The sequence below is a fragment of the Streptosporangium vulgare genome, assembly GCF_042428775.1.
GTDB lineage: Bacteria > Actinomycetota > Actinomycetes > Streptosporangiales > Streptosporangiaceae > Streptosporangium > Streptosporangium vulgare.
Genome location: NZ_JBHMBS010000015.1, coordinates 55,390 through 170,732, shown reverse-complemented (window position 1 = coordinate 170,732; position 115,343 = coordinate 55,390). Strand labels below are relative to the sequence as shown.

Annotated in this window: 94 protein-coding genes and 1 other RNA gene (1 of these 95 running past the window's edge); 49 read left to right on the top strand and 46 right to left on the bottom strand. The window is 71.0% G+C overall.

The genetic code is table 11. From position 1 onward, the window contains the following. The 7 genes from ACFFRH_RS28300 to ACFFRH_RS28270 form a co-directional block, all read left to right on the top strand. Positions 1–198 carry the 3' portion of a glycoside hydrolase family 10 protein gene (locus tag ACFFRH_RS28300; RefSeq protein ID WP_344749758.1) on the top strand. Its footprint begins 888 nt before the window's first position, so the window shows 198 of its 1,086 coding nt (coding positions 889–1,086); its start codon lies off the left edge, out of view; the stop codon is at positions 196–198. Between the two features lie 441 nt (positions 199–639). Beyond that, positions 640–1,497, top strand: a complete 858-nt coding sequence (locus tag ACFFRH_RS28295; RefSeq protein WP_344749759.1) for an SAM-dependent methyltransferase — start codon at positions 640–642, stop codon at positions 1,495–1,497. A 537-nt stretch (positions 1,498–2,034) separates the two neighbouring features. Further along, a complete protein-coding gene (locus ACFFRH_RS28290; RefSeq protein WP_344749760.1) occupies positions 2,035–2,883 on the top strand; it encodes a S1C family serine protease in 849 nt (282 codons plus the stop codon). A 27-nt stretch (positions 2,884–2,910) separates the two neighbouring features. After that, the gene (locus ACFFRH_RS28285; RefSeq protein ID WP_344749761.1) at positions 2,911–3,900 is read left to right on the top strand and encodes an AAA family ATPase; all 990 of its coding nucleotides are present in this window, start codon (positions 2,911–2,913) and stop codon (positions 3,898–3,900) included. Positions 3,901–3,906: 6 nt separating this feature from the next. Further along, entirely contained in the window at positions 3,907–4,791 is an 885-nt protein-coding gene (locus ACFFRH_RS28280; RefSeq protein WP_344749762.1) for a DUF58 domain-containing protein, read from the top strand. 187 nt (positions 4,792–4,978) lie between these two features. Next, the gene (locus ACFFRH_RS28275; RefSeq protein WP_344749765.1) at positions 4,979–5,929 is read left to right on the top strand and encodes a VWA domain-containing protein; all 951 of its coding nucleotides are present in this window, start codon (positions 4,979–4,981) and stop codon (positions 5,927–5,929) included. After that, positions 5,930–6,997: a VWA domain-containing protein gene (locus ACFFRH_RS28270; protein WP_344749766.1), complete on the top strand. Its 1,068-nt coding sequence runs from the start codon at positions 5,930–5,932 to the stop codon at positions 6,995–6,997. 299 nt (positions 6,998–7,296) lie between these two features. Here the strand turns inward: ACFFRH_RS28270 and ACFFRH_RS28265 are convergent, their stop codons facing one another. The 3 genes from ACFFRH_RS28265 to ACFFRH_RS28255 form a co-directional block, all read right to left on the bottom strand. After that, entirely contained in the window at positions 7,297–8,517 is a 1,221-nt protein-coding gene (locus tag ACFFRH_RS28265; protein WP_344749767.1) for a cellulose binding domain-containing protein, read from the bottom strand. Between the two features lie 555 nt (positions 8,518–9,072). Next, on the bottom strand, positions 9,073–10,020 hold the full coding sequence (locus ACFFRH_RS28260; protein ID WP_344749768.1) for a PaaX family transcriptional regulator: 948 nt from the start codon (positions 10,018–10,020) through the stop codon (positions 9,073–9,075). A gap of 260 nt (positions 10,021–10,280) precedes the next feature. Then, positions 10,281–11,105, bottom strand: coding sequence for an SAM-dependent methyltransferase (locus ACFFRH_RS28255; RefSeq protein WP_344749769.1), 825 nt, complete (start codon positions 11,103–11,105; stop codon positions 10,281–10,283). Positions 11,106–11,599: 494 nt separating this feature from the next. On the opposite strand from ACFFRH_RS28255, the gene ACFFRH_RS28250 reads away from it, so the two are divergent. Beyond that, positions 11,600–13,711 (top strand): TerD family protein, encoded by a 2,112-nt coding sequence (locus ACFFRH_RS28250; RefSeq protein WP_344749771.1) that lies wholly within the window; start codon positions 11,600–11,602, stop codon positions 13,709–13,711. A 56-nt stretch (positions 13,712–13,767) separates the two neighbouring features. Here ACFFRH_RS28250 and ACFFRH_RS28245 read toward each other — a convergent pair whose 3' ends face one another. From ACFFRH_RS28245 to ACFFRH_RS28235, 3 genes are all read right to left on the bottom strand, one after another. Next, on the bottom strand, positions 13,768–14,241 hold the full coding sequence (locus ACFFRH_RS28245) for an SNIPE associated domain-containing protein (protein WP_386160803.1): 474 nt from the start codon (positions 14,239–14,241) through the stop codon (positions 13,768–13,770). A gap of 5 nt (positions 14,242–14,246) precedes the next feature. Next, positions 14,247–14,423: a hypothetical protein gene (locus tag ACFFRH_RS28240; protein ID WP_344749773.1), complete on the bottom strand. Its 177-nt coding sequence runs from the start codon at positions 14,421–14,423 to the stop codon at positions 14,247–14,249. Positions 14,424–14,699: 276 nt separating this feature from the next. After that, positions 14,700–15,500 (bottom strand): hypothetical protein, encoded by an 801-nt coding sequence (locus ACFFRH_RS28235; protein WP_386160800.1) that lies wholly within the window; start codon positions 15,498–15,500, stop codon positions 14,700–14,702. A gap of 193 nt (positions 15,501–15,693) precedes the next feature. Between ACFFRH_RS28235 and ACFFRH_RS28230 the strand changes: the two genes are divergently transcribed. Beyond that, positions 15,694–16,809 carry a sensor histidine kinase gene (locus tag ACFFRH_RS28230; protein WP_344749775.1) on the top strand — a complete coding sequence of 372 codons (1,116 nt, stop codon included), beginning with the start codon at positions 15,694–15,696 and terminating at the stop codon, positions 16,807–16,809. Between the two features lie 2 nt (positions 16,810–16,811). Then, positions 16,812–17,510, top strand: a complete 699-nt coding sequence (locus ACFFRH_RS28225) for a response regulator (RefSeq protein ID WP_386160839.1) — start codon at positions 16,812–16,814, stop codon at positions 17,508–17,510. Here the strand turns inward: ACFFRH_RS28225 and ACFFRH_RS28220 are convergent. The 5 genes from ACFFRH_RS28220 to ACFFRH_RS28200 all read right to left on the bottom strand — a co-directional run bounded on the left by ACFFRH_RS28220 (position 17,475) and on the right by ACFFRH_RS28200 (position 22,900). Continuing rightward, complete coding sequence (locus tag ACFFRH_RS28220) at positions 17,475–18,590, bottom strand: alpha/beta hydrolase family protein (protein ID WP_386160798.1); 1,116 nt, start codon at positions 18,588–18,590, stop codon at positions 17,475–17,477. The two genes, ACFFRH_RS28225 and ACFFRH_RS28220, sit on opposite strands and share 36 nt — an antisense overlap. A 609-nt stretch (positions 18,591–19,199) precedes the next feature. After that, positions 19,200–19,594: RNase P RNA component class A (gene rnpB, locus ACFFRH_RS28215), an RNA gene on the bottom strand. Between the two features lie 296 nt (positions 19,595–19,890). After that, positions 19,891–21,321 carry a bifunctional RNase H/acid phosphatase gene (locus tag ACFFRH_RS28210; RefSeq protein ID WP_386160837.1) on the bottom strand — a complete coding sequence of 477 codons (1,431 nt, stop codon included), beginning with the start codon at positions 21,319–21,321 and terminating at the stop codon, positions 19,891–19,893. A 5-nt stretch (positions 21,322–21,326) separates the two neighbouring features. After that, positions 21,327–22,067 (bottom strand): zinc ribbon domain-containing protein, encoded by a 741-nt coding sequence (locus ACFFRH_RS28205; RefSeq protein WP_344743941.1) that lies wholly within the window; start codon positions 22,065–22,067, stop codon positions 21,327–21,329. Next, positions 22,064–22,900 carry a Nif3-like dinuclear metal center hexameric protein gene (locus ACFFRH_RS28200; protein WP_344743943.1) on the bottom strand — a complete coding sequence of 279 codons (837 nt, stop codon included), beginning with the start codon at positions 22,898–22,900 and terminating at the stop codon, positions 22,064–22,066. Before ACFFRH_RS28200 ends, ACFFRH_RS28205 begins: the two co-directional genes overlap by 4 nt. 359 nt (positions 22,901–23,259) lie before the next feature. On the opposite strand from ACFFRH_RS28200, the gene ACFFRH_RS28195 reads away from it, so the two are divergent. The 8 genes from ACFFRH_RS28195 to ACFFRH_RS28160 all read left to right on the top strand — a co-directional run bounded on the left by ACFFRH_RS28195 (position 23,260) and on the right by ACFFRH_RS28160 (position 31,759). Next, complete coding sequence (locus ACFFRH_RS28195) at positions 23,260–23,673, top strand: hypothetical protein (RefSeq protein WP_344743945.1); 414 nt, start codon at positions 23,260–23,262, stop codon at positions 23,671–23,673. Then, positions 23,670–23,795 carry a hypothetical protein gene (locus ACFFRH_RS28190; RefSeq protein WP_344743947.1) on the top strand — a complete coding sequence of 42 codons (126 nt, stop codon included), beginning with the start codon at positions 23,670–23,672 and terminating at the stop codon, positions 23,793–23,795. The genes ACFFRH_RS28195 and ACFFRH_RS28190 overlap by 4 nt, the downstream gene beginning before the upstream one ends. A 122-nt stretch (positions 23,796–23,917) precedes the next feature. Next, on the top strand, positions 23,918–25,393 hold the full coding sequence (locus ACFFRH_RS28185) for a flavin-containing monooxygenase (RefSeq protein ID WP_344743949.1): 1,476 nt from the start codon (positions 23,918–23,920) through the stop codon (positions 25,391–25,393). A gap of 138 nt (positions 25,394–25,531) precedes the next feature. Then, positions 25,532–26,563, top strand: coding sequence for a dipeptidase (locus ACFFRH_RS28180; protein WP_344743950.1), 1,032 nt, complete (start codon positions 25,532–25,534; stop codon positions 26,561–26,563). Positions 26,564–26,770: 207 nt separating this feature from the next. Further along, positions 26,771–28,063, top strand: coding sequence for a hypothetical protein (locus ACFFRH_RS28175; RefSeq protein WP_344743952.1), 1,293 nt, complete (start codon positions 26,771–26,773; stop codon positions 28,061–28,063). After that, positions 28,060–29,160, top strand: a complete 1,101-nt coding sequence (gene menC / locus ACFFRH_RS28170; protein ID WP_344743954.1) for an o-succinylbenzoate synthase — start codon at positions 28,060–28,062, stop codon at positions 29,158–29,160. Before ACFFRH_RS28175 ends, menC begins: the two co-directional genes overlap by 4 nt. Positions 29,161–29,397: 237 nt before the next feature. Further along, positions 29,398–30,780, top strand: a complete 1,383-nt coding sequence (locus ACFFRH_RS28165) for a sensor histidine kinase (RefSeq protein WP_344743956.1) — start codon at positions 29,398–29,400, stop codon at positions 30,778–30,780. Positions 30,781–31,156: 376 nt separating this feature from the next. After that, on the top strand, positions 31,157–31,759 hold the full coding sequence (locus tag ACFFRH_RS28160; RefSeq protein WP_344743957.1) for a TetR/AcrR family transcriptional regulator: 603 nt from the start codon (positions 31,157–31,159) through the stop codon (positions 31,757–31,759). Here the strand turns inward: ACFFRH_RS28160 and ACFFRH_RS28155 are convergent. The 3 genes from ACFFRH_RS28155 to ACFFRH_RS28145 form a co-directional block, all read right to left on the bottom strand. After that, positions 31,704–32,633, bottom strand: a complete 930-nt coding sequence (locus tag ACFFRH_RS28155) for a DMT family transporter (RefSeq protein ID WP_344743958.1) — start codon at positions 32,631–32,633, stop codon at positions 31,704–31,706. The two genes, ACFFRH_RS28160 and ACFFRH_RS28155, sit on opposite strands and share 56 nt — an antisense overlap. Positions 32,634–32,943: 310 nt before the next feature. Further along, positions 32,944–34,203, bottom strand: coding sequence for an MFS transporter (locus ACFFRH_RS28150; RefSeq protein WP_344743959.1), 1,260 nt, complete (start codon positions 34,201–34,203; stop codon positions 32,944–32,946). Beyond that, positions 34,190–35,707: a condensation domain-containing protein gene (locus ACFFRH_RS28145; RefSeq protein WP_344743961.1), complete on the bottom strand. Its 1,518-nt coding sequence runs from the start codon at positions 35,705–35,707 to the stop codon at positions 34,190–34,192. Before ACFFRH_RS28145 ends, ACFFRH_RS28150 begins: the two co-directional genes overlap by 14 nt. A gap of 944 nt (positions 35,708–36,651) precedes the next feature. Between ACFFRH_RS28145 and ACFFRH_RS28140 the strand changes: the two genes are divergently transcribed. Beyond that, a complete protein-coding gene (locus ACFFRH_RS28140; protein ID WP_344743962.1) occupies positions 36,652–37,230 on the top strand; it encodes a copper resistance CopC family protein in 579 nt (192 codons plus the stop codon). Continuing rightward, positions 37,227–38,258, top strand: coding sequence for a CopD family protein (locus ACFFRH_RS28135; RefSeq protein ID WP_344743963.1), 1,032 nt, complete (start codon positions 37,227–37,229; stop codon positions 38,256–38,258). The genes ACFFRH_RS28140 and ACFFRH_RS28135 overlap by 4 nt, the downstream gene beginning before the upstream one ends. Here ACFFRH_RS28135 and ACFFRH_RS28130 read toward each other — a convergent pair. Continuing rightward, positions 38,216–39,376 carry a hypothetical protein gene (locus tag ACFFRH_RS28130; RefSeq protein WP_344743965.1) on the bottom strand — a complete coding sequence of 387 codons (1,161 nt, stop codon included), beginning with the start codon at positions 39,374–39,376 and terminating at the stop codon, positions 38,216–38,218. The genes ACFFRH_RS28135 and ACFFRH_RS28130 overlap by 43 nt on opposite strands. Positions 39,377–39,604: 228 nt before the next feature. Between ACFFRH_RS28130 and ACFFRH_RS28125 the strand changes: the two genes are divergently transcribed. Further along, positions 39,605–42,316 (top strand): alpha/beta fold hydrolase, encoded by a 2,712-nt coding sequence (locus tag ACFFRH_RS28125; RefSeq protein WP_386160790.1) that lies wholly within the window; start codon positions 39,605–39,607, stop codon positions 42,314–42,316. Then, a complete protein-coding gene (locus tag ACFFRH_RS28120; RefSeq protein ID WP_386160788.1) occupies positions 42,313–43,311 on the top strand; it encodes an ABC transporter permease in 999 nt (332 codons plus the stop codon). The genes ACFFRH_RS28125 and ACFFRH_RS28120 overlap by 4 nt, the downstream gene beginning before the upstream one ends. Before the next feature lie 142 nt (positions 43,312–43,453). Here the strand turns inward: ACFFRH_RS28120 and ACFFRH_RS28115 are convergent, their stop codons facing one another. Continuing rightward, entirely contained in the window at positions 43,454–43,618 is a 165-nt protein-coding gene (locus ACFFRH_RS28115; RefSeq protein WP_386160786.1) for a hypothetical protein, read from the bottom strand. A 366-nt stretch (positions 43,619–43,984) separates the two neighbouring features. Here ACFFRH_RS28115 and ACFFRH_RS28110 point away from each other — a divergent pair, with 366 nt between their 5' ends. Continuing rightward, the gene (locus tag ACFFRH_RS28110) at positions 43,985–46,099 is read left to right on the top strand and encodes an ATP-binding protein (protein WP_386160784.1); all 2,115 of its coding nucleotides are present in this window, start codon (positions 43,985–43,987) and stop codon (positions 46,097–46,099) included. Between the two features lies 1 nt (position 46,100). On the opposite strand, the gene ACFFRH_RS28105 is transcribed toward ACFFRH_RS28110, so the two are convergent. Together ACFFRH_RS28105 and ACFFRH_RS28100 are read right to left on the bottom strand one after the other, a co-directional pair. After that, on the bottom strand, positions 46,101–47,096 hold the full coding sequence (locus ACFFRH_RS28105; protein WP_386160782.1) for a 4-epi-cubebol synthase: 996 nt from the start codon (positions 47,094–47,096) through the stop codon (positions 46,101–46,103). Positions 47,097–47,167: 71 nt separating this feature from the next. Then, complete coding sequence (locus ACFFRH_RS28100; RefSeq protein WP_386160780.1) at positions 47,168–47,560, bottom strand: ankyrin repeat domain-containing protein; 393 nt, start codon at positions 47,558–47,560, stop codon at positions 47,168–47,170. 102 nt (positions 47,561–47,662) lie between these two features. Here ACFFRH_RS28100 and ACFFRH_RS28095 point away from each other — a divergent pair, with 102 nt between their 5' ends. Both ACFFRH_RS28095 and ACFFRH_RS28090 read left to right on the top strand, forming a co-directional pair. Further along, positions 47,663–48,571, top strand: coding sequence for a proteasome assembly chaperone family protein (locus ACFFRH_RS28095; protein WP_386160778.1), 909 nt, complete (start codon positions 47,663–47,665; stop codon positions 48,569–48,571). A gap of 51 nt (positions 48,572–48,622) precedes the next feature. Further along, positions 48,623–49,687 carry a Gfo/Idh/MocA family oxidoreductase gene (locus ACFFRH_RS28090; RefSeq protein ID WP_386160776.1) on the top strand — a complete coding sequence of 355 codons (1,065 nt, stop codon included), beginning with the start codon at positions 48,623–48,625 and terminating at the stop codon, positions 49,685–49,687. A gap of 140 nt (positions 49,688–49,827) precedes the next feature. Here ACFFRH_RS28090 and ACFFRH_RS28085 read toward each other — a convergent pair whose 3' ends face one another. Next, a complete protein-coding gene (locus tag ACFFRH_RS28085) occupies positions 49,828–50,625 on the bottom strand; it encodes a tyrosine-protein phosphatase (protein WP_386160774.1) in 798 nt (265 codons plus the stop codon). A 161-nt stretch (positions 50,626–50,786) separates the two neighbouring features. Here ACFFRH_RS28085 and ACFFRH_RS28080 point away from each other — a divergent pair, with 161 nt between their 5' ends. Beyond that, on the top strand, positions 50,787–51,659 hold the full coding sequence (locus ACFFRH_RS28080) for a hypothetical protein (RefSeq protein ID WP_386160772.1): 873 nt from the start codon (positions 50,787–50,789) through the stop codon (positions 51,657–51,659). A gap of 99 nt (positions 51,660–51,758) precedes the next feature. On the opposite strand, the gene ACFFRH_RS28075 is transcribed toward ACFFRH_RS28080, so the two are convergent. Then, on the bottom strand, positions 51,759–54,239 hold the full coding sequence (locus ACFFRH_RS28075; RefSeq protein WP_386160770.1) for a tetratricopeptide repeat protein: 2,481 nt from the start codon (positions 54,237–54,239) through the stop codon (positions 51,759–51,761). A 412-nt stretch (positions 54,240–54,651) separates the two neighbouring features. Then, entirely contained in the window at positions 54,652–56,751 is a 2,100-nt protein-coding gene (locus ACFFRH_RS28070; protein ID WP_386160768.1) for a M6 family metalloprotease domain-containing protein, read from the bottom strand. A gap of 142 nt (positions 56,752–56,893) precedes the next feature. Between ACFFRH_RS28070 and ACFFRH_RS28065 the strand changes: the two genes are divergently transcribed. Next, positions 56,894–58,003 carry an amidohydrolase family protein gene (locus ACFFRH_RS28065; protein ID WP_344743982.1) on the top strand — a complete coding sequence of 370 codons (1,110 nt, stop codon included), beginning with the start codon at positions 56,894–56,896 and terminating at the stop codon, positions 58,001–58,003. 40 nt (positions 58,004–58,043) lie between these two features. On the opposite strand, the gene ACFFRH_RS28060 is transcribed toward ACFFRH_RS28065, so the two are convergent. Next, positions 58,044–58,460 carry a MarR family winged helix-turn-helix transcriptional regulator gene (locus tag ACFFRH_RS28060; RefSeq protein WP_344743983.1) on the bottom strand — a complete coding sequence of 139 codons (417 nt, stop codon included), beginning with the start codon at positions 58,458–58,460 and terminating at the stop codon, positions 58,044–58,046. A 78-nt stretch (positions 58,461–58,538) separates the two neighbouring features. On the opposite strand from ACFFRH_RS28060, the gene ACFFRH_RS28055 reads away from it, so the two are divergent. Further along, complete coding sequence (locus ACFFRH_RS28055; protein ID WP_386160765.1) at positions 58,539–60,317, top strand: ABC transporter ATP-binding protein; 1,779 nt, start codon at positions 58,539–58,541, stop codon at positions 60,315–60,317. A 335-nt stretch (positions 60,318–60,652) separates the two neighbouring features. Here the strand turns inward: ACFFRH_RS28055 and ACFFRH_RS28050 are convergent, their stop codons facing one another. The 6 genes from ACFFRH_RS28050 to ACFFRH_RS28025 form a co-directional block, all read right to left on the bottom strand. After that, entirely contained in the window at positions 60,653–61,426 is a 774-nt protein-coding gene (locus tag ACFFRH_RS28050; RefSeq protein WP_386160763.1) for an arylamine N-acetyltransferase family protein, read from the bottom strand. Between the two features lie 204 nt (positions 61,427–61,630). Then, a complete protein-coding gene (locus ACFFRH_RS28045) occupies positions 61,631–63,055 on the bottom strand; it encodes an MFS transporter (protein ID WP_386160761.1) in 1,425 nt (474 codons plus the stop codon). Between the two features lie 569 nt (positions 63,056–63,624). Further along, on the bottom strand, positions 63,625–63,978 hold the full coding sequence (locus ACFFRH_RS28040; RefSeq protein WP_386160759.1) for an ArsR/SmtB family transcription factor: 354 nt from the start codon (positions 63,976–63,978) through the stop codon (positions 63,625–63,627). Beyond that, positions 63,975–64,421, bottom strand: a complete 447-nt coding sequence (locus ACFFRH_RS28035; RefSeq protein WP_386160757.1) for an SRPBCC domain-containing protein — start codon at positions 64,419–64,421, stop codon at positions 63,975–63,977. Before ACFFRH_RS28035 ends, ACFFRH_RS28040 begins: the two co-directional genes overlap by 4 nt. Before the next feature lie 177 nt (positions 64,422–64,598). Continuing rightward, positions 64,599–65,186, bottom strand: coding sequence for a TetR/AcrR family transcriptional regulator C-terminal domain-containing protein (locus ACFFRH_RS28030; protein ID WP_386160755.1), 588 nt, complete (start codon positions 65,184–65,186; stop codon positions 64,599–64,601). Positions 65,187–65,310: 124 nt separating this feature from the next. Further along, positions 65,311–66,399, bottom strand: a complete 1,089-nt coding sequence (locus tag ACFFRH_RS28025) for an AF_0692 family protein (protein WP_386160752.1) — start codon at positions 66,397–66,399, stop codon at positions 65,311–65,313. Positions 66,400–66,657: 258 nt separating this feature from the next. Here ACFFRH_RS28025 and ACFFRH_RS28020 point away from each other — a divergent pair, with 258 nt between their 5' ends. Then, positions 66,658–67,590 carry an SDR family oxidoreductase gene (locus ACFFRH_RS28020; RefSeq protein ID WP_386160750.1) on the top strand — a complete coding sequence of 311 codons (933 nt, stop codon included), beginning with the start codon at positions 66,658–66,660 and terminating at the stop codon, positions 67,588–67,590. Positions 67,591–67,631: 41 nt separating this feature from the next. After that, positions 67,632–68,465, top strand: coding sequence for a helix-turn-helix transcriptional regulator (locus tag ACFFRH_RS28015; protein ID WP_386160748.1), 834 nt, complete (start codon positions 67,632–67,634; stop codon positions 68,463–68,465). 59 nt (positions 68,466–68,524) lie between these two features. Here ACFFRH_RS28015 and ACFFRH_RS28010 read toward each other — a convergent pair whose 3' ends face one another. Together ACFFRH_RS28010 and ACFFRH_RS28005 are read right to left on the bottom strand one after the other, a co-directional pair. Beyond that, positions 68,525–69,187 (bottom strand): response regulator, encoded by a 663-nt coding sequence (locus ACFFRH_RS28010; protein ID WP_386160745.1) that lies wholly within the window; start codon positions 69,185–69,187, stop codon positions 68,525–68,527. Positions 69,188–69,227: 40 nt separating this feature from the next. Then, positions 69,228–70,427 (bottom strand): sensor histidine kinase, encoded by a 1,200-nt coding sequence (locus tag ACFFRH_RS28005; protein ID WP_386160743.1) that lies wholly within the window; start codon positions 70,425–70,427, stop codon positions 69,228–69,230. A 402-nt stretch (positions 70,428–70,829) separates the two neighbouring features. Here ACFFRH_RS28005 and ACFFRH_RS28000 point away from each other — a divergent pair, with 402 nt between their 5' ends. Continuing rightward, positions 70,830–72,272, top strand: coding sequence for a glycosyl hydrolase (locus ACFFRH_RS28000; protein ID WP_386160741.1), 1,443 nt, complete (start codon positions 70,830–70,832; stop codon positions 72,270–72,272). A 303-nt stretch (positions 72,273–72,575) separates the two neighbouring features. Further along, positions 72,576–73,121, top strand: a complete 546-nt coding sequence (locus tag ACFFRH_RS27995; protein WP_386160738.1) for a GNAT family N-acetyltransferase — start codon at positions 72,576–72,578, stop codon at positions 73,119–73,121. A 46-nt stretch (positions 73,122–73,167) separates the two neighbouring features. On the opposite strand, the gene ACFFRH_RS27990 is transcribed toward ACFFRH_RS27995, so the two are convergent. Beyond that, complete coding sequence (locus ACFFRH_RS27990) at positions 73,168–74,127, bottom strand: DUF2332 domain-containing protein (protein ID WP_386160736.1); 960 nt, start codon at positions 74,125–74,127, stop codon at positions 73,168–73,170. Positions 74,128–74,253: 126 nt separating this feature from the next. Between ACFFRH_RS27990 and ACFFRH_RS27985 the strand changes: the two genes are divergently transcribed. From ACFFRH_RS27985 to ACFFRH_RS27965, 5 genes are all read left to right on the top strand, one after another. Then, positions 74,254–74,748, top strand: coding sequence for an NUDIX domain-containing protein (locus tag ACFFRH_RS27985; protein ID WP_386160734.1), 495 nt, complete (start codon positions 74,254–74,256; stop codon positions 74,746–74,748). 94 nt (positions 74,749–74,842) lie between these two features. Beyond that, a complete protein-coding gene (locus ACFFRH_RS27980) occupies positions 74,843–75,148 on the top strand; it encodes a DUF5709 domain-containing protein (RefSeq protein WP_386160732.1) in 306 nt (101 codons plus the stop codon). An 869-nt stretch (positions 75,149–76,017) separates the two neighbouring features. Further along, positions 76,018–77,067 carry a pectate lyase family protein gene (locus tag ACFFRH_RS27975; protein WP_386160730.1) on the top strand — a complete coding sequence of 350 codons (1,050 nt, stop codon included), beginning with the start codon at positions 76,018–76,020 and terminating at the stop codon, positions 77,065–77,067. Between the two features lie 11 nt (positions 77,068–77,078). Beyond that, positions 77,079–78,134, top strand: coding sequence for a pectate lyase family protein (locus tag ACFFRH_RS27970; RefSeq protein ID WP_386160728.1), 1,056 nt, complete (start codon positions 77,079–77,081; stop codon positions 78,132–78,134). 275 nt (positions 78,135–78,409) lie between these two features. Beyond that, entirely contained in the window at positions 78,410–79,444 is a 1,035-nt protein-coding gene (locus tag ACFFRH_RS27965; protein WP_386160726.1) for a pectate lyase family protein, read from the top strand. Positions 79,445–79,483: 39 nt separating this feature from the next. Here the strand turns inward: ACFFRH_RS27965 and ACFFRH_RS27960 are convergent, their stop codons facing one another. Further along, positions 79,484–80,119 (bottom strand): HAD family hydrolase, encoded by a 636-nt coding sequence (locus tag ACFFRH_RS27960; protein WP_386160835.1) that lies wholly within the window; start codon positions 80,117–80,119, stop codon positions 79,484–79,486. Between ACFFRH_RS27960 and ACFFRH_RS27955 the strand changes: the two genes are divergently transcribed. Next, a complete protein-coding gene (locus ACFFRH_RS27955) occupies positions 80,010–81,038 on the top strand; it encodes a Uma2 family endonuclease (RefSeq protein WP_386160724.1) in 1,029 nt (342 codons plus the stop codon). The two genes, ACFFRH_RS27960 and ACFFRH_RS27955, sit on opposite strands and share 110 nt — an antisense overlap. A 19-nt stretch (positions 81,039–81,057) precedes the next feature. Here ACFFRH_RS27955 and hrpA read toward each other — a convergent pair whose 3' ends face one another. The 3 genes from hrpA to ppgK all read right to left on the bottom strand — a co-directional run bounded on the left by hrpA (position 81,058) and on the right by ppgK (position 88,942). After that, positions 81,058–84,978 (bottom strand): ATP-dependent RNA helicase HrpA, encoded by a 3,921-nt coding sequence (gene hrpA / locus ACFFRH_RS27950; RefSeq protein ID WP_386160722.1) that lies wholly within the window; start codon positions 84,976–84,978, stop codon positions 81,058–81,060. Positions 84,979–85,412: 434 nt separating this feature from the next. Next, positions 85,413–87,713, bottom strand: coding sequence for a glycoside hydrolase family 6 protein (locus tag ACFFRH_RS27945; protein WP_386160720.1), 2,301 nt, complete (start codon positions 87,711–87,713; stop codon positions 85,413–85,415). Positions 87,714–88,210: 497 nt separating this feature from the next. After that, entirely contained in the window at positions 88,211–88,942 is a 732-nt protein-coding gene (gene ppgK / locus ACFFRH_RS27940; protein ID WP_386160718.1) for a polyphosphate--glucose phosphotransferase, read from the bottom strand. A 130-nt stretch (positions 88,943–89,072) separates the two neighbouring features. On the opposite strand from ppgK, the gene ACFFRH_RS27935 reads away from it, so the two are divergent. Next, positions 89,073–89,588, top strand: a complete 516-nt coding sequence (locus ACFFRH_RS27935; RefSeq protein WP_386160716.1) for a hypothetical protein — start codon at positions 89,073–89,075, stop codon at positions 89,586–89,588. Positions 89,589–89,651: 63 nt separating this feature from the next. Here the strand turns inward: ACFFRH_RS27935 and ACFFRH_RS27930 are convergent, their stop codons facing one another. From ACFFRH_RS27930 to ACFFRH_RS27915, 4 genes are all read right to left on the bottom strand, one after another. Continuing rightward, a complete protein-coding gene (locus tag ACFFRH_RS27930) occupies positions 89,652–89,945 on the bottom strand; it encodes a hypothetical protein (RefSeq protein WP_386160714.1) in 294 nt (97 codons plus the stop codon). Beyond that, a complete protein-coding gene (locus ACFFRH_RS27925) occupies positions 89,942–90,538 on the bottom strand; it encodes a COG1361 family protein (RefSeq protein ID WP_386160712.1) in 597 nt (198 codons plus the stop codon). The genes ACFFRH_RS27930 and ACFFRH_RS27925 overlap by 4 nt, the downstream gene beginning before the upstream one ends. 491 nt (positions 90,539–91,029) lie before the next feature. Then, positions 91,030–92,010, bottom strand: coding sequence for a LacI family DNA-binding transcriptional regulator (locus ACFFRH_RS27920; RefSeq protein WP_329084127.1), 981 nt, complete (start codon positions 92,008–92,010; stop codon positions 91,030–91,032). A gap of 85 nt (positions 92,011–92,095) precedes the next feature. After that, on the bottom strand, positions 92,096–93,733 hold the full coding sequence (locus ACFFRH_RS27915) for an ABC-F family ATP-binding cassette domain-containing protein (RefSeq protein WP_386160709.1): 1,638 nt from the start codon (positions 93,731–93,733) through the stop codon (positions 92,096–92,098). Between the two features lie 351 nt (positions 93,734–94,084). Between ACFFRH_RS27915 and ACFFRH_RS27910 the strand changes: the two genes are divergently transcribed. Continuing rightward, positions 94,085–94,819 (top strand): hypothetical protein, encoded by a 735-nt coding sequence (locus tag ACFFRH_RS27910; RefSeq protein ID WP_386160707.1) that lies wholly within the window; start codon positions 94,085–94,087, stop codon positions 94,817–94,819. A gap of 156 nt (positions 94,820–94,975) precedes the next feature. Next, a complete protein-coding gene (locus ACFFRH_RS27905; protein WP_386160705.1) occupies positions 94,976–96,127 on the top strand; it encodes an acyl-CoA dehydrogenase family protein in 1,152 nt (383 codons plus the stop codon). A 63-nt stretch (positions 96,128–96,190) separates the two neighbouring features. On the opposite strand, the gene ACFFRH_RS27900 is transcribed toward ACFFRH_RS27905, so the two are convergent. The 4 genes from ACFFRH_RS27900 to ACFFRH_RS27885 all read right to left on the bottom strand — a co-directional run bounded on the left by ACFFRH_RS27900 (position 96,191) and on the right by ACFFRH_RS27885 (position 101,196). Next, the gene (locus ACFFRH_RS27900; RefSeq protein ID WP_386160703.1) at positions 96,191–97,231 is read right to left on the bottom strand and encodes a family 2 encapsulin nanocompartment cargo protein polyprenyl transferase; all 1,041 of its coding nucleotides are present in this window, start codon (positions 97,229–97,231) and stop codon (positions 96,191–96,193) included. Between the two features lie 52 nt (positions 97,232–97,283). Beyond that, entirely contained in the window at positions 97,284–98,669 is a 1,386-nt protein-coding gene (locus ACFFRH_RS27895) for a family 2B encapsulin nanocompartment shell protein (RefSeq protein ID WP_386160701.1), read from the bottom strand. 503 nt (positions 98,670–99,172) lie between these two features. Continuing rightward, positions 99,173–100,399: a glycosyltransferase family 4 protein gene (locus ACFFRH_RS27890; protein WP_386160699.1), complete on the bottom strand. Its 1,227-nt coding sequence runs from the start codon at positions 100,397–100,399 to the stop codon at positions 99,173–99,175. Beyond that, positions 100,396–101,196: a sulfotransferase family protein gene (locus ACFFRH_RS27885; protein ID WP_386160697.1), complete on the bottom strand. Its 801-nt coding sequence runs from the start codon at positions 101,194–101,196 to the stop codon at positions 100,396–100,398. The genes ACFFRH_RS27890 and ACFFRH_RS27885 overlap by 4 nt, the downstream gene beginning before the upstream one ends. 338 nt (positions 101,197–101,534) lie before the next feature. On the opposite strand from ACFFRH_RS27885, the gene ACFFRH_RS27880 reads away from it, so the two are divergent. From ACFFRH_RS27880 to ACFFRH_RS27870, 3 genes are all read left to right on the top strand, one after another. After that, positions 101,535–101,957, top strand: a complete 423-nt coding sequence (locus tag ACFFRH_RS27880) for a hypothetical protein (protein ID WP_386160695.1) — start codon at positions 101,535–101,537, stop codon at positions 101,955–101,957. Positions 101,958–102,086: 129 nt separating this feature from the next. After that, complete coding sequence (locus tag ACFFRH_RS27875; protein ID WP_386160693.1) at positions 102,087–102,950, top strand: NAD(+)/NADH kinase; 864 nt, start codon at positions 102,087–102,089, stop codon at positions 102,948–102,950. A 260-nt stretch (positions 102,951–103,210) separates the two neighbouring features. Beyond that, entirely contained in the window at positions 103,211–104,653 is a 1,443-nt protein-coding gene (locus tag ACFFRH_RS27870) for a pectate lyase family protein (protein ID WP_386160691.1), read from the top strand. Positions 104,654–104,869: 216 nt separating this feature from the next. Here ACFFRH_RS27870 and ACFFRH_RS27865 read toward each other — a convergent pair whose 3' ends face one another. Both ACFFRH_RS27865 and ACFFRH_RS27860 read right to left on the bottom strand, forming a co-directional pair. After that, positions 104,870–106,396, bottom strand: coding sequence for a glycoside hydrolase family 53 protein (locus tag ACFFRH_RS27865; RefSeq protein ID WP_386160689.1), 1,527 nt, complete (start codon positions 106,394–106,396; stop codon positions 104,870–104,872). A 92-nt stretch (positions 106,397–106,488) separates the two neighbouring features. Then, entirely contained in the window at positions 106,489–108,663 is a 2,175-nt protein-coding gene (locus ACFFRH_RS27860) for a beta-galactosidase (RefSeq protein WP_386160687.1), read from the bottom strand. A 374-nt stretch (positions 108,664–109,037) separates the two neighbouring features. Between ACFFRH_RS27860 and ACFFRH_RS27855 the strand changes: the two genes are divergently transcribed. From ACFFRH_RS27855 to ACFFRH_RS27840, 4 genes are read left to right on the top strand one after another with little or no spacing between them, the layout of a single operon-like run. Then, positions 109,038–110,348 (top strand): ABC transporter substrate-binding protein, encoded by a 1,311-nt coding sequence (locus ACFFRH_RS27855; RefSeq protein WP_386160685.1) that lies wholly within the window; start codon positions 109,038–109,040, stop codon positions 110,346–110,348. Further along, positions 110,345–111,247, top strand: coding sequence for a carbohydrate ABC transporter permease (locus tag ACFFRH_RS27850; RefSeq protein WP_386160683.1), 903 nt, complete (start codon positions 110,345–110,347; stop codon positions 111,245–111,247). Before ACFFRH_RS27855 ends, ACFFRH_RS27850 begins: the two co-directional genes overlap by 4 nt. A 32-nt stretch (positions 111,248–111,279) precedes the next feature. Next, a complete protein-coding gene (locus ACFFRH_RS27845) occupies positions 111,280–112,125 on the top strand; it encodes a carbohydrate ABC transporter permease (RefSeq protein ID WP_386160681.1) in 846 nt (281 codons plus the stop codon). Between the two features lie 41 nt (positions 112,126–112,166). Next, positions 112,167–113,168 (top strand): LacI family DNA-binding transcriptional regulator, encoded by a 1,002-nt coding sequence (locus ACFFRH_RS27840; RefSeq protein ID WP_386160679.1) that lies wholly within the window; start codon positions 112,167–112,169, stop codon positions 113,166–113,168. Between the two features lie 85 nt (positions 113,169–113,253). Here ACFFRH_RS27840 and ACFFRH_RS27835 read toward each other — a convergent pair whose 3' ends face one another. Continuing rightward, a complete protein-coding gene (locus ACFFRH_RS27835) occupies positions 113,254–114,519 on the bottom strand; it encodes a hypothetical protein (RefSeq protein ID WP_386160677.1) in 1,266 nt (421 codons plus the stop codon). Between the two features lie 446 nt (positions 114,520–114,965). Between ACFFRH_RS27835 and ACFFRH_RS27830 the strand changes: the two genes are divergently transcribed. Beyond that, positions 114,966–115,223 carry a hypothetical protein gene (locus ACFFRH_RS27830; RefSeq protein WP_386160675.1) on the top strand — a complete coding sequence of 86 codons (258 nt, stop codon included), beginning with the start codon at positions 114,966–114,968 and terminating at the stop codon, positions 115,221–115,223. Positions 115,224–115,343: the final 120 nt, after the last annotated feature.

Below are 115,343 nucleotides of genomic sequence, written 5' to 3'. Positions count from 1 at the left end.
GACTGCCTGGCGGTCCCCCGCTGCACCGGCATCACCGTGTGGGGCGTCCGCGACAGCGACTCCTGGCGGTCGAGCGACGCCCCGCTGCTGTTCGGCGGCGACGGCAGCAAGAAGCCGGCCTACACCGCCGTCCTGAACGCCCTCAACGCCGCCGGCTCGTCACCACCGCGGGCGCACGGAGTCCGTGGGGCGCCATGACACCCGCGACTCCAGCCGCGCGGGCCGTTCGCCGATGAACCCGCCCGGCGGGATCCCTCGGCACCGCCGCACGTGCCGCGTCAACGAGACCGCACCGTGAGGGCGGGAGGACGGTTTGGGGCGACCTAAGTGCCAGTCAGCCGTATCCGGCCGCCTTTCCTCAGGAATGAGAACGTTTCAATGGTCGCGGGCCGTACCAGACGGACAATAAAAGGACACGATCATGCGGGATGGTGTTCTTTGGGCATTTTATGTAGGGCTGGGCGGTGCATGGCGGAGATGAGTTCACCGGACTCTCCTCCACCATGAGTCATGGTCGTCGACGCCTGCCAGCAAAGATCTCTACCAGCGGCGGAACGATTTACAACAGGCTAGGGTGGCCCAAAGTCATGTTCTGTATCGACGGCCATGTCAATACATGCACACCCCCAAGGAGTACCAATGGCCGATTCCATTGACCGATTAGGTGGGCGGTCAGCCGACGTCAACGCGCCCGGCACAAGAATCGACCCGACGATCCCCCATCCGGCGCGCATTTACGACTACCTCCTGGGCGGCAAAAACCATTTCGCCGCCGACCGCGAGGCGGCGGAACAGCTCGTCAAACTTTCGCCCGGCACGCGGGAAGGGGTGCGTGCCCATCGCGCGTTCCTTGGCCGAGCCGTACGTCATCTCGCCGGCAACGCCGGAATCACCCAGTTCCTGGACATCGGCACCGGCATCCCCACGCAGGGGAACACCCACGAGATCGCCCAGCAGATCAATCCGGCGGCCCGCGTGGCGTACGTGGACAACGATCCCATCGTCCTGGTTCATGGACGCGCCCTGCTGGCGAGCAGCGAAGAGGGCATGACCACGGTGATCGAGGCCGATCTGCGGGACCCGGATCGGATCCTGTCGCATCCGGAGATCAACAAGGTCATCGACCTCACCCGGCCGGTGGCGCTCATCCTCGCCGGTGTCCTGCACTTCGTCACCGACGACCACGGCCCCCTTGAATTGGTCGAGCGATACAAAGCGGCCGTCCCCTCGGGCAGCCAGATGCTGCTGTCGCACATCACGCTCGACTTCGCGCCGAAAGTGCGTACGGAAGAATTCACCAAGCCCTATGACAAGGGTTCGGCGCCGATGGTTCCGCGAAGCCACGCGCAGGTGATGGAATTCTTCCGGGACTGGACGATGGCGCCTCCCGGGCTCGTCGAAGTGATCACCTGGCGGCCGGACGAGGACCAATACCAGGAAACGATTCCCGGCGGCGGCCACGCGTGGGCCTACGGTGGCCTGGCCGTAAAACCGTAGATTTCGCGGGCGGCCATGACGAATGGCCGCCCGCACGAAGCCCCGCGCACCGCCCGCCATCGCCACATCACCTCGCGCGCCATCCGCCATCCGCCATCCGTTATCCGCCGTCGCCCCGCGCGCCATCCGCCGTGCGCCGTCGCCACGACGCCACGACGCCACGACGCCACGACGCCACGACGCCACGACGCCACGACGCCACGACAATCATGACCCTCTCTGCGTGACACGCCGCGTACGGCCGTGGCACCCGCGCCGTCCGCCCGATCTCTTCGACGGCGGTCTTCCCACCACCGGCCCCCGCGCCCGAGCGCTGATGGATCTGATGACCGCCACCGGCGTGGCGTTGCCACCGATACTGGCTGATACCACCGATACCGCCCCGAGGTCACCGCGGGCTCCACCGGCTCGGACAGGGCGTCCGGCGCCGCCGTCCTCGTCTCCGTACTGCGCGCGTGGGACCGCGGGAACCGGTTCTCAGGGAGTTCTCAGGCGGAGTTTGTAGCACTTTCAACTGAAATTTATGAGTATTGGGCGATGGAGCACGCGCCGCAGGAGGCCGATGCGGTCGGGGCTCAGGGAGCCGCGGCCGGGAAGGCCCGGCGGTTCGCCGCCGGAGGTGGCGCACTCGTCGTCGTGGCGCTGCTCGCGTACTGGCTGGGAGGCGTCGGCGGGAACGGCGAGGAGGCCGCGCCCGGGCCGAGTGCGACGCCGACGCCCAGTGCGACGCTCACGGTGCCCGACGTCTTCGAAAGGGTCGGGCCGTCGGTGGTGGTCATCCAGGCCGGGAAGTCGCTCGGAACCGGGGTGATCGCGGCCGAGGACGGGACGATCCTGACGGCGCACCACGTCGTCGAAGGCACCTCGGACAAGGGCAACTCGAACAAGGGCACCCCGGACAAGGAAGCCGGGGACAAGGAAGCCGAGGACGTCACCGTGACGTTCGCCGACGGCACCAAGGCGAAGGCCGTCGTCACGTCGTCGAATCCCAAGCTCGACGTCGCGACCCTCAAGCCCGCGAAGCTGCCGGAGATCGTCGTCCCGGCGACGCTCGGCGGCGGCGCGACCGTGGGCGCGCCCGTCGTGGCGATCGGCAATCCGCTGGGCCTGACCTACAGCGTCTCCAGCGGCGTCGTGTCGGGCCTGAACCGGACCGCCAAGGAGGGCGACCTGAACGGGCTCATCCAGTTCGACGCCTCCGCGAACCCGGGCAGCTCCGGCGGCCCCCTCCTGGACGCTCGCGGCCTGGTCATCGGGATCGTCGTCTCGATCGCCGACCCGGGAGGCGACGAGGCGTTCGCCGGCATCGCGTTCGCGGTGCCGATCGGTGCGGCCCTGGGCGGCGGCGAAGGCGACGGGCCGCCGGGCGACGGACCCCAGATCTGACCGAAGCGTCACGAGAAGGAACACCATATGACCTCGACCAAGTCCTCCGAGTCGGCCCATCCGCTCGAACATGTGCTGTTCGAGGTCAAACGCACGATCGTCGGGCAGGACCTCCTGCTGGAGCGCATGGCCGTCGCGCTGATCGCCGACGGTCACCTGCTCGTCGAGGGCGTGCCCGGCCTGGCCAAGACGCTCGCGGTGAGGTCGCTCGCCGCCGCGATCGCCGGGAGTTTCCAGCGCGTCCAGTTCACCCCCGACCTGGTGCCGGCCGACCTCGTGGGCACGCGGGTCTACCACCAGCACTCCGGGGAGTTCAAGACCGAGCTCGGCCCGGTGTTCGCGAACCTGCTGCTGGCCGACGAGATCAACCGCGCCCCCGCCAAGGTGCAGAGCGCCCTGCTGGAGGTGATGCAGGAGCATCAGGTGACGATCGGCCGCGAGACGTTCCGAGTGCCCGAGCCGTTCCTGGTCATGGCGACGGAGAACCCGATCGAGTCGGAGGGCACCTACCCGCTGCCCGAGGCGCAGGTCGACCGTTTCATGATGAAGGTGGTCGTCGACTATCCGACGCAGGCCGAGGAGCAGGCGATCGTCGCGCGAGCGCTGCGCCCGCCCGAGCCGCCGCGGCCGATGGTGACGGCCGAGGACCTCGTCGCGATGCGGGCCCGCGCCCAGCAGGTGTACGTCGATCCGGCGATCGTCGACTACGCGGTGCGGCTGGTCTCCGTGACGCGTTCCCCGGCGACGGCCGGGCTCGGCGAGCTGGAGCGGTACGTCACCTACGGGGCGAGCCCGCGGGCGTCCATCGCGCTCGTCACGGGCGCCCGGGCGCTGGCGTTCCTGCGCGGCCGCACCTACGTCCTGCCGCGCGACCTGTCCGAGCTCGCGCTCGACGTGCTGCGCCACCGCCTCGTGCTGTCCTACGAGGCCCTCGCGGACGACGTCGACGCCGACACGATCATCAGCAGGGTGCTCGGGGCCGTCCGGGCGCCCGACGTCGTCCTGCAGAACCGCTGAGCCGTCATGGCCACCGCCCCCGAGAGGCTCCTGCTCCGCCTGGAGTGGAAGGTCGTCCGCAGGCTCGACGGCCGGCTCCAGGGCGCCCACCGCACCGCGCACCGCGGCTCCGGGATCGACTTCACCGGGTTGCGCCCCTACGGCGACGGCGACGACGCCCGGCACATCGACTGGAACGTGACCGCACGGCTGGACGAACCGCACCTGCGCGTGTTCACCGAGGACCGCGAGCTGACGGTGTGGCTCGTCCTCGACCGGTCGGCGTCGATGGCGGCCGGACGGCCGGGGCGCGGCAAGCACGACGTACTCGCCGAACTCGCGCTCGTCCTCGCCCGGCTGTTCGGCCGGGGCGGCAACCGCGTCGGCGCCCTGCTGTTCGACACCGGGACGCTGCGCGTCGTGCCGCCCGGCACCTCCCGGCGGCACGCGCTGCGGATCGGCGCCGAGCTGGAACGCACCTCCGAGGCGCGCGGCGGCGCCACCACCGACCTGGCGGAGATGCTCGACGCGGCCGGACGGCTCGCGCGCCGCCGCGCGCTCGTCGTCGTGCTGTCCGACTTCATCGGCGAAGGCGACTGGGAGCGCTCGCTCCAGCGCCTGGCCCGGCGGCACGAGGTGGTCGCCCTGCGGATCGTGGACACGGCCGACGACGTGCTGCCCGAAGCCGGGCTGATCGTGGTCGAGGACGCCGAGACCGGCGAGCAGCTCGTCGTCGACTCCGCCGACCCGCTGTTGCGGGTCCGCTTCCGCGCCGCCGTCGACGCCCGCGACGCCCGGCTCGAGGCGGGCATGCGCCGGGCCGGGGTGCCCGTCCACCGCATCGGCACCGACCGCGACCTGGCCGAGGCGCTCGTCGAGGTCGTCGCCCGGACCGGGGACCGGTCGCCGTGACCGGACTCGCCGAGGTCATCACCCTGACCGGAGACCGACCCGTGACCGGGCTCGCCGGAGTCGTCGCCCTGACCGGAAACCGACCCCTGAGCAGACTCGCCAAGGTCATCACCCTGGCCGGGGACCGACCCGTGACCGGACTCACCAAGGTCGTCGTCGGACGCACGAGGCCGGCGAAGGAGGCCTCATGACCCTGTCCTCACCGCTGCTGCTGGTCGTCGGCCTGCTCGTCACGGCGGCGCTCGCCTGGGCGGCCGTCGTCTCGGCGCGCCGCCGGACGGCCGCCCTCACCGCGGCCGGGGTCGCCGTGCCGGGCGGCCGCCGGACGTATCTCGGCGTCGGCCTGACGATCGCCGGAGTCGGGATACTCGCCGTCGCCGTCGCCGGACCGACGGCCATGGTGCCGGTCCCGCGGACCGCGGGCACCGTCATCCTCGCCATCGACGTCTCCAACAGCATGGGGGCCGACGACGTCGCGCCCACCCGGCTGGCGGCCGCGCAACGGGCGGCCCGCGCGTTCGTGGCGGCGCAGCCCGACAGCGTCGACATCGGGGTCGTCGCGTTCGAGCGGGGGGCGCTCACCACCGCACGGCCCGACGCCGACCACTCCGTCGCGCTCAAGGCCATCGACCGGTTGAAGATCACCGGCGGCACCTCGCTGGGGACGGCCATCACGGCCTCCCTGTCGGCGATCACCGGCAAGCAGGTGGCCGTCGGCCGCGAGGGCACCGCGCCCGACATCGGCTACTGGCCGTCGGCGACGGTCGTGATGTTCTCCGACGGCCAGAACCAGGGCGCGGACGTCGAGCGGGCCGCCAGCGTGGCCCAGCGGGCGGGTGTCCACATCCACACCGTCGGGGTCGGCACCACGGCCGGGGCGACGGTGAAGGTCGACGGCTACCATCTGCAGACCTCGCTCGAGGAGGACGCCCTCACCGTGATCGCGCAGACCACCGGCGGCGCCTACCACCCCGCCTCCGACACCGCGCGGCTCGACGGGATCGCCGACACGATCGACCTGCGGCTCACCGTCTCCGACGAGCCGCTGCCCCTCGCCGGCGGGCTGATCGGGCTCGCCCTCGCGCTGCTCACCGCGGGCGCGGCGCTCACCGTGCTCCGGTCTGGACGGGTGATCTGAATGTCGTTCTCATGGCCGTGGGCGCTGCTGTCCCTCCTGGTCATCCCGCTGATCTTCGCCATCCGCGAGTGGGCGCGGCGCCGCCGCCGGCGGGCCGCCGTGCGCGTCACCTCGATCGCGCTCGTACGCGGCGCCCTGCCCGGCCGTACGCGCTGGACGCGGAAGATCCCCCCGGCGCTGTTCGTGACCGGGCTCGCGCTGCTCGCGGTCGGGGCCGCGCGACCGCAGGCGTCGGTCCCGGTGCCGCAGACGTCGGTGACGATCCTGCTCGCGCTCGACACCTCCGGCTCCATGTGCTCCACGGACGTCGACCCCAACCGCCTCACCATCGCGAGGAAGGCCGCCACCGAGTTCATCGAGTCACAGCGGGGCGGGCCGCGTATCGGCCTGGTCACCTTCGCGGGCACCGCGGGTCTGCTCGTCCCGCCCACCGACGACACCGACTCGCTGATCGAGGCGCTGGACGGCCTCACCGTGTCCCGCGGCACCGCGATCGGGCAGGCGGTACTCACCTCGATCGACGCGATCGCGGAGGTCGACCCGTCGGTCGCCTCCACCGGGGCGAGCCCCGGCGACGGCGGATCGGGCCACGCCGGTGCCGCGATCGTCGTACTCACCGACGGCGCCAACACCCAGGGCGTCGACCCGCAGCTCGCCGCCCAGGAGGCGGCCCTGCGCCGCGTCCGTGTCTTTCCCATCGGCTTCGGCACCACGAACCCGGCCCCGATGGTCTGCGACAACTCACAGTTCGACGGCCGTGGCTTCGGCGGCTGGGGCGGCCGTGGCGGCGGCTCTGGTCGCGGCGGATTCGACAGGGGCCGCAACCCCCGCACCATCGACGAGCCCGCGCTCAAGCGGATGGCCCAGACCACCGGCGGCTCCTACCACCGCGCCGAGAACGCCGACCAGCTCCAGAGCGCCCTCGACACCCTCCCCGGCAGCTTCACCGTCGTCCACCAGCGGGTCGACACGGCCTCCGCCTTCGCCGCCGGCGGCGCCCTCCTCATCACCGCGGCCCTGTCACTCTCCCTCTGGTGGAACCGCCCCCGGATCCCGACGCGCGCCTGACGGCTCACGAGCCCCCGGGGCGGGGGCATCGCCCAAGCGGTGCCCTCGCGGTGACCACCGGTCCACCGCGAATGGTGGCGGGTGACCGCCATCGGATGCCCCAGGTGACCGCCATCGGGTGCCCCGGGTGGCCGACGTCGCGGTGAAACCACGCGGCTCCTTTCCGGAGCCGCGTGTCGACCGTGAGCGAGACGGCAGGCGATGAGGAGGACGCCGTGGTTCCGGCACGACACCCGCGGGCCTCGCGCGGTCCACAGTTGCTCGGCTCACCCCCGCGGCCTCTGCCCCGGGCGAGTCGATCAGCCGGCGGTGCAGGTGACGGTGGCTCCGGCGCCGGTTCCGTTGGCCTGGAACCCGAAGCCGGTGCTCTGCCCGGCCGACAGCCGCCCGTTGTAGCTCTGGTTGGTGACGGTCACGGTGCCGCCGGTACCGGAGTTGACGCCGTTCCACAGCGAGGTGATCGTGGCTCCGGCGGGCAGGGTGAGGGCGACCCGCCAGCCGTCGATCGCGGTGCCTGCCGCGGTGACGTTGACGGCGGCGACGAAGCCACCGGCCCACTGGTCCTGCACCGAGTAGGTCGCCGAGCAGGCCCGGGGCCCGCCGTTGCTGGGTGTCGGGGACGGGGACGGGGACGGTGAGGGGGACGGGCTGACGGTGGGTGTCGGGGAGGGGGTGCCGCCGTCGAGGGTGAGGTTCTTCTGCTGGACCTGCCACTGGGTGTTGCACAGGCCGCAGTTGGCGCCGACGAAGTTGGCGCCGGCCGTCGTGTCGCCCTTCAGCCGCCACTTGAGGTACAGCACCGCCACGCGGCCGAACTCGCCGCCGTTGGTCTGGCCGTAGGTGCCACCGTGCCCTACGTTCAGATTGCCCATGAACGCGGGCAGCCCCGCGGGCAACTTGCCCCAGTCGTCGAGAGCGTTCTGGTAGGCGATGTCACTGGGCCCGCCGATGAAGTAGGCGATCGGCTTCGTCAGCCGGCGGAGCTGGTAGTCGTCGGAGTCGTTCAACAGCCCGCTGCTGAAAATGGTGGTCGTGGTGATACGTGAGTCGTTGGAGACGGCATAGGCCTCCAGCCCCCCGCAGGAGAAGCCTCCGGCAGCGATCTTGCCGGTGTCGAGCCTGCCGTAGTACTTGCTGCCCTGACGGCTGTTCTCCGCGACCGCCCAGTCGATGGACTGGGTGAGCATCTGGGACGTCGTCGAGCCGGAGCCGTTCGGGTTGCCGCTGGCGATGACCAGGAATCCGTACGAGGCGATCTCGCGGAGGAAGTTCTGCTGCGACAATCCGTTGGCGGAGCAGCCTCCGTTGCCCCATACGTAAATGGGAAGCTTCTCGGACGGGAGGGTTCCGGGCCGGTAGATGGTGTGATTGGGCAGGCCGGTCGAGGTCTCGTAACCGGCCGGGTAGGGACCCGAGTCGGCGACCGCCGCGCTCGGCGTCATGGTGAGCGCCACCACTCCGGCGCAGACCGGGGCGACCACGGCCGCCAGTACCGCGCTGATGATCGAGCGTTTTCTCATTTCGCCCTCCGAAGGTGTCAAAACAGCGCTCTGTGTCGGACGTGGCATGCGCGGCGCACGCCGGCGGGGCCCGACAGCGGCACGACCACTCCCACCGCGGCCAGGCTGGTCGGCGACGACCGGATCTGGAGATCGATATGGCGGACCATCGACTGCGAGTCGCGCTCGTGTCAGGCGGGACGAGCCGATGAGAGCAACGTGCAGTTACTATCACCGCGGTAATAAAAAGTGTCAAGCAAGCGCTCCCGGCCGGTCGAGCGGTGCGCGCGCAGACCGGAAACATCCCTGACGCCCTCGGCTCCCAGTGCGGGCCGGGCGATCACGCGAGCCCTCGGGACGGCGCCACCGATCCCCTGCCCGGCGTCGGAAGGACGCACCGACGCGGGCGGCTCCGCCGCAGGTCACGACGCCTGGCCGGCCTGACGCTCCGACGGGATCCCGGCGGGCGGCGGAGGATCTCGGCGGGCGGCGGCCGGTCGGGAAGCGGACGCGCCGCAGCCGTCACGAAACGCGCCCCGGCGGCCGGGCAGCCGTCCGGGTGAATGAAAGTTTCTCTCAGCCGTCCCCGCCGGCCCGGGCCGATACGGAGTTCTCCGATGCCCGGAAGTGGGTGATCCAGGAAGCGGCGTCCGGCCAGTACGGTGTCGCGACCTGGATGAGCCGCGCCTCGGCGAGCGAGCCGAGAGCGGAATGGATCTCCAGCATGAGGTCCCTGGCGGCCTGGCGGGGCCACGGTGCCGGCAGGAGGTGCTCGGGGAGGTTCGGGTCGATGTCGGGGAACTTCCGCCAGGAATCCATGACGGAGGTCCGGGCCACCAGCGCCCGGGTCGCGTCGACCTCCCCGTCACGGACGGCCACCCGCAGGTCCGAGTACCGGGCGATGAAAGCCTCGTAGGCCGCGGCGAGACCGGCCAGGTCATAGGCGGCGGCCGGACCGTGCGGGCCGGTCTCCTCGTCGAAGCAGGCGCGCATCACCGACCATCGGCCACCGTCGACGCCGTCCAGGATGTCGTGCAGGGCCTGGGTCACCGGACCGGAGTCGGATCCGGGACGGATCCACACGCTGTCGTACAGCCGGGCGAAACCCAGCGACCCCAGCGCCTTGCGGACCGCGTGCCGTGGGGCCTGGCCGGACTGGGGGATCGAGAAGGAGACGGTCACCCAGTCGCCGGTCCAGCGCGGCGGGCGTGCGCCGAAGCTCAGGAAATGATCCATCCGGGAGCGATGCCTGGCGATCGCCTGAGGCGTGAGGTGGTACACGGGCGGCCGTCCGGCTCCCCGCACGGCGATCAGGCCACGCTTGGTCAGCCGGGACAACGCGGCCCGCGCGCTGGACTCGCTGATGCCGAACTCCCTGAGCATCGCGACCACCGCCACCGACGGGAGGTCTGCGTCCGAGGAGTCGAGGTACTCACCGAGCAAGGTCGTCAGCAGGTGCTGCGGGTTGGGGCCGACCTGCGCCCGCGGGGCTCCGGCGTCGTCCGCAGATACATGGGCACTCACGTCATCAGCTTGCCTCACGACAACGCCCTCGCCGAACGACTCCGGACCCGCGCCGTCGCCCCGGACCTCCTCCCGGCGAGCTCGCGACCCCTTTCGCGATCGGATGCCCGCGCGTCGCCGACAGGGAGGCATCGTCAACCAAACGTCAACGAGGAGAAGGAGGCCGGCGGACTCGGGACCGACAAGACCGCCGAGTCCTGCCAGGCCGCGGTCACACCGGCGGCGCCACCGATGTGGCCATGAACCTTCGACGACACGCCTCAGGGCTTGCGGGCCAGGCCGCCGTAATAGGTGTGGTAGAGAAGGGCGCTCTTGACGAAGAAGCTCGGCTCGTCACGCCACTCGGGGAGCGGGACGAGACCTGGTTCGACCAGCTGGAAGTCGCCGAAATACTCCTTGATCTCGTCTATGGTGCGCCAGCGGCCGGTGCCGAGGTTCTCGTTGAAGAGCTTCTCGACCGTCGTGGCCTGCTGGGACGCCGCCGGGTGCACCTCACCGGGATTGCAGAAGTGCGAGATCGCCACGAAACTGCCGGACACCAGCGGGGCGCGCAGCGTCGCCGCCACTCCCGCGGGATCGTCGTCGTCGTGCAGATGGTGCAGGATGCTCAGCATCAGCAGCCCCACCGGCTCGCTGAAGTCGATGAACTCCTTGACCTGATCGTTCTCGAGGATCGGCCGCGGGTCGCGCGCGTCCGCCTGGATGACCGTCGTGCTGTCGTCGGTGGCGAGCAGTGCCCGCCCGTGGACCAGCACCATGGGGTCGTTGTCCACGTAGACCACCCGGGCCGCCGGATCGACCTCCTGCGCCACCTGGTGCACGTTGCCCTGGGTGGGCAGGCCCGACCCGATGTCGATGAACTGCCGGATCCCCGCCTCGGCCGCCATGTGGTGCACGACCCGTCGCAGGAAGGCCCGGTTCTGCTGCCCGGCCTCCTGGGCTCCCGGGGCGATCTTCAGGGCCGCCTCGGCGATCTGCCGGTCGACGGCGAAATTGTCCTTCCCGCCCAGGAACCAGTCGTAGACCCTCGCGATGCTGGGCTTCGTGGTGTCGATCTCCGCGGGAAGTTCACCCTTGTTCAGCATCGCCCCATCCCAATCCTCGCCGCGCTCGGACACCTCGCCACCTTCGTTCCGATCGGGGCCCCGCTTGATCGCGGGGAACTGGGCAGATAATAACCCCGAACCCCTCTAATGACAGGTATGTAGTGACAAGCTCCTGCATAAGCAATGAAATCATGATGTGCCGGTAGCTCTAAGAAAACCGCAAATCACTCAATCAGGTGGCTTTCCCACACGTATCGCCCGCCTAGGGGACCGTACGGTGTTGTCGGCTCTGTCTCAGATTCGGTGGTGACGGAACGTCTCCCGCGTCGCGGTGAGTCGTGCGTGATGTCGACGAGCCGGCGAGTGTCGTGTTCCCGGGCTTGTCGCCGCTGGTCGTGGAGTCCGTGGCAGGCGAGGGGGGAGCATATTCGGATGCCGGCGCGGACCCCTGACGGGGTCGAGACCAGATCCTTGGTCGTGCAGGCCCGGAAAACCCTCAGGGCGTACACACATCGCGCCTATAAGGTGCATCCGTGGACACTCTGGAAAGCCTCGTTATCTCCAGGCGGTTTCGAGTCCCCATCGACGCCTCCGCCGCCTCGACCCCGGGCTGGGGGGAGGTAGCCGCACGCCAACTCGACGCAGCGCTGTTGAGCGTCGGCTTCAAGTGTTCCGCGGCCCTGCTGGAACGCCTGGCCGAGCTGCCCGGGGAGACGGTGGTCGATCTCGGCGTGCGGGTCCTGGCGGCCGTCCGCCACCTGGTGGGCGATCACGTCCAGCACAACGCGTACTTCATCGACTTCCCGAAGAACGTGCCCGACACCGTGGAGTTCTGGGCCGGGCTGCTGCGCCAGGCCATGCTCGACCCGGTCGAAGCCGCCTCCGTCCGGCGGTCGCCGGTGTTCGACCTGCTCGCGCTGCCCGGCTACGGCCGCTACCGGCACACCTACGCCGACCTGCTGGCCGCGCACGCCGAACTCATTCCGCTGGCCGGTGACCGGGTGACCGTGCTGGAGCTGGGCGCAAGCCCGGAGTCGGAGACGCGTGAGCTCTATCTCTCGCTGGCGGGCTCAGAGGTGCCGCTGTCGGCCGAGGACCTGGTGGTGCTGCGAGCACTGGCCGCGCACGCCGAAGAGCCCGGCCGTATCCCGGTACGCGAGAACCGCGCCGTCATCAACGAAGCGCGCCTGGCCGCGGGGCGTCCGCCGCTCGTGGACACGGTGACGGACGTGCTGCGTCTCGCCTGCGGGGCATCTGGCGGGGACGTCACGCTGGCCGAGCCGACGCGCTTCCGCTCGTTCCGGCGGGGCGAGCGCCGGATCATCCTGCGTGCCCTGGACGCGGTCGCGACACCGGCCAAACTCGGTGACGTCCCGCGGCACCGGGAGCAGTGGAAGCGGCTCGGCGAGCGGCTGCACCCGCACGAGTACCCGCACCTTCCGCGCGCCGCCCAGGTCTTCGAGGTCGCCCGCGGTGTCCGTCCGGCACGCAGCTTCGACAGCCGCGTCGAGGCGGCCTTGTCGGCAGGCCGCACCGGCGACGCCGTCGAGCTGCTGGGGAAGGCGCCCGGCGCGCTGCTGCGCCGTCTCGATCACCTGCTGCGGACCGGATCCTCGGCCTCGGTGGTGCTGGACGCCGCGGAGAAGGCCGCGGCGGGCGCTTCGGGCCGGGTGCTGCTGTCGTTGCGTGAGCACCTGCAAAATCGACTCGCCCCTACGGCTGGGCGTGTCTTCGCCAACCGGCACGGCAGGGCGTGGACGGCGCCTGACGTCCGCTCTCCGATCGAGGAGAGCGTCGTGTCGCGGGCGGTGTCCATCCTGGATGAGGAGATCACCCGGCGGCTTCCCGACCCTGGCGAGCTGGTCGTCGATCCCGACGTGCTCGACGTCGCCCTGCCGCTGTCGGGGAAGGCCGTCGCGCCTGGACTCGGCATGCTTCCCCGCGGCTCGCTGTCGGCGGTGGACGGGAAGCTGCTGCGCTTCTTCGTCCACTGGCGCCAAGCCGAGCAGTGCACCGACTACGACCTGTCGGCCCTGATGCTCGACGCCTCCTACGGTGACGCCGAGCACATCTCGTGGACGAACTACCGCAACGGCTTCGCCGAATACTCCGGTGACCTCACCGACGCCGCTGACGGCGCGAGCGAGTTCGTCGACATCCGTCTCGCCCAGGCGAAGCGGCCGATCATCATCCCGCAGGTGAACATCTACAGCGGTGAGTCGTTCGACGAAGCCGCGGAGGCGTTCTTCGGCTACATGAGCCGGGATGCCGAGCAGGAGGGCAAGCCGTTCGAGCCGCGCACCGTGCGGATGAAGTCCGACCTGCGGGGCGCGGGCCGGGTCGCTCTGCCGCTCGTCTTCCTGCGGGGCGACGACGGCGCCTGGCGGGTGAAGTGGCTGCACCTCTACCTGAAGGGACGCGCCGGCTTCAACCAGGTCGAGGGCAACCGCGTCACGACGTCCCTGCTGGTGCGCTCAATCGTCGAACGCGATTACCTGCGTGTCCGCTACCTGACCGATCTGCTGCGGCAGAGGGGCTCCTCGGGTGAGCACACCACGTACGTCGGTTTGCAGGCGCCGGCCGATCTCCCGGAGGGGGCACGGGTATTCACGCCTGGGACGCTGCACGAGTTGATCCCCGCCTGATAGCGTGGAGATCGCGAGGCCATGGGAGGGCTTCCTTCTCACCCTTTGGAAAAGACCTAGCCTTCCCGCTTTCCTCGCGTTCCGGCCGTGAGAGCGTCCGGGAGCTTCCTTCCGGCCTCGCTGACGGATCTGGTTCTCGGACCTTCCTCACGGCCATGCGAGTGGCTCCGGTCCTCCTGCTTGGCCAGGTAGTCGGCGGTCAGCCCCAGCTCATGAACCCTTAGCCGGTGGTAGTCGCCGCTGACGTGGATGCTCATCGTCTTACCGAGCTTGACGATCACCTCCACGGCCTTCCCCAGCCGGTCGACGGCCGACTGCAGCTTGTACGGACGCAGCGTGCGCACGCAGTTGTCGGCCTCGGCGTTGTAGGCGCGCAGCATCAGCTTGGAGAAGTCGCGCACCATCCGGCGCCCCTCGGCCACCGACCCGTTGACCTGCCAGTTCGTGGAGCCCAGCACCGCCTTGCCGTCCCTGGACATCTCCTTGATCCGTGCCTTGACCTCCGCCGGCCGCTCCTTATACGCCACCACGTCGCTCAGCGGGTGCTGGTAGTCGAGACCCCGACCTCCTGCGACAGCACGGTCTCCTCGGTCTGCACGACCCGCTGCTCGACCTCGTGCAGCCGCCGTGTGGCGTCCGCGACGGCTACCTGCCACCGCCCCTGCTCGGCACGTAACTCCTCGGTCAGCACGGCGAGGCGCATGGCGTCCATCCCACCCGACCGCTCGATCCACGCGCGTAGTTCGGCGTTCAGGGTTCGCGGCTGATCACCGTCGATGGCACCGAATTCCGCTGGCGCGTCCGTCGTAAGCCCACGTAGTGCCGGGGGAACAGCCGGGGCCTGATGACGTTCGCGGTGGGACTGGCTGGCGCTCCGGTTCGCGCATCCGTCATTGGACTCGGCAGGTGTGCTGCCGGATAGTTGGCGGTGCCGCCAACGGCCTCGACTTCCATGAAATCCGCATGTAGACGACGCCGGCTTATCGGCCTATGCGTTGAACCCGAAGTAGTAGGGCGATCCTTTGCGGTAGTCGATGGCTTCGAGAAACACAGCTTCGGCATCTTGCAGCACAGACAGGCACGGCTCGCGATCCTCATCTGAATTGGCCGCGGTGAAAATCAGGTCGGTCCATCCGCCCAGCCGCTTGGACCAGACGCTCAGGTGTTCGGGAACCCAGAGAATCCAGATCGAATCGAGCCCGTCGTAACTTCTCATGTCTGGCAGGAAGGGGCCGATCACCTGATGCTCATACGTCTCCATGGCAAAGTGATCGAATGGATGGATGACGAGGAAGGCATTTTTGGAGGAGGCTTCGTCCGTCTTCGCCGCTAGGCCATCGCACGCTCGCCTTAGGAGCACGTCCGCCTCGGCCAGGATGTCCGCAGCAGCCCTGACCTCGACAGAAATGCTGAGCCCTGCGGGATTCCCGCCGCGCGCACTGATCCTGTCAATCTTGCTGTCCATCGTGCGAAAGCCACTGCCCAGCGACTTGACCTCGAATGCGGCCCGATCCATGCCCTCCGGAAACAGTTCGCGAAAGCCATCCTGCTCCAGGCTGGCAAGGCTGTAGAGCAGGTCAACACCACCGTCGACATCCATCTCGATCGGCATCCTGTACATGAATGAAGAGATCAGGATCGCGGCAAGGTGCTCACCCGATCGCACCTTGAGGTGGGCCACCTTGTTCGGTTCCAAGGCGGCAAGCTCCCTGCTTGCCCATCCGACTGTGCGGTGCCAGATGGCAATCGCCCGACTGCCATGCATCTCCTCACCCATGTCCACGCGCATGCCTCAAAGATACGCAGCCAAAGCGGGGACCGGCGATGGGGCGAAGGCCGGCCGGACGCGGTAAGCGAGGCTGCTCTGCAAGATCATGAGGCATGAGCATGGCCGGCTACCGCTCGAAGACGCGGTCCATGACGGCCTGGCCTCATCCCTGTGGCGGAGATGGATGACGACCAGCACGGCTAATGTTGATCCCATGGTCGAGCGGCGTCCCTTGATCGTGCGCAGGCTCCGGCCCGGCCACTGGGTGGCCGTCGACGCGATCGCCGCTGTCGTGCTCGCCGTCGCCTTCTGCGCGGCGGCCTGGCTGGCGTCGCAGTACGCGACGATCCCGCTGATCGCCGTCGCCTGCCTGCCGCTCGCGGTGCGGCGACTGTGGCCGTTGCCGGTGTTTTCGGTGATCCTGGCGGCGACGGCGGTCGCGCCGCTCGCCGGGTGGGAGGAGGCGTACCCGGCGCTGGCGGTGGCTTTGCATGCCGTGGCCCTCCTCGAACCGCGGCGGCCCGCGGCGGTCGCGTTGACAGCCGCCCTGACGCTCACCGCGGTGGGTCAGGCCGTCGCCTCGGTCTCGTGGGCCTTGGCGCTGTCGGCGTGCGGTTTCGCCTGGTTGGTGCTCGGTCTCGCCTGGATCATCGGCGTCGCGGTCCGGGAGCAGCGCGCGCACGCGGCGCGTGCGATCGTCCAGTCCGCCCAGGCCGCGGCCACAGCGGAGCGGCTGCGGATGGCTCGCGAGCTGCACGACGTCGTCGCGCACAGCATGAGCCTGATCTCCATGCGCGCCGGCATCGCCAACCACGTCGCCGACACCCACCCCGCCGAGGCGCGCGAAGCGCTGACGCTCATCGAGGACACCAGCAGGAGCGCGCAGGCCGACCTGCGCCGGCTGCTCGGCCTGCTCCGCGACGACCCGGCCGACCGCGAGGCGTGCTACGGCCTGGCCGCACTACCCGGGCTCGTTGTCGGAGCCGCCACGGCCGAGGTGGAGGTGGACCTGTACGTCGAACCTGGCCTGACGGTCACCGACGGGCTCGCCCTCGTCGTCTACCGCGTCGTCCAGGAGTCGCTCACCAACGTGATCAGGCACGCGGGCCCGACGCGCTGCCAGGTCGCCGTCAGCACGTACGACCGGCGGGAGCTCGTGGTTGAGGTGATCGACGACGGTCGGGGGGAGGCGCCCGGCTGGGGCGGCGGTCACGGGTTGGCCGGAATGAGGGAGCGGGTGACCATGTACGGCGGAACCTTCTCAGCGGGGTCGGAGCCTGGGGGCGGCTTCGCCGTGCGTGCTCGGCTGCCCTTGGAAGGTGAGCGGTGAGCGTGTCCACGGTGCTGGTCGCCGATGACCAAGCGCTGCTGCGGGCCGGGCTGCGCATGCTCATTGACACGGCACCCGACCTGGAGGCTGTGGGCGAGGTGGGCACCGGGCGGGAGGCGGTGGAACTGGCCAGGCGCCTCCGCCCCGACCTCGTGCTCATGGACGTACGGATGCCCGACCTCGACGGGATCAAGGCCACCGAGCTGATAAGGGCCGACCCGGTCACCGCCGCGGTCAAGGTGGTGATGCTGACCACCTTCGACCTCGACGAGTACGTCTACGCCGCGTTGCGCGCGGGTGCCAGCGGATTCCTGCTGAAGGACACCAGACCGGGCGACCTGCTGGAAGCGTTGCGGGTGGTGGCGGCGGGCCAGGCGCTGCTGGCTCCCTCCGTCACCATGCGGCTCATCGGGGAGTTCGCCAGGCGCGAGCCGGCCAGTGTTCCGGGGGCGTTGGCGGCCAGGCTCGCCCGGGTCTCCGGCCGGGAGCGGGAGGTGCTCGTGCTGGTGGCCAGGGGGCTGGCCAACCCGCGGATCGCCGAGCGGCTCGGCCTCGGCCTGGCCACGGTCAAGACGCACATCCGCAGCCTGCTGGCCAAGCTCGACGTCCACGACCGGGCCCAGCTGGTCATCGCCGCCTACGAGGGCGGCGTGGTCACGGCCGGTTCAGCGCCGGTAGGCGACCTCGGGGAAGGCGGGTGAGGGCCCGTCCAGCAGCGGCTCCTTCTGCTTGCGCAGGTGCAGGTCGAAGAAGGCCAGCGGGTAGGCCTTCTGGAAGGCCAGCGCCCGCTCGGCCGGGATCGTGCCGACGATCTCCTCGACCTCTGCCTTGCTGAGGCCCAGCGGCTTGGCCGACATCGGGATCAGTAGGACGTCGTCGCCGAAGGAGTTGTGGGCCGCCCCCTTGAGTGTGAGGTTGAGCCGCCAGCCGCGCAGGCCATCCCAGAACGTGCGCAACGCCGGGTTGGTCGACATGCCGCCCTTTCCTTCGGTGTCGACCACCAGGTAGGGCCGGTCGAGCCCCGACTGCGCCACCTTGCCGAACACGGCGCCGTCCAGGCCCAGCCCGGCCCTGATGCGTTTGTCGGCGTACATCGCCGAGGAGGTCGCCGCGCCGCCGAGCGAGTGGCCGAACATGCCGATCCGCTGAAGATCGAAGACGTGTGCCTTGTCCAGCGTGGGCAACTGGTCCAGGACGAACCGCACGTCCGCCACCCGGACCTCGACCGCCTTGGCGAAGTCGGTCACCTCGGGCCCGGTCTCCACCCTGCCGTCGGGGAACTCGACCACCGCCGCGTCGTAGGTGTGGTCGATGGTGACCACCACGTAGCCTCGGCTGGCCAGTTCCTCCACGACGCCGGTGCCGTACGCGCGTGAGGCGTTGGCGCCGGGTGAGTAAAGGATCACCGGCAACTTGCCGAGTCCTTGATCGATGGGGGCGCCCTCGTGACCGTCGGTCGTGTCCAGCAGAACAGAACCCGGCTTCAGTCCGTTGTCCTCCAGGTATCGGTCGGCGGCCGCCTTGGGCAGCCAAGGAGCGACTTTGTGGTTCTGCGCATCCTTCGCCGGATACCACAGGCTGACCATCAGTTCGCGCTTGGCGCCCGACGTGGTCCAGGGGTCCTGGCGCGATTGATCGGTCAGGTGTACGGATACGGTTCCCACGGGATGCGGCCCTGTCGGTGAGGGGATCATCAGGCGCTGTGCCTGGACGGTTGCCGGGGCGCCGCAGGCGGAAATCGGCAGGACCAGCGCGAACGCCAGAAGGAGAGCTCGTTTCATACCTTTCACGATGTCGGCCATGGTCGGCCGCGGCCTCGGGCGCCGGCACGATCTTCCGCTCAACCCGGGAAGGTAGCGCCCGAGGCCGACTCCACCCTGAGAGCCAGGTCCGGCGCTCGGGTTCGCGCGACGGGATGCGAAGTAAGGACGTTTCCCCTGGTCAGGATCTCCGTAGGGGGCGCCGGAAGCTGCCGGTCGCAAAGGCCGCTTCCGATGATCGGAAGTGGCCTTTGAACTGCGAGCCGACGAGGGGAATCGAACCCCTGACCTTCTGTTTACAAGGCAAGGGCAGAAGCCTCGTCAGCGACGTCTTGCCCTGCTCAGGTGGTGGTCGCGGATCGGTGGCGTGTGATCGTGTAAGGCAGGGTTGCTGTACAGCACTTCTCTGCGGAGTTACAGCATGGTCGCTCGATCACCGCTCGGCGTGCAGGATCTCCATGACCTGGAGCAGATCGCTGACGACATGGTCGGCGCTGGATCGTGGTCGGCCATGCGCCTCGGTCGATCCAGATCGCCCCTCGGGCTCACGTGAATGTGCCCCCGTTGTGCCCTCTGAGCGCCTCGATCTTGCCGAGCGGAGACTCCACCACAGGTCAGAGGCGTATAGGGCGGACGAGTCGGCCTGTAGGCCGGGTTTTGTCCTTCACTCGCGTGAAGGGGCGACCATCCATCTAGGGCCGACGTTGCCGGCGGCCTCAAGCGGTCTACCCGCGCGGCTCGGGCGAGCAGCCCTCAAGCGTCGCGCGCGGGGCGCTCCGGAGAGCGCCCCTTCTTGACCTTGCTCCGGGTGGGGTTTACCGAGCCGCCCACGTCACCGTGGGCGCTGGTGGTCTCTTACACCACCGTTTCACCCTTACCTCGTCTCGCGACGAGGCGGTCTGTTCTCTGTGGCACTTTCCCGCGGGTCACCCCGGGTCGGCGTTACCGACCACCCTGCTCTGTGGAGCCCGGACCTTCCTCGGCGGGTCTCAGAAGAGACCCGACGCGGCCGCCCGGCCGGCTCGTCCGCCGTGTCTCAAGCCTAACGGCTCCCAAGTGGACTCCAACCGAGCGGCAAGTCGTCCGCGCTGGAATATGGGTCGAGCAAGACGGAGCGGACGAACACCGGAGGAACCGATGAGAGCACCGACGACCGGTGGGACGACCGCTCCCGCACGCCGCGAGGGTTCCGGCCGCGACGAGGGACACCCCGGGGGACACGACGGAGAACGCCGCGAGGGTCACAGCGAAGGACCAGGTGGCGTACGGGTGTTCCACCGCCCCGGCGGCCGTGGTCTGTCGTGGACGTGAGACCGCCGGTTCAGCGCAGGTGCGAGGTGTCGTTGAACGCCTTCACCACCGCGGGACCGTCGGCGTAATACTCGATCAGGGACAGGGCTGACAGGTCGAGATGCATGCGGTAGAGCGCGCCGAGGGGAGCCAGGAGCGCGAACCGCAGCAGCATCTTGATCGGCGTGACGTGGGAGACGGCGAGGATCGTCTTGCCCTCGTAGCGTTCGACCAGCAGGTCCCCGGTCGCCTGGACCCGCCGCGCCGCCTCCCCGAAACTCTCCCCACCCGGCGGCGCGGCGGACGGGTCCGCCAGCCACGCGGCGAGTTCGTCGGGCCAGCGACGCTGGATCTCCGTGAACGTGTGGCCTTCCCAGTCTCCGAAGTCGGTCTCCCGCAGCCCCTCCTCGACGACGACCTCGAGCCCGGCCCTGGCCGCGACGATCTCGGCGGTGGCGCGGGCGCGCCTGAGCGGCGAGCTGACGATCACCTGGACGCCGTACGGCTTCCCGGCGAGTTTGGCCGCGGCGGCCTCGGCCTGGGCGATGCCGTTGGGGGTGAGTTCGGGATCGCCGAGCCCGGAGAACCTGCGCTCGACGGAGAGGGGCGTCTCACCGTGCCGGAGCAGATACAGCGAGGTCGCGACGGAGGTGGGCGGGCGCCAGCCGGTTCCCGGACTCGTGGAGGTGGCCGTCCGGGCCGCTCGCTCGCGCGTGGTGGTCCCGCTGCCGCCCCCGTCACCGCCGGGGTCATCTAGGTCACCTGCCCCGAGATCACCGGCGTCGGAGGCACGGTCGCCGAGGTCGCCGAGGTCGGAGGCACCGTTGCCGAGATCGCCGGTGTCGAAGAGGAGAAGGTCCTCTCGGCTTTCGGAGACGCCGCTTTCCGAAGCACCGCTTTTGGAGGCCCGGCTTTTGGAGGCCCGGCTTTCCGAAGCGCCGGTTCCAGAGGGGCGGCCGCCGGGGGCGCCGCTACCGGAGGTACCGGCCCCGGAAGCCCGGCCGCCGGGTGTTTCCGTGGCGGTGGCGCCCGAGAGGGTCCAGGCGCGTCCCTTGGCGGCGGCGTCCATGGCCTCGTTGGCCAGGCGGTCGGCGTCCTTGTTCTTCTCGCGGGGGATCCAGCGCCAGGTCACCTTGAGGCGCCTGGCGAGGGCCGCGGCCTCCAGGGCGAGCGGGCGCAGGCCCTCGTTCTTGACCTTCCAGCGGCCGGCCATCTGCTCGACGACCAGCTTGGAGTCCATCCGGACCTCGACCTTCGCACCGTCGCCCGCGAGAGCGAGGAGGGAGGTGAGGCCCGCGATGAGCCCCCGGTACTCGGCGACGTTGTTGGTCTGGGTGCCGATCGACGCGGCGGTCTCGACCAGCACCTGGCCGTCGGCGGCGTCCTTGACGACGGCGCCGTAACCCGCCGGGCCCGGGTTGCCCCGCGAGCCGCCGTCGGCCTCGATGACGTACGAGGTCACAGGGCTCACAGACCGGACTCGGCGGTACGGACGAGGATCCGGCGGCACTCCTCGCAGCGGATGACCTCGTCGTGGGAGGCGGCCTTGATGCGGTTGATCTCGGCGATGGACAGGCTCGTGCGGCAACCGAGGCAGCGGGCTCCCTGGAGCATCGCGGCGCCCACCCCGAACTGCTCCTTGAGCTTGCCGTAGAGGGTGAGCAGGTCGGCCGGGATGTCCTCGGCGACCCCCGCGCGCTTCCCCTGGAGCTCGTCCCTCTCCTTGTCGATCTCGGCGAAGGCCGCGTCCCTGCGGTCCTCGGCGGTGCCGCGGGTGCCCGCGAGCTCGTCACGCTCGGACACGAGCCTGGTGACCTGCGCGTCGGCCGCCTCGCGGCGCTCCATGATCTCCAGCACGACCTCCTCCAGATCGCCCTGCCTGCGCTTCAGGGAGACGATCTCGGACTGGAGGCTGGCCAGGTCCTTGGGAGAGGACACCTGGCCGGAGTCGAGGCGCTTCTGGTCGCGCTCGGCGCGGGTGCGGACCGAGTCGACGTCGGCCTCGGCCTTTGTCTGCTCGCGGGCGAGGTCGCCGGACTCGGTCTCGGCGGCGATCACCTGGGTGGCGATGCGGGCGATGCGCCCGGAGAGCTCGTCGATCTGGGCCAGCTCGGGCAGGGTGCGGCGGCGATGGGCCAGCCGGTCGATGGCGGAGTCGAGTTCGGCCAGGTCAAGCAGACGCTTCTGGGCCGCAGGGGCTGCTTTCACGTGAAATCCTCGCACTTTGCTGTTGTGTTCCAGGCGTCCGTGACCGTCTCGGATACGCGCGTCTCAACAGTAATCCCCCTGGCGGCCGACGCGGACGCGAGATGGTGTGCCGCGTCGGTGAGCCAGGGCCATTCGGTGGCCCAGTGGGCCGCGTCGATCAGCGCGGGGCCGTCCGAGGCCTCCATGAACTCGCTGGCCGGATGGTGGCGCAGATCGGCGGTGAGGAAGACGTCCACCCCGGCGGCGCGGGCCGTCCCGAGGAGGGAGTCTCCCGATCCCCCGCTGACCGCGATCCGCTGGACGGGCCGGCCGGGGTCTCCGGCGACCCGCAGGCCACCCGCCGTGGCGGGCAGTCCCCGGGCGGCCTGCCGGGCGAACTCGGCGAGGGGGACGGGGGCGGGCAGCGAGCCGACGCGGCCCAGGCCGCGCCGGGGGTCGTCGGCGGCGGGACTGAGCGGGACGAGCGGACCGGTCAGGCCGACGGCGCGGGCGAGCGCGTCGGAGACGCCGGGGTCGGCGACGTCGGCGTTGGTGTGGGCGGTGAAGAGCCCGATGTCGTTCTTGATCAGCGTGTGGACCAGGCGGCCCTTGAAGGTGGTGGCCGCGACGCTCGTGGTGCCGCGCAGGTAGAGCGGGTGGTGGGTGACGATGAGGTCGGCCCCCCAGTCGAGGGCCTCCTCGGCGACGACGGCCACCGGGTCGACCGCGAACAGGATCCTGCGCACCTCGGCGGAGGGATCTCCGCAGACGAGCCCGACCGCGTCCCACGACTCCGCCCATCTCGGGTCGTAACGGGACTCCAGCTCTGTGACGATGTCGGCAAGCGTAGGCACGTGCGCAGACTATCGGCCTCTCCCGGACGGCTCGTCACACCGGCTTTCACACCGGCTTTCGCACCGGTTTCCGCAGCGACTTCCACACCGTCTTTCACACTGGTTTCCGCACCGTCTTTCGCACCGGTTTCCGCAGCGACTTCCATACCGCGTTCACGGCGACTCCCGCGGCAGCCTCAACGACCTCCTCCGCGACTTCCGTGACAGCCTCCACGGTGGCTTTCCCGCTGGTCGCGGAACTCCCGCCGATCTCCGCGGAGCGAACCCGGAAAGGCCCGTCCCCGCCGGGTGCAGCGTCTGACACCCGAAGTCGATCAGAGGGGTGCCTGCCGTTGGAACCGCGGGACACGCACCCGGACATGTCTCGAAGTGAGCGTGTCGGCAGATACGCCGAGGTCGCGAGCGCGCTGGCGTTGCGCAGTGACCGGCAGCCCGGCGAGTCCCTGGAGCGGGCGCGGGTTCTGGGCTCGGGGATCGGTGGCACCTCGGTGCTGTTGACCGTCGACGGCGTGCCGGTCTTCGCCAAGCGAATCCCGCTGACCGACCTGGAGCGTCGCGCGGACAACGTGATGTCCACCGCGAACCTGTTCGGGGTGCCTCCGTTCTGCCAGTACGGACTCGTCGAGGTCGCCGGTCCGGGCTTCGGCGCGTGGCGCGAACTCGCGGCCGGCGTCATGACGACCAACTGGGTCCTGGCTGGCCGCAGCGCGGCCTTTCCGCTGCTGTACCACTGGCGGACCTCGCCGGCGCTCCGCCGGCCGTGGCCGCGATGATCCGCCGGTACGCACCCGTCGCGGCGGCCATGAACGACTTCTACTGGGACGTGTTCGGCACCAGCAGGACGACGCCGTACCCGAGCGGGAAGATCGAACACGCCATGAGCACGCTGCGCTGACCCCCAGCTGAGCCCCACTCGAAGATGCGCTGATCCCCACTCGAATCCGCCGGGCACCGCACTTCCCCGGTGCGGGGGGATCGCCTAGCGTAAGTGGACACCGACACTCGGAGGGCGGGCGGATGAGGCCTAATGTCGCGATCATCGGTGCCGGATTCGGTGGGCTGTGCATGGCCATCCAGTTGGAGAAGGCCGGAATCCGCTCGTACACGGTCTTCGAGAAGGGGGTGGATGTCGGGGGGACCTGGCGCGACAACACCTATCCGGGGGCGGGCTGCGACATCCCCTCACATCTCTACTCCTTCTCCTTCGAGAGATACTCCAGCTGGACGCGCCGCTATCCCGGGCAGCCGGAGATCCTGCGCTATCTGGAGGGGTGTGCCGACAAGTACGGCCTGCGTTCCCGCATCCGGCTGAACACCATGGTCGTCGCCGCCGCCTTCGACGAGTCGCTGGGCAGGTGGCGGGTCCGCACGACGGCCGGGGACGAGCTGTTCGACGTGGTGGTGTCGGCCGTGGGACAGCTGAACCGGCCCCATCTACCGAACATTCCGGGAATGTCGTCGTTCAACGGAGCGGCCTTCCACTCCGCGCGCTGGAACCACTCCGTCGACCTGGCGGGCAGGCGGGTGGCCGTGATCGGGAACGGATCGTCGGCGGCGCAGCTCATCCCGAAGGTGGCCGAGGTGGCCGGGCATCTGGACGTCTTCCAGCGGACCCCCAACTGGGTGATCCCCAAGCCGGACGCCGTCTTCGGCCCCCGTGCGCGGATGGCCTTCCGTCACGTGCCGTTCCTGCAGCGCGCCTACCGCGAGTGGGTCTACCGGTACGCGGAGAACACCCTCTACCCGGCCCTGGCCGGGGGCTGGAGCACGGACCTGCTGCGCAAGCGGGCCCTGGGGCACCTGCGCGAGCAGGTCCCCGATCCGCTGCTGCGGGCCAAGCTGACCCCCGGCTACCCGGTCGGCTGCAGGCGGGTCGTCATCGACAGCGGTTTCTATCCCGCGCTGACCCGCCCCAACGTGGACGTCGTCACCGACGGGATCACCAGGATCGTCCCGGGCGGCGTGGAGACCACCGCCGGGCTCCGCGAGGCCGACGTCATCGTCTACGCGACCGGGTTCGACACCTCCGACTTCCTGGCCCCCATGCAGGTCACCGGGCGCGGGGGACGACAGCTGGCCGAGGAGTGGAAGGGCGGCGCGGAGGCGTACCTGGGCATCGCCGTACCGCACTTCCCCAACCTGTTCCTGCTGTACGGCCCCAACACCAACCTCGGCCACAACTCGATCGTCTTCATGATCGAATGCCAGGTCCGGTACATCATGGGCTGTCTGCCCTACCTGGCCTCGCGCGGGCCGATGGAGGTCCGGCCGGAGGCGATGGCCACCTGGCGGCGGAGCCTCGACCGGGCCATGGAGGGCATGGTCTGGCAGGCGGGCTGCACGAGCTGGTACAAGAACGCGGCGGGCCGGTTGACCAACAACTGGCCGGGCACCACGACCACCTACCGCCGCATCACCAGGGCCCCGCGTCCGGAGGCCTTCCACTTCGCGCGCCGGACCGCCGCCACCGGACCGGTAACCGGTAACCGGTAAGACGAGCCGCTCCGTGGAAGCACCGGCCCGCGCCTCGTACGGAGGCGAGCGATTACGGGGGGCGCGGAAGTACGAGACGGGCCCGGGGGCCGATACCGTCGTGGCGAACGAGAGCCGTCCGCGCAGAAGGGCCCGCCCGTGTCCGCCGACCTCCACAGCGACTCCGTGGTCGCCGATACCCACAACGACCTGCTGATGGCCGTCACCGCCAGGCCCCCTCACCGGTGGGCCTCCTTCTTCCGCGACCGCTGGCTGCCGCAGCTGCGCGAGGGAGGGGTGAACCTCCAGGTGCTGCCGGTCTTCATCGACGACCGGTACCGTCCCGAGGGCGCGCTCCGGCAGACCCTGCGCATGATCGAGTGCGCGCACGTGCTGGCCGAGGGCAACGCCGACGCCGTACGCCTCTGCCTGGACGGGACGCAGATCGACGAGGCGCTCGCCGAGGGCAGGATCGCCCTGGTCCTGGCGCTGGAGAGCATGCCGGGCCTGGACGCCGCCGTCGAGCTGGTGCCGACGCTGCACCGGCTCGGCGTCCGGGTCGCCTCGATCGCGCACTGGGGCCGTACGGCGCTGGCCGACGGCAGCGGCGAGGACGCCACCGGCAGCAGGCTCACCGCGGCGGGGGTGGAGACGGTACGGGAGATGGAACGGCTCGGCATGATCTTCGACATCTCCCACCTGGGTGTCTCCGGGGTGGAGCATGTGCTGGAGCTCGCGACCCGGCCGGTGATGGCCACCCACTCCTCGGCCCGCGCGCTGCGCGACCACCACCGCAACCTCACCGACGACCAGATCCGCGCGGTCACCGCGACCGGCGGCGTGGTGTGCGTCAACTTCCTCGCGGCCTTCCTCTCGGAGGATCCGGCCGAGTACACCGTGGACCGGCTGGTGGACCACATCGAGCACGTCGCGAGCGTCGGCGGCATCGACCACGTGGGACTCGGCCCCGACTTCATCCGCGAGGTCATGCACGACGTGACTCCCCCGTGCTGCGAGCCGGACTACGGCGTCGACCCCCTCGCGGCCCTGCCGGGGCTGTCGGGCCCGAGCGGGCTGCCCCTGGTCACCGACGCCCTGCTCAAGCACGGCTTCGCCGACGAGGAGATCGTGAAGATCATCGGAGGGAACGTGCACCGGCTGTTCCGCGCCCAGCTGGGCAGGCCCGCTTGAGCGAGCCCGGCGTGGGGCACCACCGGAGGGGGACCGGATGACGACCTCGGCCGGTACGGACGCCGGGCGGCGCATCCCGGACGGGAACGGGACGACGGACGACCGGCGATCCGGGCACCGGGCGGCGCGCCCGAAAGGGAACGGAACGACGGATGGCCGACGGCTCCGGCATCGAGCGGCGCATCTTGGAGGGGAACGGGACGACGGATGACGGGCGATCCGGGCGCCGGGCAGGGCGCCCCGAGGGGGGACGGCGGGCGGACGGCGGGTGATTCCCGCGACGGCGGGGTGCTCGTCGTGGAACTGGCCGAGATCGGCGAGTTCGAGGACGTCCAGCGGCTGTTCGACGGGATCTGGAATCCCGACCCCGCCAACCCGCCGATCACGGTGGAGATGATGCGGGCGCTGTCGCACGCGGGCAACTACGTGGCCGGAGCGTACGAGGGCGGCAGGCTGGTGGGGGCGTCGGTCGGTTTCCTGGGCGCTCCGGCCGGGCAGGTGTTGCACTCGCATGTCACCGGCGCCCTGGCCGGGCGCGGGATCGGGTTCGCGCTGAAGCTGCACCAGCGGGAGTGGGCGCTGGAGCGCGGCCTGGAGCGGATCACCTGGACCTACGATCCACTGGTGCGGCGCAACGCCCACTTCAACCTGGCCAAGCTGGGGGCCCTCCCGGAGGAGTACCTGCCGTCCTTCTACGGTGTGATGAGTGACGCGATCAACGCCGGGGACGAGTCGGACCGGGTGCTGGCCGTCTGGCGGCTGACCGCCCCGCACGTCCTGGCCGCCGTCCGGGGGGAGCCGTACCGGCCGGTGATCCCGGCGGACGCGGTGGCCTGGCTGGGCGAGCGGGACGGCCGGCCGGTGCGGGGCCCGGCCGACACCGCCGACACCGCCGACGCGGCCGGGGCGGGAACGGTGCTGGTCGCCGTGCCCCGGGACGTCGAGGCGCTGCGCCGCGCCGATCCCCGGGCGGCCGGGGCGTGGCGGCTCGCCGTACGCGAGGCGCTGGGCGGCCTGCTGGAGGAGGGCGGCCGGGTGACGGGGTTCGACCGCGAGACGGGCTACGTCGTCGAGTGGCGGCCCGGGGACGGGCTCCGCCCGGCGGGAGAGCCACGTCGGCGGGAGACAGAAACCCCACACGGCGACGCCCCCCGGCACGGCAGCGAAACCCCGGACGACAACGACACCCGCCACAACACCGGGACCCCGAACGACGGCGACACCCGGCACGGCCCCAGAACCCCGAACAACGGCGACACCCGCTACAACGCCAGAACGCCGAACGCCGACGGCACCCGGCACGGCACCGGGACCCCGCCCGGTGACAGCGCCCGGCACGGCACCGGGAACATCTACAAGATCGAAACTTCGCACGAAACCGAAATTTCATACAAAAGCAGCACTCGGCACGACGGCGGAATCCCCCACGACCACGGCGACCGGCGTGACGGGACCCGGCGTGACGGGATCTCGTACGGCGGCGGAAAGAGAGACGCGTGAGGATCACTGGTATCGAGCTGCGACGGGTGGCCATGCCCCTGGTCACCCCCTTCCGCACCTCCTTCGGCACCGAGACCGAACGCGACGTGCTGCTGGTGCGCGTCGTCACCCCCGACGCCGAGGGCTGGGGCGAGTGCGTGGCCATGTCCGACCCCCTCTACTCCCCCGAGTACGTCGACGCCGCCGCCGACGTGCTGCGCCGTTTCCTCGTCCCCGCCCTGCCCACCGACACCGACGCCCACGGCGTGGGCCGCGCCCTGCACCCTTTCAAAGGCCACCGCATGGCCAAAGCCGCCCTGGAGACCGCCGTCCTGGACGCCCAGCTACGCTCCGGTGGCCAGTCCCTGGCCGCCTACCTCGGCGCCGCCGCCGACCGCGTCCCCGCCGGGGTCTCGGTCGGCATCATGAACTCCGTCCCCGAGCTCATCGAGGCCGTCACCGGCTATCTCCACGAGGGCTACCGGCGCGTCAAGCTCAAGATCGCGCCTGGCTGGGACATCGCCCCCACCCGCGCCGTGCGCGAGCACTTCGGCCCCGACCTGCTCCTACAGGTCGACGCCAACGCCGCCTACACCCTCACCGACGCCCCCCACCTCGCCAAACTCGACCCCCTGGACCTGCTGCTCATCGAGCAGCCCCTCGCCCACGACGACCTCCTGCAGCACGCCCGCCTCGCCACCAGGATCACCACCCCCGTCTGCCTGGACGAGTCCATCGAATCGGCCGCCCACGCCGCCGCCGCCATCACCCTGGGCGCCTGCTCCATCATCAACATCAAGCCCGGCCGCGTCGGCGGCTATCTCGAAGCACGGCGCATCCACGACCTGGCCCGCGCCCACGGCCTCGCCGTCTGGTGCGGCGGCATGCTGGAGACCGGCATCGGCCGCGCCGCCAACCTCGCCCTCGCCGCCCTGCCCGGCTTCACCCTGCCCGGCGACACCTCCGCCTCCCGCCGCTACTACACCACCGACCTCACCCCGCCCTTCGAGCTCCGCGACGGCCACCTCACCGTTCCCGCCGCCCCCGGCATCGGCGTCGACCCCATCCCCGCCGTTCTCGACGAGGTCACCACCTCCACCGAATGGATCACCCTCTAGCCGTACCGACTTGAGAGGTCGAATACGCGGAGCCGGACGCCGGTCGCCTCCTCGCGTACCGGCACAGCGGGGCTCCGTCGTGGCCCTGGCCAGTGCCGATACCCATAAAAGACCATATTCATGCAAATCAGTACCTACTCATATAGGTATAAGGATATTTGCGGCCTCTTGGCGATTAATCCCCTCGAAACGGTAATCAATCTGCCTAATGTCCTTGTCAAACGGCTGGAGAGCGACGTGTTCACGGGGAGCAGGTGGTCCGTACGGCTCCGGCTGACGCTGATCGCCGTCTTCATGACCGTCGTGTCGGGAGTCGCCCTCATCGCGATCGCGACGTTCTCCGTCCACGGCCTGGCGGGCAGTTTCAAGACCGAGGAGGCGGCGGGCGCCGCGCTGCAGAGCGTCCATCTGGCCAAGCGGGGGCAGCTGCCCGCGGTGGTACCGCTGGGCAAGACCGACGGCATGCAACTGCTGAACGCGAAGGGCGAGATCATGGCGTCGACGCCCAACCTGGTCGGCGCTCCCCGGATGGCGAACTTCGCCCCTCCTCCGACGAGCGTCAGGCAGGACAGGGAGGTCTGCGACATCCCCCGATATCCCGGCAGGTGCATGGACATCGTTGCCTTCCGGATCTATCAGGACGAGGGGGACTGGGTTCTCTACGCCGCGGCCGACCAGGTTCCCTGGTACGTCCGTCCCGAGCTGTTCGCCCTCATCGTCGGCGGCTCCCTCGCGATCGTGGCGGTGACGGCGGCCGGCACCTACCGGACGGTGACCAGCGCCCTCGTACCGGTGAAGGCGATCAGGCGCGAGCTGGAGGAGATCACCGCGACCGACATCGGCCGCCGGGTGCCGGTCCCGGCCGCGCGGGACGAGATCAGAGGGCTGGCCGAGACGATCAACCAGACGCTGGACAGGCTGGAGGCGTCGGCCGAGCAGCAGCGCAGATTCACCTGCGACGCCTCCCACGACCTGCGCAGCCCGCTCACCGCCATGCGCGCCCAGGTGGAGGAGGCGCTGCACTACCCCGACGACGTCGACTGGAAGGCGAAGACCCGCGCGATGCTCGGCAGCCTGGACCGGCTCCAGGCGATCGTCTCGGACCTGCTGGCACTGGCCAGACTCGACTCCGGCGTCCCGGCCCGCTACGAGCGGATCGACCTGGGCGCACTGGTCGGCGAGGAGCTGGACAGACGCGAGCGCCGCGTCCCGGTCGACAGGGACCTGAAGCCCGGGGTGGCGATCATCGGCAACCGGCTCCGGCTGGCCAGGCTGCTCACGAACCTGATGGACAACGCGGAGCGGCACGCCGTCTCCCAGGTCTCGGTACGGGTGTACCCGGACGGCGGGACGGCCGTCATGGAGGTGTCCGACGACGGCGCCGGGATCGCCCCCTCGCAGCGGGAGCAGGTCTTCCAGCGGTTCACCCGGCTGGACGCCTCCCGCCACCGGGACGCGGGGGGCACGGGGCTGGGACTTCCCATCGCGAGGGAGATCGCCCACACGCACGGCGGTCTCCTGAGGCTGGAGGACAGCACGCGGGGCGCCAGGTTCGTGTTGCGCGTCCCCCTGCACCCCGGTCCGGACGGCGCCCCCCACCCTCCCCCGCTCACCCTCTGACCGCATCCCGCCCTCCCCGGCTCCCCCTCGACCGCACCCCGCCCTCTCCCGCTCCCCTCTGACCGCACCCCGTCTCCCCTGCCCTCCCCCGCTCACCCCCTGTCTCCCCCTCCCGGCCTTCGCCCCCGCCCCACTCTCTCCCCCGTTCCCGGCTCGGCCGCCGACCGTGCCCCGCCCTCCCCGGCCTCCCCCGGTCCTTCCTGACCGCACCCTCCGGCCCTCCCCACCCGGCCCCTGACCACCGCTCCGCCCCGTTCGCGCGTCCCCCGCGCCCTCCTCCCGGACGGCGATTCCGTCCGGGCGCGGGCCTGGAGCGAGGTCGCCGAGCCCCGCCCCCTGCCCCTGATGGGAGACCGTGACCCGCTAGTGTTCCCTTGTGGCAAGGGGATTTGGGCGATTACGGCGTGAAGATCTGCTCCGGACCGCGTGCGACGTCATCGCGGCCCAGGGGTTCGGTCACACGCGGACCGCGGACATCGCCCAGGCGGCCGGTGTCAGCCAGGCGCTGCTCTTCTACCATTTCGAGACCAAGGAGAAGCTGTTCGCCCAGGCCTTCTCCTACGCCGCCCAGCTCGACCTGGACGCGCTCGTCAAGGTGGAGGAGTCGGGCGGCTCCCCCTTCGACCGGCTGCGCGCCCTGCTCAGGTTCTATCCGCCCAGCGGGAAGTCCAAGTCGTGGGCCCTGTGGATCGACGCCTGGGCGGAGTCGATGCGCAACGCCGAGCTGGAGGAGATGTCCCGCAGGATCGACCTGCGCTGGAAGGCCGCCCTCCGCGCGATCATCGACGACGGCGTGGCGGCGGGGATCTTCACCTGCGCGGACCCCGAGGGCGCGACCTGGCGGGTCATGTCCCTCATCGACGGCCTGTCCACGCAGGTGACGGTGCACCGGCGGGTGCTCTCGCGGGCGCGGATGACCGAGTTCATCCGGACGGCCGCGGCGGCGGAACTGGGTCTCTCCCCCTCCGACCTGAGCTGAACAGCCCCTTGGGCAGCACGACCAGGAGCATGGCGAGGGCGATCAGCCCCCCGCCGAGGTACACGCCCGCGGTGAGCGGTTCCCCGTACAACGCCACGGCGAGGGCGGTCACCCAGAGCGGCTGGGCCGACAGGATCACCGCGGCGGGCACCGGCGGGACGTGGACCTGGCCCCAGGAGCGGGCCAGGAAGCCCAGGGCGCAGGCGACGATCGACAGGTGGCCGAGGATCATCCAGTCACCCGGTGCGGAGGGCAGGGTGAGGCCGTCCGGCACGGCGAGGACCCCCGTCATGACGGCGATGGTGCCGAGCTGGATCACCGTGACGGCGTAGGCGTTCTGCCGCGCCTCGGCGGAGTCGCCGAGCACCAGCGTGTGGGCCGCGTACAGGACCGCCGACAACAGGGTGGCGGCCAGGGCGGGCACGGCGACGTCCCCCTCCGCGCCTCTCAGCAGGGTGAACGCGGTCATCGCGGCCGTGGCCAGCGCCACCGCGGCCCAGACCCGGCCCGGGGTCCTGGCTCCGAGCAGGAACAGCCCGAGGACCGGGGTGATCACCACGTACGAGCCGACCGTGAACCCCGAGACCGACGAGGGCAGATCGTGCAGCGAGACCGCCTGGGCCGTCTGGCCCACACCGAACAGCAGGCCGAGCAGGACGCCGGTCAGCCAGGTGCTCTCCGACAGCCCCCGCAGGCTTCTCGGACGGAGAGCGAGCAGTACGAGCGTGGCGACGCCGTACCGCTCGGTGAGAAGGTCCGCCACGGGCATGCGGACGATGAGGTCCTTCATCAGCGGGAAAGCCGATCCCCACGCGGCGCTGACGAAGATCAGGAGCACGATTCCCAGGACGGGCCGGGGAGCTACCACTGCCATACCCGAAGGGTTCCATCACCCGCAGCGACCGAAAGGTCACCGACCGGATCGGGAGTGGCATGGATACAACCCTGAGTGAAGGACGCCACACCGGCACGAGGGACCTCATACCTTCACCGGCCTTTCGTCCGGCCGTTCCGGAAAGTGAGGGCCTTTCGAGAGGTGAGGGCCTTCCGGGGGGTGAGGGCCTTCCGGGGGGTGAGGGCCTTCCGGGGGTGAGGGCCGGGAGCCGGGCGCTCGGGGCCATCACCGCCCCGGGAGACCGGTCACCGCTCCCACGTCCGCGTGGTGACCCGGGAGCCGGAGGGGCTCAGGGGACCGAGCGGATCCTCCGGACGAGGACGGCGCCCAGGAGGACGAGGACGGCCGAGGTCAGGTAGAGGACGGGATAGCCGCCGAGACCGGCCACGATGGGACCGGCGATGACGGGGCCGAGCACCTGGGGGCCGGAGTTGGCGATGTTGATGACGCCGAGGTCCTTGGCCCGTCCCTCCGCGGCGGGCAGGACCTGGGTGACCAGGGCGTTGTCGACCGAGAGGTAGATGCCGAAGCCGACGCCCATGATCGCGGCGGCGACCAGCGCCACCGGCCACTGCGGCCAGAACGCGAGCATCACCGCGGGGACCACGCTGATCAGGCCGGAGACCGTGACGAGCGCCCTGCGGCGGCCGAGCCTGTCGGAGACGACACCCGCGACGACGGTGGTGAGCACGACGGTCGCGGTGTAGATCAGGATCAGCACGAGCAGGCCGTCCTCGGCCTTCTCGCCGGGGAAGATCCGTTCGTAGCCGACCGCGTCGGTGAGGAAGTACAGCAGGTAGAGCGTGGCGACGGCGTTGCCCAGTTGCATCAGGAAGCGCGTCAGCCAGGCCCAGAAGAAGTCGGGGTGGCTGCGCGGGCTGATCCAGAACCCCTTCAGGAAGGCCCGGAGCCCGAAGGGCGGCCTGGTCGCCAGGCGGGGGTCGTGGGTGGTGAGGACGAAGGGGAGCACGCCGAGCGGAATCAATACCGCTATCAAGAAATATCCGGATTCGGTGGTGGTGGCGACCATGGTGACCAGGACCACGGCGAGCACCACCCCGAGCGACTGGGGAATCCCGATCCAGCCCGAGACCTCACCGCGCTGGCCGACCGGGACGTGGTCGGGCACCCCCGCGCTGAGCGCGGCCTGCGTCGCGTTGAGCCCGGCCTGCGCGAGACACCACCCGGCCGCCACGCCGAGGATCGAGCCCTGGCCCGCCAGCAGGACCAGTGCCCCGGCGCCGACCAGCGCCCCGCCCAGCGACCACGGGTGCCTGCGCCCGAACCGTCCGGCCGTACGGTCGGACAACGCCCCGGCGACGGGGTTGAACAGCATCGCGACGGCCGCTCCCACCCCGGTCACCAGCGCCAGCGCCCCCTCCTTGCCCGCCGGGTCGATCGACGCCACCTGCGAGGGCAGCAGGACCTGGAGCGGCCCGAAGTAGGCCATCCAGAGCGCCAGGTTCGCCAGCGAGATGCCGATCACCCACCAGGGCCCCACCCTGCGTGTCGGCTCGGCGAGCGCCGCCCGCGGGTCAGGCGTGGTCACCGGCCACCTCTCTCGGTCCCGGCACCCCGGGGTCTCCGGCGCCCCGCACCGTGCCGGTGCCCGGCACCCCGGCGAGCTGGAGTTCCGGCCGGGCGGCGGGGCGCTCGACCGGGACGATGCCGCACAGTCCGGCGACCTCGTCGAGCGGGACGTCCCCGGCCACGGAGGCGACCAGCAGGGTCTCCAGCCCGCGCAGCAGCGCGTAGGCCGTGGGGCGCGGCAGGTAGGCGGTGTCGGCCATCAGGTACAGCTCGCAGGTGTTGGTGGCGGTCCCGGTGGCGAACAGGGCCGTGGCGTCCACCTCCGGCCAGGATCCGACGTGGAAGGTCCGGGTCCGCTCGGTGAGGGCGGCGATCGCGGCGGGGTCGCCCGGCGGCTCGACCGCGGGCAGGTGGGGCCAGTGGCCGACGGTCCGCGTGTCGTTGAAGTAGGCCGACAGGTCCACGGGCCGCCCGCGCTCGCGGCCGATCTCCTCGCGCAGCGCCATCATCCGGTACGGGTCGTAGTGCGCGTTCCGGTAGGCGGTCAGCGCCTGCCGGTGCCCGGCGCGGGCGGCGTCGGCGAACGTCCCGTCCGGCAGGCCGAGGACGAAGATCCCGTCCTGTACGGCGCTGCCCGCCATCGCGGCGATCCTGGGGTCGTGCCGGTTGGCCACGATGAGCTGCATGACCACCTCGCGGTGACCGGTGAGCGTGCCGAGCAGCACCGCGCTCGCGGCGGTCAGCACGCTGGCCGTGCTGATCGACCAGCGCGCCGCCAGCACCTCGGCCGCCGCCGCGGTGGCGGCCGACTCCATGCCGACCTTGACGAACCGCGGCTCCTCCGGCGTCGTACGGGGGAAGTCGAACATGCTCAGCGGCGCCCGCTCCAGGATCGCGCGCCAGTGGCGCAGCGTCCGCTCGCCACGGGCGGCGCCCGCCCCCTCGCGCTCGAAGGCGGCCTGGTCCGTCGGCTGCCAGGTGGGAGTGGCCGGTTCGCCACCGGCGAGCAGGTCCCGCCAGTCGCGCGCCAGCACCTCCAGGGTCCCGCCGTCCACCGCGAGGTGGGACAGGGTGAGGGCCACCGTCCTGGGGCGGTCGTCGACGGTCACGACGGCGCAGCGGAACGGCAGGTCGGCCGCGTAGTCGAACGCGGTGGCGGCGAGCCGGACGGAGAGCTCCTTCGCGGCGGCGAGCGGCTTGTCCTCCCCGGCGTCGTACACCTCGACGGTGAACTCGCCCCGGCGCGCCACGCGCTGGACCAGCCCGCCCGGCGTCTCCTCGTACGTCGTCCGCAGCGTCTCGTGCCGCTCGACGAGCACGCGCAGTGCCCGCAGGACGGTGTCGAGATCGCGCCTGCCGTAGACGGGCAGCACCCAGGGCATGTTGAAGTACGGGTCGTCGTCGTCCAGCCACCGGGTGAGCCGCCAGATGGCCAGCTGGCCCCAGCTGAGCGGCGACTCGCCGCCCCGCGCTCCGGCGAACTCCACGGACGTCGCGCCGAGCCGCGCGGGACCGGCCGTCATCGGGTCCGGCCGATCGCTTCGACGGCGCCCTCGCGGGACGCCCTTTCCCATCCGTGTACCAGCGACATCGACATTCCAGGTGCCTTTCTTCCGGCCTGCCGCGGCGGCCCCGAACAGGCCCCGCGGCTTCTTTTGCTGACTTCTCCCGACCGGTTCACGGGCAGGGCGTCGACGACGGGAATCCGTCCGGGGATATCGCGCCCGGCCAGGCGTTCCGTCAAAAGGAAACCGGCGCGGGCGAATGGTTTCCTCTCGGCCGGTGAGAGGCCGGTTCGCGTCACGACGCCTCCGTGCTGTCGGGAGGGGAACCCGGGCGCGTTCCCTTACGGCGGAGAACGGAACCGCCCGAACGGGCGGTTCCGGGACGCCGGCCGGATCGGCACGGCCCGGAGGGGACGCGCGAGTCCGACGACGTCGAGGACGTACGCGGCGCGGAACGGCCTCGGTGCCGGGAGACGCCGAGGGACGCCAGGAGACACCGAGAGACGCCAAGAGACGCGGACGCCCGGGCACGACGTGTCCCGACCACACGTCCGCCCTCACACCGTGCGCGGGCACGGCGACTTCTCCCCCGCGCACGAGCGCGGCGGATCGGTGGCGTTGCTCAAGCGAGGCTAAGGATCACGCGCCGAATTCGTCAAGGTTTCGCGGTTGTTTTCCAGCCCGATAAAGCTCAACAAACTATCTCTCAAGAGCTCTTACCGGAGAAATCCGCCTATTCTTCATTTTTTGAATGTTTGTCATCCTCTTAGTCATTGACTCCGCCCCGCCGGGCCCCTAACCTCCACGGGCCGAAACGCCGGACCGGCCGACGACGGGCCCTGCCTCCGGGCGGGGCGCGGACGGCCCCTCGCGGGCGCGATTCCCAGGCGGGAGGCCAGGGTGGGAGGCTGGGGTGGGAGCATGTCATTCGTCATGACGACCCCAAAGGAAGGCCACGACCGGTGAGGCGGCTACTCACGGTCCTGCTGCTCGCGTCCGCCGCGCTGCTCGGCGCGGTCGCCCCGGCGCAGGCCCACAACGTGCTGATCAGCAGCGACCCCAAGGACGGTACCGAGCTGGCCACCGGCCCCGAGAAGATCACACTCACCTTCGACCAGCCCGTCCGGCAGGGCTTCGCGCAGATCAGCGTGATCGGCCCGGACGGCACGCGGTGGGAGGACGGGAAGACCACCGTCGACAGGACGAAGGTCAGCGTCGGCGTGCGGCCCCTCGGCCCCGCGGGGATGTACGCGGTGGGCTACCGGATCCTCTCCTCGGACGGCCACCCGGTCTCCAGCAAGATCACCTTCACCCTGACCGCCCCCGGCCTGGGCGGCGCCGCCCAGGCGCCCGCCACCTCCGCCCCCGCGGTCTCCGCCGCCGCGCCTCAGGAGCCCGATCTGGGCGCCCAGGCCGCCGAGGCCGCGCAGAACGGCGGGGCCGGGATGGCCGTGCTGTGGATCGCGGGCTCCATCGTCCTGCTGGGCGGGGCGACCGTCGTGGCGATGCGCCGTACGAGGGAGCAGGGAGGCACGGGATGACCGTGACCGCCGAGCGGGCCGCCGAGGCCGGCACCGCCAGGAGGCTGGTGATCGGCGGGTTCGTGTCCGCGGCCCTGGTGGCCGTGCTGGTCGCGACCGCGCTCTCCCGCCAGGAGGTGGTGCCCGGGATCGCCATCCCCGGACCGCTGGTGGAGTACGGGCTGCCGGCGCTGCGGGTGCTGCTCGACCTGGCGGCGGTGGCGGTGGTCGGGCTCAGCCTGCTGCCGAAGCTGCTCGGGTTCGACGACCCGGACCGCACCGAGCCGGTGATGCGCCGGGCCCGGCCGATGGCCGTCACCTTCGCCTGGGCGTGGGCGCTGCTGGCGCTGGTCGTCATCGTGTTCCAGACGGCCGAGCTGAACCCCGGGCTGGTGCCCACCCCCGGGATGATCGCCGAGTACGTCGACGGCGTCGGCGCCGGGCAGGGCATGCTCTTCAGCGCCGCCTGCGCGCTGTCCTACGCCGGGATCGGGCTGCTCGCCGTGCGGTACGGCGAGAAGGTCCCGGCCGAGCTGCGGATCGTGATCGCCTTCTTCGGGCTGCTGCCGATCCCGGTCACCGGCCACGCGGTCGACTCGGTCTGGCACGACCCCATCATGATCTCGATGGAGCTGCACGTGATGGGCGCGGCGGCGTGGACCGGCGGCCTGCTCACGATCGTCCTGCTCGTCGCCGGGGACCGGGAGCTCCTCGCCCGGGTGCTCCCGGCGTTCTCCAGGCTCGCGACCCTGGCGCTGGTCGTGGTCGGCCTCTCCGGCCTGGTGAACGGCCTGGCCACGATGGCCCTCACCCCGGGCGTGGAACTGCCCGGGGCCCTGCTGACCAACGAGTACGGCCTGCTGGTCGTGGCCAAGGTCGCGTGCGTGGCGCTGCTGATCCCGTTCGCCGCCCACATCCGCTTCCGCCTGCTGCCGCACGTCGCCGAGCGGCGGGCGACGGCGGTCGTCGGGTGGGCGGCGGCCGAGATCGCCGTGATGGGGCTCGCCTACGGGGTCGCGGTCGCGCTGACCAGCGCCTCCCTTTCCTGAGCCCGCAGTGTGTGACGGCTGAACGACCATTCGGCGGCGAGCCACAGGACGGCGAGCCCGGCCCCCCCGACCAGCATGGTCGTGGGGGGCACCAGCGGGGGCGCGATGAACGTCGAGTGCTGGAAGCGCAGCGCCTGGTCGACGAGGAGGGTGGCGCCGGCGGAGCCGACCAGCGCCCTGACCACGGGCATCCTGATCAGGAACGCCAGGTCGACGGCGAGCGCCCCGGCGATCACGAAGACCGGGATCGCCGAGCGCGGGAAGTCGGCGACGGCGAGGAGCGGCCAGATCAGGGTGCGGAAGACGATGTAGGCGCCGACCACGGCGGTGGCGGAGAACATCCGGCCGATCATCGCGCGGGCGTAGACGGCCACCATGATGCCGGCCATCACCGCGTAGAGCGGGTAGAGCTGGTCGGGCACGGGCAGCGCGAAGTGGAGCGCCACGGCCCTGTCGTCCATCGGCAGGCCGATCTGGTCGGCGGCGAACTTGATCAGGATCGGCTCGGCCTCCGGCTGGCCCCGGTCCCAGGCGGCGATGCTGTACACGCCGTACTCCTGGTGCTGGGCCGGGAACCAGACGTTCTCGAAGAGGAACACGAAGAGCCCGCCGAGGACCAGCGTGCGCGTCCGCCCCGGGACCGCCCGGACGAACCAGCCCCGGATCACGCCGCAGACCATGAAGAGCGTGCCGATGTAGAGCATCAGGTGCGAGGGGCTCCACGAGGTGATGTCGAGCCCGTTGATCCGGTGGTTGATCAGGTCCAGCGGGACCGCGACCAGGAAGACGCCCGTGCCCCAGGTGATGAGGCGCTGCGCGAGCCTGTCCACGCCGTATCCGGTGTAGACGTGGATGATCGTGAGGGCGAGGGCGAGGGCGGTGCCGACGCTGTTGAGGAGGTGCGGCGGTGCCAGGTCGTCACGGAGCCACTTGAAGTGCCAGGAGACGTCCCAGGACGCCCCGAGCACCTTGAACGAGAAAGCCACCAGCCACCCGAGGTAGAGGAGCTTGAACAGCTCCTCCGGGGTCTCCCTGCCGGCCTTCCCGCGCGTCCAATACGGCAGAGCCCACTCGATGACGGGAGTGGCTCTTCTTCGAAGGCTCTCTACTGGCTTCACGCCTCGAAATGATGCCGCTCCTTTACCTCGCTCCGCAATCGGGGATAACCCTGAGCACCGGGGCTGCCTCCTCATTCCTCCCCCATGGGTGATCACTTGCGTTCGGCCACCCCACCGGCCGCGACGTCCGGCCGGCGGCCGAGCGGCGGTTGACCGGCGGTTGACCGGCGGGAACGCTCCTGAGAACGGTCTCAGGAGGCTCTCAGCTCCGATCAGTAGGCTCTCGTCATGCAACGTGGGGGAAAACGGACCGTCCGGGTGCCCGGGATCGCCACGGCCGTCGTGCTGGTCGTCGGCGTCGCGGCCTGGCTGGTGTGGCCGTCCGAGGCGGACGTACGGGCCCAGAACCAGATGATCACGGTGGTCGACGGGCCGGGTGACGACCAGCGGGTCACGCTGGACACGAGCTTCTTCCCCCCGGCCGGGGGCGGCAGGGCTCCGGCCGTGCTGCTCGCGCACGGCTTCGGCGGCAGCAAGCAGAGCGTGAGGGACGCCGCCGTACGGCTGGCGCGGGACGGCTACGCCGTGCTGACCTGGTCCGCGCGCGGCTTCGGCCGCTCCTCGGGGCAGATCGCGCTGAACTCCCCCGACTACGAGGTCAAGGACGTGCGCCAGCTGGTCGACTGGGTCGCCAGGCGGCCCGAGGTCCGGCTCGACGCGGCGGGCGACCCCCGGGTGGGCGTCGCGGGCGGCTCCTACGGCGGCGCCATCGCGCTGATGGCCGCCGCCCACGACCCCAGGATCGACGCGATCGTCCCGCAGATCACCTGGTACGACCTGGCCGACGCGCTGTTCCCGAACGCCACCGGGCAGGGCCCGGAGAGCGGGGTGTTCAAGCGCATGTGGGCCGGGCTGTTCTTCAGCCGCGGCGGTCCCACGCCGGGCGCGGCCGGTCTCGCCTCCCTCGGCGGGAGCGGCGCGGACCGTGAGGAGGACGGGGAGGACGGGGCTGACGGGGCGGGACCGCCGCCCGCCCAGCCCCGGCCGCTCACCGCGGAGGAGGTCCGGTGCGGCCGGTTCCTGCCGGAGATCTGTGACATGTACCAGAAGGTGGCGGAGAGCGGCCGGGCGACCGCGGACGCGGTGAAGACGCTGCGCAGGTCCAGCCCGATCTCGGTGCCCGGCAGGATCAAGGTGCCGACCCTGCTGCTCCAGGGACAGCGCGACTCGCTGTTCACCCTGGGCCAGGCGGACGCCAACGCGAAGGCGATCGCCGCCACCGGCGCCCCGGTGGAGGTCGCCTGGTTCGACGGCGGCCACGACGGCGGCGACGGCGAGGTCGACTGGCTGCACGACAGGACGCTCGGCTGGTTCGACCGCCACCTGAAGGAGGACGGAGGGGCCGGGCAGGGAGGCGGCGCCTTCACCGTCACCCGCGACGGCGGACGCGACCCCGGCACCCGGCGCCCGGTCCAGCTGCACGCCGTCGCGAGCGGCTATCCGGGGCTGTCCGGCACCGGCCAGACCTCCGTACCGCTCGGCGGGGCCGACCAGCGGGTGGCCAACCCGCCCGGCGGGTCCCCCTCCTCGATCTCCGCGGTCCCCGGCTTCGGCGGTCTCGGCGGAGCCGCCACCGCGAACCTCTCGATCGACATGGCGGGCCAGAGCGCCACCTTCGACTCCGCCCCGCTGGCCGCCCCGCTCCAGGTCACCGGCAGCTCGACCGTACGGGTCCGGGTGACGCCCGAGCCGTCCGGGTCCTCCGCAGCGGGTGACACCGCATCCGGTGACACAGCATCGGGTGACTCTGAGGGCACCGGTTCGGACGGCGGGAAGACGGGAGCGGCGACGGGCGAGGTGACGCTGTTCGCCAAGCTCTACGACATCGCGGGCGCGACGCAGGCACCGATCCTGCCCGAGGGGCTCGTCGCCCCGGTCAGGATCACGATCCCCGAGGGCGGCTCCGGCGAGGCCACCGTGACCCTGCCGGCCATCGACCACCGGTTCGAGGTCGGGCACCGGCTGCGCGTCGCGTTCACCACCACCGACCTGGGCTACAGCACCCCCGCGTCCCCGGCCGTCTACAGGGTCGCCCTGGCCGCACCGGCCGTGAGCGTCCCCACCTACGCCACCCTGCGCACCCCCTCGACCGGCCCCGCCTGGTGGATCTGGGCGCTGCCGCTGCTCTCCCTCGCCGTCGCGACGGCCCTGCTGCTCGCCGGACGCCGCCGCGCCGCCGACGAGCACGTCCCCGAGCTGGACGCCGTGCCGCTGCGGATCCAGGGCCTGACCAAGGCGTACCGGAACGGCGAGCTCGCGGTGGACGACCTGTCGTTCACCGTGGAGCACGGCCAGGTGCTCGGCCTGCTCGGCCCCAACGGGGCGGGCAAGACCACCACCCTGCGCATGCTGATGGGCCTGATCAAACCCGACGGCGGCGAGGTACGGATCTTCGGGCACCGGGTGGTGCCCGGCGCGCCGGTGCTGTCCAGGCTCGGCTCGTTCGTCGAGGGCCCGGGTTTCCTGCCGCACCTCAACGGCCGCGACAACCTGGAGCTGTACTGGAAGGCGACCGGACGGCCCGCCGAGGACGCCCGGTTCGCCGAGGCCCTGGAGATCGCCGACCTCGGCAAGGCCCTGGACCGCGCCGTCCGCACCTACTCGCAGGGCATGCGCCAGCGCCTGGCCATCGCGCAGGCCATGCTCGGCCTGCCCGACCTGCTCGTCCTGGACGAACCCACCAACGGTCTCGACCCGCCCCAGATCCGCGAGATGCGCGAGGTCCTGATCCGCTACGCCAGGGGGGGCCGTACGGTCATCGTCTCCAGCCACCTGCTCGCCGAGGTGGAACAGACCTGCAGTCACGTGGTGGTCATGCATCGCGGGCGCCTCGTCACGGCCGGGACCGTGGCCGAGCTGCTGAGCAGCCGCACCCCGGTGAACGGCTCCGGCACCCGCCTGGAAGACGTCTTCCTGGACCTGATCGGAGAGAAGGCGTGAGCGACAGCGACGGTGCCCGTGGCACCATGACCGGCGCGACGGGCGACGGCCCCGTACGGAACCGGGGCCCGGAGAACGGGGCCGCGAAGAACGGAGCCCCGGAGAGCAAAGTCCCGGAAAGCGGAGTCCTGGAGAGCGGGGCCGCGGAGAACGGTTCGGCGCGCGGATACGCGCCGGGGCGCACGCTGCCGCTCGCAGTGGAGATCGTCCGGCAGTTCAAGCGGCGCCGCACGCTGGTGATGTTCGGCCTGCTGCTCGCGCTGCCGTGGATCCTGGTGATCGCCTTCAAGGTCGGCGCCGGGTCCGGGCAGCCCACCACCACGCTGCGCATCTCCGACCTGGCCACCGAGGGCGGGCTGAACTTCGCGGCGTTCGCCCTGTCGGTGTCGGCGAGCTTCCTGCTGGTCGTCGCGGTGGCGCTGTTCTGCGGCGACACCGTGGCCAGCGAGGCCAGCTGGTCGTCGCTGCGCTATCTGCTGGCCGCCCCGATCCCGCGCGACCGCCTGCTGCGCCAGAAGCTGGTCGTCGCGATGGGCTACTCGGCGGCGGCGGTGATCTGCCTGCCGGTGATGGCCCTGCTCGCCGGGACCCTCGCCTTCGGGTGGAACGACGTCCGGGTGCCGGGGACCGGCGAGACGATCGCCGCCCTGGACGTGCTGCCCCGGTTCGGGGTGGTGATCGGCTACGCCCTGGTCAGCCAGTTCGTGGTCGCGGCCCTCGCCTTCCTGCTCTCCGTCAGCACCGACTCCCCGCTGGGAGCGGTCGGCGGGGCGGTCGGCCTGGTGATCGTCAGCAACATCCTGCAGGCGGTCGAGGCGCTCGGCCGGCTCAGGGAGTTTCTGCCGACGTTCTGGAACACCGCGTGGCTGGACGCCCTGGCCCCGCAACCGGAGTACGACGGCATGCTCAAGGGGGTGGCCGTCTCCGTCACCTACTCGGCGATCCTGATCGCGTTCGCCTTCCGCCGCTTCCGCGTCAAGGACGTGGTCTCCTAGCGAGGCTCCCGTTGCCGTCCTCCCCGCCCGGAAGGGCGGGGACTCTCCCCTGTCACGCCGCCGGAGCGGGCGGCTTGGAGCGGGTTCCCGCTTCGGGGTGTTCCAACGGCGGGACCCGAGGCGGGCCCCGACCGCGGGGTCATCACCAGTGGGGAGGGCGGTCCTCGATCAGGCGGGCGTCGTCGTCGGCCTCGCGCCACTCGCTCCAGCCGAGATCGGTGTCGTCGGCGGTCTGGTCGGGCAGGATCGGCAGCCCGTCGTCGGCGAGGTCGACGGGACGCAGGTCATCGGGTTCGCGCACTGTCACGAGCCCCATGCTAGCCACCCTCGCGGCCCGCGCCTCCCCATCCCGGATAAAGGCCTCCCCCGGCCTGTCGGACGAAGCCTCCCGGGCGAAGGTCCTCCCCGGCCGGGGAACCGGCCGGGACGGCCCGGGGACCGGCCCGGGGACCGACTCGGAGACCGGCCTAGGGACGGCTCGGCGACGGCTCGGTGAGAAAACCCTTCCCGCCTCCTTCGAACGAAGGCCGGCCGGAACCTCCTCCCGCTCCTCGGGGGAAAGGCCCGTTCCCCCGTGGGCGGCCGTTCCCCGCTCCCCGTGACGCCGGGGACAGGCGGGGACCCAGACGGTACGATGCGGTGGCAGGTTCCGGCTATCCCCCCGTGAGGCGCCATGACAACGCCAGCAGGATGGCGGCGAGACGGCAATCTGCCCAACGAGCTGACCAGCTTCGTGGGGCGCACCAGGTTGCTCACCACACTCCGGCAGCGGCTGGGCGAGCATCGCCTGGTCACGGTGACCGGCATCGGGGGCGTCGGCAAGTCCCGCACCGCCCTGCGGATCGCGCACCAGATGCGGGCCGACTTCAAGGACGGCGTCTGGTTCGCCGACCTGGCCCGCCTCCAGGACTCGGGGATGGTCCGTCACACGATCACCTCGGCCCTCGGGATCGCCGACCAGTCCGCCCGCTCGGCGGACGAGACGCTGGTCGAGTGGCTGGGCGACCGCGAGATCCTCCTGATCATCGACACCTGCGAGCACCTGGTCGACGCGTGCGGCGCCCTCTTCGAGGACCTGCTGAGCAACGCCCGGGGGCTGACCATCCTGGCGACCAGCCGCCAGTCGCTGAACGCCAGGGGCGAGCACACGGTCACCATCCCGCCGCTGGCCGTTCCCGGCGACTCCCCGGGCGAGGACGTCTTCAGCAACGAGGCGGTGCAGCTCTTCCTCGCGCGGGCGAGCGCGGTGGTGCCCAACTTCATGCTGGACGAGCACAACATCGGCCCGGTGGCCGAGCTCTGCCGCCGCCTCGACGGCATCCCGCTCGCCATCGAGCTGGCCGCGGTCCGGATGCGCGCCCTGTCGGTGGAGCAGATCCTCGGCCTGCTGGCCGACCGGTTCAGCCTGCTCGCGGGAGCCAGCCGCACGGCGCTGCCCAGGCACCAGACGCTGCGGGCCGCGATCGGCTGGAGCCACGAGCTGTGCGAGCCGGCCGAGCGGCTGCTGTGGGCGCGGCTGTCGGTCTTCGCCGGAGACTTCGAGCTCGACGCCGCCCGCTTCGTCTGCTCGGGCGACAGCCTCCCGTCCGAGGACATCATGGAGCTCATCTCCAGCCTGGTGGAGAAGTCGATCCTGCTGAGCGACGGCACGCCCTCGGGGCACCGCTACCGGCTGATCGACACCCTGCGGCAGTACGGCGAGGAGTGGCTGGACAAGCTCGGCGAGACCACGGAGATCAGGCGGAAGCACCGCGACTACTACCTGCAGCTGGCCAAGCGGAGCGAGGACGCCTGGTCGGGCGCCCGCCAGGTCTACTGGTACGTCAGGATGCGCCACGAGCACGACAACATCCGCGTCGCGCTCGACCACTGCCTGCGCACCCCCGGCGAGGTGCAGGCGGGGCTGAAGCTGCTCTCCTCGCTGTGGTTCATGTGGGTGGCCTGCGGGCTGGCCCGCGAGGGCAGGCTCTACCTGGAGAAGACGCTGGAGCTGGCGCGCCAGCCGAGCCCAGACCGGTGCAAGGCATTGTGGGTGCTGTCCTACATCAACAGCGCGCAGGGAAACATCACCGGCGCCATCGAGGCCGCGGAGCAGTGCAGCTCCGACGCGGTCAGGGTCGGCGACTCGGGCGCGGTCATCCTCGCCACCAAGATGCTCGGCACGGCCGCGTTCCTGCAGAACGACCTGCAGAAGGCGAGCGCGCTGCTGGGTGTGGCGATCGAGTTCCACAAGAGCGGCCGCGAGCTCAACCCGGGCCTGCTGCCCTCGATCGTCGAGCTGTCCATGGTGCTGCTCATCCAGAACGAACCGGCCGAGGCCGAGGTGCTGCTGCGCGACTGCATCGCGGTCTGCACCCAGCGCGGCGAGCTTTGGCTGCGCTCGTACGCCATCTACGCGCTCGCCAGCGTGTACCAGGCGATGGGCCGCTCCCCCGAGGCCATGTCGAACGCCCGCGAGGCGCTCCGGCTCAAGCGCTACTTCCACGACGTGCTCGGGATCGGCCTCGCGATCGAGGTGGTGGCCAAGCAGGCGCTGGAGGACGGCCAGGCGACGCTCGCCGCCCGGCTGATGGGCGGCGGCCAGGCCAACTGGCGGACCTTCGGGATGCCGCAGCCGGGCTCCCCGTTCTTCAACTCCGAGCACGACCGCTGCGTCAAGGAGTGCAAACGCGTCCTCGGCGAGGAGGCTCACGAGAAGGCCTTCGCCCAGGGCAGGAAGCTGAACCTTGAGGAGCTGATCGTCCTCGCGCTCGGAGACCACGAGGACGGTCAGGTCGTCCAGGAGTGAGTCATCCCGCGGGCGGCTTCCGCGCCTCCTGCTGCCAGGCACCCGTGTAGCGGGAGCTGGTCAGCGAGTAGTCGACGCTGCCGCTGATCCAGAACTCCAGGCCGCGCACGTAGGCGAGCACCGCCTCCGAGCCGAGCGCCTCCAGTGAGGGGCGCAGCGCGACCATGTCGGCGATGGCCCGGTTGCGCATGGCGCCGATCGTCTCCATGGCCTGCTGCCGTGAGTAGCCCCGGTGCCTGGCGAGCACGTTCACCAGGTTGTTGCGGGAGTTGGCGCTGTCGCTCTCCTTGGCGTACGAGATGAGGTCGTTGTCCCAGACGACGACGTCGTTGGCGCTCTCGGTGATCGCCTTGACGTCGGGGTGGCGCCACTCCTCGGGGGTGAGGCTGTGTCCGCTGGCGACGTCGATGAGGGCGAAGACGGTGAGCATGGCGCCGGTGCGGCGCCGCATGAAGATGTAGTCCTCCACCTTCGGCACGACGTCGGCCTCGCGGTTGGCGGCCTCCCACACCTGGGCGAAGAGGTAGTCCTTCGTGACGGTGCGCCAGCGGTCGAGCTGGTCGTCGTCGCCGTACGTGGAGATCCTGGTCTTGATCTCCAGGAGCGTCCTGGCGAAGACGTCGTCGACCTCCTGCCCGGCCTCCAGGTCGTCGAGGACGGTGAAGAGCCTGGGCAGGGCGCGGGTCATCTCACCGGCGCCGCGGCCCGACTCGCAGAAGGCGTCGTCGAAGGCGAACAGCCACACGCACCAGTCGGTCGCCAGGCGGAGCGTGTGGTGTTCGGCATAGGGGTACGTGCGGGCTCCCAGCCAGCCGTACTTGGCCTGGCGGTAGCGCTCGACGGTCTCGTGGTCCTCCAGGATGCCCGTGTCCACGAGCCAGTCGAGGGTCTCGGCGTTGACCCGCTCGACATGGGGGTTGACCTCGCTGGGGAAGGGACAGGGTAACGGGGGGATGCGGAGAGATAGGTCTGACCTACGCTTGGTAGTAGTTCCCACTCCCCAAGGATGGCCGAAGGACGCCCGTTTTCCTATACGTCAGGAAACACCTGGATATCGCGGTTTCTGACTTACTTCTCGAACCATTTCAGGTATTCGTCCTGACCGAACATGCGGGCCGTGTCCGCCGCGGAGGGGGCCCCGGCGTGCGGATCGGCCCCGGCCTCCAGAAGTGCCCTGATCACAGCGGGTTCCTTCTTGAACACCGCGCCCGCCAGCGGCGTCTGCCCCCGGTCGTTGGCCCTGCCGGGGTCGGCGCCGAGCTCGGCCAGCGCCCGGACCGTGTCGGCGTGGCCGTGGTAGGCGGCGAGCATCAGCAGGGTGTCGCCCCTGCCGTTCGTGAGATCGACCGGAACCCCCGCTCCGACGTAGGCTCGGAGCCGCTCCGTCTCGCCGGTCCTCGCCAGGTCGAACAGACGGGTCGCGAACTCCTCGAGCTCAGGGTCAGACTGCATGTGGCCCATTGTGCCCCGGTAGGGTGCCGTGTGATCGCCGAGGGCAGACGGAATTCAGCGGACCCCCCACGGGTTGAGCTGAAGAGACGACCGACGAAAGGCTGGAAAACGGTGTTCGACCCGACGGATCTCTACCGGCTCAGCGGAGACGTCCCTGAGCTGACCGATCCGGTGCTGCTCTACCACTTCGACGGGTTCGTGGACGCGGGCGGTGCCGGACGGCTCGCCATCGCCCACCTGCTCGACGAGCTGGAGCACCGGGTCGTGGCGACCTTTGACGTCGACCGTCTGCTGGACTACCGCTCCCGGCGGCCCACCATGACCTTCGACACCGACCACTGGGTGGACCTGGAGAGCCCCGAGCTCTCGCTGCGCCTCGTCCACGACACCACCGGCACCCCGTTCCTGCTGCTCAGCGGCCCCGAACCCGACCGGGAGTGGGAGCTGTTCACCGCCGCCGTCGGCACGCTGGTCACCCGGCTGAACGTCGGCAGGCTGGTGACGACCCACGGCATCCCGATGGCCGTCCCGCACACCCGACCGCTGGGCGTCACCGGCCACGCCAGCCGTCCCGAGCTGGTCACCGGCCAGACCAGCGCCTTCGGCAAGGTCCAGGTGCCCGGCAGCGTGGCCTCGCTGATCGAGTTCCGGCTCGGCGCCAAGGGGCACGACGCCCTCGGCTACGCCGTGCACGTCCCGCACTACCTGGCCCAGGCCGAATACCCGTCGGCCGCGGTGACCGCGCTGGAGGCGGTGACCAGGAGCACCGGGCTGGTGTTCCCGCTGGAGGGCCTGCGCGAGGCCGCGGAGAAGACCGACGCCGAGATCGCCGAGCAGATCCAGGCCTCCCAGGAGCTGTCCACCGCGATCACCGGCCTGGAGCAGCAGTACGACGCGTTCGCGGCGGGCTCCGAGCGCGAGAGCCTGATGGCCGAGTCCTCGGAGATGCCGACCGGCGACGAGCTCGCCGCCCAGTTCGAGGCGTTCCTCGCCGAGCGTGACGAGCAGCGCGGTGACTGACCTCCGCGCCGGGCACGGGACCGGGCACCCGTACGACGCCCCGGCCCCGCGATGACCGACCTGCGCGTGGGCCTCGTCGGGTACGGCGTGGCGGGGGCGTTCTTCCACGCCCCGCTGATCTCCGCGACGCCCGGCCTGAGGCTGTCGGCGGTGGTCACCGGCGATCCGGACCGGGCCGCCGAGGTGTCGGGGAAGTACGGCGCGCGGGCGGTCCGTGACGCCGCCGAGCTGTGGGGCTCCGTCGACCTGGTCGTGATCGCCTCCCCCAACCGTACGCACGTCCCGCTGACGGAGGCCGCGCTGCAGGCGGGCCTGCCGGTCGTGGTGGACAAGCCGCTGGCCGCGACCGCCGCGGAGGCGCGCGGCCTGGCGGAGCTGGCGCGCGAGCTGGGCCTGATGCTGACCGTGTTCCAGAACCGGCGCTGGGACGGCGACTTCCTCACGCTCGGGCGGATGGTCGCGGCGGGCGAGCTGGGCGAGGTCACCCGGTTCGAGTCGCGTTTCGAGCGCTGGCGGCCGGTACCGAAGGGCGGCTGGCGCGAGACGGGCGGGACCGAGGAGGTCGCCGGGCTGCTGTACGACCTCGGCAGCCACCTGGTCGACCAGGCCCTGCGGCTGCTCGGCCCGGTCGTCGACGTCTACGCCGAGTCGGACGTGCGCCGCTCCGGGGTGAACGCCGACGACGACACCTTCATCGCCCTCTCCCACGCGGGCGGGGCCCGCTCGCACCTGTGGGTCAGCGCGGTCACTCCCCGGCTGGGCCCCCGCTTCCGGGTGCTCGGCTCGCGGGCGGGCTACCTGAAGTACGGCCTGGACGTGCAGGAGGAGCAGCTGCGCGCCGGTCTGACCCCGGCCTCCCCCGGTTTCGGCGAGGAGCCGTCCGAGCGGTGGGGGACTCTCGGCGCGGACGGCGGCGCGGGTTCCGGTGACGACGTCCGCGCCGTCCCCACGGAGCCCGGCGCCTACGCCGGCTTCTACCGGGCGGTGCTGGCCTGCCTCCGCGAGGGCACCCCGCCACCGGTCGCCCCGGAGGAGGTCGTCGAGGCTCTCACCGTGCTGGAGGCCGCCCGGCGCTCGGCCGCCGAACGCCGGGTCGTCGCCCTGGACGGTCGCTAGCCCGCGCGGGCGAGCTCGTCACGAGACATCCCGCGTGGCCGGACCCGCCTCGGGAAACCGCCGGTCGCGCGGACAGGCCCACCCCGGAGAACGCGGGACGGGCCCACCCCGGAGAGCGCGGCGGGCTCGCCCGGGAACCGCTAGTCGCGCAGGCGGGCGCGGAGGGTCCGCGAGTCGGCCGTGCTCCAGCCGTGCGAGGCGAGCCACTCCATCGGGCCGCCGAAACGCTCGTCGAGGACGCGCAGGAACTGCTCGATGTACTCGGCTCTCGGGCGGTGGTCGTCGGGCGGGCGGGTGTCGAGGTCGTCGCGGTAGGTGTCGCTGGCGCGCAGCCGCGCCAGGATGCCCTCGATGCGCTCGGCCGTGGCGACGTAGTCGGCGACGATCGCCTCGCGGGTGGCGCCGGCGACCTCCAGCGCGAGGGCGCAGAGGACACCGGTGCGGTCCTTGCCCGCCGCGCAGTGGACGATGGCGGCCCCGTCGTCGAGGGCCACCGCGCGCAGCGCGGCCAGCACCGAGTCGGGACGGTCGCGGAGGTAGCCGTAGTAGAACCCGGTCACCTTGAGCTCGGCGAGATCCTCCTCGACCCGTTCGGTCCAGGGCAGCACCTTGTCGCCCTCGATGGTGTCGGCCTCGACGTCGGTGTACACGCCGCCCTCGGCGAACAGGGTGTGGTGGTGGATGCTCACCTCCCGCACCTCGGTGAGCGGCCCCGGCCCCTCCAGGCGCACCTCGGCACCCGAGCGCAGGTCGACGACGTTGCGGAGCCTCAGGTCGCCGACGAGTTGCCGGATGTCCCGCCCGGTCAGTCCCTGCAGGTTGTCGGACCGGTAGACCCGGCCGAAGCGTGTGGTCCCGCCGTCGACCGTGGCGAGCCCGCCGAGGTCGCGGACGTTGGCGGCACCTTCAAGATCGATCCAACGCGTTAAGTCGTTCATCACTTTCGAGTTTATACGTCGCTTTACGCGCGGGCAGTTAACGCCCGGTGCCGGTTTCCGTAATTACCGATGTCCCCATATGCCATCCGTAAATGCGCCTTACCTTCATCGGTGAGGGAAAGTGGAAGGACCCCGCCCGTACCCCGTCACGAGGAGGTCGCGTGGAACCGAGGAGACGCCCCCCGCACCTGCTGATCGATCCGGCCCTGCCCCAGCCGGTCTCCTCGGTCTTACGCGCCAGCCCGCAGGCACTGCGCGCGGCCCGGCTGGGGCAGATCCCCCGCCGCCGCCGGCCCGACCCCGTCAAGCTCGTCGCGATCGCCGGCCTCCTGCTGCTCATGGCGAGCCTGAGCACCACCGGGGGCCTCATCGCCGCCCTCGTCCTGATCTCCTTCTCCGCGCTGCGCGGCCTGAGCGACGATCCCGAGAACCGCCGGGAGCGGCGGCGCGTCCGGGTGGCCATGGAGCACAGGGACCGGTTCATCCTGCCGGAGGACCTCGACGACGACTGCGGTGACCTGCTGCGCCGCACGCAGGACGCCACGGAGACGGTCCTCGCCTCCGAGATCAACCGGGCGCGGCTGCTCGACACGATCGACAACGCGGTGACCCTGCCCGACCAGACCTGGCGGATCGCGAGGAAGCTGGTGCGGCTGTCGGAGATGAGGGCCGAGCACGCCAGGCTCGTACCGGGCGCGCCCCCGCCCGAGGTGGCCGAGGCCTTCACCCCCTACGTCAAGGCCCTGGAGACCGCCGAGCTCTCGCTGACCAGGCGGGTCCGCGCGCTGGAGGAGTACGCCAGGCAGGTCCGCAAGGCCGACGGCGTCTACCGCGCCTACCAGCAGCTCCAGGTGCTCGCCGAGCGGACCCCGCAGTACGAGGCGCTGGTCGCCGAGACCGCGGAGGACGCGCTCACCCTCCCCGGGCTGGAGCACCTCACCGAGCAGGCCCAGCAGGTCAGGAAGCTGTTCCACGAGAGCATCGACGAGGCGCGCGACGCCGCCCGGCACCTGCTGACGGCCACCGAGTCCTGACCCCCGGCCCCGCCCCGGCACGCGGCGTGCGGCGTGCGTTCCCGGCCGTCCGCGCGGCGCGGGGGTTCCGGAAGACGGGCCGCTCCCGCCCGTACGCTCTCAGCCGTCCGCGCGGCGCAGGAGTTCCAGGGTGCGGTCCATCCCCGCCTGGTTGCCGAGGCTGCGGTAGATGCCCCGGGCCTGCCGCAGGACGGAGACCGAGGCCTGCCGGTCCCCCGCCTCCAGGTGGGCCTCTCCCAGGTAGCGCAGGCTCCTCGCCATCCACCAGCGGTCGCCCAGCTCCTCGAAGTCGCGCACCGCCCGCAGGAGCGACTCCTGCGCCTCGCGCGTGCGGCCGAGCCGCCCGTGGGCGCGTCCCGCCGACAGCTCGGACCTGGCGACGCCCCACGAGTCGCCGAGCGCGGTGAGCATCTCGGTGGCCCGGCGCACGTAGGTGAGCTCGCGCAGCGCGTTGGCCGGGTTGCCGACCTCCCCGGCCGCGCGCAGGCACCTGGCCTCCTCCCACAGCTCCCCGCGCAGCCGGAACATCTCGGCAGCCCGGTCCAGGCTGAACCCGGCCCGCGCGAAGTCCTCGCCCGCGGCGCGGACGTCGCCGGCGGCGTGCAGCCCCCTCGCCGTCGCGCCGAGCACCTCGCCGTACGCGCGCAGCGTCTGCGCCTCGGAGTAGCGGTTGCGGTCGCGCTCGAACACCGCGAGGGCGTCCTCCAGCAGCTCCCGCGCCTCCTCCGGCCTGCGCTGGGCGAGCCGGAGCTCGGCGAGGTTGCGCTGGGTCCTCGCCACCCACCAGCGGTCGTCCTCGCCCTTGAACGCGGTGATGGCGCCGATCAGGTGGCCCTGTCCCCGGTCGAGGTGGCCGTCGTTGAACAGGGCCATGCCGACCGCGCGCATCGCCCGCGCCGCCCACCAGGTCTCGCCGAGGTCGGTGAAGATCTCCAGCGCCCGCTCGGCGTCCGTCATGGCGCTGCGGTGGCCGCCCTGCCCGCCCGACACCGCCGACCGGTCCAGCAGCGCGATGCCCACCGCCCGCGGGTCGCCCATGTGGTCCGCGGCCTCGCACAGGATCTCGGCGACCGCCCGCCAGTCGGACCAGTAGGCCCGCAGGGAGTGGCAGAGCGAGCAGAAGGCCCGGCCGAGCCCCCAGGCCAGCTCCCACATCTCCATGCTCCTGGCCTGGCCGATCGCGGCGACCAGGGTGAGCCGCTCGGCGTTGAGCCAGTCGGCCGCCGAGGTCTGCTCCCGCGCCGTCACCGGGGCGGGCTCGGTGCCGGCGGGCCTCGCCCTGCGTCCCCAGTCCTGGGGCCAGCGGGCCACGGCCGCGGCCTCCGCGCGGCGGCGGTAGCCGGACAGCACCCGCTCGACGGCCGCCCTGCGGTGGTTCTCGTCGTCGTCGGAGAGCGCCAGCTCGTGGGCGAAGATCTTGACGAGGTCGTGCAGCCGGTAGCGCATCACCCCGGACAGGTCGATGCCCGAGCACTCGGCGAGCTGGGCGTCGATGAGCGCCTCCAGCTGGTCGGCGCCCTCGGGTTCGGAGGTGGCGAGCAACTCCCCGGCCACCCAGGCGGGCACGTCGGGGGCGCTGACCATGCTGAGCAGCCGCAGCAGGCGGCGCTGGAGCCCGGTGCAGTCGTCGTAGCTCAGCTGCAGGGAGGCGCGCACGCTCTTGTCGAGCCTGCGGCCGATCTCCAGCTGGTCGAGGCGTCGGCGCTCGTCCTTCAGCCGGTCGGCCAGGCGCCGCAGCGTCCAGTTCTCCCGGGTGGCGAGGCGCCCGCCGCAGATGCTGATGGCGAGCGGCAGGTGGTCGCACATCCGTACGATCTCCTGGGCCGCCTCCAGGTCGGCGGCGACCCTGTCGTCCCCGGCCAGCCGGGCCAGCAGCTCGACGCCCTGCGCCTCGCTGAACACCGACAGCCGCTTGTCGTAGGTGTTGAGCAGGAACAGCGGCTGCCGCGACGTGACCATGACCGCGCAGCCGGCCTCGGCCGGGATCAGGTCCCTGACCTGGTCGCCGTCGTGGGCGTTGTCCAGACAGATCAGGATGCGCCTGCCCTTGGTCCAGGTCAGCCAGAGCGTGCGCAGCTCGGCCAGGCCGCCCGGGTCGGTGGTGAGCCGCACGCCGAGCGCGCGCAGGAAGCCGATCAGCACCTCCTCGGGGACGACCGGGGCCTCCACCTCGCCGCGCAGGTCGGCGTAGAGGCGTCCGTCGGGGAAGTGTCCGGCGATCTCGTGCCCGAACCTGGCGATGAGCATGGACTTGCCCACCCCGCCCCTGCCGTACACCGAGACGACCAGCGGTGAGGCGCTCCCCGCGGGGTCGCGGGCGCGGCGGCGCTCGGCGAAGACCTCGCGCAGCTCGGCCAGCGACTCGGTGCGGCCGGTGAAGTGCGCGGAGACCGGCGGCCACTGGTCGGGCGGGCGCCACGGCGTCCCGACGGCACCGGCGTCGCGCTCCCCGGGCCGCGAGCCGGCCGTCGTCGCCCAGGTGAGCAGGCCGACGAGGAGACCGGCGATGGCGGTGACGCCGACCTTCGCCTCGGTGGGCAGCTCCCACACGTCCAGCGAGGTCGCCAGGATGCTGGCCACGGCCGCGGTGAGGCCGGCCGCGGCGGGCGCGGCGAGCGGGATCCGGCGTCGCGGCGGTTTCGGTGGTTTCGACGGTCTCGGCGGTTTCGGACCATGCTGGTCAGGTACGTTCGACGGCCCGGCCATCCACACCCCTCGGCGAAGACCACGGCACGCCGCGGTCCCCGTCCCGGCCGGCGCGTTCTCTCATGATTTATTCAACCAGACGCGATGCCGGTGGCCGCGTGTCCTTCCGGCCACCGGCGGGTGAACTCGTCGCTCCCGGACGCCCTTTTCAGGTTTTCCCAGTTCGTCCGGGTTCTCCGAGGCGTTCCGCGCGGGCGTCCCTTTCTCGGAGGCCGCCCGCGCGTGCCCCTCGCGTCACCCGGGCCCTTCCACGGCGCCCGGGTGACGTGTCCGGCTCTCCGCCGCGTTACCGGCCCAGCGCGAGGCAGGTCGCCCTGGCGGTCTTGGACGGGTCGCTCTCCGAGGTGGCGGTGAGGGTCACCTTGGCGAGGTGGGCGCCTCCCGTCCCACGCCGGGCGTTGACGGAGACCACGGTGCTCTTGCCGGAGTCGGCGGTCGCGAGCTCGTTGGGCAGCGAGGCCGTCCAGCCGCGGCCGTCGACGGTCGCCGACAGCCGGTAGACGTCACCCTTGAGGTAGGCGCTCACGTCCTCGGGATGCTGTCCCTGTGCCTGGGCGGCCCTGCCGGTGTTGAACAGCGGGAAGCGGCAGGACGTCAGGTCCTTTCCTGACGGGACGCCGACGGACGGGAGCACCTTCACACCGCGCCTGTTCGGCCCGGCGCCGTCCAGGGAGCGGATCGCCACCGTGTACGACAGGATGCCCTTGCGGTCGCGCTTGAGGTCGAGGACGTAGAAGTGGAGCCGGTTGGCCTGGTCCACGTACTCGAACTCCGAGCCCGAGCCGGTGCCCGCGTGGAACAGCGCGTCCGACAGCTGGCGGTAGTCGCCGACCGTGATGGGCACGGCGGTGCCGTCCGGCAGCACGTAGTCGGTCATGCCGATGTCCTGCGGGTTGGCGTCGACGACCCACTCGAACGGCGCCCGGTCCTCGTTCTTGGTCTTGGCCAGCAGCACGCCGGAGTCGGGGGTGAAGGAGTCGGCGCCCATCCTGTCCACGACCTCGACGGTGTAGTTGTCGTAGCCGCCGCCGTCGCAGAACGGGTCGGTGTTCGTGTCACAGGCCGGGCTGCGGTCGCCGTTCCCGAAGGCGATGTTCACCCCCGACAGGCCGGTGGGTCCCGGCTGGGCCACCCGGGCCGTCACCTTGGCCACGACGAGCCCCGACTCGGCCAGCGCCTCCCTGGACAGGCGCAGTACGTTGGCCTCGTCCACCATCTCCAGCTTGATCTTGTTGCGGAGCATGTGCTGGGCGCCCATCGAGCCGCCCGAGGTGGGCGGGATGAGCCAGCGGCTGTGCGGGCCGCCGGGACCGTTGAAGCTGCCCCGGCTGAGCATCTCCCAGATGCCGGTGTACGCCCGGCGCGCCGGCACCCCGAACGGGTTGTTGTAGTTGTCGCCGATGCCGAGGATGTGGCTGAGCTCGTGGGCGTAGACGCCCTGCCCCGAGCTCTCGGCCTGGGTGGAGGAGCCGCCCCCGGCGTTGGGCCAGATGGACGAGGCCGAGGCCCAGGAGGTCCACTCCACGTAGCGGGTCCTGGCCCAGTTGGGCAGGGCCGGGTCGGGCGGGCCGAAGTCGTCGGTCACCGCCTCCTTGGCCGGGAACTTGATCGGGCCGAACTCCTGCCAGGTGGCCGACTCGTCCTGGCCCGCGCTCAGGTAGAAGACGAAGTCGAAGCCGGCCGGGATCTCCTGGCCGACGGCGCCGACCCACGCCGCCCGCGCGTCGGTCCTGATGTTCCGGTTGCAGGTGTCGCCGGCCGGGCAGGCCGTGCCGCCCTGGAACTCCATGGCGTACTCGTGCGACTTGCCCGGCATCCGGTACGGGCCGAACGAGGTCAGCTCCACGCCGTAGCGGCCTCCCGAGTCCTCCATCCAGTACTCGTGGATGGTGTGGCCCCGGTTGAGCGCGTTGGGGGTGTTGAGGAAGTCCCGGTAGAACGTGGCGACCTGGTCGCGGGGGATGTCGTGGGCCTCGGCGCTGGGGTTCCTGAAGACGGTCGACCCCTCGGGCTGGGTGACCACGAACGGCTGGTTGGGGTAGTCGGCCAGGACGAGCGCGCCGCGGAAGGTCCGCTTGGACCCCTTGACCGCGGGGTCGGCCCAGTCGGTGCCGGGGGGCTTGCGGTAGTCGGCCCACGTCATGTGGTCCGGGTTCTTCCAGTTCTGCGGGTCGATCGCCGCCGGGCCCGCGGGTTCGGCGCGGCGCGCGGCCCCGGCCTCGGGGGCGTCCTGCTGCCAGGGCTGGGTCCGGGGCCAGTGGTCCAGGCGCCAGGGGTGTTCGGGCTCGGGAGCGGGGTCGGCGAAGGCGGGGACGGAGGTGAGACCGACGGGGATCAGCACGATCGCGGCGAGCAGCACTTTCAGCAACCTGGGGGGTCGTATCACGCTAAAAGACGGTATAGACCGTTTTCAGATAGATCAACAATCTTCTGTCAGGAAGGTAGGAAGACGTTTACCAGAGATGCATTTGAGATCTACCGTCGCTCCCCTTAACCTCTCCAAAGGGGACGAACTCACAGGAGTGCCTATGTCGACGCGTGCCGGGCGGATCATCGGCACGCGCGCCCGGGGAACCGTCTCCGTCCACTGCGCCCCCCTGGTCCTGCCCGTCACGGGCCCTCCCATCAGGGACGGGGCGATCGTCGTCAGGGGCGACCGGATCGCCCGGGTCGGGCCGCGCGCCGAGATCGAGGCCGCCCACCCCCTCCTCTCCCCGGTCCGCTGGCCGGGCATGATCGTGCCGGGGCTGATCGACGCGAACCTCCGGCTCGACAGGGCGTCCGACGCGCCGTACGTCCACGGCGTCACCGCGGTGGGAGGCGTCGCCGCGGACCTCGACGCCGCCTCCACCCTCGGCGAGGCCGGGCTGGACGGGGTGACCTACCTGGAGACCCGCTGCGAGGACGAGGAGCGCTGGGAGTCCGAGGGGCGCGACCGGCTGATCACCTCGATCCGCGAGGTCGACCACCCGGGTGTCATCGGCATCGCCGCCCACTCCCCCGACCCCCACGTCATGGAGGACCTCGCCGTCCTGTCGCGGACGTTCGGGCTCCGGCTGCACGCCGAGCCCGGCCGCCATCCGGTCGGGTTCCTCGACGAGGTGGGAGTGCTCGGCGCGGGCTGTCACGTCGCGATCTCCGGCCCGCTGGACGAGGCCGACCGCAAGCTCCTCGGGGTCCGCGGCACGGTGATCGCCATCTCGTCGCCGTTCGCCGCCGAGGGTCTCCTCGACGGCGGGAGCGCGATCGCCGTCGGCACCCGTACGGGCGGCGACCCGCTGTCGGCCGCCCGCGCGCTCTCCCACGCGCCGGGACACGACAGGCTCCTGGTCGAGGCGCTGACACTGGGCGGCGCGCGGGCGCTGGGCATGGCCGAGGGTCCCGGCCGCCTGGGCTCCCTGGAACGGGGCGGCCGCGCGGACTTCGCCGTCTTCGCCGTGGAGGGCGACGAGCGGGACGCCTGCACCCTCCTGCTGCACGAGGGACCCGGCCGGTGCGTGGCCACCTTCGTGGGCGGCCGGGCGCGCTGGCGCCTGGACGAGACCGCGAACACCGGTGACGCCACGAACGGCGCGAATCCCGTGAACACTGTGAACGCCGTGAAAGCCGGTGACGCGGAGAGCAGGCGTCCGGCCTGACCGTCGCCCGGCGGGGCGCCGGGCACCGTGTCCGGAGCGGTCAGGCGGACTCGGCGTCGACCGTGCTCAGCAGCTCCCTGAGCCGGTCCTGCTGCTCGGCGGTGAGCACCGAGAACAGCTCCTCGGCCACCCGCCTGCGCGCCTCGCGCACCCGCTCGTACCTCTCGCGGCCCTCGCCGGTGACCACGAGCAGGGTGGAGCGGCGGTTGGCGGGATCGACCTCGCGGCGGACCAGCCCGGCCTCCTCCAGGGCGTCGACCACCGGGGTCACCGAGCGCGGCACGATCCGCAGCCTCTCGGCGAGCTGCACCATCTTCAGCGGCGGCTCGGAGTCGACGATGACCCGAAGCGCCCGCGCCTGGCCGGGGCTCAGGCCGAGCGGGCCGAGCCGCTCGCCGTACCCCCGCCGCAGTCGATGGCCGACGCCGTGCACCAGGTCGGCCAGTTCCGTCTCCACAGCGCCGAACTTATCCCAGTGCCGCCCGGAATGAATGTGAGGTAACCTCTGTTTGAGTAAACATCGCAAAGGAGTTCCATGACCGAACAAACCGAAAGTGCCGTACGGCACGAAACACCCGGCATGAACGACGAACCCCGCGCGCCCCTGCGGCGCGTCGTCGGCCTGTTCCGCCCCTACCGGGGTCGCCTCGCCGTCGTGGGCGCCCTCATCGGGCTGTCCTCACTCGTCTCGCTCGCCTCGCCGTTCATGCTCCGCTCGGTACTCGACGACGCGATCCCGCACGGCAGGACGGGCCTGCTCACGCTGCTCGCGCTCGGCATGGTCGCGGTCGCCGTCGTCACCAGCGTGCTCGACGTCGTCCAGACGCTGATCTCCACCGGGGTCGGCCAGCGCGTCATGCACGACCTGCGCACCGGCGTCTACGGTCACCTGCAGCGCATGTCCATGGCCTTCTTCACCCGCACCCGGACCGGCGAGGTGCAGTCGCGCATCGCCAGCGACATCGGCGGCATGCAGCTGGTGGTCACCTCCACCGCGGCCTCGATGGTCTCCAACCTGACCACCGTGGTCGCGACGATCGTCGCGATGCTGGTGCTGGACTGGCGGCTCACCATCGTGTCGCTGCTGCTGCTCCCCGTCTTCGTCACGATCAGCCGCAGGGTCGGCCGGGAGCGCAGGAAGATCACCTCCGAGCGGCAGCGGAAGATGGCCGCCATCTCGTCGATGGTCCAGGAGTCGCTGTCGATCAGCGGCATCCTGCTGGGCCGGACGATGGGCCGCGGCCCCGAGCTCACCGGGCGGTTCTCGGCCGCCTCGGACGAGCTGGCCGACCTGGAGGTCCGTTCCAGCATGGCCGGGCGCTGGCGGCAGTCCACCATCCAGATCATCATGGCGGCGATGCCCGCGGTGATCTACTGGGCCACCGGGCTCACCTCGGCCGTCTCCATCGGCACCGTCGTCGCCTTCACCACCCTCCAGATGAACCTGTTCCGGCCCGCCGTGTCACTGCTGCGGCTCGGCGTCGACGTGCAGAGCTCCCTGGCGCTGTTCGGCCGGATCTTCGAGTATCTGGACCTGCCGGTGGACATCCACCCCGGCACCCGCACACCGGAGACCGTACGCGGCGAGATCCGCTTCGAGCACGTCGACTTCTCCTACGGCGAGGTCCCGACCCTGTCGGACGTCGACCTGACCGTCCCCGCGGGCACCACCCTGGCCGTGGTCGGCGAGACCGGCTCGGGCAAGACCACGCTGAGCTACCTGCTGCCCCGGCTGTACGACGTGACGAGCGGCCGGGTCACGATCGACGGGGTGGACGTGCGCGACCTCACCTTCGAGTCCCTGGCCGAGACGGTCGGCGTGGTCTCGCAGGAGACCTACCTGTTCCACTCCTCGATCGCCGACAACCTCCGGTTCGCCAGGCCGTCGGCCACCGACGAGGAGATCGTCACGGCCGCGCGGGCCGCCCGGATCCACGACCACATCGCGTCGCTGCCCGACGGGTACGACACCGTGGTCGGCGAGCGCGGCTACCGCTTCTCCGGCGGCGAGAAGCAACGCCTCGCCATCGCCAGGACCCTGCTGCGCGACCCGCCCGTGCTCATCCTCGACGAGGCCACCAGCTCCCTCGACACCCAGACCGAGCGCGCCGTCCAGGAGGCCCTGGACACCCTGTCACACGGCCGTACGACCATCACGATCGCCCACCGCCTGTCGACGATCCGCGACGCCGACCAGATCGTGGTCATCGACCACGGCCGCGTCGTCGAACGCGGCACCCACGACGAGCTCCTCGCGGCCGACGGCCCCTACGCCGCCCTCGTCAACCGCGACCGCTCCCTCACCTCCGCCTGACCCGGGTCGCGTTCCGCCATCCACCGGAGAGTCCGCCAGGCCGGTCGTTCCCGTCGGATTCTCACCAACGATTTCGCCGAGCTCCAGCGACGGGCCGCCGCGATCGCCGACGACTACACCAGAACGGCGAGGGCTCGTGTCGACCAACTGGCCGGGCTCGGCCTGTCGGACCCCGACATCGGGGAGTTGCTGGGACTGAGCAAGCAACGGATCCAGCAGATCCGCACGAGCAAGAGCGAGGAGCGCCAGAGCGCCTGACAGCGCGCCGCAGCCATCGCCCACTGCCCCCCCGGCTCGTCCCCACCCTCGTCACCGGGCGGGACCTGAACGGAGGGTCACGCTCCGGCGGACGGGATCCGGTCGAGCGTGATGCCGAAGTGGTCGAGGTAGGCGGGCAGGAGCTCGGTCTCGTCCAGGACGCGCTCGGTGCGCTCGCCGTCCACGGTCCGGATCAGCTTGCGGTCGCGGAGCGTGGTCCGGCCCCGGCCCGTACGGATCGAGCAGACCGGCGACCTGGTGAAGTGCGACCGCGGGGAGGTCGCCTGCCACCAGCACGTCGGGACGAAGTCCTTCAGCTCGTACGGCCGGGCGGTCAGCCGGTAGGCCGGGTCGCCGTTGTGCGTGATGTCGAGGTCGCCGTGGCCACCGGGAGCGGGCCCGATCTGGAACACGCCCCCGCCGTCCCGCTGCTCCGCGCGCCCGTCGAGCCGCAGCGGCCCGTCGGAGAAGTCCCCGAACCCGACGTCGACCAGCCACGGCTCGTCGTCGAGATCGACGCGCAGCGCCAGGTGGTCGAAGAGCGGCCCCGGCACGGCGCCGTTGAAGACCCGGGCGGCCAGCAGCGTCACCCGGTAGCCGAGCGCGGTCAGCAACTCCGCGAACAACCCGTTCAACTCGTAGCAGAAGCCTCCGCGACGACGGCCGACGACCTTGTCGAACAGCGCGTCGGGTTCGAGCGAGATCTCCTCGCCGAGATGGATGCTCAGGCTCTCGAACGGCACCGCTTTCAGGTGCGCGAGTTGCAGGGCACGCAGGCTCTGGACATCCGGCTTCGCGGGCCGGGTCGCGCCCAGCCTGTCCAGGTAGTGAGTGATCTGCGATGCGTCCATGAGGCAAGCAAACCACGTGCCGCCGCCGGTCCCTCCACCGAAGAGCACCTTCCACTCGGTGCGAGTACCGCGATCGCCTCGCCGTCGAGCCGTCTCCTCGATACGGGTTGAGCTCCCCGATCCACGTTGAGCTCCTCGATACGGGTTGAGCTCCTCGACGCGCGCCGAGTGGCGACGGGTCCGGCGGCGCCCGGTCCTGCCGGTTCAGTCAGAGCACGTGACCGGTTCCTTACGGGCTTCCTCCGGCACCGGTACGGCCGCCCTCGCCTCGTGACGCTCGCCGCGCGAACGCAGCCCGAACCAGACAAGAGCCACGCTGACGAGGGTCACGGCCACGTTCACGCTCAGCGCGAGCCGGATGCCGGTCAGCTCCACGCTCTGCGTCGCGGCGACCGCGCTCAGGACCGGGATGCCGATGGTGATGGCCACCTGCTGGGTCATCGAGGTCAGGCCCGTGGCCAGGCCCTGCTCCTCGTCCGGCAACCCCGAGGTCCCGGTCACCGTGTACGCCACGATGGAGGTCACGTGGCCGAAGAACCCGATGAACAGCGCGGGGATCACGACCGCGAGCGCTACCTGGCCGGTGCCGAGGAACACCAGCGGCAGGGTCGTCAGGCCCTGCACGGCCAGGCCCACGGTCAGGACCTGACGGCTGCCGAAGCGCCCGATGAGGCGCCCGGCGATCACCCCCGCCGCCACGGACGCCAGTCCCGGAATGCCGAAGATCAGACCGGTGGCCAGCGGGGAGAAGCCCAAGGTCTTTTGCAGGTAGATCGTCATCAGGAAGATCATGGCGGTCTCCATGGTGAAGACCACGAACCCCGCGTAGTTACCCCACTTCACCGTGGGCCGCCTGAGGATGCGCACCGGGATGAGCGGCGCGGGCGAGCGCAGCTCGATCACCCAGAACGCGGCCAGCAGCAGCACGCCGACGACGGCCGAGAGGATGTTCCTCTCGATGGCCGCGTAGATCACGGCCAGCAGGCCACCGGTCACGGTCACCGCTCCCGGCAGGTCCGGCCTCACCCGGTCGGGCAGGCGGCTCTCGCCGATCAGGAAGGGGGTGAGCAGCAGGATGACCAGGGCGACCGGGACGTTGATGAAGAACGCGGCCCGCCAGCTCAGCAGGCTGACGAGGGTGCCGCCGGCCAGGGCGCCGATGGTGAAGCCGCCGGAGAGCAGCGCGCCGTTGAGGCCGAGGACGCGGTCGCGCGTCGTGCCTTCCGTGAAAGTGGTGGTGAGCAGTGACAACGCCGCGGGAATCGCCATCGCGGTGGCGAAGCCCTGCAGCACTCGTGCGGTCAGGAGCATCTCGGGGTTGGACGCGAGGCCACCGAGCAACGAGGCCCCGGTCAGCACGACCACACCGGACAGGAACAGCCTGCGGCGGCCGAACAGGTCCGCCAACCGGCCGAACAGGAGGGTGAAACCGGCCGCGGGCAGGGCGTACGCGGAGGTGATCCAGGGAAGCCCGGCCAGTCCCAGCCCGACGCCCGCGCCGACCTCCGGCAGCGCGACGTTCAGGATCGAGAAGTCGACGGACATCATGAACCCCGCACCGAGCAGAACGAGCAGGATCAGCCGCTGCCTGCCGCCGAAACGCGGGGGCGCGGTCGTGTAGGTGGTCAAGAGACGATTCCCTTTCCTCAAAAGCCCGATGTCGTCAACGGTCAGCACGCCGTCCAGCCGGCGCCTGGCTCACATGACGAGGTGTTCCTGTTCTCGCGGGGCATCGCGGATCCCATCCGGATCCCATCGACGCCGGAAGAGCTGCCGCCGCAGCCCACGCGGCACGACCCGTACGACGTGGCACGGCTGTTCTGGCGTAACCGTTCTGGCACGGCCCATCTGGCACGGCCGATCAGCGGCCCGGTGGCCTGGCGGCCGACCGTCCGTTCTTCCCCGAGTTCTTCCCTCCGGCCGGACCGAGCGGCTCACGCCCGGCCCCATGTCCGGTCTCGCGCCCGCCGCCGCGCCTCGATGCCCCCGATGGCGCTCACCCGGTCGGGGCGGCGGCTCCGGCTCCCCTACCTCCGGCCTCGCTTCGGCATCCGTTTTTCGTGGCGGGCTCGACGCGCCCCGGCCAGATGGGCACGAACGGATGTGACACGAACCCATGCCGCCCGACGAGCCGTCAGCCCGTCACGTTCACAGGAAGGTGTTCTGGCCGGGGAAGACGTCGGCCCCCGGCCAGAGTGCTAGCGCGAATCCCGCTCCGCCTCTTCGGCGACACGCTTGATGTTCGCCAGCCGCCTGTCCCAGTCGGCCGCGAGCGCGGTCATCCATCGCCCCGCCGTGTCCAGGGCCGCGGGCCGCACCACGTACCGCACCTCGCGTCCGACCCGGCTGCCGGAGACCAGCCCGGCGGATTCCAGGACGGCGAGGTGCTTGACCACCGCCTGCCGCGAGACGGGGAGTCCTTCGGCGAGCGTCGTCGCGGTGGCCTCGCCTCGTTCGGCGAGCAGATCGAGCAGCAGACGTCGTGTCGGGTCGGCCAGCGCGACGAGGACGCTGTCGACCGGCTCGACGGGGCCGCGACGCTCGTCCGTCACACGGATGACTGCTCGACACGCGCCTTGAGCGCGTCGAGCTCCAGGGGCCAGCCGTCGGTGTTGTTCTTCAGCGCCTGGCCGCGCAGTTCCTCGGACCCGGCCAGCGCGGCGAACCCGCTCTCGACGACACGAAGCCTCGTCTTGTCGCCCTCCGGGGTCAGCGTGAACTCCACGAGGGTGCTGTTGTCCTCGCGCAACTCCTCTCCGGGGAACGCGCTGGCCCAGCGGTACGCCAGGTACGTCGGCGGCTCGACCTTCTCCACGCGCACCGGGAAGTCGCCGTGCTCCGCGTTCTTCGCCACCATCGACTCGCCTTCCCTGGCCTCGGTGCCGGACAGGCTCCCCTTGTCGGCCACCCAGAACCCGGGCTGGGCCACCAGCGACCAGACCCGCTCCAGGGATGCCGCGATCAGGGTTTCGCGTTCGATTCGATCCTCGCTCATGCGGAGACTCCTTCGCCGTCGCCATTAGATGCAACCCAAGAGTTGCACATCAATCTTTCAGGCGCAACCCTGGAGTTGCACTTCGATCGGCCGTCGGGCGCTGACCGGTGGTCCGCCCCGCGCGTTCGCGCTGGTCCAGGAGTTCGGCGACCACAGCCCGGACGGAAGCGGCCCGCGTCAGCGGTCCTTGCCGTCCGGGCGCGTGCGGACACCGTCCAGGTGTGCGCGCAGACCCGCCATGATCACGCTCAGCCCGTACTCGAAATCGGCGTCGGCCCTCTCGCGACACTCCCCCGGCGCCCGCCTCTCGGCGCCCGCCTGCTCCTCGACGGCCCACCCGACGGTGTAGCGGTTGACGACCAGGACCACCCGTCGGGCGTCCTCCGGAGGGAAGCCCGCCTCGCCGAGCACCTCGATCGCGGAGTCGGAGACCGCGTCCTGGTTCCCGACGGGCCGGGCGCCGATGTGCAGCCGCGCGCCGTCGCGGCGGGACAGCAGGCTCCGGCGCAGCGCCCGCCCCCGCTCGGCGAGCCAGTCGGCCCAGTCCTGGCCGGGTCCGGGGCGGGCCAGGTGGGCGAACGCGTCCTCCACCATGGTCGCGGCCATGTGGTCGAGCAGCTCCCGCTGGCCGCCGAAGTGGCGGTACAGCGCGGATGGCTGCACGTCGAGCTCCTGCGCGAGCCTGCGCGTGGTCAGGCCGTCGAGCCCCAGCTCGTCGAGCAGTCGTAGCGCCGTCCGCATCACCGTGGCCCGCGTGTGTCGCATCCGTTGCCTCCCCACGTCCCGTTACCGACGATAACTTCACGTGACGCCGAACGCTCGGCCCCGGCTCCGCACGTACCGGGCTCCAGAAGATCACCTCGTGTTCACTGCGCGGAACGCGCCTGGGTCACCCCACCTCGGCCGTTCCTCGCGCCCCGGCCGCCCCGGCCGCGGTCCGGCAGGCCGCGAGGAAGAGGGCGAGCGCGCCGAGGACGAGGATCACCTGGCCGGCCAGGTTGGCGGTGTTCGCGGTGCCGTGCAGCATGAGCAGGAGGAAACCGCCGAACCCGTAGGTCAGCAGCGCGCCACCCGCCAGCGCGAGCCGGTGCGCGGCGCCCCAGCCGTCGCGTCGCGACCACCGGCCGATCACGACCGTCGCCCCGGCGAGCAGCGCGACGCCCGCGGCGGTCCCCCACCAGTCCTCGGGGCGGAGGAAGAACGCCGCGGACGCGACGAACCCCGCCGTCCCCACCAGCCAGGGTCGCGGCGGCAGCCCGTCCGTCACCGGGCCGGGACGCCGTCCGGCCAGGAACGCGACGGCGACCAGGAGCACGACCACGACGGCGGCGCCGATCCGCTGCGGCGGCGACGCCATGAATCCGCTCTCGTCGCGTATGCCGCCGAAGAGGACGAGGGAGCCGAGGACGAACACCACGCAGGTGATGATCAGGCCGGGTATGCCCAGCCAGGGGGTGGTGGCGCGGCGGGGCACCAGGGTCTCGACGAGGACGATCGGGACGCCGATGCTCCAGATGGCGTGTCCGGCGGTGAACCCCACGGCGTTGCCGGCGCTGAGACCCAGCGCCGGGATGAGGGTGGCGCCACGGGAGACGTCGTCCTCGAACAGCGGAGCGGGGTTGAAGAGGGTCTGGTCGATCAGGGCCGCCTCGAGCACGCCGTACGCGCACGCCAGCAGGAGGAGCGTCGGCCAGCCGCGCCCGGTGCGCCGGACCACCTCACGGATGATGATCGCACCGCCGCCGTACATCGGCGCGAGGATCACCAGGCCCCAGATCTCGGACGAGGCGACGTTGCCGAGCAGGTACTCGGCGACCAGCGGGGAGAGGAGGAACAGCCCGAGGGCGGGTGCGACGCGACGCGGCGTCCCGAGGCGTGCGCCGGGAGCCGCCTGATCCGCTTGGGTCGCCTGGGGCGTCTCAGATATCTGGGTCGTCCGGGCTGCGGGGCGCCGGCCGTCGGGAGGGTTTCCGGTCATGGCGGTGACGCTAGGTGCGGACCGCCCCCGCGCACATCGAACGCGGGAGCGGCCTTCACCCCCTCCTCCGGACGGAGCCCGGCCGCGCCTCTCCCTCCTCGGACGGAGACGGCGGCACGCGCCGGGCCGCTCACCCGTTCACCCGTTCACCCGCTTACCCAGGGACAAGTGATCCGTGGATAAGTGCGACATGGACCGGCATCGTGGCCTTTGCGACGCTTACTTCGACCGGAAATGCCCTTTGACCAGGGAGTTATCATGAAAGACGTGTCTGTGCCCGATCTGACCGGGAAGCTCGCCGTGGTGACCGGCGCGAGTGACGGTGTCGGCCTCGGCCTGGCCGTACGCCTGGCCCGGGCGGGCGCCGAACTCGTGCTGCCGGTCCGCAACCCCGTCAAGGGCGAGGCGGCCGTCGCGCGTGTCCGCGCGGCGGCTCCCGGAGCCGTGGTCTCCCTCCGCGAACTCGATCTGGCCTCGCTGGCCTCCGTGGCGGCGCTCGCGGAGAAACTGAACGCCGAGGACCGGCCGATCGACATCCTGATCAACAACGCCGGCGTCATGTCACCGGCCACCCGGCACACCACGGCCGACGGCCTGGAGCTGCAGTTCGGCACGAACCACATCGGCCACGTCGCGCTGGTCGGCGGGATCCTGCCGCTGCTGCGCGCCGGCCGGGCCCGCGTCACCACCATGTCGAGCAGCGCCGCCCGCAACGCCAGGATCGACTGGGACGACCTGCAAAGCGAGCGGAAGTACTCCCCGATCCGTTCGTACGGGCTGTCGAAGCTGGCCAACCTGATGTTCGGCCTGGAGCTCGACCGGCGCAGCCGGGCCGGCGGCTGGGGCCTCGTCAGCAACGTCGCGCACCCCGGCACGACCCTGACGAACCTCTACGCGTCCGGCCCCAACCTGGGCCGCGAGCGTCCCTCGCCGCTTGAGGCGATCATGACGCGGCTCTCCCGGGTGGGCCTGTTCGTGCAGACCGTCGACAGGGGCGCCCTCCCCGCCCTGTACGCGGCCACCGACCCGCGGGCGCAGGGCGGCCGCTTCTACGGACCCGACGGCTTCGGCCAGTTCACCGGGGGCCCGACCGAGCTGACCGTCTACAAACCGGCCCGTGACGAGGCCGCCGCGGCCCGGCTCTGGGACGTCTCCGAGCGGCTCGCCGGGGTCGAATTCGCCGCCGCCTGAAGATTTCGCGACGGCCGTTCCCGGAAAGGGGGACTCACCACATGGACAGGGCCGAGCTGGCCGAGTTCCTGCGCACCCGGCGGGAGGCGCTGCAACCCGAGGACGTCGGGCTGCCTCGCGGACGACGGCGACGCACCGGCGGGCTGCGGCGCGAGGAGGTCGCCGCGCTGTGCGGCATGTCCGCCGACTACTACGGCCGGATCGAGCAGCGACGCGGGCCCAAACCGTCCGAGCAGATGCTCGCCGCGATCGCCCGGGGACTGCACCTCTCGCTTGAGGAGCGCGACCACCTGTTCCGCCTCGCGGGCCACGCCACCCCGCGACGGGTCTTTCGCGGCGACCACATCAACCCCGGGATGATGCGCATCTTCGACCGGCTGGAGGACACGCCCGCCCAGGTGATGAGCCATCTCGGCGAGACGCTCAGGCAGACCCGGCTCGCGGTGGCGCTGATGGGCGACGAGAGCGTCCACACCGGGATGGCACGCAGCATGCACTACCGCTGGTTCACCGACCCGGCCGCGCGGCTGATCTATCCCGAGGAGGACCATCCGACGCACGACCGCCTCTTCACGGCCAGCCTGCGCGACGCGTACACCCGGGGCGGCAAGGGTTCGCGCGCGGCCGCGCTGGTCGACGCGCTGCTGGCGGCGAGCCCGCGGTTCGCCGGGATCTGGCACGAGCACCCCGTCCTGGGCCCGTTCTGCGGGGCGAAGCGCATCCTGCACCCGCGGCTCGGCCTGCTGGAACTGCACTGCCAGACCCTGGTCGATCCCGACCAGTCCCAGATGCTGCTGGTCTTCACCGCCGTACCGGGCAGCGAGAGCCACGAGAAGCTCCAGCTGCTCCCGGCCGTCGGCGACCTGCGCGCCTGATCCACCCCCGCGCGTCTGACCCGCCCCCGTCAGGGCTGTCCGGAGGACCTGGACCTCGTTCAGCCGGAGCGCGGGCGCACGAGTCCCACGTCGTAGGCGAGCACGACGGCCTGGACCCGGTCGCGCAGGCCGAGCTTGCGCAGCACCGAGGAGACATGCGTCTTGACCGTGGCCTCGGTGAGCACGAGCCGTTCGGCGATCTCGGCGTTGGACAGGGCGAGCGCGACCAGCCGCAGCACCTCGACCTCCCGCCCGGTCAGCGAGCCGAGATCGGGCGGTGAGCCATCGGGATCGGGCAGGACGGTGACGAAGCGGTCGAGCAGCCTGCGGGTGACCGACGGCGCGAGCAGCGCGTCGCCGCGCGCCACCACGCGGATCGCCTCCACCAGCTCGGCGGGCCGCACGTCCTTGAGCAGGAAGGCGCTCGCCCCGGCGCGCAGGGCCGCGAACACGGACTCGTCGACGTCGTAGGTGGTCAGGACGATCACCCGGGCCGGACTCCCCGAGGCGACGATCCGCCGGGTCGCCTCCAGCCCGTCGACGCCGGGCATCCGCACGTCCATCAGGACGACGTCCGGCCTCAGCCGCTCGACCAGGGTCGCGGCCTCCCGGCCGTCCCCGGCCTCGCCGACCACCTCGAGATCCGCCCTGGCCTCCAGGATCATCCGGAAACCCCCGCGGACCAGCGCCTGGTCATCGGCGACCAGTACCCGGATGCTCATCGCACCGCCCGCAGCGGCAGGCGAGCGAAGGCACGGACGATCATCGCGACGCTCCCAACGGCAGGCGGGCGCGGACGCGGAACCCGCCGCCGGGTAGCGGGCCCGCGTCGAGAGTGCCGCCGAGCATCGCGGCGCGCTCGCGCATCCCCGCGATCCCGTGACCGGCACCACCGTCGCGCATCCCCGCGATCCCGTGACCGGCACCACCGTCGCGCATCCCCGCGGTCCCGTGACCGGCGCCGCCGTCGCCACTCCCCTCAATCCCCGGGGTGTCTCCACCCCCGCTCCCGCGCCCGTCGTCGAGAATGTCCAGTTCGAGCACCCCCGCGGCGGCCCTCACGGTCACCTCCGCGCGGCGGGCGCCCGCGTGACGCAGCGTGTTGGTGAGCGCCTCCTGGACGATCCGGTAGGCGGAGAGGTCGATCCCGGACGGCAGCGCACCGTCGGCGCCGATGCCCTCGCTGCGCACCGCGACCCGCAGACCGGCGGCGCGGAACGGCTCCACGAGCTCCCCGAGCCGGTCCAGTCCCGGCCCCGGAGTCGACTCCTCTCCCTCACCCGGCCGTACCACGGCCAGCAGCCGGCGCAGTTCCCCGAGCGCGTCGCGCCCCGCCGCCTCGATCGAGCGCAGCGCGGCGCGCGCCTGGTCGGGGCGTTCGTCGAAGACGTCGTCGGCGGCCGCCGCCTGCACCACGATGACCGAGACGCTGTGCGCGATCACGTCGTGCAGCTCCCGGGCGATCCGCGCCTGCTCCTCGCTGACCGCCCTGCGCGACTCCTGGTCGATCGCCACACGCCGGTTGCGCACGACCTCACCGAGCGCCCAGGCGACGACCGGGAACACCATCGCGAACTGCGCCTCCTCGCTGGAGGCGGTGAGGAAGTTCAGCGCGGTCAGCGCGAGCAGCGCCGCGAGCGCGGGCAGCGACACGCGGGGCGGCCGGACGGCGGCCAGCGAACCGAGCGCGACGAGGCCCGCGAACGGGAAGATCCCCTGCGGCGCGAGGAAGTGGACGAGGGCCCCTCCGGCGAGCGCGATCACCATCACCGGCACCGGATGGGAACGCCGCCACCACAGCGCCACGCCCTGCGCCGCACCCGCGATCATCCCCAGGATCACCAGCGGCCCGGCGCGCGGCACCACCTCGTCCATCACCAGGGCGACCAGATACAGCCCCACGACGAGCGAGACGGCGACGTCGGCGACCAACCGGAGTGGGCTGCGGGACGAACGGCGCACTTCCGGAGTATCGCAGATCGGTCACCGCCCCACCGCGAGCCCGAACGGTGTGAGGCGACGCGGACGGCGCACGACAAAGCACGGCGAAGCACGGCGAAGCAGGACGAAATTGAGCGAAGCAACGCGATGCGACACGATCAAGACACGACGTGATGTGACGCGATGCGATGCGAGCGAGTCAGCGACGGCGACGGCAGCGGCAGCGGCAGCGGCGAAAACCCATGGAGCCCTTTTCCGGATTTCTGTTGTCCCCGGCCCGCCCGCCGGTCTCCTGTACAGGAGCGAGCACGTCCGGACACCGGACACGACCGACAGGAAATCCGCGGTCCGGCCCATCCGGCACGCCTCCCGATACGCCGACAACGTCCGATCCCCACTTCCCGTACGAAGGACCCCATCCCTATGAGTGAGACTGTTCCGCGTGGTGTCGCAGCAGGTCGCACGGCTGGTCGTCACGTACGCCGCGCCGCGCTCGTCAGCGCGCTGGTGGCCGTCATGGGCGCCTCCGTGGTGCACGGCGCCCTCCCCGCGGGCGCGGCCGACGCGCCCGTGTCGCAGGGCAGGGCGGCCGTCGCCTCCTCGGCCGAGCGAGGCGACCTGTCCGCCGCGGCCGCGGTCGACGGCGACAGCGGCACCCGCTGGTCCAGCAAGTTCAGCGACCCCCAGTGGCTGCAGGTGGACCTGGGCAGGCCGACCGCGATCAGCAAGATCGTGCTGAACTGGGAGCGCGCCTACGCCACCGCGTTCCGGATCCAGACGTCCTCCGGCGGCGGCCAGTGGAAGACGATCCACAGCACGACCGCGGGCAAGGGCGGCGTGCAGACCCTCGACGTGTCGGCCACCGGCCGGTACGTGCGGCTCCACGCCACCAAGCGGTCCAGCCAGTACGGCGTCTCGCTCTGGGAGTTCCAGGTCTTCGGCAAGGGCTCGACCACCCCCGTGCCCAGCGCCACCCCCACCAGGCCGACCCCGAGTTCGAGTCCGAGCCGCACGCCGAGCCCCACCCCCAGCGCCACCCCGACCAGGCCGACCCCGAGCTCCACCCCGAGCGCCACTCCCAGCAAGACCCCGACCACGCCGGTCCCCGAGGTTCCTCCCACGGGAACCTCCGGCAAGAAGGGCGTGGGCGTGTGGCAGGCGCCCAACGTCAGCGCGGCCCTCGAAGCCTCCGGCGCGGACTGGTACTACACGTGGTCCACGAACCACAACGGCGTCACCACCCCCAAGGGGACGGAGTTCGTCCCGATGATCTGGGGAGCCGCCGGCGTCACCGACCAGAACCTCGCCCAGGCGAAGAACGCCGGTTCTCCCTACCTGCTCGGTTTCAACGAGCCGGACTTCGCCGAGCAGTCCAACATGAGCGTGGAGCAGGCGCTGTCACTGTGGCCGAGGCTCACCGCGACCGGCCTGAAGGTCGGCAGCCCCGCCGTCGCCTGGGGCGGTGACCGGGCGGGCGGCTGGCTGGACCGGTTCATGACCGGGGCGGCCCAGAAGAACCAGCGCGTCGACTTCATCACCCTGCACTGGTACGGCGGCGACTTCCGCACCGAGGCCGCGGTCGGCCAGCTCAAGTCGTACATCCAGGCCGTGTACGAGCGCTACCGCAAGCCGATCTGGCTCACCGAGTTCGCCCTGATCGACTTCTCGAACGGCGTCCGCTTCCCCACGGACGCGCAGCAGGCCGCCTTCGTCACCGCGTCCGCCAAGATGCTGGCCTCCCTGCCGTACGTGCAGCGCTACGCCTGGTTCGGCCTGCCCTCCTCCGACACCGAGCCCAACAGCGGCCTGTTCCGGAGCAACGGCGTCGCCACCCCGGCGGGCCGCGCCTTCCAGGCGGCCGAGTGATCTAGGTCATCGCCACGGACCCGGGCACGGGTCCGCGGCCTCCCCGCGGTCCGGCCCGCGCGAGTCCTGTCTCGCGCGGGCCGGACCCTTTTCGCCCACCGGTCCGGGTCCCGGGGCCGAGCCGTTCGACGGCGGCCCGATCAGGGATGACACGGCCGTGCTCTCCGCTCGCTACTCCTCCGCTCGACACGAAGGACTCTCGATACGAAGAAAAAGGGCAAAAACCCTATCTAGGTATGATTCGCGGGATCAGGTGATCCGATGTTCGCGTACATCCCACCATCTGTTGAGAGGATCATCCGCATGAACAGCCCCTCCCGGACCACGCGGCCGACCTTCCGCGTGGCCACCGTCGCAGACGTGCCCGCCCTGGTTCTCCTGGTCGACTCGGCGTACCGGGGGGAGTCGAGCCGCGCCGGATGGACGACCGAGGCGGACCTGCTGGGCGGGCGGCGGACGAACGCCGAGAACGTCACCGCCGAGCTGGAGAAACCGGGAAGCCACATGATCGTCATGGAGGCGGGAGACGAGATCGTCGCCTGCTGCCAGGTCGAGCATCGGGGCGAATACGCCTACTTCGGGATGTTCGCCGTACGCCCCACCCTGCAGGGCGGCGGCTTCGGCAGGGCGGTCCTCGCCGAGGCCGAGCGCTTCGCCCGCGACACCTGGGGCGTGGGCGAGATGCGCATGACGGTGATCTCGGCGCGCGAGGAGCTCCTGGCCTGGTACGTGCGCCGCGGCTACACCCGCACCGGCGAGATGATCCCCTTCCCCTACGACGACGAGACCGTCGGCATGCCGACCCGGGACGACCTGGAGATGGAACTCCTGGTCAAGAAACTCGGCTGAACGAGAGGCCGCGCCTCTCCAAACGGGGAAGACCGGCCGTCGAGGGTCAGGTGTCGAGCCAGTCCAGCCACTCCCCGTGCGGCCCGGCCATCGCGACCGGCCTCCCGTCCAGCGCCGGAAGGAACGCCAGGCGGTCCTCGGGAAGGTCACGCCCGAGCCCGGCGAGCACCGAGGGCAGCCTGGGCGAGCCCTCGTTGGAGATCCACCGCACGGGCAGGCCCCGCACGGCCGCCACGAACCGGTCCCGTTCCCCCTCTTCCAGGTACGGCAGGACCGCGCTGTGGAACACGACCACCGTGGCCTCCCGCGGCGCCGAGGCGACCAGGTCGCGGAGGGTCTCGTTGAGATCGCCCTTGACCAGGTGGGGTGGGTCCTCCCGGACGATCCGGACGGCGCCGCGGAGCCGCGCCAGCCGCTCGTGCTGGCCCGGCCAGACCAGGCACTCCAGCCAGCGCGACGTCTCCTCCTCGCGCACGTCCAGGGGATTGAGGTCGAGACCGGCCCGCCACACCACCTCCGGCACCCGCGTGGGCACCGGAACCCTGCCGTTCGTGCGGCAGGCCAGCACGACGGGACTGTCCTCGGGACCGAGAACCGGCCGGTCGTCGTAGCGGTACCGGTAGCGGTCGGGGTAGAGGCACAGCCCCGCCGAGGCCCCCGCCTCGACCAGGGCCAGCGGCCCGGTGAGGCCCGCGAGCACCGGCAGCAGGGTCGCGCACCGCCCTGCCTCGTTGGTCTGCGTCCTGCGCGCGAGCACCGTCTCCCGCAACTCCGCCCAGTGCCGGACGACCCACTCCCGGAACCGGCCGAAGTCGGCGTGCGGGCCGCCGAGGAACCTCACCGAGGCCAGCAGCAGGTTCGGCTGCCGCTTGATCGGCGGCAGCCCGTCGATCAGGGCCAGCAGCCGCGCGTCGGCGGCGATCTCCAGCGCCAGGTCCTCGTACGCCGGGGAATGCCCCCGGACCTCCCGGACCGCGAATCTCCGGTACAGCTCAGCGGTGTCCAACCCTCTCCTCTCCCTCGCCTTCCTCGCCGGGATCGTCTCACGCGCCCGGCGAGAAGAGCCCCTTCCCGGCGGACGAACCGGCGGGTCCGCCCGTGACCGGCCCGTCGCGGAGGTAGCGTGGCAGGGATGAGCGAGCCCTATCCCGACCCCGCCGCCTGGTACGCCACCCTGCCCAGCGTGTTCGTCTCGGCCTGCATGCTGCTCACCGACCCGGAAGACCGCGTCCTGCTGGTCAAGCCCAACTACCGGCCCGGCTGGAACTTCCCCGGCGGGATCGTCGAGGAGGGCGAGGCGCCCCACGACGGCGCCATGCGCGAGGTGGTCGAGGAACTCGGCGTGTCCGTCAAGGCGGGTGAGCTGCTCGTGGTCCACTGGACGCCACCGGCGAAGGACCGCCCTCGCGGGCTGATCAACTTCATGTTCGACGGCGGTGTCCTGGAGGATCCCGCCCGCATACGGCTGCAGGCCGAGGAGCTGGACGAGGTGGCGTTCCTGCCCTGGGACACCGCGGCTCCCCTCCTCCCGGCGCACATCGCGCCCCGCCTCGCCGCCGGGCGCCTGGCCCGCGAGAACCAGTCCCCCGTCTACCTGCCGGGCGATCTCCCGGGCGCCGGCGGCTGAGAAACCCGATCACGGGCTCCACGGAGATCTGACCTGGGATTTAAGGCGATAAAACGGGTAGGGCCGCGGTATGACCGAAACACCCCCAGACCGCGTGGGTCTGAGTGACGAGCAGGCGATCGAGGTCGAGGAGTGGACCGACGACCTCGGTCTCAACCACGAGATCGTCGAACACGACGACGAGCACCAGGACACCCTCGACGAGCGCCTCCGGCGCGAGGCACCGGACCGCGAGCGGGTCCCGCGCGACGGGACCCGCCTGGTGGCGCCGGACGAGGGGCTGAGCCCCGACGAGACCTCCGAGGAGTACGCCTCGGAGGTGGGCCTCGACGACGGCGACCTGTCCGCCGAGGAGCGCGCCGTCCACATCGAGCCCGACATCGAGTACCGCGAGACCTGAGAGTCCCTCCGGGGATCCCGGCACCTCGCGAACCGATCACGAATCACCGGGCGCGTCCCGGGCCTCACCGGCACGACGAGGCCCGGGGCGAACGGCCCCGCGTCCGCACACCGGCACACCGGAACACACACCGGCACATCGGAACGGCTCCCCGCCCCACCCCCGCACGCCGGAATGATCGCCACCCCCGCACCCCGCGCGCCGGGACGATTTCCCTCCCGTCCCCCGCACGCCGGAACGGCTTCCCGGCCCGAACCCCGCACGCCGGAACGGTTCCCCCTCCGCGCACCCGTGGCGCCCCCTCCGCGCCTCCCCGCGCGCCGTACGTCACCCCCAACCCCGGGCACGCTCCGCACCTCCCAACACCACCCTGGGAGCATTGACAGAAACTTGTTGGAAACATAAACTCGGGCCCGTCTGGAAAGCGCTTTCCTAGCGCCTCGCCGGGAAGCGCCCCACCCGCTGGAAGGTGGCGATGCCATAGCAGCGCACTGACCCGAGCCCCCTTTCTCCCGAGTGCGGTGACCACTCCCGCCTCACCTCCCACGGCGCGCCGCGCGGCCTCACCCCACGGGCGGACCGGCCCGGCGAGACGACGACCGCCGCGCGGTGGGAACGCACCGCCTCCCCACGCGACCCGCGCACCGTTTCCGTGCCGGAAATCCGTACTGGAGTCCGTACCGGAGATCCGCTTCGGAGACCGGGGACGGCGCGCCGACGAGCCGCGCACCGCGGACATCCCGTACTCCTCTCCCGGCTTAACGCTGCCGCCTGACCGCACGCCGCCGCGACCGCGACCGCGCGCAGAGAGCAGAGAACACGTGCCCCCCAGATCCACTCCCCCTCCACCGGCCCGATCCCTCCCCCCGGTGCCGCGTTCCGCCCCCGGGACCGGCCCGCGTACGGCACTCATCCTCACCGCCGTCACGCTCCTGATCTCCGCCCTGATCGGCCCGGCCGTGGCCGCGACCGGAACCACGCGGTACGCGGACCCGGTCAACGCCCAGATCGGCTTCTCCACCGTCAACGCCCTCGGCCAGAACGGCACCACCGGCGGCGCCGGAGGCCCCACGGTCACCGCGGCCACGACCGCGCAGTTCCTCGACTACATCGCCCGCCCCGGGCCGTACGTCATCCAGGTCACCGGCCGGATCACCCTGCCCACCGGCTCCAGCGACGGCATGCACAACGTCACGTCGGACAAGACGATCATCGGGGTCGGCGCGAACGCCGCGCTGGTCGGCGGCGGCCTGAACATCGGCCTGCCGGTCAGCGACTCCGTCACCTCGCCGCCCGCGAACGCCGTGCACAACATCATCATCCGCAACATCGCGTTCTCCGGCGCCACCGACGACATGATCAACGTGCAGATGTTCAGCCACCACGTCTGGATCGACCACAACGACTTCTCCAACGGGGACGACGGCGCGGTCGACATCAAGCGCGGCTCGGACTTCGTGACCGTCTCCTGGAACAGGTTCCACGACCACGACAAGACGCTGCTGCTCTCCCACGACGAGGACGCGGGCCCGCAGGACATCGGCCGGCTGCGCGTCACCTACCACCACAACTTCTTCGACGCCTCCGACCAGCGCCACCCCCGGGTGCGCTTCGCGGACGTCGTGCACGTCTACAACAACTACTACCGGGACAACAGCTACGGCATCGCGTCCACGTACAACGCCGGGGTGCTGGTCGAGAACAACTACTTCTACAGCGTCAACAACCCCGGACGGGTGGAGTTCAGCGGGGACCTCGGGCGCCTGGTCGAACGCGGCAACATCCTGGTCGACTGCAACCACGCCATCGAGACCCGGGGCACCGTGACCGAGCCGCGCACCTACTACTCCTACGGCGCGGATCCGGCCTCCGCGGTGCCGACCATCGTGCCCGCCGGTGCCGGCGTCGGGAAGATCTGATGGAGACGACGATGAACACCGGACACCGCCCCCACCGCCACCCCCGCCGCCACCGCTCGGCCGTCACCGCGATGCTCCTGGTCGCCGCGCTCGCCGGCACGGGTGGCGCCGCCGGCGCCGCCTCGGGTACGACCACCGCGAGAGCGGGGGAGACGGCGGGGAGGCTCGCCGCGGCCTGCACCGGCACGCCGACCGGCTTCGCCACCGTCAACGCCCTCGGCCAGAACGGCACCACCGGCGGCGCCGGAGGCCCCGTCGTCACCGTGACCACGGCCGCGGCCCTGAAGGACTACGTCGGCAGGGCCGGCGCGTACGTGATCCAGGTGTCCGGCCGCATCCAGGTGTCCGGCATGCTCACCGTGGTCGCGAACAAGAGCATCCTCGGCGTGGGCACGACCGCCGAGATCACCGGCGGCGGGCTCCAGCTCGGCTCGACGACCCGGCCGGGCAACAACGTGATCATCAGGAACATCCGGTTCACCGGCGCCGAGGACGACTCGATCAGCGTCACGAACAAGGCGCACCACGTGTGGATCGACCACAACGACCTCTCGGACGGCTACGACGGCCTGCTCGACATCAAGCGGGAGTCGGACTTCGTCACGGTCTCGTGGAACCACTTCCACCACCACAGCAAGTCGGCGCTGCTGGGCCACTCGGACAACTACACCGCCGACATCGGGAAGCTGCGCGTCACCTACCACCACAACTTCTTCGACGGCACCGACCAGCGCCACCCCCGGGTGCGCTTCGCCGACCCGGTCCACGTCCTCAACAACTACTACCGGAACAACGCGCTGTACGGCGTCGCGTCCACCGAGAACGCCGGGGTGCTCGTCGAGGGCAACTACTTCGAGAACGTCGCCCACCCGATCTACGTGGGCTACGACAAGAGCGGTCCCGGCCGGGTGGTCGAGCGGAACAACCGCTACGTCGGCTCCGGCACCCCCCAGACGGCCGGCACCGTCGTCGAGCCGCGCACGTACTACCCGTACACCGTCGACGACCCCGCGACCGTCCCGGCGACCGTGTCCGCCGGCGCCGGTGTCGGGAAGATCGGCTGCTGACCCCCTCCCCCGGGTAGCCGCCCGCCGGACTCCCCCCACCGGCGGGCGGACACCCCCTCCCCTCCGCACCTCCCTCGGAACCCTCCCCCGCACCTCCCTCGGAAGCTCCCCGGCACTCCCCTCGCCCCCTCCGGAACTCCCCGGAACTCCCCGGAAGATCTCCGGAACTCCCCCTCGAAACTCCCCTCGCGACTCCCCGGAAGCTCCCCGGAAACCCTCCGGAACGCCCGTCCCGGGAGGCCCGCGAAGGCTTCTCCACCAGGAAGGCAGACACCATGCCACACATCACCGCCGATCACGCGACCAGACGGGGTACGGCCCTGCGCGCCGCCACCGCCGCCGTCTCCGCGGCCCTGCTCGCCGCCGCCCTCTCCGCGACGCCGGCCGGCGCGGGTGCCGCCACCGGGACCGCCGAGGCGCTGGGCACCCCGGTCGGCTTCGCGTCGGTCAACGCCCTCGGCCAGAACGGCACCACCGGCGGCGCGGGCGGGCGGACGGTCACCGTGACCGACGCCGACACGTTCCTGGAGTACATCGACAGCAAGGAGACGCTCGTCATCCGGGTCGCGGGCACCATCGCGATCACCAGCAAGCAGGGGGTCCGGCCGAACAAGACCATCATCGGGGTGGGCACCTCGGGTCACATCACCGGCGGCGGCCTTGACTTCTACCGGTCCTACAACGTGATCGTGCGCAACATCCGGTTCACCGAGGCCGAGGACGACGCGATCAACGTCGGCCAGCAGTCACACCACATCTGGATCGACCACAACACCTTCTCCGGCGCGGTCGACGGCTCGATCGACGTGGTGCGCGGCGCCGACTACGTCACCGTGTCGTGGAACCACTTCGACCACTCCGACAAGAGCATGCTGATCAGCCACTCCGACGGCGCCGCGGGCACCGACGTCGGCCACCTCAAGGTGACGATCCACCACAACTTCTTCGACAACAGCCGTCAGCGCCACCCGCGCGTCCGCTTCGGCGAGCCGGTGCACGTCTTCAACAACTACTTCCTGGGCAACGAGCTGTACGGGGTGGCCTCGACGGAGAACGCCGGGGTGGTCGTGGAGGGCAACTACTTCCAGGACGTACCCCACCCGCTCTTCTCGGCGAGCGGCTACGCCGACAGCGGCCCCGGACGGGCGGTGCAGCGCAACAACGTCTACGTGAACTCGGGAACCCCCGAGACCTCGGGCACCGTCGTCGAGCCGCGCACCTTCTACGCGTACACGGTCGACGCCCCCGCCGGCATCCCGTCGGCGGTGCGCTCCGGCGCCGGCGTCGGCGCGCAGTGGGGAACTCCCTGACCTCCTCCGTACGACATGGGTCCGTACGGCATAGGACGGTCAGCGGGTGAGGGCGGCGACCAGGGCGTGCAGGTCGTCGACGACGTGATCCGCCTCGGCGGCCTGGGGGCGCTCCGCGTGCAGGTGCCCCCAGGGTCCCCGCCGGATCAGCGCGGTCCGCATGCCCGCCGCCCGCGCGGGGAGCACGTCGTTGTCCAGCCGGTCGCCCACGTAGAGGATCTCGCCGGGCTCGCGTCCCGACACCGCGACGACCCTGGCGAAGAACTCCGGGGCGGGCTTGGCGACGCCCCAGCCGTCGGAGGTGTGTACCGCGTCGACGGGCAGGTCCATCGCGACGAGCGCGTCGCGCGCCTGCGGCGGCTGGTTGCCCGCGATGATGAGCTCGTGGCCGAGGTCGCGCAGCGCCGCCAGGGCGGGCCGCACGTCGGGATAGAGGTCGTCGGCGTCGAAGTCGACCCGCAGCCCGTCCGGGTCGTCGCGCCGCCACGCCTCCTGCTCGGCCTCGACGTCGAAACCGGGCCGCAGGAGCCGGAAGGCGTCCTCGAACGACCTGTCGAGCGCGGCCATGCCGCCGAGCACGCCGAGCATGGTGAACCGGGTGACCCCCAGCCGGTCGGCCCAGCGCGACCAGATGCGCGTCTCGTCGATCAGCGTCTCACCCACGTCGAACACCAGCGCCCTGACCACGGTGCCTCCCTTTCCGTTCAAGCTTCCCGATCGTAGCCCGGCCCGCCGAGGCGACCCCGGGCGGGACCGCCGAGTGCCACGCGCTCTCGTACGGGCGCGCCAGAACGTCACAGAGCATGATCGGGCACCCACGAGAAAGCCGTACGCTCCCGGACGCCACACCGGCCGACACCTCTCCAGCGGGCCGACCATAACCACAGGGCATGTGCTCCACGTCCGGACACGCTCGCATGCGACACTCAGAGTGCCCGTCCGGATACGAAGGGATACAAGGTCGATGGTGATGACAGCGTCTCAGCGATCCGCCCAGCGCGCCGCGCCCCAGCCACCCGCCCAGCCCGCCGCTCCGGAAGACCGGCCACTCCCTCGGACCCCGAGAGAGATCTTCGAGTCCCTCCCCCCCGTCCGCGGCCTCCGGGCCGAAGTCATCGACGGGAACCTGATCGTGAGTCCTTCCGCGACCCCCCGCCACGCACGCATAGCCAGATCCCTCAGCAGAGCGCTGATTCCCGTGGAGGACGAGAACGGCTGGGAAAGCTTCTCCGGTGACGTCGACATCTGCGTCGAAGGTCCCCGTGACACCATCGTCCCCGACTACTGCCTGGTCCCCCTGGACGCTCCGCTATGGGGCGAGCGCGAGATCCTCTCCTCGGGGCTCGTCCTGGTGGCGGAGATCGTCTCACCCGGGAGCATGGAGATGGACCGCGCCACGAAGCCCAGGATCTACGCGGGCTGCGGCATCCCGATCATGCTGATCGTCGATCCGGTCGCCTCCCCGCCGACGGTCACGGTCCTCAGCGACCCGGAGGACGGCAGCTACCGGACCATGACCCACACCGAGACGGGCAAGCCGCTCCGGATCCCCTCCCCCGTCGACTTCGACCTCGACACCTCGATCTTCCTGTAGTCCCTCTCCCCGGCGGAGCTCAGAGTTTCTCCATCGCCTTGCGGATGCGCTTGTCGGAGATCGAGTACGGGGTGCCGAGGGTCTGGGCGAAGTAGCTGACCCTGAGCTCCTCGATCATCCAGCGGATCTGGCGGACGTCGTCGTCGGAGCGGCGGGCCGGGGGGAGCTTCTCGACCAGCTCGTGGTAGTCGTCCTCGATGTCGTGCACCTTGTCCATCCGCTCCCCGTCGCGGAACGCGTCCTCGTGGACCTTCTCCAGCCGCCGCTCGGCCCCCTTGAGATAGCGGAGCAGGTCGGGCAGGCGCCTGTAGCCGGTGTCGGTGACGAAACCCGGGTAGACGAGGTTCGCCACCTGGTCGCGGATGTCCTCGATCGCGGGGGTGGAGCGCGACTCCGGCAGCAGGTTCGAGACGGTGTGCCAGACCTTGAGGATGCTCTCGACCCTGGCGACCACCTCGGCGGTGGTGTCGAACAGCTCGGCCCTGACCTTGTCGTGCAGGGCGGAGAAGGCCGACTCGTCCCAGACCGGACCGCCGTGCTCGATCATGAGGTGGTCGGCGGCGCAGGCGATGCAGTCGTCGAACAGCGCGGTGGCACCGGCGTGCGGGCTGCGGCTCAGGGCGAGCTTGGACTGGTTGCCGAGGCGGCCGAGCACCCATTTGGCCGGTGAAGGGGTGTTGAGCAGCAGCAGCCTGCGGGTGCCCTCCCACATCGCCCGGCGCTGCTCGGCCTCGGTCTCGAACATCCGTACGGCCACGGTGGCGCCCTCGTCGGCGAGCGCCGGGTAGGCCTTCATCCTGCGCTGCTCGAACGTCTTGGGCAGCGCGCCCACGGTCCATCCCGTCAGGCCGGACCTCTCCAGGCCGTCGGCGGCCTTGGACAGGGTCTGGCGGAGCTTGGGGGCGAGCCTTCGTTTCAGGTCGGCCAGGTCCTTGCTCTCGGCCAGCTTCTGCTTGCGGCCGTCGATCACCCGGAAGGTGATCTTGAGGTGGTCGGGGACCAGGTCGGGCTGCCAGGCCTCGCGCGGCACCTGGACGCCCGTCAGGTTCAGCAGCTCGCGTTCCAGCACCGCGAGCAGCGGCTCCTGGGTGGGCTCGGCCCGCTCCAGTGCCTTCTTGGCGTAGTTGGGGGCCGGGACGAAGTTACGCCTGACCTGCTTGGGCAGGCTCCGGATGAGCGCGGTGAGCAGCTCCTCGCGCAGCCCGGGGATCTGCCAGTCGAAGCCCTCGACGTTGACCTGGTTGAGCAGCGCGAGCGGGATGTGCGCGGTGACGCCGTCGGCGTCGGTGCCGGGCTCGAACTGGTACGTCAGGGGGAAGCGCAAACCGCCCTGGCGCCACACGTCGGGATAGTCGCGCCGGCTGACGTCGCCCGCCGTCTCGCTGATCAGCATCGACTTCTCGAAGCTGAGCAGGTCGGGCTGTCCGGTCCTGGCCTTCTTCCACCAGGAGTCGAAGTGGCGCCCGGAGACGACGTCGGCGGGGACGCGCTGGTCGTAGAAGTCGAACAGCGTCTCGTCGTCGACGAGGATGTCGCGGCGCCGGGCCCGCTCCTCCAGCTCCTCGACCTCTTCGAGCAACCTGCGGTTCTCCCGGAAGAAGGCGTGGTGGGTCTCCCAGTCGCCCTCGACCAGGGCGTGCCGGATGAACAGCTCCCGGCTCAGCTCGGGGTCGATGCGGCCGTAGTTGACCTTGCGCTGGACCACGATCGGGACGCCGTACAGGGTGACCTTCTCGTAGGCCATCACCGAGCCCTGCTTCTTCTCCCAGTGCGGCTCGGAGTAGGTGCGCTTGATCAGGTGCTGGGCGAGCGGCTCGATCCACTCGGGTTCGATCTTGGCGTTGACCCGGGCCCAGAGCCGGGAGGTCTCCACCAGCTCGGCGGACATCACCCAGAGCGGCTGCTTCTTGGCGAGCGCGGAGCCAGGGAAGATCGCGAACCGGGCGTTGCGGGCGCCGACATACTCCGTGAACGGCCTACGCGGCTCCGTCATCGGCCTGCGCGGCTCGTTCGGGGGACGACGGCCACCGCCGCCGGCGTCGGCGGTCTTCTTGTCGATGTCCTTGACGCCGACGTGCGACAGCAGGCCCGACAGCAGGGAGACGTGGATCTTCTGCTCGTCACCGGGGGTGCCGTTGAGGGTGACGCCCAGGGTCTTCGACATCTGGCGGAGCTGGCCGTAGACGTCCTGCCACTCGCGGACGCGCAGGTAGTTGAGGAACTCGGCCTTGCACAGCCGCCGGAACGCGCTGGACGACAGCTCCTTCTGCTGCTCCTGCAGGTATTCCCACAGGTTCAGGTACGAGACGAAGTCGGACTCCTTGTCCGCGAAGCGGCGGTGCTTCTCGTCGGCGGCCTGCTGCTTGTCGGCCGGTCGCTCGCGCGGGTCCTGGATCGACAGGGCGGAGGCGATGACCATGACCTCGCGGACGCAGCCGTTGTGGTCGGCCTCCAGCACCATGCGGGCCAGGCGCGGGTCGACCGGGAGCCCGGCCAGCTTGCGGCCGAGCGAGGTCATCTGCCTGGCCTGGTCGAAGGCGCCCAGCTCCAGCAGCAGGTCGTAGCCGTCCCTGACCTGGCGCTGGTCGGGCGGCTCGACGAACGGGAAGGCCCCGATGTCGCCCAGGCCGATCGAGGTCATCTGCAGGATGACCGAGGCGAGGTTGGTGCGCAGGATCTCCGGGTCGGTGAACTCCGGCCGGGTGACGAAGTCGTCCTCCTCGTACAGCCGGATGCAGATGCCCTCGGAGACGCGGCCGCAGCGGCCCTTGCGCTGGTTGGCCGAGGCCTGGGAGATCGCCTCGATGGGCAGGCGCTGGACCTTGGTGCGGTGGCTGTAGCGGGAGATCCTGGCGAAGCCGGGGTCGACCACGTACTTGATGCCCGGCACGGTCAGCGAGGTCTCGGCCACGTTGGTGGCGAGCACGACCCGGCGGTTGCCGTGCCGCTGGAAGACCCGGTGCTGCTCGGCGGCGGACAGCCTGGCGTACAGCGGCAGGATCTCGGCGTCCTTGCGCTTGGACAGCGCCTCGGCGGTGTCGCGGATCTCCCGCTCGCCGCTGAGGAAGACCAGGATGTCGCCGGGTCCCTCCGCGCACAGCTCGTCGACGGCGTTGCCGATCGCCTGGATCTGGTCGTCGTCCTCGGCGATCGGCCGGTAACGCACCTCGACGGGGTAGGTCCGGCCGGAGACCTCCACGATCGGCGCGTCGCCGAAGTGCTTGGAGAAGCGCTCGGGGTCGATGGTCGCCGAGGTGATGATCACCTTCAGGTCGGGGCGGCGCGGGAGCAGCTGCTTGAGGTAGCCCAGGATGAAGTCGATGTTGAGGCTGCGCTCGTGCGCCTCGTCGACGATCAGCGTGTCGTACTGGTCGAGGTCGCGGTCGTTCTGCAGCTCGGCCAGCAGGATGCCGTCCGTCATGACCTTGACGAGGGTGCCGTCGCTCACCTGGTCGGTGAAGCGCACCTTGTAGCCCACGGCGTCGCCGAGCGGGGTGTCGAGCTCCTCGGCGACGCGCTCGGCCACGGTACGGGCGGCGATGCGGCGGGGCTGGGTGTGCCCGATCAGGCCCCGCACGCCCCGGCCCAGCTCAAGACAGATCTTCGGCAGCTGGGTGGTCTTGCCGGAACCGGTCTCTCCGGCGACGATCACGACCTGGTTGTCGCGGATCGCGGCAAGGATGTCGTCCCTGCGCTGGCTGACCGGCAGCGCCTCCGGATAGGTGATCGCGGGGACACCGGCGCGACGCTGGGCGACCCGCCGCTCGGCCCGCTCGATGTCGGAGGTGATCTCCGCGGCGATCTTCTGCTGCGCGGCGCGGTTTCTGACCCTGCGGGCCCCGTCGAGCCTGCGACGGAGCCGCCGCTGGTCACGCAGCGTGAGCTCGGGCAGGCGCACGTGCAGGTCGGAGAGAGGCGATGTCAAAGGAGGCGTTCCCATACTGAACCCAGGATACTTTCGGCCCACGTGTGCAGGCCCACCCGCCGCCGTGAAGGCGTGTGAGGCTCCACACCTGAAGGCCCCTGTGTGAAGGCCCGACCGCCCATGCTGCCCGACCCGCCGCTCCGCCGCATCCTAATATCCGGCCGTACGGTATCCGGCCGTACGGCGGCTCGTGCCCGGCCGACGAACGACGACGAACGACGACGAACAGGAGGACCGGGCGAAGGGGACCGGGCAAGGGGGCCAGGCCCAGGCCAGGAGGACCGGGCAGGGGACCACTGGGCGAGCGGACCGGGAAGGGGAGAGGGAGAGGGAGCCGGAAAGAGAGCCGGGAAAGGGAGGCGGCCCCGCCTCCCCGGGGGCGGGGTGGCGGGGCCGTCGCGTTCGGGCCTCACCCGGGCCCCGCGGGAGCGGGACCCGGGATCAGCGGGTTACGGGAGCGCCGGGTAGGCGTTCTGGAGCAGCTGGCGGAACTGGGCGGAGAACCACTGGCCGGAGATCGGCGCGTCGGCCAGGGCCCCGCTCATGTGGTTGCCGTTGCGCTCGTTGCCACCGTAGGTCGGGTCGCACATCCGGTCGAAGCCCTTGCCCTCGTTGTTCGGGATCTCCTTGCTGGAGCCGTCGGACTCGCCCGGGGGCTTGATCCAGACGTAGGCGTCCAGACCGGCGGCGGGGCTGGCCTGCGGACGCTCGCCCAGTCCGGCACCGCTCTGGTTGCACCAGTTGCCGGCGTGGAACCTGCGGTCGACGCGCGACTGGTCGACGAAGGTGTTCAGCACCGTGGAGGTGCTGGGAGCGGCCGGGCGGGCCGAGCCTCCCCAGCCGTTGCGGGAGGTGTCGATCAGCATGCCGATGTTGGACTTGAAGCCCTTCTGGATCAGCGTGTTCCTGAACGCCTGGGCGAAGGAGAGCTCGTCGACGTAGAAGTTCCAGTCGACCCAGGTGGACTGGCGGATGTTCTGGCCGTTGACGGTGGTGTTGATGGTGAAGTGCGGCTCACGCAGCGCCGAGTAGTTGGCGGTGTTGGTGATGAAGCCGTCCACGCTGTCGAAGCCCGCGGCGGTGCCGGAGACGGTGCTCGCGAACAGGTCCGCGGACGGGCCGAAGTTGGAGTCCCAGCCGAGCCAGCCGTGGTGCCCGGCGTCGACGTAGGTGTAGACGTTCTTGATCGCGTGCAGCTTGTCCAGGGCGTAGCGGACGCCGTTGACGTAGGCGCCGCTGTCCTTGGCCTCCTGGCACTTCGCCAGGTTGAGGTTGGTGACCAGGTTCGGCAGCGAGTCGATCTCGACGATCGCGGAGATCCGCAGGCCCGCGTACTTCGACTCGCCCATGATCGCGGCGATCGGGTCGATGTACTCGGTCTTGTAGCGGTTCAGGCCGTTCTGAGAGATGAGCAGCTCACCGTTGGAGGCGAGCGCCGAGCAGTCGCGGTTGGGCAGGTTGTAGATGACGAACTGGATCGTCAGCGGCTTGCTGCCGTTGGCCGCGTCCTGCACCAGGGCCTCGTTCAGGTGGGCGCGCAGGCCCCTGGCCGAGGAGGACCCCTCGATGGCGGCGATGCGGTCCAGCCACACGCCGGTGGAGATGTTGGCGACCGCGTTGCCGCCCGGCTCGGCGGCGGCCTTGGACGACCAGTCGGGGTTCACGTAGCCGTCGGCGCCGGAGTAGGGGTTGTCGACGTGCACCGGCGTCGGATTGGTGCCGTCGTCGTCGGCCTCGGTCACGGCGACGGTGGCACCGGTGTGGCCGCTGGCGGCGGCCGTGATGGTGGCGGTGCCGTTGGCCTCGTCGGAGTCCTGGGCGGCCGAGACCGTGACGTTCTGCGCCGTGTTCCAGTTGGCGGTGGTGAAGGCCAGCGTGGAGGGCGAGATGGTGAGGTCCGCGTCACCCGTCTTGGTCAGGTTGACCGTGACGTTGCCGCTCGGCGCCTGGCTGAGCCTGAAGCCGACCGTCCCGGACGAGCCCTCGGAGACGCTGAGGGAGGTCGGGGAGGCGACGATCGACGGCGTCGAGGTGCCACCCACGGTGAAGGGGACCGCGGCGGTCTGGGTGGAGAGCGCCGGGGAGGCGTTGTCGTAGGCCTTGGCACTGGCGGTGTGGGAGCCGGACGACAGGCCGGTGGCGGAGTAGGAGTAGGGGGAGCTGGTGTCGGTGTTCACCAGCGCGCCGTCGACGTAGAACTCCACCTTGCTGACGGAGCCGTCGTCGCTCGCGGTCGCCGCGAGCGGCACCGCGGCACCGGCCTGGTGGGAGGAGCCGGAGGCGGGGCTGGTCAGGCTGACCGTGGGGGGCTGGTTGACCGGGGGCTGCCCGCCGCAGGTCACGCCGTTGACCGTGAAGGCGCTGGGCTTGGGGTTGCTCCCGGTCGACGCCCCGTTGAAGCCGATGCTGGTGGAGGCACCGGTGGCGAGGGAGCCGTTCCAGGAGAGGTTCTTCGCGGTGACCTGGGTGCCCGACTGGGCCCAGGTCGCCGACCAGCCCTGCTGGAGGGTCTGCCCGGCGGTGAAGGCGAAGCCCAGCGTCCAGTTGGTGAGCGGGTCACCGAGGTTCTTGATGGTGACGCTGGCGGTGAATCCGCCCTGCCAGTCGTTGGTGGTGTAGGCGACGTCGCAGGCGACTGCGGCGTGCGCCGTGGCGGCTTGCCCGGTGGCGAGACCGGCGGCGGCCACAAGCGTGGCCGCCAGGGTCGCCACCCGGTTGCGCCAGGCGTGGCGGCGCGGATTGACTGTCATTCGTGATCATCTCCAGGGGGATGGTGGGAGCGCTCCCATATTCCGGATGTTTCACGGATGTGTACAGCTTGTTGCACGTCGGAGGCCCTCGAATGGGGCCGTCCCAGCCTCTGACCTCACCGAACAGATTTCGAGCGCGATGAAAGTTTCAGACCCCTCTCCAAAACCCCTCACTGACGGTGCGTGGCAACCGCCGCCGAACCCCCCGGGGGACCCGGAGAACCGGCGCCCCGGAGACCCCCGGTTCCCTCACGCCTCGCCCCTGACGCGGCGCCCCCGCGTCTCACCCCTGGCGGACGCCGCCGTCCCCGGGCCCCTCGCGCCTCGCCTTCGGCGCGGCCGGCCGGCACCCCCGGCTCCTCGCGCCCGGCTCCTCGTGCCCGGCTCCTCGTGCCCGGCTCCTCGTGCCCGGCTCCTCGTGCCCGGCTCCTCGTGCCCGGCGCACGCCGGCCTCCCCGGGCCGCCTGCGCGAAGCGCGCACCCGGGCAGGGCCGCCACTACTCGGTGGCCGCCATGGCGGCGCCCACGATGCCCGCCTCGTTCTGAAGGCCCGCGGGAACGATCGGGGTGCGCAGCTTGATCTGGGGCAGGAACTTCTCGGCCTTCTTGCTGACCCCTCCGCCGATGATGAACAGCGACGGGGAGAACAGCGCCTCGACGTGCTCCAGATACTCCTGCACCTTCTCGGCCCACTCGTCCCAGTCGAGGTCGTGCGCCTCGCGGGCGTGGTCGGAGGCGCGCTTCTCGGCCTCCTTGCCCCTGATCTCCAGGTGGCCGAGCTCGGTGTTGGGCACCAGCCTGCCGTCGATGAGCAGGGCGCTGCCGATCCCGGTGCCGAAGGTCAGCAGCATCACCACCCCCGTCCTGCCCTTGGCGGCGCCCGCCGCCACCTCGGCGACACCGGCCGCGTCGGCGTCGTTGAGCACGGTCACCGGCAGCCCCGTCACCCCGGAGAACAGCTTCCGCGCGTCCGTGCCGATCCAGTCCTTGTCCACGTTCGCGGCCGACCTGGCGACCCCGTCGACCACGATCCCGGGAAAGGTCACCCCCACCGGCCCGTTCCAGGCGAAGTGCTTGACGATCTCCGCCACCACCTCGGCCACCGCCTCGGGCTTGGCGGGGTCCGGCGTGGGGATGCGCAGCCGCTCCCGCGTCAGCCGCCCCTGCGCGACGTCCACCGGCGCACCCTTGATCCCCGACCCGCCGATGTCGATTCCCAGCGCTTCCATGTACTTACCTCCTGTTGACTCCCCCTTCCCCCCGATAGGCGGCTGATACTCGTTTGCAGCGAGCGGTCAACCCGGTTGAAAGCGGTCCATCACAGACTGTGGGCACAGCAGCCGGAAAGGAACCCCTCCCATGACGATCAGTCGCCTCCTCACAGGACTCGCCCTCGCCACCGCTCTCGTCTCCATCGCCCCGGCGACCGCCCAGGCAGCCACCGCCCAGCCCCAGAACGGCCCGGCTGCCACCGGCACGACGGCGTCGCAGGGCGCCGGTCCGTGGGGCACCTACTACGCGCCGGGCAGGAGGGCGAAGGCGAACGGCTCGCTGACGGTCTCCGGTGAGGACCACGCGGTCATCCCCGCCGCCGAGAGGGGCAGGATCTCCGGCAAGGTCTACGACCTGACGAGGGGCCCCTCCTGTGGCTGGGCGGTCTTCCGCCTCACCTACCGGACCGCCGACGGCAAGAACCTGCCGTTCAAGCACCGCAGCATCGTCGACTGCTCCTACGGCACCCCGAAGTCGTTCACGTTCACCCAGCGCGACCTCTACCAGGTCGAGCTCAAGGTCTGCTCCGAGGCCAAGGCGTCCAAGCCCTCCCTGAACTGCCTGTACGCGGGCAGCTGGAAGATTCTCTACGTCTCGAAGTGACCCGGCGGGCGGGTCTCCCCGCCCGCCCGGCACGGCGACCGGGCCGCCGTCTCGACGGGAGCGTCAGCTCGTCGAGGTGGCGGCCCGGCGCCTGCCACGATGCCGAGGGCTGTGACGGGCACGACCGACCCGGCGCCTGCGGCGCACCACGATGCCGAGGGCGGTGGCGGGCACGACCAGCCCGGCCACCAGCCCCACCAGGGGCAGGTGGTTCTCGTCCGGTTCGACGGAAAGGCCCTTACCTGTCGCCGGGAAGGTGAAGGTGGCGTTGACCACCCGTTTCACCGTGCCGCTCATCAGGGTCAGCCTGCCCTTCCACGGACCGTCGGGCATGCGCCGGTCCATGGTCACGGTCACCGGGGCGACGGCACCGGGAAGCACCGTGACCCCGAGATCGGCGGGAAAGGCCCGGCCTGCAGACCGCCGGGGCCGTCCGTCGGCGACAGCGGCCCGTTCATGTCCAGGGTCCGCTCCCCGGTGTTGTGGACCAGTGCCTCCAGTTGCGGGCTGCCGTCCGGGGTGCGCACGGGCGTCAGCTTCTCGATCCGGAAGTCCGACGGCGGTTCGCCGCCCGGCCCGATGCCGAGGTAGACGCGGATCCCGACCCGGTTGACGACGCGCACGGGGTGGGCGTCGTCGGGTTCGGCCGCGACCTCCGCCCAGACGACGCCGAACCGCTCGCCGCGCGAGGCGATGGGCGGCACCTTGATCGTTACCTGTGCGGTCGCCGTGCCGCCCGGCGGCAGGTCGACCGAGTCGCGGTCGAGCGATGTCCAGCTCACCAGCTCGTTCCAGGGACGGCCGGCCGGTGCGACGATGTCCAGGGTTCCCGCCGTCACGGAGAACGTGACGATGGTGTCGGCGGTGGGAGCGGCTATCGCCGGTGCCGCCTTGATGACCATCAAGGCGCCGACGCCCGCCGAGGTGGGCGCGGCGAATCTCTTACGCAAGATCTTTTCCTTCCGAATGACGAGACATGTCTTCGGGAGGGCGGCAAGCGGTGGATCTTCCACACCTGTCGCGATAACTCCAAGAGATCAACAACTACTCAGCGCGACGAAAACCGCAAACGGGAGATCCCTAGATGTTCTGCCGGAAGCCAAAGCACCGAACGGGACGAAAAAGGGCGTGTGGTGCGACATCGCAAGTCCGCTACACGTCCGAACCGGCTGGTTGAACCCCCTCGGGGACCATCCCGGGGAGCGCGGAGGCCACCCCGGGACCCCCCGGTGCCGCCTCCCGTCACGAAGGGCACAGAGATCCCGGAGGTTCCACTTTCAGGAAGCCAGGGACATTCGGGCTTCTTATTGGAGACATATATCTGTAACAGGCGAATGTAAATCCGGAAGATAGCGACGTTCGCTTGCCGGATCGTCCGCGAAGCCGGTGCGTGACGGGCGGCCGGAGCGGGGTCTCCTCAGGGCCGGGCCGGTCGAGGCCCTCAGCGCTTGACCGGGCCGGTCGAGGCCCTCACCACCAGCTCGGGCTCGAAGAGCAGCTCGTCGGCCGGGACCAGGGCCTTGTCGATCTGTGCCGCGAGCAGGTCGACGACCGCGCGGCCCATCGCGTCGATCGGCTGGCGCAGCGTCGTCAGCGGCGGGTCGGTGCAGTTCATCAGCGCGGAGTCGTCGTAACCGATCACCGAGACGTCGTCGGGCACGGAGAGCCCCGCCCTGCGGGCGGCCCTGATCGCGCCCAGGGCCATCACGTCGCTGGCGCAGATGACGCCGGTCACGCCCCTGCGGATGAGCCTCGCGGCCGCCGCGTGCCCCCCTTCCAGGGAGAACATGGTGTGCTCCACGAACTCGGGGTCGAGGTCCGCGGCGTCCAGCTTGCGTCGCGAGGGCACGTGGTCGGGAGGGCCGAGCACCATGCCGATCCGCTCGTGGCCCAGCGACCGCAGGTGGCCGAGGGCCATCTCGGCGGCGGCCACGTCGTCGCAGGAGACCTGAGGGAAGGCGAGGTGCGCGACCGCGGCGTTCACCAGCACGGTCGGCAGGCGCCGCTCCCGCAGCAGCTCGTAGTGCTCGTGGGAGGCGTCGGCCTGCGCGAACAGCCCTCCGGCGAAGACCACGCCGGAGACCTGCTGCTGGAGCAGCAGGTCGACGTACTCCGCCTCGGAGACGCCGCCCAGGGTGCGGGTGCACAACACGGAGGTGAACCCCTGCTGGGCCAGCGCGCCCCCGACGACCTCGGCGAAAGCGGGGAAGATGGGGTTCTGCAGCTCGGGGAGGACGAGCCCGACCAGCCGCGCCCTGTCGCCGCGCAGCTGGGTCGGCCGCTCGTAGCCGAGCACGTCGAGCGCCGTGAGGACGGCCTCACGGGTCGCCTCGGACACTCCGGGCTTCCCGTTGAGCACGCGACTGACCGTCGCCTCGCTCATCCCGACCTTCTTGGCCACTTCTGCAAGCCGTCGCGTCATGATGAAACTATAAGGCAAGAGAAGCAATTACTTGCGGCGACTTGCGAAAGTTACGTCAACAGTCAGGTCCGGCGGGTCGTGCCGGTCAGCTTTCGGTGATCCTGCCGCCGTCGACGTGGACCCGCCGGGTGGTGTGCACCGCGTCCAGCATCCGGCGGTCGTGGGTGACCAGCAGCAGCGTACCGGGATAGGAGGCGAGCGCGGACTCCAGCTGCTCGATCGCGACCAGGTCCAGGTGGTTGGTCGGCTCGTCGAGCACGAGGAGGTTCACCCCGCGCGCCTGGAGCAGCGCCAGCGCGGCCCGGGTCCGCTCCCCCGGCGACAGCGTGGCGGCCGGGCGCGGCACGTGCGCGGCCCGGAGCCCGAACTTGGCGAGCAGCGTGCGGACGTCCGCGGGAACCATGTCGGGCACGGCCGCGCCGAACGCCTCCACCAGGGGTTCGTCGCCGAGGAACAACCCCCGCGCCTGGTCCACCTCGCCGACGACCACCCCGGGACCGAGCGAGGCGTTGCCCTCGTCCAGCGGGAGCCGGCCCAGGAGCGCGGCCAGCAGGGTCGACTTGCCGGAGCCGTTGGCGCCGGTGACCGCCACCCGCTCGGCCCAGCCGACCTCCAGGTTCACCGGGCCGAGGGTGAAGGCGCCGCGCCGGACCACGGCCTCGCGCAGCGTCGCGACGACGGCCCCCGACCTCGGGGCCACCGCGATCTCCATGCGGAGCTCCCACTCCTTGCGGGGCTCCTCGACCTCCTCCATCCGCTCGATCAGCCGCTCGGTCTGCCGGGCCTTCGCGGCCTGCTTCTCGGTGGCCTCGGTACGGAAATTGCGGCCGATCTTGTCGTTGTCGGACGCCTTGCGCCGCGCGTTCTTGACGCCCTTCTCCATCCAGGCGCGCTGCATCCCCGCGCGCTGCTTGAGGGAGGCGACGGTACCGGCGTACTCCTCGTACTCGTCGCGGGCGTGCCGACGGGCGACCTCGCGCTCGGCGAGGTACGCCTCGTAGCCGCCGCCGTGCACCCTGACCAGCTGCTGGGCGAGGTCGAGCTCGACGACCCGGTTCACGGTCCTGGCCAGGAACTCGCGGTCGTGGCTGACCAGGACGGTCCCGGCGCGCAGGCCGGTGACGAAGCGTTCGAGCCGCTCCAGCCCCTCCAGGTCGAGGTCGTTGGTGGGCTCGTCGAGCAGGAAGACGTCGTAGCGGCTGAGCAGCAGGGAGGCCATGCCCGCCCGCGCGGCCTGGCCGCCGGAGAGCGCCGTCATCGGCCGGTCGAGCTCCACGGCGAGGCCGAGCTCGGCGACGACCTCGGCGGCCCGGTCCTCCAGGTCGGCACCGCCCAGGGCGAGCCAGCGCTCCAGGCCGGCGGCGTAGTCGTCGTCGGCCCCCGGGGTCCCCTCCACCAGCCCCTGGGTCGCGGCGTCCAGCGCGCGCTGCGCGGCGGCCACCCCGGTGCGGCGGGCCAGGAAGTCCGCGATCGTCTCGTCCGCGCGGCGCTCGCGCTCCTGGGGGAGGTAGCCGACCGACGCCGAGGGCGGGCTGAGCCGCACGGAGCCGTGCTCGGGAGGGAGCAGTCCCGCGAGGATCCGCATCAGGGTGGACTTGCCCGCGCCGTTCACCCCGACCAGGCCGACGATGTCGCCGGGGGCGACCACCAGGTCGAGCCCGGAGAAAAGCGCTCGGTCGCCGTGTCCGGCGGTCAGGTCCTTGGCGACGATGGTGGCACTCATACGCAAACGCTATCCGCCCGCGGGCACCACGGCGCCATGTCCTACATGTCTGTTATGTCTGATTAACGACCCCGAGTCGCCTCGACTGGATGCCGTCACGCACCCCAGGTGCGCCCACTAGGCCCTATTCCCGACAAATCAGACATATCTTACTTATTAGCGAAAAATTTCTGGATCTCGAGAACCGGTGGTTGACCTGGTCGTTCTTGTCGGAAAACGTTACCTTACGGAGATCTAAGTCCTCTTTTTTGGGCACTTCGGGCAACATCAGTCGCTTTCGTGTCGTCTTATGGGACGGGGACGGTCAACTCTGGCCGCCTCCGAGAACGGGGAGAAGAGGAAAGCGTCTTGATGAAACGAATCGCTATCGGTCTGCTGTCGGCGGCGGTGAGCAGCTCGCTGCTCCTGTCCGCGGGAACGGCCTCCGCGGAGCGAGTCGCTCTCAGCGTGCGCATCGACAACGTCAGCCCGAACCCGGTCGTCGTGAAGGGAGACGACGACACGAGGGTCACCATCGAGGTCCGTACCAGCGAGGCCACCCGCGTCGAGCTTCGCCTCAGGCCGGTCTCCGACCAGGCCCGCACCCAGGCGGCGGAGGAGCCCAGGCTCCTGCACCAGGGTGACCTGTGGCGCTTCACGACCAGCTTCGACGAGAACGACTTCGAGGGTCGCTGGGTCGCGATCGCCGACGCGTACGACAAGGACGGCAAGAAGGTGACCGATGAGGTCAACTTCTCCGTCGTGCACGAGGAGGCCGAGAAGGCCGACACCCGCATCTACCGGTTCTCCGCGAGCCCCGACAGCGTCCGCAAGGGCCGCTGGGTCTACTTCACCGGCCGTCTCCAGGTGGACGACGACCGCTGGAAGGGCGTGCGCGGCGAGGAGGTGGAGATCTACTTCCGCAAGCGCGGCTCCAACACGTGGAAGTTCGTGACCTCCCCCGACACCGGCTGGAAGGGCACCTTCCGCGCCAAGGCCCGCGCGTACAGCAGCGGTGAGTACCGCGCGATCTTCGACGGCACCGACGAGCTCTCCGAGAGCCGTAGCCGGTCCGACAGGGTGCGCGTCTACACCCGCCACTGGTAGTCCCGCCTGACGGTCGCGTCGCGGCCGGACGGTAGCCGACGCGGAAGCCCGGGGCGACCCGGGCTTCCGCCGTTTCCGGCGTTTCCCGTGGGTCCCGCTTGATCTCCCGGCTTTCGGGCAGCGAAGGGGCAGGACGACCGGAGGGAAGCCGCGCCGATGACGACCGGTGATTTCTACGACTACTCCGAACTGCTGGAGGAGCACGAGCAGGAGATCGTGCTCCGGGTACGGGAGTTCATGGCGCGGGAGGTCGCGCCCATCGCGAACGAGGCGTGGACCAACGCGCGCTTCCCCCACCAGCTGATCCCCGAGTTCGCCAAGCTCGACATCGCGGGCCTGGCCTATCGGGGGGCGCGGAGCCTGCTGACCGGGTTCGTGGTGCTGGAGATGAACCGGGTGGACCCGTCGATGGGCACGTTCTTCGGTGTCCACAACGGTCTGGCGATGGGCAGCGTCGACCGGCTGGGCTCGGAGGAGCAGCGGAAGCGGTGGCTGCCGCCGATGGCGGCGATGGAGAAGATCGGGGCGTTCGCGCTGACGGAGCCCGAGGGGGGTTCCGACGTCGCGGCGGGGCTGCGCACCACGGCCCGGCGCGAGGGAGACGTGTGGGTCCTCAACGGGGCCAAGCGCTGGATCGGCAACGCGACCTTCGCCGACCTGATCGTGGTGTGGGCCAAGGACGAGGCCGACGGCCAGGTGAAGGGGTTCGTGGTGGAGAAGGGCACGCCCGGCTTCGCCGCCACGAAGATCGAGAACAAGATAGCCCTGCGCACGGTCCAGAACGCCGACATCACGCTCACCAACTGCCTGGTGCCGGAGATCAACCGGCTGCAGAAGGCCAACGGCTTCCGCGACACCGGCACCATCCTGCGGCAGACCCGGGGAGGCGTGGCCTGGCAGGCGGTGGGCTGCATGACGGGCGCCTACGAGCTCGCGCTGGAGTACGCCAAGACGCGCGAGCAGTTCGGGCGGCCGATCGCGGGCTTCCAGCTCGTGCAGGACCTGCTCGTACGGATGCTGGGCAACGTCACCTGCTCGCTGGGCATGGTGGTGCGGCTGGCACAGCTCCAGGACGCGGGTGTCTACAAGGACGAGCACTCGGCCATGGCCAAGGCCTTCTGCACGGCGCGGATGCGCGAGGCCGTGGGATGGGCCAGGGAGATCCTGGGCGGCAACGGCATCGTCCTCGACTACGACGTCGGCCGGTTCGTGGCCGACTCCGAGGCGATCTACTCCTACGAGGGGACGCGCGAGATCAACACCCTGATCGTGGGACGGGCGATCACCGGCACGAGCGCCTTCGTCTGAGCACGCCGTCTCCCGAGCGCCCTCGTCCGGGCGTCGTCGGCGACAGGCGTGTGACCGCTCCGGTCAGTGGTCGCGGCGGGTGACGAGGCGGGCGAGTGTGGCCAGCTCGGCGGCGGGCCGGGACAGCGCGCCCGCGCTCACCAGGTGACGCAGGGCCCGGGCGAGCAGCTCGTCGGCCTCCATCTGGGTCCAGGCCCGCCCGCCCGCGGCCTCGACGAGCTCGGCCGCGCGGACCAGCTCGGTGTCGGAGAGCGGGTGCTCCCGGTGGTAGAGCCCGGCCAGCTCCCGTCCGGCCGGGGTGCCCGAGGTCAGGGCGGCGACGACCGGGATGGACTTCTTGCGGCTGCGCAGATCCGAGTGGACCGGTTTGCCGGTCGTCTCGGGGTCTCCCCAGATGCCCAGCAGGTCGTCGACGAGCTGGAACGCCAGCCCCAGGTCCCTGCCGAAGGCGACGAAGTGCTCGACCTGCTCGGGGCCGCCACCGCCGAACAGGGCGCCGAGCCCGCAGGCGCACCCCAGCAGGGCCCCGGTCTTGCCGGCCGCCATGCTCATGCACTCGGCCGGCCCGACGTCCTGGCGCTCCTCGAAGGCGACGTCCGCGCTCTGGCCGTCCAGCAGCTCCTGGACCGCGGCGCTGAAGATCCGGGTCGCCTCGGCGGTGACCGGGTGCCCTCCGGTCGCGAGCACGTCGAAGGCGAGCGTCAGCAGCGCGTCACCGGCCAGGATGGCCGGGCTGACGCCGAAGACGGCCCAGGCCGTGGGGCGGTGGCGGCGGGTCCGATCGCCGTCCATCACGTCGTCGTGCAGGAGGGAGAAGTCGTGCACCAGCTCGACGGCGGCCGCCGGCCGGAGCGCCGAGGCGGCGGTGCCGCCGACCGCCTCGGCCGACAGCAGGGCCAGCGCGGGGCGGATCGCCTTGCCCCCGCCGGTCGCGGACGGCCGGCCCTGCTCGTCCCACCAGCCGAAGTGGTATCCGGCGATGCGCCTCATCGACGCGGGCAGCGTGTCGGCCGCCGGGCGCAGGGTCGCCTCGACCATGTCCCGGCTCCAGGCCAGCACCGCACCCGCGGACCGCCCGTCGGTCGACGTCTCGATGGTCGTCATCATCGCTCTCCCTCGCTCAGCGGCCGGTCCGAAGCCCTGTCCCCGCCTGTCGTCAGTGGCCGATCTCGACGTCTTCCAGGATTCCGAGCGCGTCGGGCACCAGGACGGCGGCGGAGTAGTAGGCGCTCACCAGGTAGGAGATGATCGCCTTCTCGCTGATGCCCATGAAGCGGACCGACAGGCTCGGCTGGTATTCGTCGGGGATGCCGGTCTGGTGCAGGCCGATGACCCCCTGGTTGTCCTCGCCGACGCGCATGGCCAGGATCGAGGTGGTGCGGGTCTCGGTGATGGGGATCTTGCTGCAGGAGAAGATGGGGACGCCGCGCCAGGCGGGCACCCCGCTGCCGCCGACGTCGACGCCCTGCGGGTAGAGGCCGCGCGCGTTGCACTCGCGGCCGAAGGCGGCGATGGCGTGCGGGTGGGCGAGGAAGAAGCTCGTGCTCCTGCGGCGGCTGAGCAGCTCGTCGAGGTCGTCGGGGGTGGGCGGGCCGGTGCGGGTGTGGATCCGCTGCTTGAGGTCGGCGTTGTGCAGCAGCCCGAACTCGCGGTTGTTGATCAGCTCGTGCTCCTGCCGCTCGCGCAGCACCTCGATCGTGAGCCGGAGCTGCTGCTCGATCTGGTCCATCGGGTCGTTGTAGAGGTCGGCCACCCGGCTGTGCACGCGCAGCACCGTCTGCGCGACGCTCAGCTGGTATTCGCGCGGGGAGAGCTCGTAGTCGACGAACGTGCCCGGCAGGTCGGCCTCCCCCGCGTGCCCGGCGGCCACCTCGACGGCGGCCTCGCCGTACTTGTTCTGTGGTCCCTGGGCGGCCGTCTCACGCTGCCGCAGGTGGGTCTGGAGCGTCTCCGCCTGCTCGGCCACCTCCAGGAAGGCCTGCCGGGGCAGGACCATCGCCGTGCCGCCGGTGATCGCCTTGGCGGTGAACGGCCACTCGCCCCCCTCGCCGACCAGCGTGTCGTCGCCGAAGTGGTCGCCCGCGGCCAGCACGGTCAGCACGATCTCGTCACCGTACGGGCCGGTGCCGACCTTGTTGACCTTGCCGTGCGCGATGACCACGACCTCGTCGGCGGGCCGCCCCGACTCCACGAGCACGTCACCGGCCTGGAAGTCCCGCTGGACGAACCGGCCCGCCAGCGCGTCGAGGACGTCGGAGTCGTCGAACCCGCGCAGCAGGGGCAGCTCGCACAGCTCGGCCGGGATGACCGCCACCTGCGACCCGGAGTTGGTGAAGCTCACCCGCCCGTCGCCGATCGTGTAGGTCAGCCGCCGGTTGACCCGGTAGGTGCCGCCCGAGACCTGCGTCCAGGGGAGCATCCGCAGCAGCCACCGCGAGGTGATCTCCTGCATCTGGGGAGTCGACTTGGTCGTCGTCGCCAGGTTACGCGCGGCGTCCGTACTCAGACTCAGCTGCGAGCGGCCAGCCTCGAACTCCGTCACAACACACCACCGATCCGTACTCGTACTGACAGGGGAAAGAAGACATGGAACAACCAGGGGGGAACGTCAATTACCCGCGACAGAAACGGCAGAATCGTTGACCCCCCGATGCGCGGAGCCGAACAGGGCCCGCCACCGTGGACGCCTCAATTTTGGGTTGCCCTTAAATATCTTGTCAAGCATTGGATACGATCCGGCCGACAATCGACAAAGCCGTTATCGCCAAATGCCCGAAAAACAATGAATGTCTTATTCATGTCGACGTCCCAGCCACTCAATGGTGCTGCGAGCTGGGAATATCCGTTATGCCAGACATTGTGCTGCGCATCCCCGGAGGCCGACGCGGCGCCACGGAAATCCCTCTCCGCGCGACGCGAGAAACCTCCCGGGCCGCACCGGGAACACCCCGGCCCCGCGCGGTGGCGCGACAAGACGACGACGGAAAGGCGAAATACCGCCCGAAGCGGCATATCTCATAAAAGATAAAAAACAGGCAGAACCGGTCAGCGGGATGGTTTCTGCGCGCGGCCCAGGAGTTCGGCGAACAGGTTCTCCCAGAGCGGCATGACCATCTCGGGCGTGTAGTCACGCGCGGTGACGAGGGCGGCGGCCCCCATCCGCTCCCGCAGCCCCCGGTCCTCGATGAGCCGGATCATCGCCGCCGCCAGCGCGTCGACGTCCCGGGCAGGGACGAGCAGCCCGTCGACCCCGGGGGTGATCACGTCGGCCGGGCCGGTCGGGCAGTCGAAGGCGACGACGGGCAGCGCCTGGGTCATCGCCTCGATCATCACCATCGGCAGGCCCTCGAAGCGCGAGCTGAGCACGTAGAAGGAGGCCTTGGCCAGTTCCTCGTCGAGGTGGTCGGTCCGTCCCATCAGGGTGACGTTGTCCCGCAGCCCGTGCTCCTTCAGGAGCCCGCGCAGCGCGTCCTTCTTCGGGCCGGTGCCGTAGATGCGCAGCCGCCAGTCGGGGTGGCGGTCGACGACCTTGCGGAACGCGGGGATCAGCAGGTCGAAGCCCTTCTGCCCGACGAGACGCCCGGCCGCGACCACGAGCCTGTCCTCCTGCCAGGCGAGCGGCCGCCGCACGGGGCCGACCGCGTTGGGGACGCGCACGACGGGGGTGCCGGGCAGGAGCGCCTGGTACTCCCGCCTGTCGGTCCCGGTGAGCACGGCCACCGCGTCCAGGTTTCCGTAGTGACGGGCGATCGCCGCCCGGACCGCCTCGGGGTGGGTGGCCAGGTTCATGTGCTCCTGGGCGATCCTGACGACGGTCGCGGGAGCGCGCCGGGCGGAGATGAGGTTCAGCGCGGGACGGGTGGTGACCAGGATGCCGTCCTGGAGCCCGGAGACGTAGTCGATGACGGCCCGCTCCACGCGCTCGGTGAAGTAGGAGGCCGCGAACTCCCCGGCGGGCACGATCTTGCCGCGGATCCGCCGCCAGGCCCTGCGCCCCACCGAGTCCGAGGGCCTGCCGTCCCGCTGGTCCGACAGCGCCAGCAGGCGGACGCGCGCGTCGATCGGGAACTGGGGCCTCTCCCTCCGGCGCACCACGCTGACGATCTCGACGTCGTGCCCGGCGGCGGCCATCGCGTTCGCCTGGTTGATCACCGTGCGGATCGTCCCGCCCATGCCGTACGCGTGCAGGAGCATGTAGCGGATCTTCATGGGTTCGGTGGGTTCGGAGGCCCCGGGGGTCGCGGGCGTCGCGGGCGCTCCGGGCGACGTCACGTGGGCTCCGCGGCGCGGGGCAGGTATCCCCAGCTCTCGCACATCGGCCTGAGCGACTCCGGGATCTCCCTCTCCCCCGGCAGGTCGCGCGCGGGCTGCACGCTCCCCGAGCGGATCTTGTCCTTCCAGTCGCCGAGCCCCTTCTCCAGCACGGCCTGCTCGCCGTACGTCAGCATCCCCGGCTCCCAGGGGACGCCGAGGAAGTCGCAGAGGCGGCGCGCCTCTGCCTCGGGGTCGGCGGTCAGGTCCTCGTAGCGCACGGTGCACCCGCTGAGCGCCCCCCGCGCCCGCTGCACGGCCTTCATGTAGCGCAGGGCGTCGAGTGCCGCCTCCTCGGGCGTCCTCTTGCCGGCGCCGGCCTCGTACCACGAGCTCGCGACGGAGGCCGGGTGGCGCAGCAGGAAGACGAACCGGGCGTCCGGCCAGCACGCGGCGATGCGCCGGTACGCGAAGGCGTTGGCCGGTGTCTTGTCCACGACGAACGTCTTGCCGCTCTTGACCAGCTCGCGGTGGAGCACGCGGTCCCACAGCAGGTGTTCCAGGTCGGCCCGCTCGTGCCCGAGGGCTCCCATCGCCTTCTCCGCCAGCGAGGTGCCGAACTCCACCCGGAGCCTGCGCACGTGCAGCTCGTGCGGGGCGTGCAGCATGGAGTGGGCGTTGAGCAGTGCCCTCAGGAGCGTGGAGCCCGACCTCACCGGCGAGAGGATGAAGATCGGGGCGACCAGCAGCCGGTCGACCTTCGGGTCCGCGGGCGGCCTGAACGACTCCTCCACGGCCGCGGGCGTCCTCGCGGCCACCGGTGGACCAACTTTCCCTACTCGGTTAAGCTGGAATCCGGTTAGCCTGACAAGGGCGTCGTTGGCCTTGCGCTGCCAGTCCATGTCCAGGGAGGCTAGTCACCTTTCCTGGCATTTAACTGTGTGTTCACTTAGGAACACCTCCCTGTCCGCGAGCGCGTCCGGCCCTTGGGACGAATGTGTCCGACCCTTGAGACAAGGGCGGCACCAATCGGTGATTCACCCTTCCCACGCGGGGTAGTGACACGTTCCCACAGCTCAGAGGGTGTGCGACCGGCCGGCGACCAGGCTCGGGCGCCTCACCCCCGGCCTGCCGCGCCCCGCGAGGAGGAGATCGAGTGACCCATGACGTACGGCCGGATCCGGCCTCCTCCCAGACCTCGCCGGACGCCTCGTCCCGCGACGTCGACGACGCCACCGCCGAGGCCCTGGGAAAGCTCTCCGAGGCGCTGGAGACGACCGAGAGGGCCCGCGGGCACCTCTACTCCTTCCACCAGCTGACCGGTCACGCCGACCTGCAGCTCGACGAGGCGGTGAGACTGCTGCGCGCCGCGGGCCACCCCGAGATGGCCGACATGGTGACCCGCGAGCTGATCGGCCTCGACGTCATCCCGGGCCACTGGACCTTCCAGATCGTGGAGGAGTACGAGGACGGCTACCACGCCGTCTTCACCGGCGTGGAGAAGCGGATCAGGGAACGGCTCGCGGGCGGTCGCCGCCACCTCCACGAGGCGCGCATGAAGGAACACCGCCAGAGCTGACCCGCCGCCGCCCCGCCCGGTCGTCCCGGCGGCGGGCACACGCTCCCGGCCCCTCATCCGGCCTCGCTCCCGCCCTGGCGGAGGATCGCTGCGTACGGGTCCGGCGGCGAGCCCCGTACAGTGTGGGGCATGGGGATGGTCAAGACCGTGGGGCTGGTTCTGCACCCGCAGCGCGATTCGAAGGTGGCCATCGACACGATCGTGGAGTGGGCCCGCGCCCGTGACGTCACGGTGCTGGGGCTGCCCGACGAGGTCGGGCGCATCGACTGCAGCGCGGTGTCGGTCGACAGCGCCACCCTGGTCGACCGCGCCGACCTGCTCGTCAGCCTCGGCGGCGACGGCACGATGCTGCGCACCATGCGCCTCATCTCGGGGCGGCAGACCCCGGTCCTCGGCGTCAACCTCGGCAAGCTGGGGTTCCTCGCGGAGATCGACGTCGACGAGCTGCCCCCCGCGCTGTCGGCGATCGACAACCACGCCTACACGGTCGAGCCGCGCATGGCGGTGCGGGCGGCCCTGCCCGACGGCACCACGGTGACCGCGTTCAACGACATCGCCCTGGTGCGGATACCGGGGGACGGGCTGTCGGCGGTGTCGATCACCGTGGAGGGGCACCCCTTCGTGCGTTACGCGGCCGACGCGGTGATCGTGGCCACTCCCACCGGGTCGACCGCCTACAGCTTCTCCGCGGGCGGTCCCATCGTGTCGCCGACGGTCGAGGGGTACCTCGTGGTCCCCGCGGCGGCGCACTCGTCGTTCAACCGGGCCATCGTGCTCTCGGCCGACGAGCGGGTCGTGCTCGACCTGCTGCCGACGAGCGGCCGGCTCGCCGTGGAGGTGGACGGCACGGTGGCCGCGCACCTCACGCCGGGGGACGGGCTCGGCGTCACCGCGATCCGGGCCGCCGCCTGGGTGGTCCGGCTCGGCCCGAAGAGCTTCTACGACCGCGCCCGCCGCAAGCTCCGCGTCAACGGCAGCGCCGAGGTCGACTAGACCTCCCCGCAACGGCCGCGCCCACCTGTCAGGGCTCGCTCCCACACGCCCTCCGCCGGTCGTGAGCGTGACGAGGACGATCAGATGACAGCGCCCGTCATGAAGCTTTCACACCTCGCTTGACAGTCGGAAAGCGCTTACCTAGCTTGTGGATGTTCGCTCACATGTACGCGGATCGCACATGTGAACGGCGAGTGCTCGCTGGGGGGGATCCGAACCGCAGGCCGTACCGGCCTGCCGGACCAGCAAGGAGCTCGACTGTGCTGTACGCAATCAACGGGAAGGCGGCAGGCGTCCTCGTCGCGGTCGCCGCCCTCGCCCTGTCGGGAACGGTGGCCGGCGTCTCCGCCGCCTCCGCCGCCGCGCCCGCGGCGGGAAACTACAACCTGGTGAACGACGGCAGCGGCCTGTGCCTGACCGTTCCCGGCGCCGGCTCCTCCACCGGTGTCCAGCTCACCCAGAGCGGCTGCGGCGGCTCGGGGCAGTCCTGGGCCGTGACCGGGAGCGGCACCCAGCTCAAGGCCGTCCACAGCGGCCTGTGCGCGGGCGTCAAGGACGCGAGCACCTCCGCGGGCAAGGCGGTCCAGCAGGAGAGCTGCACCGGCGCCTCCTCCCAGACCTGGAACCTCACCGAGTCCGGCTCCACCTACCGGGTGGTCAACGCCAACGGCGGCAAGTGCCTCAACACCAAGGACAACTCCACCTCCTCCGGCGCCCTGATCCAGCAGAACTCCTGCGACTCGGTCGCCACCAAGCAGTGGAGGCTCGTCCCCGCGGGCGGCGGCCCCGGCCCGACGACCACCCCCACCCCCGGCCCGACGCCCACGATCACCTCCACCCCCGGCAACCCGGGCGGCCTCGTCGGCTGGGCGACCCAGGGCGGCGGCACCACCGGCGGCGGCAACGCCTCGCCCACCACGGTCGGCAGCTCCTCGGCGCTGAGCAGCGCGCTCTCGTCGAGCGGCGCGGCCGTCATCCGGGTGTCGGGCACGATCTCCTGCTCCGGGATGCTCAAGGTCGGCTCCAACAAGACGATCATCGGCAACTCGGGCGCCACCATCGTGGGCTGCGGATTCAACATCTCCCAGGCCTCCAACGTCATCGTCCGCAACCTGTCCTTCCGTGACTGGAACGACGACGGCATCCAGGTCCAGTACTCGACCCGGGTCTGGATCGACCACAACACCTTCAGCAACGGCTACGACGGCGCCGTGGACGTCAAGCGGGCCAGCGACTACGTGACCATCTCCTGGAACAGGGTCACCAACCACGACAAGTCCATGCTGCTCGGTCACGACGACGGCAACGGCTCCGAGGACCGCGGGCACCTGCGGGTGACCTACCACCACAACTGGTTCGACGGCAGCACCCAGCGCCACCCGCGCGTGCGCTTCGGCAACCCGGTGCACGTCTACAACAACTACTACGGCAACGTCGGCGGCTACGGCGTGGCCTCCACCGAGGGCGCGGGCGTCCTGGTCGAGGGCAACTACTTCGAGAACACCGACGACCCGTACCACCTCGGCGAGGGGGACTCGGGACCGGGCACCCTGGTCGCCCGCAACAACCACTTCGTCAACTCCGGCAACGGCCAGGCCGGTGGCAGCGTGGCCTCCATCCCCTACTCCTACTCCCTCGACAGCGCCTCCAGCGTCAAGTCGATCGTGACCGGCGGCGCCGGCGCCGGACGGATCTCCATCTGACGCGGACTCCGCCCCACGTCTGACCCGCGCCTGACCCGGGTCCGGCACGGATCCGGGAACCGGTTCCGTGGGGGCGGCGGCAGCCGAGCGTGGCCGGGCCCCGACGGGGCCCGGCCACAGGCTTTCACGGCGACCGCGCGGCGGGAGCATCCTGCCGCGCGGTCGCGGGATCAATGGTGGGCGGTCGCGGGAATCACCGGTGGGCGGTCGAGAGGATCACTGGTGGGCGAACTGGGCGAGCGCGGGCAGCGCCCTGTCGGCGAAGTCGAACAGCGCCTGGTTCTCCCAGCCGTTGCCCGAGGACGGGTCGGCCGGGTCCCACCCGTTGCCGGCCACCGCGGTCCAGGTGGGCTCCCAGTAGACGGCGCCGAGCCCGCGCCCGCCGGGCACGGCCTGCACGATGCTCATCACGTCGCGCAGCATCGCCGACTGGCCGGCCGATGAGGCCGGGTATCCGGGGTACGGGGTCGCCGCGGTGATGATGTTGGTGAGGCCGTCGTCGTTGCCGGTGGTGAAGGGGTAGGCGGTCTCGGCGAGCAGGACGGGCCTGCCGTAGCGGGAGGCGATGTCGTTGATATTGGCCTGGAACGCGCCGAGCGTGCCGTGCCAGTAGGGGTAGTAGGAGACGCCGATCACGTCGTAGTTCACGCCGTTGGCCGCGGCGCTGTCGAACCACCAGCGAAAGAGCGCGTTGTCGCCGCCCTCGGCCAGGTGCAGCACGACCCTGGTCGAGGACGAGACGGCCTTGACCGCGCTGTAGCCCGAGTTGAGCAGCTGGGCGAGGTTGCCGAAGTTGGAGGAGCGGCCGTCCTCCCAGAGCATGCCGTCGTTGATCTCGTTCCCGACCTGGACCATGTCGGCGGTGGTGCCCTGCGCCTTCAGCGCGTTCAGCACGTCGTAGGTGTGGTTGTAGACGTCCGTCTTGAGCTGCGCGAACGTGTGTCCGGTCCACGCGGCGGGCTTGTACTGCTTGCCGGGGTCGGCCCAGGTGTCGGAGTAGTGGAAGTCGACCAGCAGGCGCATCCCCCTGGCCTTGACCCGCTGCGCCATGGCCAGCACCCGCGCCTTGTTGTTGTAGCCGTCGGCCGGGTTCACCCACACCTTCAGGCGGACGTAGTTGGCTCCGGCCGCCGCCAGGATCGCGAGGGCGTCGCCCCGCGCGCCCCCGGCGTCGTGGTACCTGCCTCCGTACGCCTCCGACTTGGGCAGGCTCGAGGTGTCGGCGCCCTTCACCGCCAGCGTCGCCGACCCGGCCGCGAAGGTGACGTCGTCGAAGTTGGCCCAGCCGCCGGCCGCCGCCGCGGAGCCGAGGGAGATCGTGCACTGGCCGCCCGTCACGTTCTGGGTGACGGCGATCTGGATCCACTCCGACGAGCTGACCGGCGCGTGGGTCCGCCTCTCGGCGGAGCCGCAGTTCCGCAGCGCGATCCAGCTCTGGCTCATGGCTCCGGACCTCACCCAGGCGCGGAGCGTGTAGGTGCCCGAGGCCAGGCCGGTCAGCGTCTGGTGGGTCTCGACGGTGTACGCGTTGGTGGACCAGTGCGACAGGCGGTAGGAGCCCGTGTGGCCGCCGGCCTCGGTGAAGTCGGCGGCGGCGGTGCCCGCGGTGTTCCACGAGGCCGGTGCGGCGACGCCGCCTCCGGTCTCGAAGCCGCCGTTGGCGACCGTGGGTGCGGCTCGGGCCGGTAACGGCACCAGGACGGCGGCGGCACATGCCAGCAGTGCCACCAGGATCTTCTTCATGGGTCCTCACTTGGTCAGGAGTGATGTGGACGATCCCCGAAGACCCCGGGTGACGCGGCGCGGTCAGGTGGCCGGCGCGACCCCGGGGACGATCACGCGTCCCCGGCCAGTTCGACGACCGTGACGCCGCCGGCGGGCACGGCCGCCGTCCCGGTGTGCGCGGCGCCGTCGAACACCCCGGTCCCGCTCACCCCCTGGACGGTGACCGGCTCGTCGCCGTGGTTGAGCAGGAAGAGGTACCGGCCCCGGCGTACGAGCTCCAGCGTGTCCGGCAGGCCGCGCGGGCGCGACACGCCCGCCAGGTCGAGGACCGTACGCAGGAGCGCGCGCAGATCCCCTCCGCCCCCGGCTTCCGTGCCGCCCGCCGGGACGCCGGAGCCGGAGGAGGGGATGTGGGGGGCCCGCGCGGGAGACGGACCGGAGCCGTGCTCCGCGGACGGGTCGGGGGACGGGTCGGGGGACGGGTCGGGGGACGGGTCGGGGGACGGGTCGAGGGCGGTGGCGACATACCAGGCCGTACCCGCTCCCAGCTCGTGGCGGGTCACCGCGGGGTGGCCCGCGTCCGGCCCGCCGGTGAAGGAGTGGACGGCGCGCGCCCCGGCGAGGCGGACCCTCTCGGACCAGATCCGGCCGGTCAGGCCGCCGTCGCCGTCGCCACCGCCGACACCGACACCGACACCGACACCGACGGGCACCGTGCCGCCCTCCGGCAGCGGGTGGAACTCCTCCACCGACAGGCCGAGCACGTCGCGCAGCGCGCCGGGGTGGGCGCCGGGGTGGATGGCGTCGTTCTCGTCGACGATCCCGGAGAAGTAGGAGACGACCAGGTGCCCGCCCGCCTCGACGTAGCGGCGCAGGTTCTTGCCCGCCGCCTCCGTGAGCAGGTAGGAGCTGGGGACGACGACCATCCGGTACGCCGAGAGGTCGGCGGCGGGGTGGACGAAGTCGGCGGTGACGTGCTCGCGCCAGAGCGCCTCGTAGTAGGCCTCCACGCGCTCGCGGAAGCGCAGGTCGACCGAGGGGCGCCACTCCATCTCCAGCGCCCAGTACGACTCCCAGTCCCACACCAGCGCGACCTCGGCCTCGACGCGGGAGCCGCGTACCCCGGCCAGCCCGCGCAGGTCGGCCCCGAGGGCGACCACGTCGTGCCACAGATCGGAGTTCTCCCCGGCGTGCGGCAGCATCGCCGAGTGGAACTTCTCCGCGCCGTGGCGGGAGGCCCGCCACTGGAAGAACAGCACCGAGTCCGACCCGCGGGCGACGTGGGCGAGGCTGTTGCGCCGCATCTCCCCCGGCCGCTTGGCGAGGTTGCGCGGCTGCCAGTTGACGGCGCCGGTCGAGTGCTCCATGAGCATCCAGGGCCGCCCGCCCGCCACCGAGCGGGTGAGGTCGGCCGCCAGGGCCAGCTCGATGTGGTTGTCGGCCCGGCCGGCGTCGAGGTAGTGGTCGTTGGAGACGACGTCCACCTCGCCCGCCCACCGCCAGTAGTCCATCGGCTCGCAGTTGGGGATCATGAAGTTGGTGGTGACCGGCAGGTCGCAGAAGCGGCGGATGGCGTCGCGCTCGCGGCGGAAGTTGGCGAGGTGCGCGTCGACGGAGAAGCGCGCGTAGTCGAGCCGCAGGGCCGTCAGCTGGCCGACGGGGGCGATCCTCGGCGGCTCCACCTCCTCGAACGAGCCGTAGGTCAGCCCCCAGAACGTGGTCCCCCAGGCCGCGTTGAGCGCCGCCACGTCCCCGTGCCGCTCGCGCAGCCAGTCGCGGAACGCCTCGGCCGAGGTCTCGCAGTAGCAGTGCGCGTTGGCCCAGCCGTACTCGTTGTGGACGTGCCACATGGCGACCGCCGGGTGCCCGGCGTAGCGCTCGGCGAGCCGCTCGGCGATCCGCCCGGAGGCGGCGGCGTACTCGGGGGAGCTGGGACAGAAGCTGTGCCGGGAGCCGCCGGCGAGGACGCGGCCCTCGCGGTCGACCAGGCGGGCGCCGGGATGGGCCGTCCTGAACCAGGTGGGCGGGGACGAGGTCGGCGTCGCGAGGTCGATCATGATTCCGGCGGAGTCGAGCAGGTCGACGATCCTGTCCAGCCTGCCGAAGTCGTAGACCCCCTCGGCGGGCTCCAGCAGGCTCCAGTTGAACACGCCGAGGCTGACCAGGTTCACCCCGGCCTCGCGCATCAGCCGGACGTCCTCGCGCCAGACCTCCTCCGGCCACTGCTCGGGGTTGTAGTCCCCGCCGTACGCGATGCCCCCGGGCAGGGCGGGATATCCGGGCAACGACTCCCCCTCGAATGGTTTCTGTGAACGTGCACAGTAATGCACGACAGGCGGCCACGGAAGACCGCTCATGGGATGCCCGGTATGTCTGGGGGTTAACAAGAACGTAACGGGCATTGACAGTACCCGTCGGCGGATTTCAGTCTGTGAACGTTCACAGATGTTCCGATGGCCTTCCCGCCATCCCCGGCCATCCCCCGGTGGCCTCGCCGACGGCCTTCCAGGTCTCCCGGTGACTCCGCCAGTGGCTTCGCCGGCGGCCTCGACAGGCTCACAGCGGCCTTCCAGCGGCTTCACAGCGGCCCCGCGACGGCCTCACAGCGACCGACTCCCTGACATGAAATCCCACACGGAACCCCCACCCGGAGGAACACATGCAGACAAACCGGCTCGTAGCGGTGGCGGCCGCGATCCTCGCCACCGCCCTGGCCGGGTGCTCCGGCACTCCCCAGGAGCCGGCCGCCCCGGACGCGCAGAGCTCGGCCCCCGCGGGGCCGGTCAAGCTCACCTACTGGACCTGGGTCCCCAACATGGACAAGATCACCGCGGTCTGGAACAAGGCCAACCCCGACATCCAGGTCACGGTCAGCAAGCAGGCCGGCGGCGACGACGCGGCCACCAAGTTCCTGACCGCCGCCAAGGCGGGGAACCCTCCCGACCTGGTCCAGGCCGAGTACCAGATGCTGCCCTCCTTCGTCGCCGCCGACGCGGTGGCCGACCTCACGGCCGAGGTGGGCCAGGCGAAGGGCGAGTTCGGCGAGGGCGTCTGGGGGCTGGTCACGCTCGGCACCGACGCCGTCTACGCCCTCCCCCAGGACAGCGGCCCGATGATGCTCTACTACCGCCGGGACCTGTTCGAGAAGTACGGCATCGAGGTGCCCAAGACCTGGGACGAGTACGCCGAGGCCGCCCGCGCCGTACGGAAGAAGGACCCCAAGGTCTTCCTGGGGACCTTCTCCAGCAAGGACCCCGGCTCCTTCGTCGGGCTCGCCCAGCAGGCGGGCGCCCAGTGGTGGTCGATCAGCGGCGAGTCGTGGAAGGTCGCGGTCAACGACGCGGCCACCACGAAGGTCGCCGACTACTGGGGCGGCCTCGTCAAGGAGGGAGCCATCGACGACCAGCCGTACTTCACCCCCGAGTGGAACAAGGCCCTGAACGACGGCAGGCTGCTGACCTGGCCCTCGGCGATCTGGGCGCCCGGAGTGCTGTCCAGCAACGCGCCCAAGGCCAAGGGAAAGTGGGCGATCGCCCCGCTGCCGCAGTGGAGCGCCGGGGAGAACTCCAGCGGCTTCTGGGGCGGTTCCTCCACCGCGGTCGCCGCCAAGTCCCCCAACCGGGCCGCCGCCGCGAAGTTCGCGACCTGGCTCAACACCGACCCCGAGGCACTCGGCCTGCTCGTCAAGGAGGGGGCGGTCTACCCGGCCGCCACCAAGGGCGGCACCATGCTCGGCGAGGCCCCCGACTACTTCTCCAACCAGCCCGACTTCTGGCAGCAGGCCGCCGCGATCTCCGCCACCGCGCGCGGCTTCACCTTCGGGCCGAACGTCAACGTGACCTACAACGCCTTCAAGGACGCCTTCGACAAGGCCCTGCAGGACGGGTCGGCGTTCTCCGGCGCTCTCGTGAAGATGCAGGACGCGACGGTCGCCGACATGCGGAAGTCCGGATTCCAGCTCACCCCATGACACGACGCCCCGGCGGCGGCGCCCGCACCGCGAGCGCCGTCCCCTACCTCTTCCTCGCACCGGCCATGACGCTGTTCACGCTCTTCATGGCCATCCCCATCGCCTACACGGCCTACCTCAGCCTGCGGCGCACGAAGGTCTCCGGGCTGGGCCTGGGCAAGAACTCCCGCCGCGAGGTCTTCGCCGGCCTCGACAACTACGCGGCGACGCTCTCCGACGGCGAGCTGTGGGCCGGCTGGCTCCGCGTCCTGGGCTACGGCCTGCTGGTGCTGACGGTCATGCTCGGGCTCGCCCTGCTGTTCGCGCTGCTGCTGGACTCGGCGCACGTGCGGCTCGCGCGCTTCTCCAGGATCGCCCTCTTCCTGCCGTACGCGGTGCCGGGCGTGGCGGCCACCCTGCTGTGGGGCTTCCTCTACCTGCCGAGCCTCAGCCCGTTCCGCCAGGTGCTCGACGTCGACCTGCTCGGCTCGGACGCGGTGGTCTTCTCCATGGCGAACGTGGCGGTCTGGGGCGGCGTCGGTTTCAACATGCTGGTGCTCTACACCGCCCTGCGCGCCGTCCCCAGGACCTACTACGAGGCCGCCAGGATCGACGGGGCGAGCGAGATCCAGATAGCGCTGCGGATCAAGATCCCGATCCTGCTGCCCGCGATCATCCTGACCACGGTGTTCTCCATCATCGCCACGATCCAGGTGTTCACCGAGCCGACCACCCTGCGGCCGCTGACCAACACGATCAGCTCGACCTGGAGCCCGCTCATGAAGGTCTACCGCGACGCCTTCGTCACCGGCGACCTCTACTCGGCCGCCGCCACCTCGATCGTCATCGCGGCGATCTCCCTCATCCTGTCGTTCGGTTTCCTGCGCGTCGTCCGCGACCGCGCCTTCGGGGAGGGCTGATGGCCACCACGACCTCTCGGGGGTCTTCCCGGGTGCCTTCCCAGATACGCCGCCCGGCCGGGGTCGTGCCGACCGCGATCCTGCTGCTGGGCGCGCTCTACTGCCTGCTGCCGGTCAGCTGGGTGCTGGTGGCCGCGACCAAGTCGAAGGGGGAGCTGTTCTCCACCTCGACCTTCGCCCCGGGCACCGGGCTGCTGTCCAACCTCTCGGACCTGTTCGCCTACCGCGACGGCGTGTTCTGGCTGTGGATGCTGAACACGCTGCTGTACGCGGGCGGCGGCGCCCTGCTCTCCACGGCCGTCTCGGCCGTCTCCGGTTACGCGCTGGCCAAGTACCGCTTCCCGGGGCGGAACCTCATCTTCAACCTGCTGATCGGCGGCATCCTGGTGCCCGCCGTCGTGCTGGCCATCCCGCAGTATCTGCTGTTCTCGCGGATCGGGCTGGCCGACACCTACTGGTCGGTCCTGCTCCCGCAGATCCTGCACCCGTACAGCATCTACCTCGCGCGCGTCTACGCCACCGCCGCCGTCCCTGACGCCCTGCTGGAGGCCGGGCGCATCGACGGCGCCGGGCACTGGCTGCTGCTGCGCCGGGTGGCCCTGCCGCTCATGCTCCCGGGCATGGTGACCATCTTCCTGTTCCAGTTCGTCGCGATCTGGAACAACTTCCTGCTGCCCTTCATCATGCTGGGCGACGACCAGAGGTTCCCGCTGACCGTGGGGCTCTACACCCTGCTCGCCGCGGGGGCGAACCAGCCCTCGCTCTACAACCTGATCCTCACCGGCACCCTGTTGTCGGTCGTCCCGCTGATCGCGCTGTTCCTCACGATGCAGCGCCACTGGCGGACCGACCTGGCCGGCGGGGCCGTGAAAAGCTAGGCCGGGCCGACCAGCGGCCGGTCGAGGGGACAATGAGGAGCATGGCGAAGCGTCCGACCATCCACGACGTCGCGGCGGTGGCGGGAGTGTCCCGGGGAACGGTGTCCCGGGTGCTCAACGACGACAGGTACGTCAGCCCCGCCGCGCACGCCGCCGTCAAACGGGCCATCGCCGAGACGGGCTACGTGCTCAACCGGGCCGCCCGCAGCCTGGTCACCCAGCGGACCGGCTCGGTGGTGATGGTCCTGTCCGAGCCGCAGGAGAAGCTGTTCGAGGACCCCACCTACAGCGTGCTGCTGCGCACCGCCAGCCGGATGCTCGCCGAGCGGGACGTGTCGCTCGTGATGATGATCGCCGGGAACGACGGCGACCGCGACCGGGTGATCCGCTACCTGCGCGGCGGCCACGCCGACGGGGCCTTCCTGGTCTCCACCCACGCCGGCGACAGGCTGGTGGACGCGCTGGTGGACATCCCGGTGGCCGCCGTCGCCCAGGGGGCCGTCATCGGGCGGGAGAACGTGATCCCCTACGCGGCGGCCGACGACCGCGAGGGCGCCCGGCAGATGACGCGCTACCTGGTGGAACGGGGCCGCAAACGGATCGCCACCATCACCGGTCCGCTCGACACCCCCGGCGGCGCGCTGCGGCTGGAGGGCTTCGCCGACATCCTCGGCAGGAAGGCGAGCCGGAGACTCATCGAGCACGGCGACTACACCCAGCTGGGCGGGGAGAGCGCGATGGCCCGGCTGCTGGAGCGCGCCCCCGACATCGACGCGGTCTTCGTCGCCTCCGACCTGATGGCCGCGGGCGCGCTCTCCGCCCTGCGCGCCGCCGGGCGGCGGGTGCCCGAGGACGTCGCGGTGGGCGGTTTCGACGACTCCGCGGTGGCGCTCACCACCCACCCGCCGCTCACCACCGTCCGGCAACCCCTGGAACGGGTCGCCGAGGAGACCGTCCGCCTGCTGCTCGCCCTGATCGACGGCGCGGAGAACCTGGAGCCGGTGATACTGCCCACGACCCTCATCGTGCGCGAGTCGACCTGACCGGTCCGCCCGGCCGGGCGGACCGGCCGGGCGAGCGAGCGAGCGAGCGAGCGAGCGGCGGGATCGAACGGGACCGACGGCGGGGTCAGCGACCGGGTGAGGACCCGTTCACGGTCAGGACGTGCTCGGTCTCGATCGCGGGGAAGGTTCCGGTGTCGACGATCCCGTGCTCGCGGAAGGCGGCCTCCAGCAGCGCGTAAGCCTTGGGCTCCAGCTTCCACAGGGCCCGGCACTCGCGGGCGGTGGCCAGGGAGACGCCGGTCTCGTGGGCGATGTCGTCCGCGCGGGGCACGAACTTCCGCTCGATCTGCTTGTCCCAGTACTCCCGCGCGGCGCGTATCTGGGCCGCGCGCCGCGCCGTGTCGACGATCGGCGGCGGGACGTCCAGCACGTGGAACTCCTCGTCGTCATCGTCGACCGGGGGCCGCAGCGCCGAGGGGCCCGCGGCCACCGCGGGGCGCCCGGACGACCTCGCCGGCTCCTCGGGCTCCGGCGCCCACGGCACGGGCGGGGTCAGGTCGATCAGGGCGGAGGTGTTGTAGAGGGCCCCGATCTGGGAGAGCAGGGCCTCCTGGCGCGCGGAGTCGACCGCGAGGCCGCTGTGCTCCACCGCCCGGTCCATGGCACGGTCCAGCTTGGTGAGGGCCACGCGCATCTTCCTGTCGGACGCCCCCGAGGCGCGGAGCGCGCGGGCCCGCTTGGCCGCCAGCGCGACCCGGGTCAGCCTGCGGTGGGCGTCCACCTCGCTGGCCGTACGGTCGCTGACCTCGGCCAGCCCGATGCGGACCAGCGCGCGCTCGGGGGTGATCCGCCAGTTGATGCGGGAACGCCCGGTGATGCGGTGGCGTTCGATCGCCATGCCGCGCTCCCACAGCCACGCCGCCACCAGGGGGGCGGCGAGCCGGAAGACGGCCTCGGCGGCGCTGCGGGCGTCCATGCTCGACAGCACGGCCGTCAGACCGGTGAGCGCCCATACGGCGATGCCGTCGATGCCCGCGGAGAAGTTCTCCCGCATGTTGCGGCGCGCCCGGACGGCGCTGGTGATGACGGCGACCTCGATGAAGGCGAAGAGCAGCAGCCGCAGGGGGCCGTCGAAGCCGAGCACGTCACCGGAGAAACGCCACATGCCCTGGGCGGAGACACCCGTCGCGATGCTGGCGGCGACGATGGTGAGGACGTCCTCCGCCGGACGGGGCGCGACGTGACGATGATAGAAGCGGACCGCCAGGCGCTGGATCGCGCGCAGCGCGAAATACGCCACGACCAGGAGGACGAGGGCGAACACGGCGATGATGGCCGTGAGAACCGGCTGGTCCGATGCGAAGGTGGTGATTTGATCGATGGGGGGCATCAGTCACTGTCCGTCAGTCTCGATGTCCGACAGGATATTCAGCGATCATTCCAGAATGTCGGCGGCTTGTTCGCCAAACGGGCGCTCACCCGCGTGACAGATGTGAACACAGTTGCGACGGACACCAGTAAAGATCACCAGCCCGGATGACCAGTGCCTGCGGCAGGCGCGCCGGAGATGAGGCGGCGATCCGCGTGCCGTGACCGACCACGCCGACACGCCCCGGCCCACCTTGTGGTGGAACCGTGGGAACTGGACACGGTGGCGACCGCCGCCGCGCGCCACATCCCATTGTTCGCCGGAAAATAGGGGTGGCAGGGGCTCACTACGGGGCGAAAATGTCGGTGCCGGGAGAGACGATAGAAGGTGAACACGGGCCGAACTACCGACGGGGACGCGATCGAAGTTCCGCAGGACCTCCGCGCCTCCCGGGAAAGGATCACGTGATGACGACCCTGATGAACGTGTCCGACCTGGCACAGGTTCTCTTCGTCTCCACGCTGCAGGCCTCGGACCACCCCTCACCTGACCAGGTGCGCACGATCATCGAAGGCCGGATCCGTGCCTGCCACGCCGATCTCTCCGATTGCACCGCCCTCGTCGCCCAGGAGGCCGGAGACCACCCGGAGGCGTACGCGAGCCGGATGCGCTGGGCCCTGTGCGAGGCCGGGCGGGTCCGCCCGTCCATCTCCCTCTCGCTCTGACCACGCCCTCCCGCTCGATCCGACCACGACTCCTTCCCCCTGACCACGGCGCGGGACCGCGCCACGACGTACGGCACCCGGAGCCGATCGGCCAGGGACCCGCCCCGCTCGCCAGACGGC

Bases quoted from the DNA above. Each gene is read 5' to 3' on its own strand.
- ACFFRH_RS28290 (WP_344749760.1), top strand. From the start codon at position 2,035: ATGGAGCACGCGCCGCAGGAGGCCGATGCGGTCGGGGCTCAGGGAGCC.
- ACFFRH_RS27840 (WP_386160679.1), top strand. From the start codon at position 112,167: ATGGCGAAGCGTCCGACCATCCACGACGTCGCGGCGGTGGCGGGAGTG.
- ACFFRH_RS27995 (WP_386160738.1), top strand. From the start codon at position 72,576: ATGAACAGCCCCTCCCGGACCACGCGGCCGACCTTCCGCGTGGCCACC.
- ACFFRH_RS27910 (WP_386160707.1), top strand. From the start codon at position 94,085: ATGAAACGAATCGCTATCGGTCTGCTGTCGGCGGCGGTGAGCAGCTCG.
- ACFFRH_RS28195 (WP_344743945.1), top strand. From the start codon at position 23,260: ATGTCTCGAAGTGAGCGTGTCGGCAGATACGCCGAGGTCGCGAGCGCG.
- ACFFRH_RS28110 (WP_386160784.1), top strand. From the start codon at position 43,985: ATGACAACGCCAGCAGGATGGCGGCGAGACGGCAATCTGCCCAACGAG.
- ACFFRH_RS28025 (WP_386160752.1), bottom strand. From the start codon at position 66,399: ATGACCGGAAACCCTCCCGACGGCCGGCGCCCCGCAGCCCGGACGACC.
- ACFFRH_RS28100 (WP_386160780.1), bottom strand. From the start codon at position 47,560: ATGGGCCACATGCAGTCTGACCCTGAGCTCGAGGAGTTCGCGACCCGT.
- ACFFRH_RS28030 (WP_386160755.1), bottom strand. From the start codon at position 65,186: ATGCGACACACGCGGGCCACGGTGATGCGGACGGCGCTACGACTGCTC.
- ACFFRH_RS28255 (WP_344749769.1), bottom strand. From the start codon at position 11,105: ATGCTGAACAAGGGTGAACTTCCCGCGGAGATCGACACCACGAAGCCC.
- ACFFRH_RS27970 (WP_386160728.1), top strand. From the start codon at position 77,079: ATGAACACCGGACACCGCCCCCACCGCCACCCCCGCCGCCACCGCTCG.
- ACFFRH_RS28000 (WP_386160741.1), top strand. From the start codon at position 70,830: ATGAGTGAGACTGTTCCGCGTGGTGTCGCAGCAGGTCGCACGGCTGGT.
- ACFFRH_RS27935 (WP_386160716.1), top strand. From the start codon at position 89,073: ATGACGATCAGTCGCCTCCTCACAGGACTCGCCCTCGCCACCGCTCTC.
- ACFFRH_RS27875 (WP_386160693.1), top strand. From the start codon at position 102,087: ATGGGGATGGTCAAGACCGTGGGGCTGGTTCTGCACCCGCAGCGCGAT.
- ACFFRH_RS28235 (WP_386160800.1), bottom strand. From the start codon at position 15,500: ATGCGCGTGGACATGGGTGAGGAGATGCATGGCAGTCGGGCGATTGCC.
- ACFFRH_RS28185 (WP_344743949.1), top strand. From the start codon at position 23,918: ATGAGGCCTAATGTCGCGATCATCGGTGCCGGATTCGGTGGGCTGTGC.
- ACFFRH_RS27965 (WP_386160726.1), top strand. From the start codon at position 78,410: ATGCCACACATCACCGCCGATCACGCGACCAGACGGGGTACGGCCCTG.
- hrpA (WP_386160722.1), bottom strand. From the start codon at position 84,978: ATGGGAACGCCTCCTTTGACATCGCCTCTCTCCGACCTGCACGTGCGC.
- ACFFRH_RS27835 (WP_386160677.1), bottom strand. From the start codon at position 114,519: ATGCCCCCCATCGATCAAATCACCACCTTCGCATCGGACCAGCCGGTT.
- ACFFRH_RS27900 (WP_386160703.1), bottom strand. From the start codon at position 97,231: ATGACGACCATCGAGACGTCGACCGACGGGCGGTCCGCGGGTGCGGTG.
- ACFFRH_RS28155 (WP_344743958.1), bottom strand. From the start codon at position 32,633: ATGGCAGTGGTAGCTCCCCGGCCCGTCCTGGGAATCGTGCTCCTGATC.
- ACFFRH_RS28275 (WP_344749765.1), top strand. From the start codon at position 4,979: ATGACCCTGTCCTCACCGCTGCTGCTGGTCGTCGGCCTGCTCGTCACG.
- ACFFRH_RS28015 (WP_386160748.1), top strand. From the start codon at position 67,632: ATGGACAGGGCCGAGCTGGCCGAGTTCCTGCGCACCCGGCGGGAGGCG.
- ACFFRH_RS27915 (WP_386160709.1), bottom strand. From the start codon at position 93,733: ATGAGTGCCACCATCGTCGCCAAGGACCTGACCGCCGGACACGGCGAC.
- ACFFRH_RS28035 (WP_386160757.1), bottom strand. From the start codon at position 64,421: ATGAGCGAGGATCGAATCGAACGCGAAACCCTGATCGCGGCATCCCTG.
- ACFFRH_RS27985 (WP_386160734.1), top strand. From the start codon at position 74,254: ATGAGCGAGCCCTATCCCGACCCCGCCGCCTGGTACGCCACCCTGCCC.
- ACFFRH_RS27920 (WP_329084127.1), bottom strand. From the start codon at position 92,010: ATGACGCGACGGCTTGCAGAAGTGGCCAAGAAGGTCGGGATGAGCGAG.
- ACFFRH_RS27905 (WP_386160705.1), top strand. From the start codon at position 94,976: ATGACGACCGGTGATTTCTACGACTACTCCGAACTGCTGGAGGAGCAC.
- ACFFRH_RS28020 (WP_386160750.1), top strand. From the start codon at position 66,658: ATGAAAGACGTGTCTGTGCCCGATCTGACCGGGAAGCTCGCCGTGGTG.
- ACFFRH_RS28265 (WP_344749767.1), bottom strand. From the start codon at position 8,517: ATGAGAAAACGCTCGATCATCAGCGCGGTACTGGCGGCCGTGGTCGCC.
- ACFFRH_RS28065 (WP_344743982.1), top strand. From the start codon at position 56,894: ATGTCGACGCGTGCCGGGCGGATCATCGGCACGCGCGCCCGGGGAACC.
- ACFFRH_RS28085 (WP_386160774.1), bottom strand. From the start codon at position 50,625: ATGAACGACTTAACGCGTTGGATCGATCTTGAAGGTGCCGCCAACGTC.
- ACFFRH_RS28090 (WP_386160776.1), top strand. From the start codon at position 48,623: ATGACCGACCTGCGCGTGGGCCTCGTCGGGTACGGCGTGGCGGGGGCG.
- ACFFRH_RS28220 (WP_386160798.1), bottom strand. From the start codon at position 18,590: ATGAAACGAGCTCTCCTTCTGGCGTTCGCGCTGGTCCTGCCGATTTCC.
- ACFFRH_RS28190 (WP_344743947.1), top strand. From the start codon at position 23,670: ATGATCCGCCGGTACGCACCCGTCGCGGCGGCCATGAACGACTTCTAC.
- ACFFRH_RS28270 (WP_344749766.1), top strand. From the start codon at position 5,930: ATGTCGTTCTCATGGCCGTGGGCGCTGCTGTCCCTCCTGGTCATCCCG.
- ACFFRH_RS28135 (WP_344743963.1), top strand. From the start codon at position 37,227: ATGACCGTGACCGCCGAGCGGGCCGCCGAGGCCGGCACCGCCAGGAGG.
- ACFFRH_RS28010 (WP_386160745.1), bottom strand. From the start codon at position 69,187: ATGAGCATCCGGGTACTGGTCGCCGATGACCAGGCGCTGGTCCGCGGG.
- ACFFRH_RS27955 (WP_386160724.1), top strand. From the start codon at position 80,010: ATGCCGCCGAGCACGCCGAGCATGGTGAACCGGGTGACCCCCAGCCGG.
- ACFFRH_RS28230 (WP_344749775.1), top strand. From the start codon at position 15,694: ATGGTCGAGCGGCGTCCCTTGATCGTGCGCAGGCTCCGGCCCGGCCAC.
- ACFFRH_RS28055 (WP_386160765.1), top strand. From the start codon at position 58,539: ATGACCGAACAAACCGAAAGTGCCGTACGGCACGAAACACCCGGCATG.
- ACFFRH_RS27855 (WP_386160685.1), top strand. From the start codon at position 109,038: ATGCAGACAAACCGGCTCGTAGCGGTGGCGGCCGCGATCCTCGCCACC.
- ACFFRH_RS27850 (WP_386160683.1), top strand. From the start codon at position 110,345: ATGACACGACGCCCCGGCGGCGGCGCCCGCACCGCGAGCGCCGTCCCC.
- ACFFRH_RS28050 (WP_386160763.1), bottom strand. From the start codon at position 61,426: ATGGACGCATCGCAGATCACTCACTACCTGGACAGGCTGGGCGCGACC.
- ACFFRH_RS28280 (WP_344749762.1), top strand. From the start codon at position 3,907: ATGGCCACCGCCCCCGAGAGGCTCCTGCTCCGCCTGGAGTGGAAGGTC.
- ppgK (WP_386160718.1), bottom strand. From the start codon at position 88,942: ATGGAAGCGCTGGGAATCGACATCGGCGGGTCGGGGATCAAGGGTGCG.
- ACFFRH_RS28175 (WP_344743952.1), top strand. From the start codon at position 26,771: ATGACGGGCGATCCGGGCGCCGGGCAGGGCGCCCCGAGGGGGGACGGC.
- ACFFRH_RS28240 (WP_344749773.1), bottom strand. From the start codon at position 14,423: ATGGACGCCATGCGCCTCGCCGTGCTGACCGAGGAGTTACGTGCCGAG.
- ACFFRH_RS27945 (WP_386160720.1), bottom strand. From the start codon at position 87,713: ATGACAGTCAATCCGCGCCGCCACGCCTGGCGCAACCGGGTGGCGACC.
- ACFFRH_RS28295 (WP_344749759.1), top strand. From the start codon at position 640: ATGGCCGATTCCATTGACCGATTAGGTGGGCGGTCAGCCGACGTCAAC.
- ACFFRH_RS28285 (WP_344749761.1), top strand. From the start codon at position 2,911: ATGACCTCGACCAAGTCCTCCGAGTCGGCCCATCCGCTCGAACATGTG.
- ACFFRH_RS27830 (WP_386160675.1), top strand. From the start codon at position 114,966: ATGACGACCCTGATGAACGTGTCCGACCTGGCACAGGTTCTCTTCGTC.
- ACFFRH_RS28125 (WP_386160790.1), top strand. From the start codon at position 39,605: ATGCAACGTGGGGGAAAACGGACCGTCCGGGTGCCCGGGATCGCCACG.
- ACFFRH_RS27865 (WP_386160689.1), bottom strand. From the start codon at position 106,396: ATGAAGAAGATCCTGGTGGCACTGCTGGCATGTGCCGCCGCCGTCCTG.
- ACFFRH_RS28145 (WP_344743961.1), bottom strand. From the start codon at position 35,707: ATGACGGCCGGTCCCGCGCGGCTCGGCGCGACGTCCGTGGAGTTCGCC.